The sequence below is a fragment of the Paenibacillus sp. R14(2021) genome (genome assembly GCF_019431355.1).
Classification (GTDB): Bacteria; Bacillota; Bacilli; order Paenibacillales; family Paenibacillaceae; genus Paenibacillus_Z.
Genome location: NZ_CP080269.1, coordinates 5,027,060 through 5,141,177, shown reverse-complemented (window position 1 = coordinate 5,141,177; position 114,118 = coordinate 5,027,060). Strand labels below are relative to the sequence as shown.

The 114,118-nt window shown below is 53.5% G+C and carries 115 protein-coding genes and 1 pseudogene (2 of these 116 cut by a window edge); 25 read left to right on the top strand and 91 right to left on the bottom strand.

The window, feature by feature from the left end:
- Window positions 1-976, bottom strand: the 5' portion of a protein-coding gene (locus KXU80_RS23850) for an MFS transporter (RefSeq protein WP_219835611.1). Its footprint begins 299 nt before the window's first position; only the first 976 of its 1,275 coding nucleotides appear in the window; the start codon lies at window positions 974-976; its stop codon lies off the left edge, out of view.
- A gap of 161 nt (window positions 977-1,137) precedes the next feature.
- Entirely contained in the window at window positions 1,138-1,665 is a 528-nt protein-coding gene (locus tag KXU80_RS23845) for an NAD(P)H-dependent oxidoreductase (RefSeq protein WP_219835610.1), read from the bottom strand.
- Between the two features lie 194 nt (window positions 1,666-1,859).
- On the opposite strand from KXU80_RS23845, the gene KXU80_RS23840 reads away from it, so the two are divergent.
- Together KXU80_RS23840 and KXU80_RS23835 are read left to right on the top strand one after the other, a co-directional pair.
- On the top strand, window positions 1,860-2,777 hold the full coding sequence (locus KXU80_RS23840; protein WP_219835609.1) for a LysR family transcriptional regulator: 918 nt from the start codon (window positions 1,860-1,862) through the stop codon (window positions 2,775-2,777).
- 307 nt (window positions 2,778-3,084) lie between these two features.
- On the top strand, window positions 3,085-4,020 hold the full coding sequence (locus KXU80_RS23835) for an SLAC1 family transporter (protein ID WP_219835608.1): 936 nt from the start codon (window positions 3,085-3,087) through the stop codon (window positions 4,018-4,020).
- A gap of 107 nt (window positions 4,021-4,127) precedes the next feature.
- Here KXU80_RS23835 and KXU80_RS23830 read toward each other — a convergent pair whose 3' ends face one another.
- The 6 genes from KXU80_RS23830 to KXU80_RS23805 all read right to left on the bottom strand — a co-directional run bounded on the left by KXU80_RS23830 (window position 4,128) and on the right by KXU80_RS23805 (window position 10,791).
- Window positions 4,128-4,595 carry a MarR family winged helix-turn-helix transcriptional regulator gene (locus KXU80_RS23830; RefSeq protein ID WP_219835607.1) on the bottom strand — a complete coding sequence of 156 codons (468 nt, stop codon included), beginning with the start codon at window positions 4,593-4,595 and terminating at the stop codon, window positions 4,128-4,130.
- A gap of 180 nt (window positions 4,596-4,775) precedes the next feature.
- Window positions 4,776-6,119 carry an ABC transporter substrate-binding protein gene (locus tag KXU80_RS23825; protein WP_219835606.1) on the bottom strand — a complete coding sequence of 448 codons (1,344 nt, stop codon included), beginning with the start codon at window positions 6,117-6,119 and terminating at the stop codon, window positions 4,776-4,778.
- Window positions 6,120-6,264: 145 nt separating this feature from the next.
- Complete coding sequence (locus KXU80_RS23820; RefSeq protein WP_219835605.1) at window positions 6,265-7,128, bottom strand: carbohydrate ABC transporter permease; 864 nt, start codon at window positions 7,126-7,128, stop codon at window positions 6,265-6,267.
- A gap of 11 nt (window positions 7,129-7,139) precedes the next feature.
- Window positions 7,140-8,036: a carbohydrate ABC transporter permease gene (locus KXU80_RS23815; RefSeq protein ID WP_219835604.1), complete on the bottom strand. Its 897-nt coding sequence runs from the start codon at window positions 8,034-8,036 to the stop codon at window positions 7,140-7,142.
- A gap of 17 nt (window positions 8,037-8,053) precedes the next feature.
- Window positions 8,054-9,328 (bottom strand): glycoside hydrolase family 125 protein, encoded by a 1,275-nt coding sequence (locus KXU80_RS23810; RefSeq protein WP_219835603.1) that lies wholly within the window; start codon window positions 9,326-9,328, stop codon window positions 8,054-8,056.
- A gap of 329 nt (window positions 9,329-9,657) precedes the next feature.
- The gene (locus KXU80_RS23805; RefSeq protein WP_219835602.1) at window positions 9,658-10,791 is read right to left on the bottom strand and encodes a GntR family transcriptional regulator; all 1,134 of its coding nucleotides are present in this window, start codon (window positions 10,789-10,791) and stop codon (window positions 9,658-9,660) included.
- Window positions 10,792-11,026: 235 nt separating this feature from the next.
- On the opposite strand from KXU80_RS23805, the gene KXU80_RS23800 reads away from it, so the two are divergent.
- The 3 genes from KXU80_RS23800 (at window position 11,027) to KXU80_RS23790 (ending at window position 13,443) form a co-directional block, all read left to right on the top strand.
- On the top strand, window positions 11,027-11,311 hold the full coding sequence (locus KXU80_RS23800) for an ArsR/SmtB family transcription factor (protein ID WP_219835601.1): 285 nt from the start codon (window positions 11,027-11,029) through the stop codon (window positions 11,309-11,311).
- 78 nt (window positions 11,312-11,389) lie between these two features.
- A complete protein-coding gene (locus tag KXU80_RS23795) occupies window positions 11,390-12,595 on the top strand; it encodes an MFS transporter (protein ID WP_219835600.1) in 1,206 nt (401 codons plus the stop codon).
- Window positions 12,596-12,753: 158 nt separating this feature from the next.
- Window positions 12,754-13,443: an MBL fold metallo-hydrolase gene (locus KXU80_RS23790; RefSeq protein ID WP_219835599.1), complete on the top strand. Its 690-nt coding sequence runs from the start codon at window positions 12,754-12,756 to the stop codon at window positions 13,441-13,443.
- 236 nt (window positions 13,444-13,679) lie between these two features.
- Here the strand turns inward: KXU80_RS23790 and KXU80_RS23785 are convergent, their stop codons facing one another.
- From KXU80_RS23785 to KXU80_RS23700, 18 genes are all read right to left on the bottom strand, one after another.
- Complete coding sequence (locus tag KXU80_RS23785) at window positions 13,680-14,432, bottom strand: glycerophosphodiester phosphodiesterase (RefSeq protein WP_219835598.1); 753 nt, start codon at window positions 14,430-14,432, stop codon at window positions 13,680-13,682.
- 5 nt (window positions 14,433-14,437) lie between these two features.
- The gene (locus tag KXU80_RS23780; protein ID WP_219835597.1) at window positions 14,438-15,442 is read right to left on the bottom strand and encodes a CehA/McbA family metallohydrolase; all 1,005 of its coding nucleotides are present in this window, start codon (window positions 15,440-15,442) and stop codon (window positions 14,438-14,440) included.
- A gap of 5 nt (window positions 15,443-15,447) precedes the next feature.
- Complete coding sequence (locus KXU80_RS23775) at window positions 15,448-15,912, bottom strand: hypothetical protein (protein ID WP_219835596.1); 465 nt, start codon at window positions 15,910-15,912, stop codon at window positions 15,448-15,450.
- Complete coding sequence (locus tag KXU80_RS23770) at window positions 15,912-16,754, bottom strand: ABC transporter permease (protein ID WP_219835595.1); 843 nt, start codon at window positions 16,752-16,754, stop codon at window positions 15,912-15,914. Before KXU80_RS23770 ends, KXU80_RS23775 begins: the two co-directional genes overlap by 1 nt.
- Window positions 16,751-17,962: an extracellular solute-binding protein gene (locus KXU80_RS23765; RefSeq protein WP_219835594.1), complete on the bottom strand. Its 1,212-nt coding sequence runs from the start codon at window positions 17,960-17,962 to the stop codon at window positions 16,751-16,753. The genes KXU80_RS23770 and KXU80_RS23765 overlap by 4 nt, the downstream gene beginning before the upstream one ends.
- 28 nt (window positions 17,963-17,990) lie before the next feature.
- On the bottom strand, window positions 17,991-19,022 hold the full coding sequence (locus tag KXU80_RS23760) for an ABC transporter ATP-binding protein (protein ID WP_219835593.1): 1,032 nt from the start codon (window positions 19,020-19,022) through the stop codon (window positions 17,991-17,993).
- Window positions 19,023-19,055: 33 nt separating this feature from the next.
- On the bottom strand, window positions 19,056-19,880 hold the full coding sequence (locus tag KXU80_RS23755) for an ABC transporter permease (RefSeq protein WP_219839209.1): 825 nt from the start codon (window positions 19,878-19,880) through the stop codon (window positions 19,056-19,058).
- A gap of 27 nt (window positions 19,881-19,907) precedes the next feature.
- Window positions 19,908-20,918 (bottom strand): LacI family DNA-binding transcriptional regulator, encoded by a 1,011-nt coding sequence (locus tag KXU80_RS23750; protein ID WP_258171132.1) that lies wholly within the window; start codon window positions 20,916-20,918, stop codon window positions 19,908-19,910.
- A 373-nt stretch (window positions 20,919-21,291) separates the two neighbouring features.
- Window positions 21,292-22,029 carry an IclR family transcriptional regulator gene (locus KXU80_RS23745; RefSeq protein WP_219835591.1) on the bottom strand — a complete coding sequence of 246 codons (738 nt, stop codon included), beginning with the start codon at window positions 22,027-22,029 and terminating at the stop codon, window positions 21,292-21,294.
- Window positions 22,030-22,443: 414 nt separating this feature from the next.
- Window positions 22,444-23,178, bottom strand: coding sequence for a DUF817 domain-containing protein (locus KXU80_RS23740; RefSeq protein ID WP_219839208.1), 735 nt, complete (start codon window positions 23,176-23,178; stop codon window positions 22,444-22,446).
- A 149-nt stretch (window positions 23,179-23,327) separates the two neighbouring features.
- The gene (locus KXU80_RS23735; RefSeq protein ID WP_258171131.1) at window positions 23,328-25,457 is read right to left on the bottom strand and encodes a GMC family oxidoreductase; all 2,130 of its coding nucleotides are present in this window, start codon (window positions 25,455-25,457) and stop codon (window positions 23,328-23,330) included.
- Between the two features lie 331 nt (window positions 25,458-25,788).
- Window positions 25,789-26,241, bottom strand: a complete 453-nt coding sequence (locus tag KXU80_RS23730; protein WP_219835590.1) for a hypothetical protein — start codon at window positions 26,239-26,241, stop codon at window positions 25,789-25,791.
- A gap of 145 nt (window positions 26,242-26,386) precedes the next feature.
- A complete protein-coding gene (locus tag KXU80_RS23725; RefSeq protein WP_219835589.1) occupies window positions 26,387-26,887 on the bottom strand; it encodes a 2,4'-dihydroxyacetophenone dioxygenase family protein in 501 nt (166 codons plus the stop codon).
- 170 nt (window positions 26,888-27,057) lie between these two features.
- A complete protein-coding gene (locus KXU80_RS23720; protein WP_219835588.1) occupies window positions 27,058-27,753 on the bottom strand; it encodes a YjjG family noncanonical pyrimidine nucleotidase in 696 nt (231 codons plus the stop codon).
- 68 nt (window positions 27,754-27,821) lie between these two features.
- Window positions 27,822-28,283: a carboxymuconolactone decarboxylase family protein gene (locus KXU80_RS23715; RefSeq protein ID WP_219835587.1), complete on the bottom strand. Its 462-nt coding sequence runs from the start codon at window positions 28,281-28,283 to the stop codon at window positions 27,822-27,824.
- Between the two features lie 82 nt (window positions 28,284-28,365).
- Window positions 28,366-29,286 (bottom strand): EamA family transporter, encoded by a 921-nt coding sequence (locus tag KXU80_RS23710; protein ID WP_219835586.1) that lies wholly within the window; start codon window positions 29,284-29,286, stop codon window positions 28,366-28,368.
- Window positions 29,287-29,297: 11 nt separating this feature from the next.
- The gene (locus KXU80_RS23705) at window positions 29,298-29,933 is read right to left on the bottom strand and encodes an FMN-dependent NADH-azoreductase (RefSeq protein ID WP_219835585.1); all 636 of its coding nucleotides are present in this window, start codon (window positions 29,931-29,933) and stop codon (window positions 29,298-29,300) included.
- A gap of 53 nt (window positions 29,934-29,986) precedes the next feature.
- On the bottom strand, window positions 29,987-30,430 hold the full coding sequence (locus tag KXU80_RS23700; RefSeq protein WP_219835584.1) for a carboxymuconolactone decarboxylase family protein: 444 nt from the start codon (window positions 30,428-30,430) through the stop codon (window positions 29,987-29,989).
- A 212-nt stretch (window positions 30,431-30,642) separates the two neighbouring features.
- Between KXU80_RS23700 and KXU80_RS23695 the strand changes: the two genes are divergently transcribed.
- On the top strand, window positions 30,643-31,146 hold the full coding sequence (locus tag KXU80_RS23695) for an Rrf2 family transcriptional regulator (RefSeq protein WP_219835583.1): 504 nt from the start codon (window positions 30,643-30,645) through the stop codon (window positions 31,144-31,146).
- A 112-nt stretch (window positions 31,147-31,258) separates the two neighbouring features.
- Here the strand turns inward: KXU80_RS23695 and KXU80_RS28220 are convergent, their stop codons facing one another.
- The 10 genes and pseudogenes from KXU80_RS28220 to KXU80_RS23650 all read right to left on the bottom strand — a co-directional run bounded on the left by KXU80_RS28220 (window position 31,259) and on the right by KXU80_RS23650 (window position 39,961).
- On the bottom strand, window positions 31,259-31,705 hold the full coding sequence (locus tag KXU80_RS28220) for an antibiotic biosynthesis monooxygenase (RefSeq protein ID WP_258171492.1): 447 nt from the start codon (window positions 31,703-31,705) through the stop codon (window positions 31,259-31,261).
- 39 nt (window positions 31,706-31,744) lie between these two features.
- Window positions 31,745-32,122, bottom strand: a pseudogene (locus KXU80_RS28215) (ankyrin repeat domain-containing protein); the annotation flags it as partial.
- 59 nt (window positions 32,123-32,181) lie between these two features.
- Window positions 32,182-32,934: an AAA family ATPase gene (locus KXU80_RS23685; RefSeq protein ID WP_219835581.1), complete on the bottom strand. Its 753-nt coding sequence runs from the start codon at window positions 32,932-32,934 to the stop codon at window positions 32,182-32,184.
- A gap of 205 nt (window positions 32,935-33,139) precedes the next feature.
- Complete coding sequence (locus KXU80_RS23680; protein WP_219835580.1) at window positions 33,140-33,820, bottom strand: DUF4367 domain-containing protein; 681 nt, start codon at window positions 33,818-33,820, stop codon at window positions 33,140-33,142.
- Between the two features lie 4 nt (window positions 33,821-33,824).
- Window positions 33,825-34,379, bottom strand: a complete 555-nt coding sequence (locus KXU80_RS23675) for a sigma-70 family RNA polymerase sigma factor (RefSeq protein ID WP_258171130.1) — start codon at window positions 34,377-34,379, stop codon at window positions 33,825-33,827.
- 105 nt (window positions 34,380-34,484) lie between these two features.
- A complete protein-coding gene (locus KXU80_RS23670; protein ID WP_219835578.1) occupies window positions 34,485-35,819 on the bottom strand; it encodes an ABC transporter permease in 1,335 nt (444 codons plus the stop codon).
- Window positions 35,812-36,714, bottom strand: a complete 903-nt coding sequence (locus tag KXU80_RS23665; RefSeq protein WP_219835577.1) for an ABC transporter ATP-binding protein — start codon at window positions 36,712-36,714, stop codon at window positions 35,812-35,814. Before KXU80_RS23665 ends, KXU80_RS23670 begins: the two co-directional genes overlap by 8 nt.
- A 118-nt stretch (window positions 36,715-36,832) precedes the next feature.
- Window positions 36,833-37,642: an HAD family hydrolase gene (locus KXU80_RS23660; protein ID WP_219835576.1), complete on the bottom strand. Its 810-nt coding sequence runs from the start codon at window positions 37,640-37,642 to the stop codon at window positions 36,833-36,835.
- Window positions 37,643-37,646: 4 nt separating this feature from the next.
- On the bottom strand, window positions 37,647-38,501 hold the full coding sequence (locus KXU80_RS23655; RefSeq protein ID WP_219835575.1) for a class I SAM-dependent methyltransferase: 855 nt from the start codon (window positions 38,499-38,501) through the stop codon (window positions 37,647-37,649).
- Window positions 38,502-38,611: 110 nt separating this feature from the next.
- Window positions 38,612-39,961 (bottom strand): aminoglycoside phosphotransferase family protein, encoded by a 1,350-nt coding sequence (locus KXU80_RS23650; RefSeq protein WP_219835574.1) that lies wholly within the window; start codon window positions 39,959-39,961, stop codon window positions 38,612-38,614.
- 123 nt (window positions 39,962-40,084) lie between these two features.
- On the opposite strand from KXU80_RS23650, the gene KXU80_RS23645 reads away from it, so the two are divergent.
- Window positions 40,085-40,951, top strand: coding sequence for a YusW family protein (locus KXU80_RS23645; RefSeq protein WP_219835573.1), 867 nt, complete (start codon window positions 40,085-40,087; stop codon window positions 40,949-40,951).
- A 120-nt stretch (window positions 40,952-41,071) separates the two neighbouring features.
- On the opposite strand, the gene KXU80_RS23640 is transcribed toward KXU80_RS23645, so the two are convergent.
- The 5 genes from KXU80_RS23640 to KXU80_RS23620 form a co-directional block, all read right to left on the bottom strand.
- Entirely contained in the window at window positions 41,072-41,812 is a 741-nt protein-coding gene (locus KXU80_RS23640) for a class I SAM-dependent methyltransferase (RefSeq protein WP_219835572.1), read from the bottom strand.
- 256 nt (window positions 41,813-42,068) lie between these two features.
- Complete coding sequence (locus tag KXU80_RS23635; protein WP_219835571.1) at window positions 42,069-42,836, bottom strand: class I SAM-dependent methyltransferase; 768 nt, start codon at window positions 42,834-42,836, stop codon at window positions 42,069-42,071.
- Between the two features lie 317 nt (window positions 42,837-43,153).
- Complete coding sequence (locus tag KXU80_RS23630; protein WP_219835570.1) at window positions 43,154-44,152, bottom strand: serine hydrolase domain-containing protein; 999 nt, start codon at window positions 44,150-44,152, stop codon at window positions 43,154-43,156.
- Window positions 44,153-44,338: 186 nt separating this feature from the next.
- Window positions 44,339-45,526: an epoxide hydrolase family protein gene (locus KXU80_RS23625; protein WP_219835569.1), complete on the bottom strand. Its 1,188-nt coding sequence runs from the start codon at window positions 45,524-45,526 to the stop codon at window positions 44,339-44,341.
- 333 nt (window positions 45,527-45,859) lie between these two features.
- The gene (locus KXU80_RS23620) at window positions 45,860-47,299 is read right to left on the bottom strand and encodes a MocR-like pyridoxine biosynthesis transcription factor PdxR (RefSeq protein WP_219835568.1); all 1,440 of its coding nucleotides are present in this window, start codon (window positions 47,297-47,299) and stop codon (window positions 45,860-45,862) included.
- Window positions 47,300-47,502: 203 nt separating this feature from the next.
- On the opposite strand from KXU80_RS23620, the gene KXU80_RS23615 reads away from it, so the two are divergent.
- On the top strand, window positions 47,503-48,201 hold the full coding sequence (locus tag KXU80_RS23615; RefSeq protein ID WP_219835567.1) for an MOSC domain-containing protein: 699 nt from the start codon (window positions 47,503-47,505) through the stop codon (window positions 48,199-48,201).
- Between the two features lie 90 nt (window positions 48,202-48,291).
- Here KXU80_RS23615 and KXU80_RS23610 read toward each other — a convergent pair whose 3' ends face one another.
- The 14 genes from KXU80_RS23610 to coxB form a co-directional block, all read right to left on the bottom strand.
- Window positions 48,292-48,852 carry a GNAT family N-acetyltransferase gene (locus tag KXU80_RS23610; RefSeq protein WP_219835566.1) on the bottom strand — a complete coding sequence of 187 codons (561 nt, stop codon included), beginning with the start codon at window positions 48,850-48,852 and terminating at the stop codon, window positions 48,292-48,294.
- 189 nt (window positions 48,853-49,041) lie between these two features.
- Window positions 49,042-50,541, bottom strand: coding sequence for a (Fe-S)-binding protein (locus KXU80_RS23605; RefSeq protein ID WP_219839206.1), 1,500 nt, complete (start codon window positions 50,539-50,541; stop codon window positions 49,042-49,044).
- A gap of 13 nt (window positions 50,542-50,554) precedes the next feature.
- Window positions 50,555-51,970, bottom strand: a complete 1,416-nt coding sequence (locus KXU80_RS23600; RefSeq protein WP_219835565.1) for an FAD-linked oxidase C-terminal domain-containing protein — start codon at window positions 51,968-51,970, stop codon at window positions 50,555-50,557.
- Window positions 51,971-52,094: 124 nt separating this feature from the next.
- Window positions 52,095-52,649: a D-lyxose/D-mannose family sugar isomerase gene (locus KXU80_RS23595; RefSeq protein WP_219835564.1), complete on the bottom strand. Its 555-nt coding sequence runs from the start codon at window positions 52,647-52,649 to the stop codon at window positions 52,095-52,097.
- A 35-nt stretch (window positions 52,650-52,684) separates the two neighbouring features.
- Window positions 52,685-53,896: a carbohydrate kinase family protein gene (locus KXU80_RS23590; RefSeq protein WP_258171129.1), complete on the bottom strand. Its 1,212-nt coding sequence runs from the start codon at window positions 53,894-53,896 to the stop codon at window positions 52,685-52,687.
- A gap of 1 nt (window position 53,897) precedes the next feature.
- Window positions 53,898-55,058, bottom strand: coding sequence for a Gfo/Idh/MocA family protein (locus KXU80_RS23585; RefSeq protein WP_219835563.1), 1,161 nt, complete (start codon window positions 55,056-55,058; stop codon window positions 53,898-53,900).
- 1 nt (window position 55,059) lies between these two features.
- A complete protein-coding gene (locus KXU80_RS23580) occupies window positions 55,060-55,905 on the bottom strand; it encodes a class I fructose-bisphosphate aldolase (RefSeq protein WP_219835562.1) in 846 nt (281 codons plus the stop codon).
- 104 nt (window positions 55,906-56,009) lie between these two features.
- Window positions 56,010-56,765 carry a DeoR/GlpR family DNA-binding transcription regulator gene (locus KXU80_RS23575; protein WP_219835561.1) on the bottom strand — a complete coding sequence of 252 codons (756 nt, stop codon included), beginning with the start codon at window positions 56,763-56,765 and terminating at the stop codon, window positions 56,010-56,012.
- Window positions 56,766-56,935: 170 nt separating this feature from the next.
- Window positions 56,936-57,397, bottom strand: coding sequence for a DUF420 domain-containing protein (locus KXU80_RS23570; protein WP_374987718.1), 462 nt, complete (start codon window positions 57,395-57,397; stop codon window positions 56,936-56,938).
- Window positions 57,398-57,450: 53 nt separating this feature from the next.
- On the bottom strand, window positions 57,451-58,350 hold the full coding sequence (ctaG, locus tag KXU80_RS23565) for a cytochrome c oxidase assembly factor CtaG (protein WP_219835559.1): 900 nt from the start codon (window positions 58,348-58,350) through the stop codon (window positions 57,451-57,453).
- An 85-nt stretch (window positions 58,351-58,435) separates the two neighbouring features.
- Complete coding sequence (locus KXU80_RS23560; protein ID WP_219835558.1) at window positions 58,436-58,753, bottom strand: cytochrome C oxidase subunit IV family protein; 318 nt, start codon at window positions 58,751-58,753, stop codon at window positions 58,436-58,438.
- A gap of 3 nt (window positions 58,754-58,756) precedes the next feature.
- Complete coding sequence (locus KXU80_RS23555) at window positions 58,757-59,377, bottom strand: cytochrome c oxidase subunit 3 (protein ID WP_219835557.1); 621 nt, start codon at window positions 59,375-59,377, stop codon at window positions 58,757-58,759.
- Complete coding sequence (ctaD, locus tag KXU80_RS23550; RefSeq protein WP_374987717.1) at window positions 59,374-61,284, bottom strand: cytochrome c oxidase subunit I; 1,911 nt, start codon at window positions 61,282-61,284, stop codon at window positions 59,374-59,376. Before ctaD ends, KXU80_RS23555 begins: the two co-directional genes overlap by 4 nt.
- 11 nt (window positions 61,285-61,295) lie before the next feature.
- Window positions 61,296-62,339, bottom strand: coding sequence for a cytochrome c oxidase subunit II (coxB, locus tag KXU80_RS23545; RefSeq protein WP_219835555.1), 1,044 nt, complete (start codon window positions 62,337-62,339; stop codon window positions 61,296-61,298).
- 350 nt (window positions 62,340-62,689) lie between these two features.
- Between coxB and KXU80_RS23540 the strand changes: the two genes are divergently transcribed.
- From KXU80_RS23540 to KXU80_RS23510, 7 genes are all read left to right on the top strand, one after another.
- Window positions 62,690-63,430 (top strand): hypothetical protein, encoded by a 741-nt coding sequence (locus KXU80_RS23540; protein ID WP_219835554.1) that lies wholly within the window; start codon window positions 62,690-62,692, stop codon window positions 63,428-63,430.
- A 191-nt stretch (window positions 63,431-63,621) separates the two neighbouring features.
- Window positions 63,622-64,398, top strand: a complete 777-nt coding sequence (locus KXU80_RS23535) for an ABC transporter permease (protein WP_219835553.1) — start codon at window positions 63,622-63,624, stop codon at window positions 64,396-64,398.
- Window positions 64,395-65,186, top strand: a complete 792-nt coding sequence (locus KXU80_RS23530) for an ABC transporter permease (RefSeq protein ID WP_219835552.1) — start codon at window positions 64,395-64,397, stop codon at window positions 65,184-65,186. Before KXU80_RS23535 ends, KXU80_RS23530 begins: the two co-directional genes overlap by 4 nt.
- A 47-nt stretch (window positions 65,187-65,233) precedes the next feature.
- Entirely contained in the window at window positions 65,234-66,226 is a 993-nt protein-coding gene (locus tag KXU80_RS23525; protein WP_219835551.1) for an ABC transporter ATP-binding protein, read from the top strand.
- Window positions 66,227-66,446: 220 nt separating this feature from the next.
- A complete protein-coding gene (locus KXU80_RS23520) occupies window positions 66,447-66,899 on the top strand; it encodes a MarR family winged helix-turn-helix transcriptional regulator (protein WP_219835550.1) in 453 nt (150 codons plus the stop codon).
- A 39-nt stretch (window positions 66,900-66,938) separates the two neighbouring features.
- Window positions 66,939-67,331 (top strand): DoxX family protein, encoded by a 393-nt coding sequence (locus KXU80_RS23515; RefSeq protein WP_219835549.1) that lies wholly within the window; start codon window positions 66,939-66,941, stop codon window positions 67,329-67,331.
- Between the two features lie 62 nt (window positions 67,332-67,393).
- Window positions 67,394-68,167 carry a pirin family protein gene (locus tag KXU80_RS23510; protein ID WP_219835548.1) on the top strand — a complete coding sequence of 258 codons (774 nt, stop codon included), beginning with the start codon at window positions 67,394-67,396 and terminating at the stop codon, window positions 68,165-68,167.
- A gap of 73 nt (window positions 68,168-68,240) precedes the next feature.
- On the opposite strand, the gene KXU80_RS23505 is transcribed toward KXU80_RS23510, so the two are convergent.
- The 5 genes from KXU80_RS23505 to KXU80_RS23485 all read right to left on the bottom strand — a co-directional run bounded on the left by KXU80_RS23505 (window position 68,241) and on the right by KXU80_RS23485 (window position 74,584).
- Entirely contained in the window at window positions 68,241-69,749 is a 1,509-nt protein-coding gene (locus KXU80_RS23505) for an alpha-glucosidase/alpha-galactosidase (RefSeq protein ID WP_219835547.1), read from the bottom strand.
- A 98-nt stretch (window positions 69,750-69,847) separates the two neighbouring features.
- Window positions 69,848-70,768 carry an AraC family transcriptional regulator gene (locus tag KXU80_RS23500; protein ID WP_219835546.1) on the bottom strand — a complete coding sequence of 307 codons (921 nt, stop codon included), beginning with the start codon at window positions 70,766-70,768 and terminating at the stop codon, window positions 69,848-69,850.
- 9 nt (window positions 70,769-70,777) lie between these two features.
- Window positions 70,778-71,959, bottom strand: coding sequence for a SulP family inorganic anion transporter (locus tag KXU80_RS23495; protein WP_258171128.1), 1,182 nt, complete (start codon window positions 71,957-71,959; stop codon window positions 70,778-70,780).
- Window positions 71,960-72,208: 249 nt separating this feature from the next.
- Window positions 72,209-72,736, bottom strand: a complete 528-nt coding sequence (locus KXU80_RS23490) for a GNAT family N-acetyltransferase (protein ID WP_219835545.1) — start codon at window positions 72,734-72,736, stop codon at window positions 72,209-72,211.
- A 288-nt stretch (window positions 72,737-73,024) separates the two neighbouring features.
- A complete protein-coding gene (locus tag KXU80_RS23485; RefSeq protein WP_258171127.1) occupies window positions 73,025-74,584 on the bottom strand; it encodes a HEAT repeat domain-containing protein in 1,560 nt (519 codons plus the stop codon).
- A 169-nt stretch (window positions 74,585-74,753) separates the two neighbouring features.
- On the opposite strand from KXU80_RS23485, the gene KXU80_RS23480 reads away from it, so the two are divergent.
- Window positions 74,754-75,623, top strand: coding sequence for an AraC family transcriptional regulator (locus tag KXU80_RS23480; RefSeq protein WP_219835544.1), 870 nt, complete (start codon window positions 74,754-74,756; stop codon window positions 75,621-75,623).
- Between the two features lie 134 nt (window positions 75,624-75,757).
- On the opposite strand, the gene KXU80_RS23475 is transcribed toward KXU80_RS23480, so the two are convergent.
- From KXU80_RS23475 to KXU80_RS23450, 6 genes are read right to left on the bottom strand one after another with little or no spacing between them, the layout of a single operon-like run.
- Window positions 75,758-76,495, bottom strand: a complete 738-nt coding sequence (locus KXU80_RS23475; RefSeq protein ID WP_219835543.1) for an ABC transporter permease — start codon at window positions 76,493-76,495, stop codon at window positions 75,758-75,760.
- Window positions 76,488-77,417: an ABC transporter ATP-binding protein gene (locus tag KXU80_RS23470; RefSeq protein ID WP_219835542.1), complete on the bottom strand. Its 930-nt coding sequence runs from the start codon at window positions 77,415-77,417 to the stop codon at window positions 76,488-76,490. Before KXU80_RS23470 ends, KXU80_RS23475 begins: the two co-directional genes overlap by 8 nt.
- A gap of 30 nt (window positions 77,418-77,447) precedes the next feature.
- Window positions 77,448-78,302, bottom strand: a complete 855-nt coding sequence (locus KXU80_RS23465; protein WP_219835541.1) for an ABC transporter permease — start codon at window positions 78,300-78,302, stop codon at window positions 77,448-77,450.
- Window positions 78,299-79,279 carry an ABC transporter ATP-binding protein gene (locus tag KXU80_RS23460; protein ID WP_219835540.1) on the bottom strand — a complete coding sequence of 327 codons (981 nt, stop codon included), beginning with the start codon at window positions 79,277-79,279 and terminating at the stop codon, window positions 78,299-78,301. Before KXU80_RS23460 ends, KXU80_RS23465 begins: the two co-directional genes overlap by 4 nt.
- Entirely contained in the window at window positions 79,276-80,472 is a 1,197-nt protein-coding gene (locus tag KXU80_RS23455; RefSeq protein ID WP_219835539.1) for a hypothetical protein, read from the bottom strand. The genes KXU80_RS23460 and KXU80_RS23455 overlap by 4 nt, the downstream gene beginning before the upstream one ends.
- On the bottom strand, window positions 80,469-80,993 hold the full coding sequence (locus KXU80_RS23450; RefSeq protein ID WP_219835538.1) for a sigma-70 family RNA polymerase sigma factor: 525 nt from the start codon (window positions 80,991-80,993) through the stop codon (window positions 80,469-80,471). Before KXU80_RS23450 ends, KXU80_RS23455 begins: the two co-directional genes overlap by 4 nt.
- Before the next feature lie 224 nt (window positions 80,994-81,217).
- Here KXU80_RS23450 and KXU80_RS23445 point away from each other — a divergent pair, with 224 nt between their 5' ends.
- Entirely contained in the window at window positions 81,218-82,201 is a 984-nt protein-coding gene (locus KXU80_RS23445; protein ID WP_219835537.1) for an aminoglycoside phosphotransferase family protein, read from the top strand.
- A gap of 448 nt (window positions 82,202-82,649) precedes the next feature.
- Here the strand turns inward: KXU80_RS23445 and KXU80_RS23440 are convergent, their stop codons facing one another.
- The 6 genes from KXU80_RS23440 to KXU80_RS23415 form a co-directional block, all read right to left on the bottom strand.
- Entirely contained in the window at window positions 82,650-84,269 is a 1,620-nt protein-coding gene (locus KXU80_RS23440; RefSeq protein WP_219835536.1) for an ABC transporter substrate-binding protein, read from the bottom strand.
- A gap of 151 nt (window positions 84,270-84,420) precedes the next feature.
- On the bottom strand, window positions 84,421-85,326 hold the full coding sequence (locus KXU80_RS23435; protein WP_219835535.1) for a carbohydrate ABC transporter permease: 906 nt from the start codon (window positions 85,324-85,326) through the stop codon (window positions 84,421-84,423).
- 11 nt (window positions 85,327-85,337) lie between these two features.
- Window positions 85,338-86,213, bottom strand: coding sequence for an ABC transporter permease (locus KXU80_RS23430; RefSeq protein ID WP_258171491.1), 876 nt, complete (start codon window positions 86,211-86,213; stop codon window positions 85,338-85,340).
- Window positions 86,214-86,326: 113 nt separating this feature from the next.
- Window positions 86,327-89,209 (bottom strand): beta-galactosidase, encoded by a 2,883-nt coding sequence (locus KXU80_RS23425; protein WP_219835534.1) that lies wholly within the window; start codon window positions 89,207-89,209, stop codon window positions 86,327-86,329.
- A 299-nt stretch (window positions 89,210-89,508) separates the two neighbouring features.
- The gene (locus KXU80_RS23420; protein ID WP_219835533.1) at window positions 89,509-90,567 is read right to left on the bottom strand and encodes a LacI family DNA-binding transcriptional regulator; all 1,059 of its coding nucleotides are present in this window, start codon (window positions 90,565-90,567) and stop codon (window positions 89,509-89,511) included.
- A 177-nt stretch (window positions 90,568-90,744) separates the two neighbouring features.
- On the bottom strand, window positions 90,745-91,278 hold the full coding sequence (locus tag KXU80_RS23415; protein WP_219835532.1) for a general stress protein: 534 nt from the start codon (window positions 91,276-91,278) through the stop codon (window positions 90,745-90,747).
- A gap of 173 nt (window positions 91,279-91,451) precedes the next feature.
- Between KXU80_RS23415 and KXU80_RS23410 the strand changes: the two genes are divergently transcribed.
- The 4 genes from KXU80_RS23410 (at window position 91,452) to KXU80_RS23395 (ending at window position 94,448) form a co-directional block, all read left to right on the top strand.
- Complete coding sequence (locus KXU80_RS23410; protein WP_374987802.1) at window positions 91,452-91,775, top strand: STAS domain-containing protein; 324 nt, start codon at window positions 91,452-91,454, stop codon at window positions 91,773-91,775.
- A 39-nt stretch (window positions 91,776-91,814) separates the two neighbouring features.
- On the top strand, window positions 91,815-92,291 hold the full coding sequence (gene rsbW, locus KXU80_RS23405; RefSeq protein ID WP_219835530.1) for an anti-sigma B factor RsbW: 477 nt from the start codon (window positions 91,815-91,817) through the stop codon (window positions 92,289-92,291).
- On the top strand, window positions 92,291-93,058 hold the full coding sequence (locus KXU80_RS23400) for a sigma-70 family RNA polymerase sigma factor (protein WP_219839201.1): 768 nt from the start codon (window positions 92,291-92,293) through the stop codon (window positions 93,056-93,058). Before rsbW ends, KXU80_RS23400 begins: the two co-directional genes overlap by 1 nt.
- A 181-nt stretch (window positions 93,059-93,239) precedes the next feature.
- A complete protein-coding gene (locus KXU80_RS23395) occupies window positions 93,240-94,448 on the top strand; it encodes a magnesium transporter CorA family protein (RefSeq protein WP_219835529.1) in 1,209 nt (402 codons plus the stop codon).
- 88 nt (window positions 94,449-94,536) lie between these two features.
- Here the strand turns inward: KXU80_RS23395 and KXU80_RS23390 are convergent, their stop codons facing one another.
- Window positions 94,537-95,772 carry a PP2C family protein-serine/threonine phosphatase gene (locus KXU80_RS23390; RefSeq protein WP_258171126.1) on the bottom strand — a complete coding sequence of 412 codons (1,236 nt, stop codon included), beginning with the start codon at window positions 95,770-95,772 and terminating at the stop codon, window positions 94,537-94,539.
- 189 nt (window positions 95,773-95,961) lie between these two features.
- On the opposite strand from KXU80_RS23390, the gene KXU80_RS23385 reads away from it, so the two are divergent.
- On the top strand, window positions 95,962-96,747 hold the full coding sequence (locus tag KXU80_RS23385; protein ID WP_258171125.1) for a lipase family protein: 786 nt from the start codon (window positions 95,962-95,964) through the stop codon (window positions 96,745-96,747).
- 47 nt (window positions 96,748-96,794) lie between these two features.
- Here the strand turns inward: KXU80_RS23385 and KXU80_RS23380 are convergent, their stop codons facing one another.
- The 5 genes from KXU80_RS23380 to KXU80_RS23360 form a co-directional block, all read right to left on the bottom strand.
- A complete protein-coding gene (locus KXU80_RS23380; protein ID WP_219839198.1) occupies window positions 96,795-97,121 on the bottom strand; it encodes an MmcQ/YjbR family DNA-binding protein in 327 nt (108 codons plus the stop codon).
- A gap of 41 nt (window positions 97,122-97,162) precedes the next feature.
- On the bottom strand, window positions 97,163-97,621 hold the full coding sequence (locus tag KXU80_RS23375; protein ID WP_219835528.1) for an MEKHLA domain-containing protein: 459 nt from the start codon (window positions 97,619-97,621) through the stop codon (window positions 97,163-97,165).
- A gap of 115 nt (window positions 97,622-97,736) precedes the next feature.
- Window positions 97,737-97,949 (bottom strand): hypothetical protein, encoded by a 213-nt coding sequence (locus KXU80_RS23370; protein ID WP_219835527.1) that lies wholly within the window; start codon window positions 97,947-97,949, stop codon window positions 97,737-97,739.
- 108 nt (window positions 97,950-98,057) lie between these two features.
- Window positions 98,058-98,234: a hypothetical protein gene (locus KXU80_RS23365; RefSeq protein WP_219835526.1), complete on the bottom strand. Its 177-nt coding sequence runs from the start codon at window positions 98,232-98,234 to the stop codon at window positions 98,058-98,060.
- 52 nt (window positions 98,235-98,286) lie between these two features.
- Window positions 98,287-99,915, bottom strand: coding sequence for a glycoside hydrolase family 26 protein (locus KXU80_RS23360; protein ID WP_258171124.1), 1,629 nt, complete (start codon window positions 99,913-99,915; stop codon window positions 98,287-98,289).
- A gap of 201 nt (window positions 99,916-100,116) precedes the next feature.
- Between KXU80_RS23360 and KXU80_RS23355 the strand changes: the two genes are divergently transcribed.
- Window positions 100,117-100,980: a M15 family metallopeptidase gene (locus tag KXU80_RS23355; protein WP_258171123.1), complete on the top strand. Its 864-nt coding sequence runs from the start codon at window positions 100,117-100,119 to the stop codon at window positions 100,978-100,980.
- Between the two features lie 175 nt (window positions 100,981-101,155).
- Here the strand turns inward: KXU80_RS23355 and KXU80_RS23350 are convergent, their stop codons facing one another.
- The 7 genes from KXU80_RS23350 to KXU80_RS23320 form a co-directional block, all read right to left on the bottom strand.
- Window positions 101,156-102,073 carry an MBL fold metallo-hydrolase gene (locus tag KXU80_RS23350; RefSeq protein ID WP_258171122.1) on the bottom strand — a complete coding sequence of 306 codons (918 nt, stop codon included), beginning with the start codon at window positions 102,071-102,073 and terminating at the stop codon, window positions 101,156-101,158.
- 24 nt (window positions 102,074-102,097) lie between these two features.
- Window positions 102,098-103,132, bottom strand: a complete 1,035-nt coding sequence (locus KXU80_RS23345) for an ABC transporter substrate-binding protein (RefSeq protein WP_219835524.1) — start codon at window positions 103,130-103,132, stop codon at window positions 102,098-102,100.
- A 21-nt stretch (window positions 103,133-103,153) separates the two neighbouring features.
- Window positions 103,154-103,918, bottom strand: a complete 765-nt coding sequence (locus KXU80_RS23340; RefSeq protein ID WP_258171121.1) for an ABC transporter permease — start codon at window positions 103,916-103,918, stop codon at window positions 103,154-103,156.
- Window positions 103,851-104,690, bottom strand: coding sequence for an ABC transporter ATP-binding protein (locus KXU80_RS23335; protein WP_219835523.1), 840 nt, complete (start codon window positions 104,688-104,690; stop codon window positions 103,851-103,853). The genes KXU80_RS23340 and KXU80_RS23335 overlap by 68 nt, the downstream gene beginning before the upstream one ends.
- A gap of 25 nt (window positions 104,691-104,715) precedes the next feature.
- Entirely contained in the window at window positions 104,716-105,381 is a 666-nt protein-coding gene (locus tag KXU80_RS23330; protein WP_219835522.1) for a Crp/Fnr family transcriptional regulator, read from the bottom strand.
- 220 nt (window positions 105,382-105,601) lie between these two features.
- On the bottom strand, window positions 105,602-106,549 hold the full coding sequence (locus tag KXU80_RS23325) for a hypothetical protein (RefSeq protein ID WP_219835521.1): 948 nt from the start codon (window positions 106,547-106,549) through the stop codon (window positions 105,602-105,604).
- A 132-nt stretch (window positions 106,550-106,681) separates the two neighbouring features.
- Window positions 106,682-107,593 carry a nucleoside hydrolase gene (locus KXU80_RS23320; protein WP_219835520.1) on the bottom strand — a complete coding sequence of 304 codons (912 nt, stop codon included), beginning with the start codon at window positions 107,591-107,593 and terminating at the stop codon, window positions 106,682-106,684.
- Between the two features lie 118 nt (window positions 107,594-107,711).
- Between KXU80_RS23320 and KXU80_RS23315 the strand changes: the two genes are divergently transcribed.
- A complete protein-coding gene (locus KXU80_RS23315) occupies window positions 107,712-108,554 on the top strand; it encodes an AraC family transcriptional regulator (protein WP_219835519.1) in 843 nt (280 codons plus the stop codon).
- 34 nt (window positions 108,555-108,588) lie between these two features.
- Here the strand turns inward: KXU80_RS23315 and KXU80_RS23310 are convergent, their stop codons facing one another.
- From KXU80_RS23310 to hisJ, 6 genes are all read right to left on the bottom strand, one after another.
- Entirely contained in the window at window positions 108,589-108,945 is a 357-nt protein-coding gene (locus KXU80_RS23310) for a DUF1904 family protein (RefSeq protein WP_219835518.1), read from the bottom strand.
- An 18-nt stretch (window positions 108,946-108,963) separates the two neighbouring features.
- The gene (locus KXU80_RS23305) at window positions 108,964-109,521 is read right to left on the bottom strand and encodes an SLOG family protein (protein ID WP_219835517.1); all 558 of its coding nucleotides are present in this window, start codon (window positions 109,519-109,521) and stop codon (window positions 108,964-108,966) included.
- Window positions 109,522-109,638: 117 nt separating this feature from the next.
- Window positions 109,639-110,076: a stalk domain-containing protein gene (locus tag KXU80_RS23300; protein ID WP_219835516.1), complete on the bottom strand. Its 438-nt coding sequence runs from the start codon at window positions 110,074-110,076 to the stop codon at window positions 109,639-109,641.
- Window positions 110,077-110,477: 401 nt separating this feature from the next.
- Window positions 110,478-111,419 (bottom strand): metallophosphoesterase family protein, encoded by a 942-nt coding sequence (locus tag KXU80_RS23295; RefSeq protein WP_219835515.1) that lies wholly within the window; start codon window positions 111,417-111,419, stop codon window positions 110,478-110,480.
- A 32-nt stretch (window positions 111,420-111,451) separates the two neighbouring features.
- The gene (locus KXU80_RS23290; RefSeq protein WP_219835514.1) at window positions 111,452-112,183 is read right to left on the bottom strand and encodes an MgtC/SapB family protein; all 732 of its coding nucleotides are present in this window, start codon (window positions 112,181-112,183) and stop codon (window positions 111,452-111,454) included.
- A gap of 126 nt (window positions 112,184-112,309) precedes the next feature.
- A complete protein-coding gene (gene hisJ / locus KXU80_RS23285) occupies window positions 112,310-113,137 on the bottom strand; it encodes a histidinol-phosphatase HisJ (protein WP_219835513.1) in 828 nt (275 codons plus the stop codon).
- Window positions 113,138-113,406: 269 nt separating this feature from the next.
- On the opposite strand from hisJ, the gene KXU80_RS23280 reads away from it, so the two are divergent.
- Window positions 113,407-114,118 carry the start of an APC family permease gene (locus tag KXU80_RS23280; protein WP_219835512.1) on the top strand. Its footprint extends 1,106 nt past the window's final position, so the window shows 712 of its 1,818 coding nt (coding positions 1-712); its start codon is at window positions 113,407-113,409; its stop codon lies beyond the right edge, outside the window.

Sequence of the window (114,118 nt, the reverse complement as noted above, 5' to 3'; positions counted from 1 at the left end):
TCGTCGGCGTCGTATCGAGTGCATACGGAAGGAATAAGAGCGACAGACCGCGCAGCCCGTAATACCAGAACAGCAGCTTCCGGGCGTCGAACCGGTCCGACAGCCAGCCGGACAATGTCGTGCCAACCAGGTCGAAAATCCCCATGAAGGCAAGCAGACCCGCTGCCATTACTTCCTCGATGCCATGATCGCCGCAGGCCGCGATAAGGTGCGTGCCGATCAAGCCGTTCGTCGAGAAGCCGCAGAAGAAGAATGTGCCGCCGAGCAGCCAGAACGTTCGGTTCTTCAAGGCGTCGCGCAGCGTCAGCAAAGGCGTCAGCAAGATACTGCCCTGGAAGGCGGCAGGCTTCACGACTTCGCTCGTTCCGTAAGCGGCTGCGCCTACGTCATACGGATGATTGCGCATGAACAAGGCGACGACAACAAGCAGCACAAGCACGACTGCAACCGACGTGTATACGGCATGCCGCCAGCCGTCATTCACCGTAATGTGCGCAAGCAGCGGGAGGAACAGCAGCTGACCGGTGGCGGCGCTGGCCGTCAGAATGCCGACGACCAAGCCTTTGCGCTCCACGAACCAGCGGTTCGCGACGGTAACGCCAAGCACGTTCGCCATCATGCCGGTTGCAAGTCCGGATACCAGCCCCCACAGCAGCTTGAACTGCCACAGCTCCGTTATTAGAGGGGTTATGGCAAGGCTGCCCGCAAGCACGGCTAGCGCGATAACCATCATTCGGCGTATGCCGAATTTGGCAAGCAGCGCGGCCGAGAAGGGACCGATCAGGCCATAGAGAAAAATACCGATGGAGATGACGCCGGAAATCCCGCCTCTGCTCCAGCCGAATTCGTGCTCGAACGGGACCATGAAGATACTTGGCATCGACCGGATGCCGGCGGATACGAGGAGGGACACAAAGGCAAGAAGGACGACCACCCAACCGTAATAAAATTTAGACACTGCCGCAGGCGGCTTCATGCTTCTTATCCCTCCATATTTGCAGACCGAATAACGATTGTGTCTATTCCGTCTGTTTATTTGTACAACCAATGATTGCGGCGATCAACTGCCGCAAATCGCTCCCTGCGAAGCAATCTTCTATGCCCCTTGCTGGAACCGCGCCTGTAGTTGCTTTACGTTCAGGGCTGTACAACAAATGCCGCGTATTGAGCAGCTTTCGTTTCCAGCTCCTCGTCGCTTACTTCGCGTATGCCATTCACGACAAACGGCGCTTTGAAGATCATTTTCACGCGATTCGCGGTTGCTTGGAAGGGACGAAGCAGCTCGCTGATGGAATAATGATGGAAACCGCCGGCTTGATAGGCGTCCGCCGCTCCGCCAGTGGAAATCGCGATTGCAAGCTCTTTGCCTTCCATTTTATCACCGCCTGGTCCATATGCCCAGCCCATCTGAAGAACAAGATCGAGCCATTTTTTCAATAGATAAGGCGAGCTGTACCAGTAGAACGGAAACTGCAGCACGACTCGGTCATGTACCTCGACCAGTCGGCGCTCGTGCTCGACGTCGATCACCTCGTCCGGATAGGCTTCGTGCAAACGGTGAACCGTGACGTTCTCGGCTTCCGACAGCTCCTCGGCCAGCCGTTTGTTAATGCGGGATTTCTCCAGGTTTGGATGGATGACGATGACAAGCGTTTTCTTGGACATCGGATTATAGCTCCTTTTGTTATGTTTTTATTTTGTATGTACAACAAAGATTAATCGATGGATGCCATAATGTCAATACTTCGCATTCCCGCAAAGCAAGTTAGACATGGCTTTTCGCAGTGAAAAGGGGTAACATAAGTCACATCACAAACTCAAACGCTGCTGTTTACTTATAAGAGAGGGGTTACGTTCCGATGGAGCTGAGACAATTGGAGTACTTTGCCGCCGTTTGCGAGGAGATGCACTTCACTCGCGCCGCGGATAAGCTGGGCATCACACAACCGACGCTCAGTCATCAGATCAAGGCGTTAGAAGATGAGATCGGCACGCCTCTATTCGACCGGATCGGCAAGAAGATCGCCCTAACGGAAGCCGGCTTCATACTAAAATCCCACACGAGGGTGATGTTCAATACGCTTCATAGCGCCAAGGAGCAAATTCAAGAGCTTCACGACGGAGACCGAGGTATGCTTACGATCGGCTGTCTGCCGGGAGAGTTGAATCATCTGGTTACGCTGCCCCTCGTGGAATTCAATAAACAGTTTCCGAATATCAAAATTCGCATCGTCGCGGATGAGGACGTCGCCGCTAAAGTGGTACGCAACGAGCTGGATGCCGCCCTTACGATCTTCCCGGCCGGCGATAACCGGCTGGAGCAGGTTCCGCTATACGAGGAGCAGTTTTATTTGATCGCGCCGAAGGGCCATATGCTGACTAAACGGAAAAAAATCGATTTTGACGAAGTGAAGAAGCTGCCCGTCATCATGTTTCCCGAGAGTCACAAATGCCGCCAGCTATTGGAAGCGACAAGCTGCACGCTGGGCTTTCCGCTGGAGCCGGCCATCGAAACGAATACGATTGACTCCATATTCAATCTGGTCAAATCCGGAGCCGGCATTAGTATTTTGTCCAAATCGCTCATCGACTTGCATAATGACGGCTCGCTAGAAGCGATTCCTGTTGTGAATCCGTCTGTAACGCGCGAAGTCGGCGTGATTTACTGCCAAGGCAAGTTTCTAAGCCGTGCCGCAAACGCCTATATCGACATGCTCCAGCAGTTTATTATCCGCAACAAGGTCGGGAACAGAACGAGCTCTGTTCGTGTGATGTAGGCACTACATGCGCCCATGCCGGCATAAAGCCGCCGTATGTCTAAGGTTGTCCTGGTCATGACTCCATGATTCAGGGCAGCTTTTTTATGTTCTAATCATGTGTGAAATCTATCATTTTTATAGAATATGCGATATTGATCTATGGATATACTAAACCTATAATGAGTGCAGCACCTCGGACAATACACTCACATCAATTATAAAGGAGGAAATTGCGATAACTACTTCATCTGCCGCCAATGCCAATTCGCCGGCCAACATTACCGCAGCCCGAAAGCTTCCTAATGCGCCGGCATCGTTCTTCGCGATGACGCTTGGCCTTGCCGAGACCGGCAATGCACTTCGCTTCGCCCGCGATACATGGAGCATCCCTGCCATGTACGGGGAAGTGCTTGAGCTTCTCGCGCTCCTGTCCTTCCTATGGTGGGGGTTGCTGCTCGTGAACAAATGGATAACCAACAGATCCGCCGCCCTAACGGAGCTTCGAGATCCGGTTCAAGCCTCCTTCCTGGCGCTTGTGCCGGAATCGATACTGCTCATGGCGATCGCCGTTGACCCCTACAGCTCGGTTGTGACGACCGTTCTCTTCTGGATCGGTTCGATATCCAATCTTGCTTACGCGCTGTACCGATTCGCGCATATGTGGATGTCGCAGCGGACGCCGGACCAAACGACGCCGTCCCTGTTCCTGACCTATACAGCGAGCGTTCTCGTCAATGCGCTCGTCGCCGGTCTGCTCGGTTACCGCGAATACGGCTGGATGATATTCGGCGTCGGCACGATCTCCTGGCTCATTCTCGATTCCGTTCTGCTGCAGCAGCTCATGACCGGCGGCTTAGCGGAGAGGACCCGGAATTTCATGGGCATCTATATGGCGCCGGGTGCAATCGTGCTCGTTGCGTATCAGGTACTGAGTGATAGCGCCTCCCAGTCGATGATCACATACGCGCTAGCCGGTTATTCGCTTTTCTTAACCTTATCGCTCGCGATTTCGCTGGGCTGGCTTCGCAAACAGCCGTTCGCGGCCGGTTACTGGGCGTATACGTTCGGTGTCGCAACCGTTGCGCAGGGACTTCTGATAATGGCGCGTGAGCAGCATGCCTTTATCTTCCAGACCGTGACCGCCGTCGTGCTTGCCGCGTCTCTCTTACTGACGCTTCTCGTCGCGATTGCTTCCATCCGCTTGTTTGCCCTTCGCAGATACTACCCGCCGGCCGCGGTTCCTTCCGTACCACAGAAGTAAATAGGGCTGCCGGTTAAATATACAAATAAAGCACCGGCCCTCGGCCGGTGCTTTATTATGTGCCTCAATTTAGCAGATCTGTCAGCTCACCGCGGCACTGTTTTCCATTATTCTTCCATAAGCCCGCTCGTTCGCTCGATTTCAATGGATAGCAGCCGTGAAACTTCCTTGCCGAGAATTTGCTCGTATTTCGCTTTGAATTGAATGGATGCGGAACGAATGGTCGGCTCGAGCGCAATGCCTTTCTCGGTCGGGTACACCAGAACCGTCTTCCCCTGCACTTTGCGCGTAACCAGCTTCTTTCCTTCCAATTTATCGATAAATCGCGTAAGCGTCGACGGCGTGATATATAGCATCTCCGCAAGCAGCTTCTGGGTGATGCCAGGTCTGCCGTTAACGATCCGAATCAAATAGCCGTACATCGGCGAAAGGCCGGTGACCGCGAATTCTTCTTCGGCCAACTTCGTAACGATGCGGCTCAGCCGGTTAGCATTAAAAAACAAACACGTGCGGAGGAAATCATCATCTATTGAGCGATCGACAGGAGCAACCGAATGATCGAATGAATCATCCATTGGCTATCCCTCCTCCATTCTTATTTTGTACATACAACATATATAGCGCAAAGGAATGCAAGTGTCAAATCTGTCACTTCTACTCGTTGGACGAGCCGGTCGGGCATCCGATAAAAAAAGGGATCTGCCCGAGCGGCACCGCCAGATGAGCGGTTCTGCTTGGGAGATCCCTACTTGATATTACGGCGCAGCGATAACAGCGTTAATATTCGTTTCCATTTTCTTCAGATCTTCGACCGGCGATTTGCCGTCGATGACTTTCTTGAACGTGTTGTCGATGAATTTCTGTGCTTTAGCGGACCAAGGCTCCATGAATCGTACCGGCGTCTTGATTTCGGCCTTCAGCATATAGTCGATCGCATCGGCCATCTCCGGATGACCCGCTTCCTTCAGCTTGTCGTAGTAAGGCTTCGCGGATGGCTGATAGGTCGGCGGCGCAACTGGGAATTGCGGCAGCACCTGCTCGTACATTTCCGTTGCGACGAACTTGATCAGCTTATAGACCGCTTCCGGATTCTTAACTTTGGCCGGACTCGCGAATCCGATCGCATCATATGTCGCGACGGACTTCTCGACGATAGGGCTCGGCGCATATCCCCACTGCAAATCCTTGGCGTTGCGAATGAAATCATCCGCATACCATTGTCCCGCTTGAAGCATCGGCACTTTGCCTTCCTTGAACAGGTTCGCGTAATTGTCGACCACTTGGCTGAATGGCGCGATGCTGCCGGCAGCCACACCGTCCCGGTACAGGTTTACCGCTTCCTCGAATTTCGGGCTGACCGTCACTTTAGTCGCGTTCGTGATGGAATCCGCGAATGGCGTATCGCCTGCGGAAGCCGCGTAGTTTGACATACCGAACGGATCGTTCGTGGCCTGCATGTAGAGGCCGAACATCTCGCCTTTCTTAGCCAGCTTCTGCGCGTCCGTCATCATTTCTTCGTATGTCCAGCCCGCCTTCGGCTCGCTCAAGCCGGCGTCCGCGAACATTTTCTTATTGTAGAATACGCCGTAACTGTTCATAAGTCCCGGAATGCCGTACAACTTGCCGTCCACGAGCCAGTTCGGAATGATGCCTGGGTAGAAATTATCGAAGAAGTTTTTGTCTTCATCCATTTTCCCCGTCCAATCGTACAGCTGGCCGTTCTTGCCGGAGATGAGCTCCGTGTCGTTCCCACTCATAAAGACGTCCGGTGCTTGATCGATCGAGATCAGCGAGTTGATCTTGGTCGTGTAATCCGACAGCGGCGTCGGCAGCACCTCGACTTTAATGCCCGGATTGTCGGATTCGAATTTCTTGACTGCTTCTTGGATCGCGGCCGTCATTTCTTTGCCTTCCCATGTCATCATGGTCAGCTTGACTTCTTTATCTCCGCCTGCGTTTCCATTCCCCGTACCGGCATTCGTTCCGGCATTGCCGCCTGTGTTCGCGTTGTCACTGTTGCTGCCGCAGCCTGCAAGCACGCCTGCCGTACATACAACTGTTAATAGAAGTGCCGACCATTTTTTTGTCGTTTGTTTCATTTGAATATAACCTCCTCATAATCGTACAAATGAGTTCTTCAAGCTCCCCTTGGTAACACCCATGCATGACCATTCCTATCCTTCGCTGCTGCCTGCTCACCCCCTAGCAGAATAAACGTGTGCTGCGCTTGGAAAGTCTCCGCTCTTATTTCAACCCTGAATTGTTGAGCGAGCCAAGCCCTTGCATGAAATACTTCTGTGCGGCAAAGAACAAAATGAGCAGCGGCAGCATGTAAAGCAGATTGACCGCCATAAAGTGATTCCAAGTCGTCCCGTAAGCGCCGCTGAAGGAAGCGACTGCAACGGATAACGGCCACAGCTTCTGGTCCTGCAAATAAACGAGCGGCTGCAAATATTCATTCCACGAGCCCTGGAAGCTGAGAATGATCATCGTAACAACTAGCGGGATGCTCATCGGCACGATTACCTTGGTCATGATTTGAAGATGGTTCGCGCCGTCGATTTTGGCGGCTTCGTCATAAGAGTAAGGCACCGCGCTGTAGAACTGGCGGCATAAGAAGATAAAGAAAGGATTACCGAAGAAAGCGGGCAGCAGAATCGGCCACCATGTGTTGTACAAACCGATCTTCGCGAATACGAAGAAGACCGGGATCAAGCTGACGATAGAAGGCAGCATCATGCTTCCGATGAACAAGTAAAACCACAGCTTACGCCCCGGAAACGGAATTCTCGCGATGCCGTAGCCGACGAACAAGGAGCTGACGACCTGACCAATCGTAACAATCAGGGAGATGATCAGGCTGTTCAGGAATACGTGGCCAAACTCCACCTTCTTCGCGCCTTCGATAAAGTTGTTGAAATGAAACTCGTGCGGAATCCATTCCGGCGGCACCTCGAACATGCCGCCGCTCCCTGACAGCGCAATCGTCAGCATCCAAAGCACGGGATAAATCATCGAGATGGACAGCACCAGCAGGAACAGAAATCGAATGACGGATCCCGTTCGGATTGGTTGTCTCTTCGTAACAGCCGCATTATTTCCAGTCATGTCGTTCCTCCTTACCGGGAATCATTTTCATAGTAGACGAAGCTGCTCGAAGATTTGAACGCGATAATCGTAAACAGGATGATGAGCACGAACAGCACCCAGACCTGCGCGATCGCATATCCGAAATCCTGGCCCTGGAAGGCGTTCTTGTAAATGCTGAAGTTCAGCAGCATGGTCGAGAAGTCAGGTCCGCCGTCCTTGGTCAATATCGACGGCTGCACGAAGGTTTGGAACGCACCGATCATGCCGGTAATGAGCTGCAGGAACAATGTCGGCGTAATGAGCGGAATCGTAACGCTGAAGAAGGCGCGGAATTTGCTTGCCCCGTCGATCTCAGCCGCTTCGTACACATCACTCGGAACGGACTGCAATCCCCCGAGGAAAATAATCATGTTGGAGCCTACGCCCCACAAGGCGATGACCATCAAGGACATCAACGCCGTCCGCGAATCCGTCAGCCACTCGACCGGGTGCAGTCCAATTGCCTTGAGCACATTGTTCGCCAGCCCGAACTGCGGCTCGTAAACGAACAGCCAAAGCGTCGAGGTCGCCACGATTGGCAGAACGACCGGCAGATAGAACAGCGTACGGAATATTTTGATGCCGGGCAAGCTTCGATTCAGCAGCATCGCAAGCGCCAGCCCCAGCACCAAGCCGAGCGGAACGCTGATGACCGCGTACAATATCGTTGCCCTTAAGCCGGGCCAGAAGGTAGGGTCCATCGTGAACATATACTTGAAGTTCTTCAGTCCGATAAACTTCGGCGTATCGAAGCCGCTCCACTTGGTCATTGAGAAGTAGATGGAAGAGAGCAGCGGATAAGCGACGAAGAATAAGAACCCGATGACGCCCGGAAGAATAAACATGTAGCCGATGACGCCGTCCTTTTGCCAAAATGATTTCTTCATTCTTGCACCCTCCTGTTCTACGCTTTCTCGTTCACCCATTCAGCTAGATATTGCCCAAACAGGCTGTTTGCCCACGCAAACCAAGGGCGTGTAAATGTTTCAGGCTGATCGGGATCGAAGCTCTCGTGCATGAAGCCCGTGCCGGCGGTCGTCTGAGCGAGCATATCGACGATGGCATCCTTCTCTGCCGAGTCGGTCGAGGTCAAGCCCTGCATAATGAGGCCGATATGCCACACATAGCCGAGCGGCGTGTGGGGGCTGCCGATGCCGCGCGCAAATTGCCCGGCATGATAATGCGGATTGTCGGCGCTAAGCACAAAAGACCGGGTCCGTTTGTAGATCTCGTCGTCTGCCAAGCGGTAGCCCAAGTACGGAATGGACAGCAAGCTCGGCACATTCGCATCGTCCATCAGGTTATAGTTGCCGTAGCCGTCCGTCTCGTAGGCGTAGATCCGTCCATGCCGCGGATGATCCACAATACCGTACGTTTCGATGCCGAACTCAACATCTTTCTTGATTTGAAGCGCTTTCAAAGCAAGCGCGCTGTCTCCGTAGAATTGCTCCGCGAACTCGGCGATATAACCCAGAACGACAGCTGCGAACATGTTCGCCGGAATGAGATAGCCGTACTTGCAGGCGTCATCGCTCGGGCGGAACGCGGACCAGATCATCCCCGTGTAGTTCACCTTCGTTCCTTTTCCCTTGAATGGCAGCGTATCGGACGGAAGCAGAATGTCCTTGCGCTCGAAGGTATATGGTGATTGGGCTTCATGATTTTGCTCGACCAGCATCGTATCTACAATCTTGCGGAGCATCGCGTGCACCGTTTCCGTGAAGACAGAAGCATCTCCGGTAGCCGCGTAATAATCCTTGCATAATTGCACCGGGTAGCACAGGGAATCCAGCTCGTACTTACGTTCCCAGATCCATGGTCCCATCTGCGTGGCGTCAGTTTGATGACCGTGTCCGTTCGACTCTTTATTGAAAGCGTTTGCGTAAGGATCAATCGTTAAGTATAGTGCTTGGCGATGAACGGCCCCTTTAAACAAGGTAGCCAGCTCGGCATCCTTTGCGGCCAGTTTCATATACGGCCGGATTTGAGCGGAAGAATCGCGAAGCCACATGGCCGGGATGTCACCGGTTATAATAAAGGTCGTTCCATCCTCCAAGGCTTCCACAGTCGTCTCCAGCGTATTGGGGTAGCATTGTTTAAAGGATTGAACCAGATCAGGACGAATTTTCGTCAGTTTGTCAGCGGTTTCATTTATGAATGTAGTCAATGTTGAATTCATGTTGCCCTCCTTCGTCATCTTGGCGGCAATCATTCCATGCGGGCAGCTTCCTCGCATAAAGCGCTTTCGTTTACCCTCGAATGACTCCCCTAGTGAAGTATATTATACCATATGTTAGTATGTCAACATTACTTTTATATCATTAATGAAACAATATACTAAATGGTATATTTTTCAAATCGTTAGCTTACAGCCTCTTCTCGGCACACAAAAAAACGGGATGCGCGCAGCAGCGCAAATCCCGTCCATTCGTTATCTATACTGTTCATCAGGTGAATGCTTCAACGATGCGCCCCTCTGTCGATCGAGTAATCTATGGCACTTGATCATTATTGAGCAAGTGAAAAATCGATCACGCTTTGCCGCAGCGGGAATTCCCCGCGCCAGAGGCTGCTCAGAATTTCGACGGCCTTGGCTCCCATCGCATCTTCATTCTGGCGGATATGGACGAATTGAGGCACGTCGAAATTATCGCTCAAATAATCAAAGCAAACAATCTCGTAGTCCTCGGGCACCCGTTTGCCCATCAGCTCGATCTCCCGCTTCAGCACCCGCGCCAAATTATACTCGCAGGCCACGAAAGCCGTCGTTGTGGGGTGCGCATGCATGTACTTGCGCAGCAGCTGCTGGTCGATCTGAATATTGTGGTTCTCGAAGGACTTGGGAAGCGAGCTGAACAGATTCGTGACGAAATGATCCTGATTCAGGCTGAGCCCTCGCTTAATGAATGCATTGGAGAAACCCTTCAGCCGGTCTTCGAGCGTCGTCGTATTCTCAGCCGGCGTCGACAGCAGGGCCACCTCCCTGTGCCCCTTGTCGATTAAATAGTCCGTCAGCTCTTCGCAGGCCTTCTCGTTATCCGTATGTACCGAGTACGCTGGGATGCCTCTCATATAGCGGTCTATCAGTACAAGCGGAAAGCCGTCGACAACGAGGCGCAGAAGTTCCGTGCTGTAATGCTCGCCGTGGACGGGAAATACGATTAATCCGTCAACGCCGGATTTGATCAACGATTGAATCGCTTTCTCTTCCTCTGCCTGTTTATCGTACGTCAAGCGGATGACTAAATGGCAGCCGAGCTCAGAGAGCTTCTCTTCAATGGAACGAAATAATCGCAGCCCGTACGATTCCGAAATATCCGGCAGCAAGACGCCGACCATTCTAGCCGGGTAGACGGGCAAAAGCAGGTCAGGCTTCTCCGAATCTGCGGTTGGCGGCTTCAAGGAAGGGATCGCCGTGACAGAACCGGCGTGATCGCTGACGAAAGAACCCTTCCCTCTCATCCTCGTAATCAGCCCCTCCTGCGCCAGACCTTCCAGCGCTTTCTTGGTCGTAATACGGCTGACGTTAAACTGTTCGGCCAATTCCTTCTCCGAAGGAACGCGCTCTCCCGCTTTCAGCTGCCCGGAAGTAATTTGTTCATGGACAAAACCGTATATTTGCTCATATAGAGGCGCTTGCATGCAGGTTTTCCCTCCGGAATGAAATGATATATCAACAATATCATTTAAAGGATAAACCCGCAACCATTCACTGCGCTTTTTGTCAAGTATGACGTCCCATTGGAATCCCCCGCAAATACGGCTTCGGAATATGTTCCGCCTGACGCAGCATAATGGTGTATACAAATTCTTCTTCCGTATGTTAGGATAATTCCATGGATTTAGAAATAACGAAATTTATTGGGCGGTGGAAAACATGATCGAAAACAACGAGGAAGTCAAACAAGCAGTTAAAATCTACAAGGCTCTTGGCGAACCGACCCGGATTAAAATCGCGATGCTGCTCACGGAGGAGAAGAATTTGTGCTGCTCCGATATCGGCAGCAAGCTGGAATCCGTAGCCGGCTCTACCTTGTCGCATCATTTAAAACAGCTGACAGAGTGCGGTTTACTTACGCTCCGCAAGGACGGAACCTATATTTACTATAGTGTCAACAGGGAAATGGCCCGAAAGTACGCGCCGTATTTGCTGGAGCAGTAATTTTTTCGAATCATATTTCTATGATTTTAGAGATATAAAATTATAAACAGAGAAAGATTCATGGAGGAGCTGGAGCCTGTGTCAAATACATGGAAAATCTATATGTTGGCTGTCGTGAGTTTCCTTGTGGGGACATCGGAATTTATTATTACGGGCATTCTGGATAAAGTCGCAGCGGATATTGGCGTATCTGTTGCTGCAGCCGGTCAGCTCATTACCGTCTATTCCCTGGCTTATGGGTTTGGGACGCCTTTCTTAATCGCTACCGCGGCCAAAACGGACCGCAAGAAGCTGCTCTTGTACTCGCTTGCAATCTTCGTTGCCGGCAATGCGGCCGCCCTTGTGCTGCCCGGATTCGGATTCTTGATTGCTTCCCGTATCGTTCTGGCGCTCAGCAGCGGCGTATTCGTCGTGACGGCATTAACGGTGGCCGCCAAGCTCGCTCCCCCCGAGAAACAAGGCAGCGCGATCGCCACGCTCGTCATGGGGTTCAGCACGGCCCTTATCGTCGGCGTTCCGCTTGGCCGGCTTACGGCTTCCCTATACGATTGGAAGCTGGTTTTCGGAGGCATCAGCGTTCTCGGCCTGCTTGCAATGCTGCTGATCGCATTCACCATCCCGCAAACAGACGGCGAGAAGCCGGTGCCCCTGCGTGATCAGCTTAGCCTCCTTAAGAATAAGAAAATCGCGGCTGCGCTGCTCATCTCCTTCTTCTGGATTGGCGGCTATTCCATCACCTACACCTACATCTCTCCGTTCCTGCTGAATATCACGGGGATGAGCGAGAAAGGCGTGAGCATCGGCCTATTCGCCTTCGGCGTCGCGAGCCTGATCGGCTCCAAGCTGGGCGGCTTCAGCACGGATAAATGGGGCTTCTCCCCTACCCTGGTCAGCGGCATGGTGCTCCATTCCATCGCGCTGATCCTGATTTCCTTAGCCGCCCACTCGCCTGCTCTTGTATTTCCGCTGCTCATGTTCTGGTCTTTCACGGCCTGGTCATCCGGTCCAACTCAGCAGTATCATCTGATTACCTTGGCCCCGGAGGCGTCCAGCATCATGCTCAGCCTTAACAGTTCCGTCATCCAATTTGCCATCGCTGCGGGTGCCGGTATAGGCGGCCTTGTCGTTGAACACGCTTCGCTCGCTTCCATCAGCTGGATTGGCGCTGCAGGCGTTGCGCTTGCTGCTTTTACCGCTGCCGCGTCCTTCGGTTACTTCGGCGGCTCCCTCTCTGCCTCCCGTCAGAAGAAAAAGATGGCGCAAGAAGAGAAGGCAAGCGCGTAAGCGAGCCTATTTAACGCCGCGCGAATCAAGAATGCCTTCGCGATTCGCTCGGAGTCAGGGGGTCATGACTTCACTTGAAAGCCGGAGAGAACTTGCGTTTCCTTCCCTCTTCGATAAATAATGAGTTAGTATCGTACTCTTATAAGGCGGTGTTCACTTTGACGCAAGCAAGCGCAGGTATTCAGGCCATTCGAGTCAACATGAATGTTCAAGGTAATTCGTTTATCGTTTTCCCGGCGCTGCTGTGGGACGATAAAGACGTTATTCTCGTCGACACCGGCCTCCCCGGCCAGGTGGAGCACATTCGCGAAGCATTTCTGCAGGCTGGCATTCCCTTCGAGAAGCTGACCAAAATCATCATCACCCATCAGGATATGGATCATATCGGAGGCCTGCCGGAGCTCGTGCGGCTGTTCGGCGACAAGGTTGAAGTGTTCGCCCACGAAATTGGAGTTCCATACTTAGCCGGGGAACTTCCGCTCGTGAAGAGCAATAAACATGCCGCGCCCGTGAAGGTCGACGCCGTTATGCAGGATGGAGACATTCTCCCTTATGCCGGCGGCATTCAAGTCGTGTTTACGCCTGGCCATACCCCGGATCATGTATCGCTTTATCATATCCCGAGCAAAACGTTAATTACGGGCGATGCGCTAACGGCTCAAGACGGCGTCCTGCATTCCTTCGTTCCGGCATACACGTCCGATCAGCGCACGGCGCTGCAGTCCATCGCCAAACTTCAGGCGCTCGATATCGAAACAGCCATCGCTTACCACGGCGGCGTATGTGAAGGAGATCTCGGCTCACGGCTTCAAGCTATTCTGGATACCGCGCAGGATGAGCCGCAATAATTCCATGCATCATCGCTTCTACTTCCCTGATCATGGGGCGGCTCTGCACAGTAAAACCACAAGGGGGTGTCCCAAAGTCATCAAAAGATGACGCTGGGCACCCCCGTTTCTCTTGCAATATCTGTGTTTAACGTATCCACTGCGCGGCCCGCATGTTCTTCCAAACGCTGATGCTTCTCCAGAATCATGCGTTCCGGTTATGCCCTGTATAAGGCGAGCCTCGGCTCTACGCCGGATCAAACCCAGGTTTGCTTCAACTTCATCAATTCCGCGACATTGCGGGTCGTAATGGAAGCGACGTCCCAAGCCGCGAATTGGCCCATCGCCTCTGCCTCATTGACGGTCCATACATATACCGGCAGCCCTTCGGAAGCCGCATACGTCATGAACGTTTGCGTCAGGATGCCGTGATAGATATTAATGCCGAAGCAGCCTGCCTCCTTTGCATCCGCGACGGTTTGAACCATGGCGTCCGTATACGTCATCGTCTTGAATAGGTTGACATCCGTATTCAGCAGCTTGCGCATCTCCGGATGAAGCTGCTGTGCCAGCATGGCCCGGTCCCGTTCGCAGCCGGAGAAGAACGCCTGCTCCGATAACCCGTATTTCCTGACCAGCGCGGCTGCAGGCTCGATGCTCTCGTCGACCTTCAGGTCCAAATTAATGGTTTTGCCCGAGGCTCCGATGATTGGAAGCAGCGCCTCCAGCATGCAGATCCGAACCGTTTCGCCGCGATCGCCATGATCGGCTTGGAACTGAAGCCCGCTTAATTGGTCATACGTCATGTCCGAGAGGCTTACCCCTACGCCGTCAACCGTTACCATTTCATCGTCGTGCGCGAGCACCGGAATCCCATCCCGGGTCACGCGAATATCTTCCTCCACGACGTCAACGCCAAGCGCAAGCATGGCTTGCACCGAGTGAAGCGTATGGGCAGCCATGTCCATGCTGCCGGCGTGAGCCGTGACGAGCGGAAACTGAAAAGTCATCCCATTCACTCTCCTTCGCTAGTTGCTGCATATATCGCATTGGTGAAGGCGATCGTCGTCCGAACGCCGCGAACCGTACCCTTGAGCTCTGCCCGAACCCACATCAGTTCCTCGCCAGAAATTTCAATCCTATATACCGATTCATCCAATCGCACCTGCTGCTCGCTCATCTGGCCATGATTGCCTGTCAACACTAGCGTATAACCTGCCTCTGGATAATGCCAAAGGCCTGCCCTTGCCTGAAAATCGATCGTTACGAAGGCTTCATAGCTTCCGCTTCGCTCCTGCTTCGGCACGCAGTCTCCAATTCCATAAACCGCGGACGCCGTCCTTAATTCCAACGTAACCAGCGGACCCATCGTGACCGAAGCCCTGCCCGCGGCAAGCGCGCGTACGGCTCTGCTCGTCTGGCTGCCTTCCGTTTCGTCGATATTCAAATACGTAACCGAGACGGGTTCATCCGTCTGCTCCTGCGTATGCCAGTCTCTGCCGGACGTGGCCGCGATTCGGAAGCCTTCGTTCAGCTTCTCCGTCCATAGACGAAACGCGCGGGCATTATTCGTCTTAATGGAAGGAAACGTGCCCGACCATACCTCGATATAATCGATATCGTTCCAATCCTCGATGTTGAATTCCCAGAAGCAGCCCGTACACATCGGGCTGCCGATGCGGAAGGGATGCGCCATCCCGGCTATGCCGCCATGCGCGTGAACCTCGGCAATGCCTTGATGAATATCGCCGAGTCCCGCCAGGCGCCAATCCACGAATTCGGTCAGCCCGATCGTAACCATATGACCATAGAAGGTCGTCCATTCCATCCCCGAAATAATCGACATGCCGGTTTCTTCTTCAATGCGCTCCTTGCCCGCTAAGCCTGTCATCGTATTATGATCGGTCAAGGCAACGCAGTCGAAGCCGAGCGCCTTCGCCCCCTTCGCGAGCTCAAGCAGGGATTGTTTGCCGTCGCTGTGAAACGTATGGCTGTGCAGCTCGCAAGCCTTCCAGGTCATGATGCTTATGCCTCCTCATGATGAATTCGCAGCCGGTACCGGCAGCTCGGAGTCACGATCGCATGCAGGCTTAACGTGGCACGCCACAAACCTTCATTCAATCTGTCGCTCACGAAGCCCGGCGAAGCCTCGCCCTCGCCGATAAACAGCAGCTGCTCGGGATCATGCCGATGCCCGGCGCCGCGATGCCGCTCGGGATCGTCCACGGATACGGTGATTAAGTTTTTGAGCGGCAGGAAGGATTCCCAATTGGCCAGAAGCCGGTCGCGCTGACTATCTTCCGTATAGCTGCCGATGCCTGCTGCAATCAGCGTCTTGGCGAGTTCCCGGTCCTCCAGATTCTTAGGCTCGTAAGCGAACTCGATCCACAGCTTGCCGCCGGATTCGGCAAGATGAAAGCTGTACGTAATATGCGTCTTGGCGCAGACGGGCTGTATCTGTCCTTCGGCTTCCAGCAGCAGTCGTTTCATCAGGAGCGCGCACCTTCTTCCTTGATCATACTGCGAATATAGAAGTAGCCCATGAACGAGCAGAGCAGGAACGTGAAGAACGCAAGCGCCGCGGCCGATTGCTTATCTTGAAAGACGCCGAAAATTTGCTCCATCGACACGCCCAGCATTTGCGGCGCATTAGGTCCAAGCAGGAACGGTGCGGTAAAGGAGCCGATGACGCCCATGAAGACGAAGGTCACCGCCACAAGCAGCGTCTTGTACGTCAGCGGCAGAATGAACCGAATGAAGAGACGTAATTTCCCCGCGCCGACGTCCCTCGCGCTTTCGATAACCGAATTCGGGACAGCCGACAGCGCCGAACCGAGCAGCATCGTCGTAAACGGAATATTGAACCACAGGTTCGCGATGATAATGCCTTTCATATCGAAAATAATGCGCGGCATCGAACCGCCGCCCAGCAGCAGCAGCCATCTGGCTGCCCAGCCGTGGTTGCCCAGCAGCTGAATCAAGCCGTAGGTCGCGATAACGGACGGAATAAAGATCGGAATCATATACATATTCCGGATCGATGCCGCCAGCTTGCCGCTGTTGAACCGCATGTACGCGGCCAGCGCATAGCTGATAAGCAGTACGATGACGACCGAAATCAGCGTCACCTCCAGCGAGAAGACGATGTTGGCGCGCATCAATTTATCCGTGAACAGAAATGTATAATTCGACAGATCGTAGCCGCCTTCCTTGTTTGTCAAGCTTTCCTTGAACGAGAGGGCAATCGGCATGACCACGGTAACGAACAGCAGAAGAAAAGAGGGGATGACCAGAATCAATCCCAGTATCCCCATTTTTACCGGCTTGCTCATTGCGCTGCTACATCGCTTTGCCAGCGTTTGTTAATATCTTTGTCCAGGTCGCCGATATTGAACGTCCGGAAGCCTTCAGCTACGCCCTTGAAGGAGTCTTGAATGTCCTGCGGCATATCCGACAGCTTGATGCCCGGGAAGCCGTGCATTTTGGTCACTACGACGGCTTGCGCCTCAGGCGACAGCACGAAGTTCAGGAATTCGTTAACGGCATCCTTCTTGTCGGACAGCTTCGGCACCATCAGATACGTCGGACCGCCGTTGAAGCCCGGCGAAATTTGCGTAATTTTGGTCGTGCTCGGCAGTTGGCCGTTGCCGATTTGCTCAAGCGCCATGTCCGACCATGCCGGAATCATGTCGACCTCGCCGCTGATCAGCAGATCCAGCGTGCCTTGGTTCTTCTTCGGATAGATGCCTTTGCCGTAGACGTACTTGCCAAGGTCTTTCAGCGTCTCGAAGCCTTTGTCCCACTGCTTTTCGATGCTCGGATCGGTGTTGTGGATCGCGTCTTCGGACAGCTTGTCGTACAGCGTCGTTGTGACGAAAGAGCTGCCGGATCCGCCGGTGGACGGATCGTTGTAAGCGAAGCGCTCCGGGTTCGCCTTGATCCATGCGAACAGCTCGTCGAGCGATTTCGGAGGCGTCTTCACCTTCTCGCTGTTATAGGCAAGCACGACGGCGGAAGAACGGTACGGAACAGCCAAGCTGGAGACATCCTTCAGCGTATTGGCGTCGACGGAGGAGAGGTTCGTGATTTTGGCCGGATCCAGCGTATCCCACAGGTCATCCTTCTGGCCCTGAGTTACGTTGGACAAGCCATCCTCGTACAGGTCGATGCCGCCGGAGCCTTTGTTCGCCTGTTTCGCCGCGAGAATCCGGTCATAGGTCGGCTGTGCGCCCGTACCCGATGGCACGTACACTTCGTTAACCTTCACGTCTGGGTGCTCCTTCTCGAACATCGGCACGATCGTGTCCCACAGATTCTTAACGTTCTCAGAGCCCGTGAAGTAGAAGTTGAACTCGACCGGCTTGCCCGAGGCATCCGTTTGGGCTGCGTTGCCGCTTGCTGTACCGGCGTTTGCCGTGCTGCCGTTCGCCGCGCCGGTATTCGCGGTGCTGCTGTCGCTGCTGCTGCCGCATCCCGTCAGCATAGCTGCGGTAACGGTCGTAAGAGTCATTAACGTAAGAGCGGTTTTTTTACGGAACATTGTTTTTGCCTCCTTGGCAGATCGGGTTTTAGACTTCCGGATAAGTGAGCACTTTCTTGAAATGGACGTGAACGGATTGACCTGAATGCAGTTCTTTAACGAAATCCCTCGGCATGAAAGCACGCATGGTGCCATAGTCCGGCAATTGAACGGTCACTTCGGCATAATGGCCGAGGACCATAACCTGTTTGATGACGCCGGGCAAGCCGTCATCGCCTTGAACGCTGATCGTGACATCTTCAGGCCGAATGGCCAGTCGAACCGGGCCGGACAGATTTTTCGAATTTGGAAACCTCATACTCCCTACGGCAGCTTGGCTGTCCGAAATCACCCCTTTCAAGAAATTCATTTTGCCGATGAACTGCGCAACGAACAGCGTATTCGGTTCATCGTAAATCGCTTGCGGCGATGCGATTTGCTCGATATTGCCGTGATTCATGACGACGATCCGGTCCGAGATGGACAGCGCCTCTTCCTGGTCATGCGTAACGAATACCATCGTAAGGCCTGTCTCCGCCTGAATCTCCCTCAATTCCTCCCTCATCTCGTGACGAAGCTTGGCGTCGAGCGCGGAGAAGGGCTCGTCAAGCAGCAGGACGGCAGGCTTGAGCAGCAGGGATCTGGCAAGCGCGATGCGCTGCTGCTGTCCGCCCGAGAGCTCGCCAGGATACTTGCGTTCCGAGCCGGGCAAGCGGACCAGCTGCAGCACTTCCGCAACGGCTTTCTCCATGTCGGCTTTCTTCATCTTGCGTATTTTAAGACCGAATGCCAGGTTCTCGAACACCGTCATATGCGGCCATAGATTGTAGCCTTGAAACACCATGGAGGTCGGGCGCTTCTCCGGAGGCGACTTCAGCACGCTTGCGCCTTCGATGAGAATTTCGCCGGAATCCGGATCGAGAAACCCGCCGATGCTGCGAAGCACCGTCGTTTTGCCGCAGCCGGACGGCCCGAGCAGCGTGATGAGCTCGCCTTTATGCACATCAAGCGAGATGCCGGTTACGCCTTCACCGGTATGGTAACGTTTTGACAATTGTCGGATCGATAGCTGAATGTCCATATGGGCCTCCTAGATCAAGCTTTGTATGCGTCTTTATTTGAGCGTAAAGCCGCTCGACATGACATCTGCGCTCACGAACCGCTTGGCGGCCAGCAGCAGAATGATCGTCGGCGCCGTCAGAATGATCGAGAATACAGCGCCGGCATAGGCCGGGTAATCGCTGATGATGGAGTACATGACGATCGGCATCGTTTTGTAATTCGGAATACCGACCAGGAAGGTTCCCTGCGCCTCGTCAAGCGAGTTCAGGAAGGTGAAGATCGAAGCAACCAGAATGCCCGGCAGCGCCATTGGCAGCGTAATCCGGCGAAACACGCGAAACGGGCTGGCCCCGACGTCTCTAGCCGATTCTTCCTGCGCCTTATGCACGTTGCGGAAGGCAGCGGTAGGAATCCAAGTCATGAACATGAGCACGTTAATCATATGGATCAAGATGACGCCAAGCAGCGTATTCATCAAGCCCAGCTTGTAGAAGAGAACGGCGATCGATACGTACAGTCCCATTTTCGGAAAAGCATGCGTGAGCAGGAACGAGAACAAGAAGAATCGGCTGAACGGGAAGCGAATGCGCGCGAACGCGTACGCCGCCGGAATGCACAGGACAATGGAAAGCGCCGTTACGAGCGACGCGATAATGAACGACAAGCCGATCGATTTGGCGATATCCTCCTGCTTGAATACGAACGTCCACCATTTGAGCGACCATTGATGCGGCAGCACATCCGGGTAAGACCAGTTGCCGGTGAAGGCCAGTATGGCCAAGTTCAGCAGCGGCCCCAGGAAGAAGACGACGAACAGCACGAGAATAATGAATTCAATGATTTTCTTTGCACCTAACGCTTTGAAATACCAGCGCATAGCTTGTGCCACTCCCTTCGAAGCTCGTTAGTTGGTCGATTGGCGAATGATAAGTCTTGGCATGAGCTGCTTCGGATGATCGATGTCCGGCTCCTGCCGGATGAGCTTGTCCAGGAGGCGTACGGACTGCGTTCCCATCTCCTCGGTGTCCACCCGGATGGTCGTCAGCGACGGCGAGAACATGGCGCCGAAGTCAATATCATCGAAGCCGATGACCGAGACTTGCTCCGGGATGCGTACCGACTGCTCCAGCAGAAATTTCATGGCGCCGAGCGCGATCATATCGTTGGTAGCGAAGATCGACGTGTAACGCCCCGCTCGGAACATGCCCCATAACCGGTTCATAATGGCATAGCCCTCACCGAAGGTTGACGTCGATGCATATTGCACCGAAGCTTCCGGAATTGGAAGGCCTGCTTGTTCCATGTAGGTCCTAAAGCCGCTCAGCCTCAAATAATGGCTGCGATGCGACTGAGGTCCGGCGATGATGAAGATTCGTTCATGCCCCGTCCCTTTGAGATGCTCGGCGACCATCCGTCCGCCTTCTTCATCCTGATTGACGATGTGGATGACGCCGTCGACATCCGTGGATCCGTTCACCATGACGTAGGGAACGCCGAAGTTCTTAATGTAATCAATGACATTCTGCTGGAGACGGCTGATGAGAATAAGTCCGTCGACCCGCTTCTCCATCATGAAATCGGCGGAGCGATAGGACATCTCATGGTCGGTTGTGACGAATACGGAGTAGTTCAAGCCTGCCGCCTCCATGAGAATGGCATCGAGAATTTTGCCGTAAAACGGATGCGAAGCGATGGGATGGTGTCTTCGGTACAGCAGCACGCCGATGTTGTGCGTTCGCTGCGAGACCATCGCCCGCGCCACCGCATTCGGTTTGTACTGCAATTCTTCGATCAGTCTCAGCACCTTATCGCGTGCTTCGCTGCTGTAGTACCCTTTACCGGAGATAATCCGCGAAACGGTGGACTTGGAAATACCGGCACGCAGGGCGATTTCTTTGATGGTCGGATTATCCAACGCTGCACTCCCTTTCGTACGCATGGGATCGTTCCCACACTGAGACCGTTCCCACATCCATAGAATAGAGAAGTAGTGTTACTGCTGCGTTAATCTGAAAATAATGTATTGTAAATCGCCGCTGCGTGAGCGAAAACGAAAAAAACGGCCGAATTGCGCGCGTAACCCGTGTGATCCGGCGCAAATCGCCGCTGGGACAGGGTCAGCTGAACAACAAGAAACAGCCTTAGCGACTCGCTCGCCAAGGCTGTTTTTTAGTTCATGTCCGCTGCTATGCTCCGAGGCATGCGCCCCGGTTCTCTTGCCTAATAAGGGCTGTCCGAATATGCAGGGCTCAGCCTTCTATCGTTCGCCATGCCCGGCCGCTCCCAGGTTAGTTCCCTAGTCGATGCGACAGCTGCTCCGCCGCTTCCTTGACATAGTCGGCCATTTGGGAGTCATACTCCGCATTGTTTTTGAAGTTCGGACCCGCGATCGATAAGCTCGCTACGATGACGGCATGCGAATCGAGAACGGGAGCCGCAATGGCGTAGATATGAGAATCTACCTCTCCGTTCGTAATGCTGAAGCCTTGGTCCTTAATGGTGAGACACTCCTCGTGCAGCTGCTGCTTCTCTTCGGCAGTCATCAGCAATTCAGCGGTTACGCGTTCGAAGATCCGCTCGTTTTCGTATGCCAACAGGCATTTGCCCGGAGCGCCGGTCGTGAGCGGCAGCACGCGGCCGTTCTCCGCCGCGAACTGCAGCAGGCCCTGACTGCGAACATTCTGGATACAGACGCAATTCGAGCCCATCCGAACGAGCAGGACGGAGGTTTCCTGCGTCTTGGCCGTCAATTCTTCCATAATGGGGAGCGCCGTAGCCAATAAGTTCCGATGCACCTGCTGGCTCAAATTTCGGGCTAAATCCAGAATGCGCAGGCCAAGCCCAATCTGGCTTTTGCCCCTTCTCTCCACGATGCCGTTCTGCTCCAGCGTTTGCAAGAAACGGTAGGTCGTGCTTTCTGGTATCGATACCTTCTCGGCAATTTCGCTGACCGTCAGCGTGTCCTTGCTCTCCGAGAGCGCAAACAAGATATCAAGCGCCCTGCTTAACGTCTGAGTACCGTTCATGAGAATCCCCTCTCAAGTTGGTCGTTTAGACAAGCTTAGCATATCTGCGAGAACAAGGCGATTCACGGCTGATTCCCGCGCCAATTGGGGTCGCTACCATGCGAACGAAAACGCTTCAAATTAAATAGCAGGGCGCAACGATGTTTCATCGTTGCGCCCTGCTATTCGTTTGCAGCTATAAGCGGCTGTATACGTTGTACATCATCAGCATAAACTCGCGGGCATTTCAGTCCGCTTCATGCCAAAAAACTAAGGCTGCCGAAATGCGAATCTCCGGCGGGTTAGAACTCATTGTCAGGAATGCCGCGTTCAACGAACATAAATCATCTCTACTCAGGAAGCCCCCTCAACCGTCGAACAGCGAACTACACGAAGACAAAACGCGAATGTCGAGCACTGTCTGCTCGGGAGCCGTCACGACGATCGAAACGTGGTCCGGTTGGCCTTCACATGCTTCAGCTGAGCGACGATGATTACGCTTATGATGACGAGAAGAAACCACGAGCTGATCTTGCTCATGCTAACCAGACGCCAAGCATGGTACTGGTCGGGATATTTCCAAGCCTGGAAGTACGTCGCGATATTCTCGGCTAACCAGATGAATACACCTACAAGGAAGAAGGCCAGCGTCAACGGCATTCGGTACGTCTTATCCCGCACTCGGTAAATAATCCACGTTTTCCAGAAGACGATAAGCACAAGCGCGGTCAGCCACCAACGTATATCAGGCATGAAATGATGCGTGAAAAAGTTCAGATAGATCGCGCCGCCCAGCAGTCCCGCGGCACGAAGCCCGGGCCATCCGGTCATATCCATCCTCAGCCTGCGCCAGACCTGGCACATGTAGCTGGCCACGCTCGCGTACATAAATCCGCTGTAGAGCGGTACGCCGAGCAGCTTCGTCAGCCCAGGTTCAGGGTACGCCCACGATCCCATCCTGACTTTGTAGATTTCCAGCAGCAATCCGATGACATGAAACATGCCGATAACTTTAAGCTCATCGTAGGTCTCCAATCCGCCGCGGTACATGAAATATTGTACGGCAAGCAGGATAAGAAGAACGACATCATACCGGTAAATGATTGGCACCTCAATGAGGTTAGATAACGCTAAGGTTCCAAAAATCGCGACAGGGAATATACAGCTCATTGCCTGTTGATAGCCAAAATGCAGAAATTGTATGATTGATTTCCGCGCGGTGATCACCTCAACTCTCTATCCTTTCTATAACAACCTCCCTCTATATCTATTACGTTGCTTATTCCATTAAGTCACATCGCGTTCGATAAGCAGCCGCTTTACCCTTGCTTCACCACGTTGTCCGCCGTGCGGAAAGCCAGGGCAAGAATCGTCAGCACCGGATTGACGCCGCCGTTCGTGACATGCACGGAGCCGTCGCTCACCCAGAGATTGTCGTAACCATGCACGCGCCCCGCGGGGTCGGTGACGGATGTCGACGGATCATTGCCCATGCGCAGCGTACCTGCCTGATGCTGCCCGCCGCTCAGTCCGCCGCCTGCATAGGTCCGCCATACCCGGCCTGCTCCTGCAGCCCAAAGCCACTTCTCGGCCTGCTCGCCCAGCATGGCCGACGCGCGGAGCGATTCGGGATGAACCTGGCCGGACAGCTGCGCGACGGGGATACCGAAGCGGTCTCTCACGCTGGGGGATAGCCGCACCCTCGACGCAGCGGTCGGGATTTCCTGAATCGGGCCTTGAATTTGACTCGTCCGCAGGAAGGTATCCCGCATGGTTTCCTTCCCTGCGCTTCCCCAGCGGGCCGCATCCGGCGCAAGCGCGCGATTCCAGTGGATAAGCGGCAGCCGCGTAAATTCGTTGGCCAGCAATCCGCCGCCGATGATCCCGGCTTCGCCGCTGTGGTCGAAGCGGAACGTAGCGATGCTGACTCCTGGCCCCAAGCCGTCCTGAATCGGCTCATCGAAAATGCCGTATGCGCCAGCGTAGACATGGCCCTGCAGATTTCGTCCGACTTGGCCGTACCGGTTGCCGATCCCGTCCGGTTCCGCATCACTCGCTGAGCCCAGCAGCAGACGCGCGCTTTCAATGGCTCCGGCGGCGACAATCACATGCCCCGCCCGCACCTGCCGGCGCTGGACCTTGCCCGCCGTTTCCTGTACAAGGCGAACCCCGGTGGCACGCTTGCCTTCTTCCGTATCGACGCGTTCCACGATGGTCTCGCAGATCAAGTCGCAGTTACCGGTAGCAAGCGCTCTTACCAGCATCGTGTTATGGCCGCCGTTCTTGCTATTGGTGGGGCACGCGAACCCGACACACTGGCCGCAGCGTCCGCAGGCCGGACGGCCGTCGCGTTCAACGGAATTGATAAGCAAGGGCACAGGACCCGCCTCCCATCCCAGCTTTGCTGCCGCAAGGGCCAAACGTTCCGCCTCCTTCGTTGCCGGCAATGCCGGCATCGGATAAGGGCGTCCCCGCTTGCCGCGCCCGGAATGAGCATTCCCGTCGCCAGAGACGCCGACTTCCCACTCGGCGCGCTCGTAATAGGGTTCTAGGTCCTGGTAGCTGATCGGCCAATCGCTCAGCGAGCTGCCATCGGGAACGCCATATCGCGTCGCCATTCGAAAATCCTCCGGATGAAACCGCCATGCCTGCGCGCCGTAAACCCTCGTTCCGCCCCCCACGGTCATCGCGTTATTATGATAATCGCCTTCGATCGGTGCGGTGATGCGTTCTTCCCCACCGACGAGCATCGTCCGGGGGTTGCCTAGGAGCGAAGGGCCCGTGTTGTGGCCGTATTTGCTTTGCCGATGGTTGCGAAGGTGATCACTGCCGACCTCGCCGTATCGCAGCCAGCTTCCGCGCTCGATGACAAGCACGCTGAGTCCCGCTTCCGCGAGCACGGCCGCGGCGACCGAGCCTCCGGCACCAGCGCCAACCACGACCGCATCGTAGCGGTCCCGTAGCTGGTCGAAGGCGCGCTGCGCCAGGTCAGTTTCCTCGACCGGCGCAGCTGTTCCCGGAACCGGGCCCGGGCGGAAGCCGATCATGTCCCATGACTTGCCGCCGTCATTCCCGCCCGCTTCGGGATTGCCATAGTAGCCTTCGATGACGAGCGTCAACAAGGTGTCGAAAAACAGCCTCGGCGTTACCGGCCAATCCCGAACGCGCTCTTGCTGTACATCCTGCAGCAGACGGTCCTGCTCCTCTACAGGCAGCTCGGCAAAGGACCGTCCGCAGCGAGCTGCCGCCTCGGCATCCACCACGAGCAATCCGGGCTCGATCAGCGTCGTCCAGACCGCAGGGTTCTCGCCGGCGTGACGCGCCAAGTAGGTCAGCGCACCCGCACGAGACGCCGATGGCCATTCATCCTCCGGAACCATTCGATCGGAAACCGCTTTCAGAACTGCTTGTACTTCAGTCGAAAATACCTTCCGGCCCTCGTGCATCATCGTTCAACACCATCCAATCCTATTGCTTCAATTAATAGTACGCAGGTCAAACATATACGATGAAAGCGGTTAAATCAACCGTTGACAGCTCACGGCCTGCCGAACAATCAGTTTGCGCCTGCCAAGTACACGATAAGAGGCAAAACAGCCAAAGTGCTTGCGGATCTGCTTCAAATGATGGATAAGTAAGGAAACGCTAACAGACTTAATAGCTAACGAAGTCGAACATAGGGTTTGCCAGGCTGTCATTGCATCCGTGAAGATTGGGAGGACAGCTGGCAAACCCTGTTTTTATTTTTATGAGTTCATCGCAATACCGTGCCGAATGCTTCTACTTTCCTTTCAGTTCAATCTCTTCCGAATGTCCATTCCACTGGATCTGAATCTTTACGGTTGATTCTTGCCTGGGGATCATTCCGATCCCTCCTGATTGCCCTAAGTTATATATTCCCTCTTTAGAGAAGTTAGCTGGCACATTGCCGTCTCCTCCACCTGCTTCTGATTTGTAGGCGTAGTGTATTTCTCCCTTTGGTTGTGAAGACTTATCTACGTATTTGAGAAAAAATCGATCTACGTATTTTTCTTGGCCCTTTTCCCTGTAAATTATATAATTAGCTGCCCAATGCTCGGTTGACCCCTTAAATTCATAGAGAAGGTCTGCATGAGATCGTTCTGTATTCGATAAGATATCCTTTGCTTCAATGCCAGCATAACGGGAAGCATGTAACGTACACCCGCTTAGAAGGAATGTAATCCATATCAGTAATTGAATTAAACGCTTCAAGTAACTCACTCCTCCGCCGATCGTCGGTGTTTCCCCTTCTTCTATTGCCACTGTACGCTCTGGAATTTCTCGTCCAGATGAGCAAATTTGCGCCTCGACGTTCTTGACTGATGTCCCGGACATCGAAGCAATCCGCAAGATTGCTCTAATATATTAAATCATCCCTTATTGGAATATCGTTTTCTTGGCAATAGTCCTTATATTTCTTCAAAACGGTATAAATATCATCTTGTCCTATGATTTGATTATCCTCATCAAAGTATTGTAATGATCCCCCTAATATGAATAATGTTATAACCTCTTCATCTTCAGTAATTAATGTATGTATGTCTCCAGGTGGTTCAAAAATAAAAGTGCCCGGCCTTGCTATCCATTCTCTACCCTGATATCTCCATTGTCCTTGAATGTTATATCCGATAACTGTTCCACCGGTATGTCTATGACGTGTTAAGGTTTGATTACTCTTTATCTTAAATAAATATATCCATGTTCCTGTATTTAAATCGAATCTCAACGGTTTGAAAAAGCAATTACTTATGCCCCTATCAAATGGAATCCACGGTATTTCATCAATATGAAAGATTCTTTCAGGCAGCTGAAACCTTTCAGCAAACCGAATAACTGAATCTTCAACTAATCTACTCATTGCTTGACCTCCTTGTTTTTCATTCCTCTAATTTCCAATTATAGCAGCATCATATCCATGCATCACCCACAAATCGTTTAGATGTAATCCCCCTTAGATGCTCCCCACGTCGAAAAAGCCAATCAAATCAACCGCATGATTTGACTGGCTTTCTATTAAACCCGCAGCGGCTATTTCTTCGGCGAAACGATATCGAATAATTGCAACAAGCTCGTGATTGTATACGTGCTGCGAATTTCTGCAGAACCTTCATGCGCCTTACGATTAATCCAGCAGGTATCAATGCCTGACAGATTACCGCCTTTGATATCCGTATTTAACGAATCGCCGATCATAAGCGCTTGCTTCTTATTAAAGTCTTTGATATGACGCATGACGTAGTCGAAGAACGCGGTTGACGGCTTCTGAAAGCCAATGCTCTGAGAATCAAATATAGCTTCAAAAAAGTCAAATAAACCCGACTGCTTCAATCGCTTGATCTGGGTAACCGTTATGCCATTAGTAGCGATAAACAGTCGATGGGAGGCAGATAAGTGCTGGCAAACTTCCAATGCTCCTTCCATATGGAGCTGACTTCCATTGCCCAGCAGCTCTCTGTACCGATTCTCCCATTCCATGCCATCCACGTCTTTTCCCAGTCTCGACATCGTTTCTGAAAATCTCGTGTTTAGCACCTCATCCAAACCAATCCTTCCGCTCTCATAATCCGCCCACAGCTGTTTGTTGACGGCATTATAGACATGGAATAACTCATCCGAGAACGTATAGCCGTGATCGTGAAACAGGTGGTTTAACGCCTCCGCCTCACATGCGCCAAAATCCAACAACGTATCATCCAAATCAAATAGCAGAATTTGATAGCTCATAGGTCCCCCTAAAGTATAGACGAGTCCCCGTACATCGTTGATGCACAGGGACTCGTCTAATGGTCTGGTTATTTACGAACAGCCGGCTGATATTCGCCTGGCACCATGCCTGTGGAGATCGCCATGCGGTTCCAGCAGTTGATCGCATTAATCGCCATAATCAAATCGACATACTCGCTCTCGTCGTAATAATTCCGGACCAGCTCGTACAAATGCTGCGGCACGCCAGCATCCGAGATCTTGGTCACGGCTTCCGTCAATGCAAGCGCAGCCCGCTCCGCATCCGTGTAGAATGGCGCTTCACGCCATGCGTTCAGCAGGTAGAGGCGCTGTTCCGTCTCACCCATGGCACGCGCGTCTTTCGTATGCATATCTATGCAGAACGCACAGCCATTGATTTGCGAGGTGCGAATTTTAATCAGCTCGACCAGCTTCTCTTCGAGACCGCTCTTCTTCACGTACCCTTCCAATTTCAATAGCGTCTGCAGGGACTCCGGCTGTACTTTCATATAATTCAGTCTTTCCTTCATCGATAACACTCCTTCAGTTTTGTTTTTATTGGATTATAAGTTCTGTACCTCAGCATCTTCCTTCGGGACAAAGTATCCCCTGTTATGCCTTGTATGATTCGGAGACCTTGAAGCTGCTCCGTTTCATGATTTGCGGCAGCGCGATTCCGCACATTGTGATGCCTACGCCAAGCCATTGCAGCCAGCCGACGTTCTCATTCAGCACGACGTACGACATCATGACGGCCATCGGCAGTTCAACGGCGCTCAAGATTGAAGCGAGTCCGCCGCCAACGCGCGGCACGCCAATGGCATAGAACAAGGGTGGAATCACGATACCGAAGAGCGCAAGCAGAAGCCCCCAAGGCAACAAACCTTTGTACAAAGAACCATCTATAATAAAATGCGGCGGAAACACCAACATGGCGAGAATAAACGAGCCGGACAACATAATCGCGCTTCGGTTGATCGGAGCGACATGTTTGGCTGTTCGCCCGCTAAACCAAATAAAGAGCGTGTAGGTAACTGCAGACAACAAACCGAGTGAAATGCCGATCAAGGAGACTCCCTTATGACTTCCGCCCACATAGCCGCTTGCCATTAGTATGCCAGCGAATAAGACGATAATGGATAACACCGTACGTGTGCCAGGACGTTTGCGTTCAACCACGGCTTCAAGCAGGATTCCCATCCACGTAAATTGGAATAATAAGATTATCGCGAATGAAGACGGAATATACTGGAGCGCTGAATAGTACAGCATACCGGTTAAGCCTGTCGTTGTGCCTACGGTCATGAGCACGAGCGCCTGACGCCATGTTACGTGGGCGGTTTGCGAAGCCTCGGATCGTTTCGCTGATTTCGCGGTCACAAGTACCAATAGCCATAACATCGCCACGCCGAACAGGTTTTGACTGCCGACAACATCGCCAACATTAAAGCCGGTTTCATAAGCTTTCTTGACGAAAGTTCCTAATAAACCAAAGCAGCATGCCCCGGCTAAAACAAATAACATGTATTTCATACCGAACCGGCTTAGAAGCTCGCAGCAAGCTCGTGCGCTTGTCGGATGGCTTGTTCTTTCATCGCTGCTACTTGATTAGGCGCTCTTCCCGTACCCTCGACATAAATCACTTCGATGGAAGGTATGCCCATGTACTGAGCTACCGCCGTCAAGTAGCGGTGGCTGAACTCGAATGCAGCCGCAGTGCCCTCCGACAGCACGCTGCCGGATGCCTGAATATGAAGCAGCTTTTTGTCGGAAGCTAAACCGATCGGGCCTGCTGGCGTATAATCGACTGTTTTCCCCGGTATGCATATGGCGTCAATATAGGCTTTCAATACGGGAGGGAATAAGAAGTTCCATACCGGATTGACGACGACGATTTTGTCCGCAGCGAGAAACTGATCCACCAGTTCGCTCAACCGGACTACTTTCGCCCGAGCACCCGAGCTTAATTGATCGAGCGAGCTGCCGCTTTTCAATTGATTCCAGCCCGTCAATACATCGGCATCTAATTGAGGAATGTCCATATAACAGAGATCCAGATTAACAATCTCATCCTCAGGATTTGCTCTCCGGTAAGCCTGTAGAAATTCGTAACCTACAGACAAGCTATGGGATACGCTCCGATCAAGCGGGTGTGCGTTTACATATAGAACGGTTGCCATGTTGGATACCTCCTTGACCTGGTGCGTTCTAAGATGTCTTAGCACGCTTCTCTTTACTCCTCTTCCGGGAACATCCCTGTAGAAATAGCGATTCGGTTCCATGCATTGATGGTGTTGATCGCCATAATGATGACCACATATTCGGCCTCATCCACGTGTGCACGTACTCTTTCGTACAAATCCTGCGGCACGCCTCCTTCGGAAATTCGGGTTACGGCTTCCGTAAGTTCAAGCACGGCTCTTTCTTTGTCGGTATAGAAAGGAGCTTCACGCCACGCATTAAGCAAATAAATCCGCTGCTCCGTCTCGCCTATTTTCCGAGCGTCCCGCGTATGCATGTTGATGCAGAACGCACACCCGTTAATTTGCGATGCTCTGATTTTAATGAGCTCATATAAATTCGCATCCAGCCCGCTTTTCTTGATAAACCCTTCAAACTTCAGCATCGTTTGCAGCGCCTCTGGGCTTGCACTGACATAATTCAATCTGACCTTCATCGTGATTCCCCCGTGAACGAATTTTGATCAATCGTCGACAACATATATCCAGGATTGATCTTGTCTATAATATAGCCATTTATTTTGCAGCTGTCAATCACAAATCATGAGTCATGTGCTCCGGTATATTCGGACACTCCAATTTGACAAGGATTTTAAATCCACCTAAGATGATTAAGAACAACCTTTACCTCTAGAAAGCAGGTGATTGCATGCAGTATAGTATTGGTGTCGAATATGCACTGCATTGCTTAGTATATTTAATCGATATTCCGCCTGATGCGAGCATCGGGATTAAGGAGCTTTCCAGTTTTCAAGGAATCTCGGAAACCTATCTTTCGAAGATTTTTAGAAAACTAACGAAAGCAGGCATCGTAAATTCCGTCCCCGGCGTCAACGGGGGCTATAAATTAGCCAGACCCGCAGCAGATATTTCATTCTGGGATGTCGTTGATGCGGTCGAAGGCGCTCCATCGCTTTTTCAATGTAAAAACATCAAAAATAACAGCTATCTCTGCCGGGATGAAGACTTTAAAACATGCACAATGGCCACACCGTGCGTGATCAACTTAGCCATGCTTGACGCCGAAGAAAGCATGCGGACGAATTTGCGTAAGAAGTCGCTTAGATGGTTGAAAGAAGAGCTTAGCCGTGTATTAACCCCACAATCGCTTCAAGATACGCGTGAGTTTTTTGCCAGCAGCTACAAAGGTTGACCGCGCGAACTCATCTATATTCGACCCAAAAAATGCATGAAAAAAGCGACAAGAAACCTGTTGTTAAGGTTCTTGTCGCTTTTTTATTATCGGAGTCCAGACTGCAGCTCGTTTAAGAATTGACTGCCGAGTCTGCTTTACTATTTGCTGCAGCATGAACGGCGACATCTGCTGCTGTTTCAGGCAAGTGTGAGGCAAACACTTCATAGATCGTCACTTTATTGCCAATAATGGTGCCTCCTTCATTCGACTCCGATGGCTGCGATCCACCATGAGGATGTCCCGAAGACTTCTCGCTCTCCGAACGTTCCGTTTCCTCGGGACGACGGCCATGAGCACTGCTGAAGGATTGGCTGCTCGCCCAAGCTTGGAACGATGGCTCGTCTCTCCAAGTCGTGCATACCCGAATTTCATCGTTGCCCGCTTCATTCACGCTGTGCAAAACATCCATGCGAACGAATCCATCAAATGTATGAACCGTTTTCGGTTTACGGAAACGTTCCAAGACAGCCTCGCCAAACCCTTTTTTAACCTCAATACGATTTTCCACAAGAATCATGCCGCTCAGCTCCTTCTCTTCTTCTTTGATAAAGGATTTCAAATAATCGACGACTTCCTTCGCTTGTTCCCCACCCATTATCGCATGCTGAAGCAGCGGGATGCCATGCGGCCCTTTCGCCTGAAGCATGAAAGGATAACGATCAATATACGTTCGTACAAGATCGATTTCACCCAACATAGCAGCAGCAAAAATATCCATGCGCGCGCCTTGCTCCAGCAGCCATTCTGCAATATCCCGGCGGCCAACATGAGAGGCGGCTCCGAGTGCAGTCTCCCAATCACCCGATCCCCAGTTCATCGCTGCGTGAAGAAGACCCGGCTCTAGTACCACTAATTCTTTCACTTTATCGAGATCCCCATGAGCAGACGCAACAAACGCTCTGACGAGCTCAGGCTTGAGCGGTTCCTTTGACATATCGATTCCCCCGATCCTAATCGTAACAAGCATGGTTAACTTTGCTTGCTTGGCAGCGTTTAGTCTTCAAATAACTGGTTAAGCATCTTTTCCTTATTATTGATAAACTCTCTCGTAATCAAGTAATGATCGGTTTCCTCAAGCGAACAGATTTCGATACCCTCTGGCTTCAGATTGTAAATAATCGATTCCGGATAGGCCATAAGAATGGGGGAATGCGTTGAAATAATAAACTGGGAGTTTTGTTGAACCAATTCATGGATTCGAGTAAGCATCGCCATTTGGCGCAGAGGAGACAATGCGGCTTCGGGTTCATCCAGAATATACAGTCCTTTGCCTCCAAAACGATGTACGAATGCGGAGAAAAACGACTCGCCGTGCGATTGTTCGTGCAAGGATTTGCCGCCGTAAGAATCTTTAAGTGGTGGACCAAATGAAAATTGACGATCGAGATCATCTATGTTTGAAGCCAGATTATAATAACTTTCGGCTCTAAAAAAGAAACCATCCTTGGGACGTTGATGACCTTTTATCAATTGGATGTATTCAAATAAGTCAGAATGTGTAGCTTTCGTCGAAAAGGAAAAGTTGATCGTGCCGCCCTCAGGATTGAACCCCCATGCTACGGCAATGGATTCCATTAACGTCGATTTTCCCATCCCGTTCTCGCCAACGATGTACGTTACTTTCGGGTGGAAATCAAGCTGATTGAGGCTTTTAATTACCCCTAAATTAAACGGATAGGAATTGTAAGAGGGAATTAACGTTCTCTTAAGCTGAATTTGCCTTAAGTAGGCGTTATGCTTATTCATTTCTTAACACTCCGTTTCCGTCTAATTTTACCGAGAATATGGTTACTTCCTTCAATTTTAACATACAAATAACGGTAATTATAATCACATGACACCGCATTGCGTTGAATTCCGTATAGCTCCCCTATTAGCAGATAAAAGAACAAAAAGCCGCAAATGATGCGGCTTTTCATGTTTCGTTGATCTTCCCATCCGACAAGGGAAATCAATCACTGACCGATTCGGCGACCCTCATCGCTTCTTCAGCCGAAATCGGCCCTGTCACGGCGAATTGGATGCCGTTCTCCGTCCAATACAGCTCGGTGAACGTCTCCTGCTCGAACACGAAGCCGTCTTCGCCGTTCACCTTCGTCGCCGTGAACAGGTCCGCGGGGAAAGAGGCCGCAGCACGGCTCGCCATGAACGTGATCGCTTTCTCCCCCGACGTGTACGTGAACACCATGTCCCTGACGGGCTGATCCTTCATCCCCGTCGACGCGATCTCCGAAAGCGCGTAGCCCTCCGGCAAGACGCGCGGGATAAGCAGACCCGCTCCAAATGCCGCTTTCGCTTCTTCCGCGGTGCTAAGCGGAGTCGTAATTAACTGGGACAGCTCCGTACCGGAGACGCCGCCCGGAGTCACGCTGCCGCTTGGATTGCCGCCAGGAGCCGGAACGTTCGGCTGCCCAAAAATCAAGCAGCCTGCGATTATCAGAATGACTGCGGCCGCTGACGCCGCTCCCGTCATCCACGATTTCGGGAAGATGCGACGCCGGCTCGCATTCGCGGTGGCCGCCCGTTTTCTGATCTCCCCCTTCGTCTGTTCGCTCAGTTCCAGTGAGGCAAACAATACCTCATCCAACTCTTGCCGCAGACGACCCTGCAGCCTATCATTCATGTCCGACATTTGTCTATTCCTCCTTCTTCATTTCCCGAGCGAGCGCCTCGCGCGCACGGTGCAGCCGGTTGCGCACGGTTCCCTCGGGAGACGACGTCGCTTGCGCGATCTCCCGTGTGCTCAGTTCCAGGTAATAATACAAGTAGATCACTTCCTGATACGGTAACGGCAAGCTGAGCAAATGCCGCAGCACTTCGCTCTTCTCCATGCGTTCGATCGCCTCGTCCTCGACGCTGACCGTTCGCCCCCGATCCATGTGAATCGGGTCCGTCGGCCGTTCCGTGAACATTCGTACACCCATTTTGTCTCGGCATATATTGATTGTGATTGTTGTAAGCCACGTCTGGACGGAGCTGTCACCTCGAAACGATGTCCATTTTCGATATGCGCGCAGGAAGACATCTTGGCTGATATCCTCGGCAAGGTGCCGATCTCCCGTATAGAAATAAGCCGTACGCAGGACGATCGCGCCGAAACGATCCATCAGCTGCTCAAGCACCTGATCGGGTTCTTTCGCAAAAGGTTCCTTGTTTGTTGAGCCGGCCGGCTTCACAAATACCACCCCCACCCTATTAGACGCCCTTCGTACGAAATCCGCTTCACGGCACGAAAAAAAAGTCCAACCTGTATTAAGGTTGGACGGACTACTACTATTCATTCAGATATGAACACGCTACGCCTTATACGCACGCATCGCCTTCACAAGCTCCTTCATCGAAGGCTTCTTACCGTACATGAGCACACCGGCGCGGTAGATCCGCGCGGAGAGCCAGCCGCAGATCAGAATCGTAACGGCAAGGACGAGAATTGACAGCCACACCTGCCATAGCGGCGGATCGGACAGACCGAGCCGAACGACCATCGCGTAAGGCGCGAAGAATGGAATGAACGACGACACCTTGATCAGCATGGAGCCGGGATTGTTCAAGCCGCCGAACATGCAGATGTAAAAGCCTGCGAGCGACAGCATCGTAATCGGAAGCACCGCCTGCCCGAGATCCTCGGTTCGGCTGACGATGGAACCGACCGCGGCGAACAGCGTCGCAAACAGGAAGAAGCCGGTCAAGAAGAACAGGATGGCATATACGAGCAGAACCGGGTCAATCGCGTTCAGCGAGATGCCGATTTCGCTTAGTTTGTCAGCGTTCTGCGGCAAGGTCATATTGATGACGATGACCAGGATGTAGACGGCCAGCTGCGTCAGCACGACGAGGAACATACCGAGGATTTTGCCGAACATCGCTTTCAGCGGCGCTACGCTCGTAATGAGAATTTCCATGACGCGCGAGCTTTTCTCCGCCGTAATCTCGCTTGCAATCATTTGGCCGCTGATGATAATCGCCATGAACAGCATGAAAATAATTACGTATACCGTCGCCATGTCCATGCCCTGCTGCTCCTTCGTTTTCCCTTGGCCGATAGAGCCAGCTCCTTCTACTGCCGAAATTTGGACAGTGTCCAGCTTGATCGGCGCAACCAATAGAGCTTTGAGCTCATCGCTCAGGCCTCCGCCGTTCAGGATGGCATCCATCTTCACTACCTGCAGCGATGTCGTGAGCGAACGCGAAACCTTCGTTTCCATAAGGCTTTCGGACTTATAGGTGACGGACGGGAACCCTCCCGCCTTGTCAGGCGCAAATTCAAGATAACCATCGATGCTGCCGGTCGATACGGCGTGCTTCAACGCCTGCTCGTTCGCCTCCGCCGAGCCCGCATCCGCAATTGGAACAAGCTTTAGCTCCGGCTTCTCCTGCTTGGCGTAAATTTCATTGAGACTGTTCGCGAGGCGCGTTGACGTAAACAGCTGCGAGCTTGTATGGCCGGCGGCACTGTCGGTATAGCCGACCGCCGTCGGCTTGCCCTCGCCGCTGAACTTCGAGATGAGATAAGGCAGATTAATGCCGATGCTCATAATAACCGCGATAATGATCGTTGTAATGAGAAATGCCTTGCCTCTCAGCTTGTTCTTCGCCGTGAAGCCGACGACCGTCCAGAAGCCGCTATTCATGATTCTCACCCACCGTTTTAATAAAGATTTCGTTCAACGTCGGTTCCATGATCTCGAAGCGTGTTACCCCGGTTTGCGCCAGCGCCAGCTCCAAAATCGGTCGTCCCGCCGCCTCGCTGCTGATCAATACCTCGTAACCGTATTCATGCCGCGCGACCTGAAGCACGCCGTCCACCGCTTCGATTCCTGACACGTCGCCGTCCGTCGCGAGAATGACCCGCTCCCGCGGAAACTGCTTCTTGATCGCCTTGAGATTGCCCTGCAGCACGGGATTCGAGCGATGCAGAATCGTAATGTTGCGGCACAGTTCCTCGACATGCTCCATCCGGTGCGTCGAGAACAGAATGCACGAACCGGCGTCGCGAAGCTCCTTCACGGTCGATTTCAGCAGCTCGACGTTGACGGGGTCCAGCCCGCTGAACGCTTCGTCCATGATCACGATGCGCGGATTGTGAATGACCGCCGCGATAAACTGGATTTTCTGCTGATTGCCTTTGGACAGCTCCTCGACCCGTTTCCCGTAGTATTCCGGTACGCCGAAGCGATCCAGCCAGCGCTTCAGGCTGCTGTCGGCTTCTCTTCGGGACATGCCGCGAAGCTGTGCGAGGTATAGAATCTGCTCGCTAACCTTCACTTTCGGGTATAGCCCCCGCTCTTCGGGCAGGTAGCCTAGCCCCTTCAACAGTTCTTTGCCGTACGCCTTGCCGTCGTAGCGAATCTGTCCCGCATCGGGGTAAATAAGGCCGAGCACCATGCGCATCGTCGTTGTTTTGCCTGCGCCGTTCGCGCCGAGCAGCCCATAAATCTCACCTGGCGCAACGTCGAAGCTGATGCCGTTCACGGCCGTCTTGTCGCCGTACTGCTTGAAAACCCCTTCCAGCGATAAAGCATTCATCGCAAAACTCCTCCCGCTAACTCTTAAAGGTTCCAAATAATACCTAACACGATCTTATACGTCATACTGCCGATGAGGTCGCATCCTCGTAAGCAAGGGCTGAGAGCTCGCCGTCCCTTTACGAGATTTGCTCCAGCACCTTCGCCACACCGTCATTATCATTGGAATCGGTAATTTGGTCAGCCAACTCTTTAAGTCTGTCGACCGCATTATGCATAGCGACTTTGTGAACCGGCATTTCAAATAGCTCTAGGTCGTTATAATCATCGCCAAACACCATGACCTTGGATAAGGGGACCCCAAATTGTTGAAGAAGCAGTGCTGCTCCGCTGGCCTTGCTTAACATGCGATTCATGATCTGAATAAGCGTTCCCTTGTCCGTTACCACAAAATGAACTCGCTCCCCAAAATGACGACGTAATTCCTCCGGGTCTTCAACATAGGTAATCAGAATTTTGGTAGCATCAAGTGCCTTCAACTCATCGTTCGAATGCACCTTCGGTTGAAAGTGACGTGTCATAAATACCTCTTCGTCGATTGGCCCGGAAATAGCAAACCATTCATCCCTAACTTCAAGGCTGATCCCACAATTCGGCAAATGTGCGGAGCAGTAATCCAAAATGGCCGCTGTCGTAGATTTCTCGATGGGAAAGTGTCTTTCAAAACCGGTTTCCATGTCTTCAACTAATGCTCCGTTATAGTACACGAATGAGCAAGTAACCAACATTTCAGCCGGGAGCAGCATACGAACCGATCGCGGCGGTCTCGCTGTTGCTACAATAACCCTCATACCGTTTGCCTTGCATCTCAATACCGCTTCAAGATTACGCTTCGAAACTGTTTTACTGCTGCTGAGAAACGTGCCGTCCAGGTCAAGTACGATTGCTGCGTATTCGATGTCATCCCTCTCCTTGAATGATCTCTGCATCAGGCTATACCGTACCGTAAGTGATCTTCATACCCGCCGCATATACAGCCGCCGTCGACGGAGTAAATCGTTCCGCCAGCGATTGTTCGCAGTCGTATTGTCTAGCAGCTTCCTCTTCCGACATGCCTCGCTCCAACAGACTCCGGATGAATGCTGTCCGATCTCCTGGCGAACTGAACTTCATAGCCTCGTAGATACTCGCTTCTCCCGCCGCTGCAGGATCGTATATATTAACGCGATCACTCATGCGGCACTGCACATTGCTTAAGCCCAAACGGTTAAAATAAAGCGGGAGCTTCAGTCCGATATTGCCGTCTTTTCCGGTGCGCCTGACATCCCGTTCAAACAATTCCTGCAACTGTCCGAGCGGAAGGACAGCAGACTGATCCATGCCCTCAAAGTGGAAACTCGCATTATTGCTAATCCAATGCGGCTCGAACGCAATCACCTTCCCGTCCTTCTTCACGCAATCGATCATTTTCTTCAACACGGAGGTCGGATCCTCCATATGAAGCAGCACACCATGGCAAACCGCCAAATCGTATTTCGCTTCCATATTGAAGCTATGAAAATCCCCTGCAATAAAAGTTGTCCGATACGGTAAATCCCGAAATAACGCCTTCGCATGCTCAATGAGTTTAGTCCCTGCGTCGATTCCCAGATATTCCGAGCCAGCCGGGAGCAGAGGCAGCAGGCGGAGGCCTAAGTGACCAAAGCCGCAGCCAAAATCTACGATTTTCACCGGCCGATGAATCTTCCACACACGATCGACCAGAAACTCGATATAGTCATCGTTGTAATACAAGGAGGTCGACTGCTTTAGATACTCCACCTGTTGATCCCAGTAATAGGACTCCATGGTTCAAATCTCCCCAACCGTATTAGCGCCGCGGCCGCTTACTCAAACATACATGCTTTAACATAAAAGGAATAGACTTATATGGAAATTTTATATAACCAATTCAGTTTTCATTCAAGATCTCGAAGAAAGCGCAATGCCTTGCGAAGATAGAATGTGGGTGGTCCCAACTCGCCCCGAGACCTTTTCTCCGTGTGATGCAAGATGGATTGGTAGCTTACTGCGTGGTGGATGGCATGCACGACCTCGCAGAGCGACCATAGCTCCAGCAGACGATGCATCGGCTCGTAATCGCTCCACAGTCCCAAATAGGCGTCTCGCAGCTCAGTCCGCAGCGTTTCATCGCTTTCGTCAAAGATAAGGAACATGTCCATGAAGGGATGGGCGATGCACGCATCCGTCCAATCAATTAAGGTAATTCCCTTGCTACTGATTACGGCATTTCCCATATGCAGATCACCGTGGACGAGTGTAGATGGCAACGCATATGTGGATATTCGTTTACACATTTCTATAATCAAAGGCACGTGCCCGCGAAGATCTCTGAGCTCTTCAGGTGTAAGTTCAGAAACGGCAAGCTTATCCTCTACAAGTGGTTCAACAAAGGACAGGAGCTTCTCGGGCCTTCGGTCCGCACATCCCAGCTCGATTAACTCTTCTATGCGGGATACCATTTCAAGTTGAATGTCACCGAACGCACGCAGTAGTTCTATTTTATTCTCCACGTTGTCCCGGTTTAATTTGTCTCCCGCATCAGCAAGGAGCATCCATCCATTAACAGGCTCAGAAGCCAGAATAATCGGGACACGACTTGGAAATATTCCCGCCAAGTAAGTCAGAAATGCCGGTTCCTGAGCGAATAGCGGCTGCTGGGCGTTTGTTTTGAAATATACGATTCCGTGTGTGGTCGTGAGCCGCAGCACACAGGAGAGGCTCCACCACTTTATCTGTTCTGGACGTTCAGTGAGCTGGAATCCGATTGCTCGAAGAGAACTCTCGATCCAAGACGCTGCCTTCGCGTACCACCGGGTACGCTCCCAAGGCTGTCGGAGTTCCGGTACATCCTCGCTTTGCGCCTCTAACAAGTAATCATGAATGATTCCGCTGTGGTGCGGCTGGATTACTGATATTACTTCAGGGCCTGTCCATTGTTCATTGTGCTTAAGAGCCCCATAGGAGGACTCCACGCTTTCTAACTCGAAGAACGCTTCATTCCCATCGCTATGACTGAATGGTTGAATCCATACGTAACGGCACGCTATGACGGGCCGTCCGAGCAGTTGGGACATCTCTCGCGTTACTAAGCCAGGTGAGAGTTCTACTTGCCCCTTAACAGATATTGCAGGTAAGCGCCAACCTACGCTTGTCTCATGCTTAACCGTCAGAAGTTGGCCGGTGGAGGGATTACGGAGCAGTCCGTAAATAACGGATTCAGCTTCATTGTCATGAATCTTGTTCATGGTCAACCTCCTTATGAGTCGAATTAAAACCTTGTACGGACTAAAAAACAGACTTACTACGAATTCATATAATGGCTGCCACGAACCAAAAAAACAACCATGCAAATTTGAGGAGGTCCATTTTTGAAGAAGAAAATTGCCTATATGCTAATCGGTGCACTATGCTCTATCATACTTTCTTATGGATTCGTCGCTTACGCGGATCATGATTCGTCCGCAACAACAGAGGACAAACCGACTAAAGCAAGCGATACATACGTTATCCCTCCAAAGGCTGTAGCGACGCCTAAGCCTGCGACTGCTCAACCGCCTTCAAGTGAAGGACCGATCAAGCTCGATCAGCTGAAAGACTTAAAAATTAAAATGTCAGGCAATGGCCTAAAGATTGAAATTGAGCTCGAACGGGAACAAGCGAAGGTCGAGTCCAAGGTGGAAATTAACCGCGGCCAGGATCAGGAAAACCACTTAACCGGGAGCGAAGCGGCACAATTTATCCAGCAGCTTCTGGATGCTGTCAAATTGCAAGAAAACATGAATAAGCAGCAAGTATTGAATGCCCTGTTCAAGCATTTTGCTGTCGAACCGGCCAAGATGGAAATCAAAATCGAAATCAAATTGACGAATCGACATGAAGTGTTGAAATATGAACAAGAAAAAGATGATGACGACGTCAATGCTAACGTTCAAAACGTGCAAAAAGATCAAGATGACCAGAAGGAACAACTCGCAAATAAAGAGCAGCTAACGCAAAAAGAGCAGAAAAAAGCGCTAATCGCTAAGAAAAAAGCGCTGCAAGAAGCTTGGCAAAAAGCTCATAAAGAACAGCACGCAAAGCAGAAGCAGGAAAAGAAATTCGCTCGCGGTGACCGGGACGATGACCACCATGACGGCAAGCAAGAGGACGAAGATGATAACGATGTACATGACGGCGGTCACGGTCAACATGAAAATCACGGCCATGAAAACCATGGTAACGAAGACGAGGACTAATTATTGCCCTAAGAAACAGAGAACAAGGCCCCTTAATCAGGGCTTTGTTTTTTTTGAACGGAGTTGTAAATGAAGAATCGGCTTTAAAGTTTCAATTTATTTCCATCTAGCTAACGTGAACTATAGTTTTCTTGCTTTCACTACAAAAGTTACAGGAAGCATCTTTGCTTTTTTTGCAAAATCGCTGTTATCGTCCCGCGATTGCATAATTTCATCATCAGATTGCTCAATCATTTGCTCAATTACAAATCCCGCTTTTGCCAACGCATTCACATAGGTTGATAGTTTACGGTCCGATAATGTTAGCTCACCTTCATCAAGAGATACCGAATACCAAGATTCATCGAAATAATTTTTTTTAAAAGCAAGCCTATTATCTTCTGTAACAACACATTTGTGTATAGGGTGAGACCAACTGAAAATAAATACACCGTCTTTTTTAAGGTAAGAAGCGATCCGGCAAAAAGTACCCTCAAGGTCGGTGGTCCAGCCTATGGCATAAATCGAATAAACAAAGTCAAAATAATCCACGGGTATGCCACATTCTTCTTCCATGGGAGAACAGATCAAATTTGCTGAAAGACCGCATGCCTTCAAATGTTGCGTGGCCTTTTCGATTTGTTTTTCTGATATATCCACAGCCCATAGTTCAGATGCTTTGCGTTCCCCCTGATATTGCAAGGATTGACCGTTTCCACAGCCTATCTCCAGCATCTTTTTCCCTGAGACATCGCCAAATAGCTGGCATTTCTCTTCTGAGACAAATGCTCCATAAAAAGGGAGCACGATTGCCCTTAAGAAGTCATTTCCTTTTGTATCCCAATAGTAGCTGTTTATTTTATATACAGAGTTCTTGTCCATGCCGATGCCCTCCCAAACGTATATCTCGATTTGCGCGTTATCTCAACAATACATATCGAACACGAACACACTGCGCTATTGATCCGAAAATAATGTACCATTCAACAAACACCTAAAATCCTCCATTCAGCATCCATTTGATCTCACAGACATGACCGCCACATCCTGTGGCATAGGTAACGGCCTGCAGCATACACGAAATCCTGCGAATAAGCGAATATTCGCGAGAAAACTAAATCGTGCCGAGAGAGCTCAATTAAATTTTAATTGCCATAACCCTAAGCCGCTTGTAATCTATATACCAAGCCCCATCTTTGAATAACTCTTTACTAGCTTCCGCTGCGATCTTATTAATTGCTTTCTTCTTTTCGTGAATTGATAATCCTTTAAAGAAGTCGTCAGCCGACCCCATTAGCCATATATTCAATCCATTTTCGCCATCTGTCATCTTTGTCGGTCTACTGAAATGAACGGCATAAGTAACCCGAAAGCCTTGTTGCTCTAGCAGTGTGCTGTACTGGGCAAGGCTTGGGAAGTACCAGGGGTTCAAGCTTGATGCGTCGATTCCACAATCTCTATCAAGCACTTGGCTCGTTGCTTTAATTACTTTCTCAACATTGCCTTGACCACCAAATTCAGCGACAAACCTCCCGCCTGTTTTTAATGCATCCCATACGCATTTAATAACCAGTTTAGGTTCCTTCATCCAGTGTAAGGCTGCGTTTGAGAATACCGCATCCACTTGTTGATCAAGTTTGAAGCTCTCAGCGTCGCCCACATAAAAGTTGATTTCAGGGTATTTCTTCTTTGCGGTGTCAATCATCTGAGAGGATAAATCCATGCCTGTAACTGTTGCACCAGCTATCGATATCTGATAGGCCAAATCGCCTGTGCCGCAACCCAGATCAAAGATTCTCTCCCCCTTCTTTGGGCTTAAGACTTCGACCACATCTTTACCAAATTCAGAAACATAATCCATTTTCTTATCGTAGAGTTCCGTTTGCCAGACATGAATTGAATTCATGACATCATCCCCTAATAGTTGGTAAATTCATTGTAACTCAAGCATTCTTATATATAAAATATATAAGTCCTATCTATGTTATAGTTAATTTCTATTAAAGGTGACTGCCGTTAGTTCAATGAGAAGACACTGAATGCCGATGCAGGATTAGTGCGATCAGGCGGATACCCATCGGGAACAGAGCTCGTTCCGCTGCTGCTGCTGAAGGCCGATTATCACACCACTCCAGAGAACGCCCTCGGCAGCGACTGACCGTTCCTATGTAATTGGCTATGGCCCAGCCATAGCCAATTAGCTTATCGTAAACGGCCTGTGAGCTATACTTTTTTGATGCATGCAAGAACCCTATCGCCGAAAGTCCGTATGTCTTCTAAATAATCGTAACCTGGGGGATTGCTTGTTGTTTGATTGAGCATTCTTACTGCTGCAACGTTATATGCCGGAATAATTAGCAGCGCGTTTCCATAAAAGCCGAGCGATTGATAGGAACCCTCCGGAAGCTGTTCGCCCAACTCGGACGCTGCCCGTGCCTCACTATCTTGTACCTGCCAAAAAAATCCGTTCCGGGGTAATCGTTGATCAAGAGACGGCGGAGTAATGATTTTCGCTGCTTGTTCGAAGACCTGCCTAGGTAAAATCTGTCTGCCTCGATAGAAGCCCTTCGTAAGATGGATGTATCCCCAGAAACCTAAGTCCCTCGTGCTTACAAATAGATTGGCTTCGTCGCCTTGCTCGCCCAAATAAGCTTCGTTAAGCCACACGAGATGATCACTTTTGTCTTTCCTCCAGCCTGTTTCCGATAATCCATACGGCATAAGGAGTCTCTCTTCAATGACCTTGGCGAGAGGTTGATCGAATACGTTCTGAACCATGCGTATAAGCAAATTGACGCCTGCATTATTATATTTCCAATCGCTTCCTGCCGGGAACATGTTCGTCCCCGCACTAGACAGCCCATGCGTATGTGTCAATAAATGCCGAATAGTTACATCGCCCGTCAGTTCGTCATCCAGATCGTCAAGGTACTTACCTGCAGCGTCATCCAGGCTTTCAATTCTTCGTTCATAAAGCGCTAGACTGATCGCAAATCCGAGATATGTTTTTCGAACGGATGCTACATTAAACCGTGAGTTCGCATCCACAACACGACTATGCTCTGACCCGTCATGACGGCCGGAATACCATTCATTGACGATGGCGCCATTTTGGATGATGAGCACGGATGCTGCTGACGATGAAGTCTGATTCTTAATATCTAGGACATATTGATTCACATTTTCAAAGGGATTCACTTCGATGTCCGCGCTTACATGCAAGACCAATCTCCTCCTCCATCTGGAAATCCATCAATAGAATACCGAATGTATGTTCTTATGTAAATGGTTTTACTCTAAAAAATTACCAAAATATAAGAAGAGAGGTCCACGCTTGGACCTCTCTTCTTGGAAATGGGCATCTTGACAAGAAACGATAGCCCGTGAACTTTCAAATGGATCCGAGAATTAGCGCAGCGACTTGAACGTCGCGCGAACTTCGGAAACGATGTGCTCCGGCTGCTCCCAACCCGCGAAGTGTCCGCCTTTAGGCAGCTTGTTGTAGTGGACCAGGTTCGGATATGCCTTCTCTGTCCAACTCTTCGGTGCTTCATAAAGCTCGTCCGGGAATACGCTGACGCCAACCGGGAGTTTGACGCCTTTGACGGCGAAGAAGGAAACATCGTTCTCTCCGTAGAGACGAGCCGCGGAAATCGCAGAGTTCGTGAACCAGAAATGCGAGATGTTATCGAGAACGTCATCGCGCGATAGACCTTCGTTGACACCGGCAAAAGATCTAGATTTCATAGCTAGGCTCTTATAGTCGTGGTCCATCATGAAGGCGGCCAAACCGACAGGCGAATCCGCAAGTGCCGTCAACGACTGCGGGCGGTCTCCCATGATGAAGGCGTAATAGAATTTATTTTCGCGAACTTGCTCGAACGCTTTCTTCTCTTCCTCCGAGAGACCGGATGGCGCCGGGCTACCGGACCAGAGCGCGGCATCCACGTCGGCTGGAATGACGCCCGCCATATTCGTATGCAGACCGATCAATCCTTTAGGCTCTTGCACGCCCATCATGTCGATGACGATTGAGCCCCAGTCGCCGCCCTGCGCTACGTATTTGTCGTAACCAAGACGAGTCATCAGCTCGCCATAAGCGCGCGCGATCCGCTTAGGACCCCAGCCTTTCGCGGTCGGCTTGCCCGAATACCCGTAGCCAGGCATCGACGGAATGACGACGTGGAAAGCATCCGCTTCGGTTCCGCCGTGCGCCGTCGGATTCGTCAGCGGCTCGATCAGCTTCAATTGCTCGACGATCGAACCCGGCCAGCCGTGAGCAATAAGCGTTGGCAACGCATTCTCATGCTTCGAACGAACATGAATGAAATGAATGTCGAGACCGTCGATCTCGGTAAGGAAATGCGGATAAGAGTTTATTTTCGCTTCGACTTTGCGCCAGTCGTATTCGTTCGCCCAGTAACGAGCAACCTCTTGCATCGTTCCAAGCGTCGTGCCTTGCGACCGGTCCGAGACCGTTTCTTTATCCGGCCATCTGGTTGCGTTAATGCGGCGTTTCAGTTCGTTAATTTCTTCTTCCGGAACGTTCACGTGGAACGGGCGAATCGCAGTTGCTTGAGTAGTTGTTTGTGTCATCTTATTTGTCTCCCTGTTTCTAAGTTTAAGTTTTACTGGACTAGTCGACTAGTGCAGCCATCTGTAATGCCATGGCGTAAATCTGCAGCGATACGCATCGGCGGTGACTACGCTGACGAATGTTACAGGGCAGAAACCAGAATCGTCAATGGGTAAAAATTGGTGCACCTGCTTGCCGCATAGGCAGTAAATCGCTTGAAATAGCTGCTAACAGCTCCTCTTCAGCATCGCTGAACATGGACAGGTCTCACTCCAAATATGGACTGTTGTAAAACGGCTTATTTGGACGTATACAAGCATACCAAAAGCCGATATATTATCCTGTAGCCGCCGTCACGAGCGTAAACATACGTCCGCGAGATGCGCGATTCCCTCTTCGATCGACCTTTCGTCCACTTTGGCGAATCCCAGTACCCAGCCCTTTCTGGTGCTTTCGATGCAGTAAAGACTTAGCGGATACACGCGAACGCCTCTACGCAGCAGCTCCGATGTCACTTTTCGTTCGTCGAACGACGGATCGGCTTCCAGCAGCATATGTGAACCCGTTTCAATCTCGGACAATGTTAACCTTTTGGTTAAACCGCTGGCGTTAATCGCTTTGATCATGGTTTCATGCCGCCGCCTGTATATGTTGCGGACCCTTCGCATATGCCGCATACAGTGGCCTAGCTCCATGAAACGGGTAAGCGTAACGCTCTCCATGATCGGCAGCTGGCGGTGACTCAGCACCTGCACGCGCGCAATCTGAGCGATAGCTTCGGCCGACCCGACGAGCGCCGCCATGCGGAGACCTGGCGCAATCATTTTGGAGAAGCTCATCAGATACAGCGTATGATTCGGCGCTTGGCTGAATAATGTCGGCAACGGGTTGCCGTGATAACGAAACTCGCTGTCATAGTCGTCCTCGATGATCCAACTCCGATTCTTCAGTGCCCACTGAATTAGCTTCTGCCTTCGCGGCTCCGCCATCACAACTCCGACCGCACATTGGTGAGATGGCGTGACGAAGGTGAGTTTGGCTTCCGGGGGAATGCGATCGACGGCGAGGCCGTATTCATCGACAGGTACGGGGACGACATGCATGCGGCGATAATTCATCGCAAGCCAGGCAGCCGGATAGCCCGGATCTTCAATGGTGACCATATCCCCTTCGCTAAGCAGGGATTGCGCGATCAGATCAATGGCATGCTGTGCGCCGGAAGTTAACAGGATTTGATCGAGCTGAACATGAATCCCGCGTTCGAGCGATAGATAACGCTGGATTCTCTCGCGCAAAGGGACATATCCGTAAGTATTTCCGTAACCCCAATCGCATGGTTGCATGCAGGAAGACACATGATGGTACGTCTGCCGCCAAAGCTTCTGGAAGAGGTCATCCACATAAGGCTCATGCGGGTTAAAATCAATCTTGACTTCACCCGTTTCTTCGCCCTTGAGCCACTGCTGCAAGCGGTCGACCGAAGTCTGTAAGAGCGGAATCGAAGGAATGACCGGACATTCAGGCATCTGCTGCGGCGAGGCACCGGACTCGATATTCCAGCACGAAATTACCCGGGTACCTCCTCGCCTGGACGTCTCGATGTAACCCCGGGCAAGCAGTTCTTCGTAGACGAGCTGTACGGTCGAGCGGGAGACACCAAGCTTATGTGCCAGTTCGCGAGACGGAATAAGCTGCTCGCCGGGCGGCCATTTACCGGTAGATATATTGCAAATGATTTGGTCCAGCAATTGCTGCCAGATCGGTTTGGGATCATCGCGGTTCACTTTCAACATGGAAATCACCTGTATTTCTGGCATGGTAATCGCGTTATGGACTGCAACGAAATCGAATCTTTGGCTATGTACGTGCATGCCATTGCGCTGTTATATTAACTAGGCGCACACGCTTTATAGTTTGCAGCAATCCTGTTTCTATACGATGCGTCAAGGGCGCATTTATAAATATCGCACTATTACCGACTAGGAGGGAGAGTCCAATGAGACGTGGAATGCTGCTTTCGCTCAATGTTGGCATGCCGACGCTAATGACGTTTAACCAGAAGGACGTGACTACAGGTATTTTCAAAACGCCCGTTTATCAGCCATTGGACTTGTACTGGGAGCGCTTTGAAGGTGACGGACAAGCCGACCTTAAGCATCACGGAGGAAAGGATAAGGCGGTTTGCGTGTATAGCTACGAGCACTATCCATTCTGGGAAAAGGAACTTGGGAGGCCGCTTGCCTATGGGGCTTTCGGTGAAAATCTGACCGTTTGCGGTTTATTGGAATCGGAGATTTGTATCGGGGATGTTTATCAACTCGGAAGCGCCATCGTTCAGGTCAGTCAGCCAAGACAGCCTTGTTTCAAATTAGCTGCTCGCTACGAATCGCCCAAGATGCCCGTGAAGGTGCAGGAAACCGGATTTACCGGTTTTTATTTCCGCGTGCTGCAGCAGGGCAAGGTCGAATATACCGATAAGCTGCTCCAATTGAGTCATCATCCGGAAGCCGTAACGGTGGCCTTCGCGAACCGGGTCATGCATCATGACCGCGATCATATTGAAGGTGTAGAGAAGCTGCTGCGCGTGAACGAATTATCTGTGAGTTGGCGGAGTACGCTTGAGAAAAGGCGCGCAGGGATTACGATTGATAGCAGCGAACGCATCTTAGGCAGCAAGCAGAGCGAGCAGCCATAACGTGTAAACCTACCCTATACAATAGGCCGCCGGTTAACCTCCCAGCGGCCTATTTATATAAGAAGATTCGAGTGGTGCGGCTTGTCCCGTTCAGAGAAGATCGCTGCCCAGTATGCCATACATCCGTTGATCGACGAACACGCCCTTTATCTTGAGCTGCTTGCGCAGTATCCCTTCATAGGTCATGCCGAGCTTCTCCAGCACGCGACAGGAGCCTGCATTGTTCGCATTGCAGCGCGCCTCGATTCGGTTCAGCCCCGCTTCCCGAAGGCCGTAATGGATGATGAGCCGCGACGCTTCCGTCACAATGCCTTGATTCCAATACTGGCTCGATAGCGCATAACCGATCTCCGCCTTCTCGTGCGCGGCATCCAGGCTGAACAATCCTGTCCGGCCAATCAGCCGGCCGCTTGCTCGCTCGATAATGCCCCAATGGAAGGCTTGTGCGGCTTCGAACTTATCCTGCGTGACCTGCAAGAAGCCGAGCGTGTCCTCTATCGACTCGTGGCGCTGCCAAATCGCCGTCTCCGATACAAGCGGATCGGAAGCCACTGCATAATAATCGGGCGCATCGGTCAGCTCGAGCCTGCGCAGCAGGAGCCGTTCTGTTTCGAATATAGGCGGGTGCGTGAACAAAGCAGCGGTACGCATAGTGCCGAATCCTCCTCTGGACTCTGTATGCCGCAGCCAGCATGCGTCTGCGATCTTGAGTTTGTACCCATTATAGAGATTGGATTCGCACATGTAAACGTCGATTCGCGCATGACTGACATAACCAGCTTCGGCCGTGGCAGCGATTATGCACGGTTCACGGTGCAGCACAGTCTTCCTCTCTTCGAACTAACGGACGCAGATCCGCTCATGCAGAAAATCAACCAGATGCACGGCCTGCATATCGCCGCTCATCCCATGCTTCTCGATGCCAAGCTTCATCTGCAGCAGGCAGCCGGGATTGCTCGTCAGCAAATAATAGGCGTTCGTCCGTTTCACCTGTTCCATCTTATGATCCAGAATTTGACCCGCCATCTCGGGCTGCGTCAAGTTGTAGATTCCCGCCGATCCGCAGCAGCGGTCGCTTTCTGCAAGCTCGATGAATTCGGCGTTCGCCACGCTGCGCATCAGCGTGCGCGGCGCGTCGGAAGAACGCATCACGTTGCGCAGATGGCACGAATCCTGATACGTGATGCGAACCATTTCGACAGCAGCAGCGGGGGGCGTGGCTCCATTCGATCCGCCGCAGGAACCCCTGCGGCCGGGATCGGCTGCAAGCACCTCGCCGCCGGCCGGCGATGATGCTGTGCTGCCTATGTCTGATGCACCGACCCGCGCAGTGGCAGCCCCCTGCGTTCCCACGGGCACGGCCGTTTGCACTGAAGCCTGCAGAAGCCCGTGCTCCACGAGCAGCTTGCTCACGTCAACGGCCCGCTTCGCGAACCAGGCTGCACCGCCGCTCCACTGCGGATCGTCATGCAGCAGATGATCATACTCCACGAGCAGCGCGCCGCACCCGCCTGCATTGGAGACGATCCAATCCACGCCGGCCGCCTCGAATGCCGAGATATTACGACGCGCGAGCGACTTCGCCCCCTCCTGTTCGCCGCTATGGGCATGGAGCGCGCCGCAGCAGTTCTGCGCATCCGGGATCACGACATCGAAGCCCGCTTCATTCAGCAGCTCGACCGTGTGCTTGTTCGTTTCCGTGAACAGCACGTCCATGATGCAGCCGCGGAACAGGCCGACCGTAGCGATACGATCGCCCTTCGCCGGATGGAACGCGCCGATCTGCTCCACGACGCCCTTGTAGGCGGCATCCGGCAGAATCGCTTCCATCTCCCGCATAGGTGCCGGAAACAGCCGCATCAAGCCGGCGCCTCGGACCAGCTTGCGCAGGCCGGACCGCTGGTACAGCTGCAGCGCTCCGCCCAGCAGGCGCATTCGGCCTTGATGCGGAAACATGCCGTCGAAGGCGGCCTTCCGCAACGTCTTCACCCACCAGCGGTGCGTCTTCGTATGCATCTCAATGGATGATCGCGCCTGCTCCAGCAGCTGCCCGTACTTCACGTCCGCCGGACAAGCCGGTTCGCAGGCACGGCAGCCGAGGCAATGGTTCATCTGCGTCTCGAAGGCCGCGTCCGGATCCATCAAGCCGTCAGCGACCGCCTTCATCAGGGCAATGCGGCCGCGCGGCGACTCCGCTTCGATGCCTGTTTCCCGGAAGGTCGGGCAGGCCGGGAGACAGAAGCCGCAGCGCATGCAGTTGGTGAGCTGATCATAATCCAGCGATTGCTTCAGTGAGGACGCAAGCTCGCCCCAGGTCCCGCCGGGCGAAGCCGGGATCATGTCGCTAAGCGTCTTAACCACGGCCGAGCACCACCCTTTTGCGAGCCGACTTCGCGAAGATTTTGCCCGGGTTCAAGATATTGCTCGGGTCGAAAGCCAGCTTAATCGCCCGCATCACCTCGATGCCTGCCGTGCCTACCTTCCACTCCAGGAACGGCGCCTTCACGAGCCCGACGCCGTGCTCGCCGGTTATCGTGCCGCCTAGCGCGATCGCCGCTTCGAAGATGTCCTCGAACGCCGCCTCCACGCGGTGAATCTCTTCGGCATCGCGCGCGTCCGTCGTCGCCGTCGGATGCAGATTGCCGTCGCCGGCATGTCCGAACGTGCAAATTGTGACGCGGTGGCGCGCCGCGATTTCGTTGATCGCGAGCACCATCTCCGCGATCTTCGAGCGCGGCACCGTCGCATCCTCGAGAATCGTCGTCGGCCGCAGCCGGGCGAGCGCGGTGAAAGCGCTCCTTCGCGCTGTCAGCAGCTTCAGCGCCTCCGCCTCATCGGCCGCGATGCTTACGCGCTCCGCGTTCTCGCTCCTGCAAATGTCCGCGATACGCGCAATGTCCCGCTCCACCGTCTCGGGATCGCCATCCTGCTCGATCAGCAGGATGGCCGCCATATCGAGCGGCAGGCCCAGCTTCGCAAAATCATCGACGACCCGGATCGTCGGATTGTCCAGAAACTCCAGCGTTGCCGGAATGATCCGGCTCTCGATAATGCTGGACACGGTACGCGCCGCGCCGTAGAGGTCCTTATACATCGCAAGCATCGTCTTCTTGCTCTTCGGCGGCGGAATGAGCTTCAGCGTCGCTTCCGTAATGACGGCGAGCGTGCCTTCCGAGCCGACAAGCAGCTTGGTCAAATCGTAGCCGGCCACGTCCTTCATCAGCTTACCGCCGGTACGAATAATTTCGCCGCTCGCCAGCACGGCCTCAAGGCCGATGACGTAATCCTTCGTCGTGCCGTACTTCAGTCCACGCAGACCGCCCGAACATTCGGCAATATTGCCGCCGATCGTCGAGATCGCCATACTGCTGGGATCTGGGGGATAGAAGAGCCCCAGTCCTTCCACATGCGAGATGAAGGTCTTGGTGTTCAGCCCCGGCTGCAACGTCGCCGTGAGATTCTCAAGGTCGACCTCCAAGATGCGGTTCATCCGGTGCATGACCATGACGACGCCGCCCTCCACGGGTACCGTGCCCCCGCACAGATTCGTGCCTGAGCCGCGGCTCACGACAGGGACCCGGTATTGTTGAAGAAGCCTCAGAATAGCGGCGACCTGATCTGTATTCTCGGGATAGATCACGCCGTCCGGAAGCGACTGCAGCATCGGCGTGCCGTCATAGGAATGAGTAATGAGCGATTCCCGGTCGTCTCTGAACCACTTCTCGCCGACGATGCCGCGAAGCTGGCTTGCAATCACTTCCTGAAGCATGATGAACTCCCCTTTGTGCATATGAAATTGGCGGCTTCCCCGGCATCGGTCAAGTCCGCAGCAGAACCGGCCGCCTCGAACGGTCAGTCCGATTCTGCTCGAACAACTGCGAGGGCGAGACCGTTTATATCGCTTCGTCCACGATCGGAATCCGCCTCACGTTCGGATCCGTGAATAGATCATATTCGTCGCGGCTCGTGCTCGAGAACTCCGATACGACCGCCCCTCTTTCCCCTGCCTGGAACCAATGCTTCGTGCCCGGCGGGATTGTATACTGCTGCCCTGGGCGCAGTTCGATTTCGCGGAAGACCGTATAATAGTCCTCGCTCCCCGGCGGTACTTCCGCTTGGATAATGCCGCTGTTTTCCCCTTCTACATAGAGATACACCAAGCCTGAGCGGCACCGGAACGTTTCCATTTTGCCAAGGCCGCCGTCGACAGGAGGATGCAGATGCTCGGGGCAGGTTTGGCCCGGGAACAGCACAAGCTCCTTGGCGCAGTAGCGGTCCGTGTTGATGCAGGTGACAATTTCCAGGCCCTGCCGCTGCAAATCGCCCAGCCCGAAGTCCGCAATCTCGATCGTTTCCCGTTCATACGGCGTTAGCGCAATGCCGGCGCGGTCCAAAATATCCGCTGTCCGCTTCCGCGCAGCGACGATTTCACTTCTTTTCAAATCCATCACCCTCCCGATAATTATTTATCTTGAGCGGCCGCCTAGCGCTTCCTTCGCTCTGCCGGTCCATGCCAAATACCTGAAGAATCGCGAGCTTTGCTCCACTCCTGCAGCGCATGATGCACAGGACGCTTCGGCCAGCCGGCTGCCAGCCGCGCTTCGATCGCTTCCCAAGAACGCACGCCGCTCGTCGCATCCGCCTGCTCCACATTGCATGCCCCTGCCGCAACCGCTCCGTTCAACGTCTCTTCCGGCCCATAACCTCGCAGCAAGCCTGCCAGAAATCCCGCAATCGTGCAGTCGCCTGCCCCGGTCGTCCCTGTGACTTCAACCTCGAAGCAAGGCGCCAGCAGCTCACGGTCCAGCCATGCTTCTATCATGCCTACAGCACCTTTCCCCATATCAGCCAGCCTCGAAGGATCGCTTGTCGTGCGCAAATACAGCCCATGCTCGCCAAGCTTCAGCACGACGATGGCCGATCCAAGTGTCAGCAGCTCCTCTGCCAATTCGCGAAGCAGCGGCCCTTCCGCGAACGGCAGCAAATCGCTGCCATGCGCCGCAGCCAGCTCCTCATAACGGCCGCGCCGAAGCATGAAGAGAATTTCCTCGAAGCTCGGCAGAAACACATCGACAAAAGGGAGCGCTTTCATAAGAATGCTTCGCCAATCCGCCTGCCCTGCCGGCGACCCCGGGTCCGGCTTCGCCATATCGAGCGATACCGTGAGTCCTCTCCCTTTCACTCGCGATAACAGCGCTGCGAGTTCCGTTCCCCCGTTCATGTACATCTGCCGCATTAGCGGCGGGTAGCCGAAATGAAACAGCCTTGCTCCTGCCAGTTCTTCAACCTGCAAATCGTCCGCAGCAAAATGGTCGTTCGCGCCGGTGCAGTGGAGAAATATCCGATCGATTTGGGGCGGATTAATGACGATCGTGTACGAGGTATGCTCGCCGGGCGCAATGATCATACCGTCCGCCAGCTCGTGGTCGTATTCCCGAAGTATCCGCAGAATCGCCTCGCCGAACAGATCGCTGCCGATCTTGCCCATCAGCTTCGTGCGAAGCCCTAACCGATGCAGTGCCAGCCCTGTATTGGCGGCCGCTCCTCCAACCGCAATCTGCGCAGCGCCGATTTCCACCAGCTTCCCCGGTACCAGCAGCGTCCCCATCCCAAGCTGTGTGCATAGGCTCGGAATGACGTCCAGACAAATATGCCCTGCGGCAACGACTTCCACGCTCTTGAGTGCTGTCCCCACGTCAATTCCCCCAATCGATGCTCACGGTCGCGCCCGTACGCTGCGATTCCAGTGATGCGGTGAAGACGCGGTGGCTGCCTCTTGCTTCCTCCGGTGTTGCGCAGGTGAATGCCTGAAGCATTCCATCCTTACCGTGCGCGAGTTCATCGCAAAATGCCGCCCACATCTGCAGAATCGAATCGGAAAAGCCGAACTCGAAGATGCCGCCCGTAATCGTGTCGTAAGCGGATTGATACGGTACATCGACCGTCTGCCATGCCTGCGGTCTGCCCGGTGCATAGGCCAGCGACAATAACTGCTTTGGGTTCTTCGTCGAAAACTCTGCCGACATTTCCGTGCCTTGAATGCGGATGAACCATGTGTTGGCATGACCCGGCGCGATCCGCTTCGTTGACAGCAGCATCGGAAACTGCTGATCTGCCGTTCTGACCTCGCACGCCATAATCGCATTATCCCACGTTTCGCACGGGACCGTACCGCCATTGCCGTCCGGACGCTCCGCCACGATCTTGCTCAGCAGCGCCCTGACGTTGTCCGGCTTCCACCCGAAGCGCAGCGGTACATGCAGGACGTGCATACCGAGATCGCCCATGCAGCCGTATTCGCCGTTCGTCGCAATCCGCCGCTTCCAGTTAATCGGCTTCGCGGGATCCAGATCACTAGAGTGCCAAAAACCGGCCTCTACTTCAATCATACGCCCGAACCTGCCTTCTTTGACCCATTTTATCAGTTGATATGCGCCGGGATAGAACGGAAATTCCGACGAGCAGCGGACAATTACGTCCGGCTTAGCCGCTAACGCCGCGTTGATGCGCAAATTGGCAGGCGCGTCGATGCCGAACGGCTTCTCGCCGAGCAGATGCTTGCCTGCCTCAATGATGTCGACGTACATCTGACCATGCATATGATGAGGGACCGCGCAATAGACCGCCTCCACCTCCGCATCCGCCAGCAGTTCCCTATAATCGGAGTACGAACGCACAACACTCGGCACTTGACGCAGGAACCACGCCATCGCAGCGGGATTGGCATCACACACCGCCACGATACGCGGCTCGAAATCAACCTCCTCTAGATGCAGCCATCTTGCCGCCGCGCTGGCGAATTCTTTCCCCATCAAGCCGCAGCCGATGACGCCGAATCGAATGATTCGCTTCTTCATCTCAACGCGCCTCCTCGCCGTGCAGCATGTCAAGCGCCTGCTCCGGCGTGGCGCCATGATGCACGATCGCCATCAACGCCTTCGTCATGGCCATCGGATTAGCGTGCTGAATCACATTACGGCCGTACACAATGCCGGATGCTCCTTGCTTCATCAGCTCGGACGTCCGGTTCATGATTTCTTCGTCACCGGCCCTTCCGCCTCCGCGAACGAGCACCGGGATGCCGGAAGCCGCTTCAATGACTCGGTGATACTGCGACAAATCATCGCAAGGATCGGCCTTAATCACATCCGCACCAAGCTCGACGCCCTGCCTGACAAGCGGCATGATTTTGCTGATATCGCCATCCGCCATATAACCGCCCTTCGCTGCATTCGGCAGCATGACGAGCGGTTCGACCATCAGCGGCATGCCGTATCTCTCGCATTCGCTCTTCAGCAGCGATATGTTGCGCACGCATTGATGGTGCAGCTCCGGCTGATCCGGCAGCAGCAGCAGGTTGACGCATACAGCTACGGCGTCCAGCGCAACCGCCTTCTCGATTGCGCGGTCGATGACCTCGCTGAACAGAAACCGCGGCAGCTCCGTGCCGTAAATATTCGCCGCGTCCGTTCGCAGCACAAGCCCAGGCTTGCTCTTGCCTGGTACAGACTGCAGCCATTTGGATTGTCCAATGCTTAGTTGCATGCAATCCGGATTCGCTTCCGCAATCGTTTGGACCGCCTGCCTCATATTTTCGATACCGGTCAAGAATGAATATTCGTTGAAGAAGCCATGATCCACGGCAACATCCAAACATTTTCCCTGCTCGCTAAACATTCGGTTCAGTCGCGGCTCAGCCGACATGCCATCCATCCCCTCTGTTTCACAACCACAAATTCATGTCCGTTTGTAACATCATCTTAACTTAGGCAGCATCGATCGTCTACATTATTATTGGAAACGGTTACTCATTCCTCAGCAACGACAAGCTCCACGCCGTACTCTCTGCACGCTTGCAGCAGCGCATCCTCCGGCATGGTATTGCTGATGATCCGGTTCACGCCGCCGAGACCCGCGAAGGAGAATAATTCCTTTGCGCCGTATTTCGTATGGTCCGCAACGATATTCACTTCCGCCGCCTGGGCAATTGCCATTCGCTTGACCTCTGCTTCGTACATATTAGAGTTGCTGAAGCCATGCCTAGCCGTAAGACCCGTCGCCCCTAGGAACACACGGTCAAATGCCATTTTGCCAATGGCTTCGATCGTTGCCGGTCCCACCAGCGTCGAGGTTGATTCAAGCGCCATTCCTCCGGTAACCACAGTCGTAATCCCGCGCTCGAGCAGTTCAAGCGCTATATTGAGCGCGTTCGTAACGACCGTTATGCCCATTTCTGGCTTTAAATGACGCGCTACGTAAAGGGTTGTCGAACCCCCATCGATGAAGACAGCATCCTGCTCGTGCACCAGCGCCGCGGCCGCCTTGCCAATTCTGCTCTTCTCCTCCGTCAAGACGCCCGTTCTTTCCCCAATCGCAATATCCTTCGATGCCAGAATGGCTCCGCCGAATGTTCGTTTCGCATAACCCGCCAGCTCCAGCTTCTCCAAATCGCGGCGTATCGTCATTTCCGTCACGCCGAACGTTTCTTTCAAAGCGGCCACCTTCACTTCGCCGGCGGTCCCCAGCATGTGCATCAGCTGCTGCTGCCGTTCATTCAAGCTCATCTTCTCCACTCCTGTATTCTTGCTGTGCATACGTAGTCAACGCTTACTGTTCAAAACAAACAGATGTTTCTAACTAACATTATCATACAAAAAAGCGGTAAACCTCACAAGGAGATTTACCGCTTCACTCGTTTTTTTTGGATTATTTATTACTTATTACTTATTACTTATTACTTATTGCCAAACAGTACATCCAGCACCGGTTTCGTGTGACCGCCCGGATACATTTGATAAAGCAGGACATACACGATAATGCCTGTAATCGCCGTTATTAACCAAATGACCGACGTGACGCGTCCCCACTTGCGATGCTTCGCAAAGCGCTCGCGAAACGCAAGCGTCAGCGTCGTAATTCCGAATACTGCACCGACTGTGGCGAGTACGATATGGAAGAAGAGGAAGGTCAGGTAGTAAGGCTTGAGCGCATCGGAGCCGCCCCAATCGGTGTTGCCGACGAAGATCGTCCGGGACACATAGATGATGAAGAAGCAGAGTGCTGCGATCGCGCCCGCAATCATCACTTTCTTATGTGCATCCAGCCTTCTCTTGATCGCAAGGTTCCATCCGATAGCTACTAGAATGGCGCTCAGTGCGATAAACGAAGTACTGATCGCCGGTAAAACATCGTACATTGACAAGATACATCCCGTCCGTTTCTACAGAAAAGTCGTTTTCCTAATTTTCCTTAACTTAGCGCACCGTGATCCGGAACCTCATCCTCCGAATCTTTGTGTTCTTTCTTATACCATTGGAAGAAGACATACGCCAAAATGCAGCCGTACATTACTTCTTGCACAAGCTTCATCACGATACCGCCTAGCTGCTGATCTTCCACAGGCTCCATTAAATTGAAGAAGGTCGGGCCCGTAAACTTGGCCAGCAATGAGCCGGAATCTCCACCTATGCAGTAGCCCATCGCTCTTGCCCAAATTTCCGGATCGCTGTATGTCGCATACATCGAGGTGCTTGAGAAAATAATGAGCGCGCAAGCAGGGGTCAGCAGCATCCCATTTGCGAATATATAAGCCATCTTGCGAAGATCCGTAAGACGGTTCCATTCCGGTACCGGACAAGCAATCTGCCACCACATCATAAACGAAGTGACAAGCAATACCAAATAGTAGATTCGATGCACAGCAAAATGCGTCATAACGTAGTCATGTACAAGCGGTACATGATAAATCGAGAACAGCATATTGAACAGTACAAGCGTCAGAATCGGATGCATAAACCCGCTTAGCTTGGACCAGAAGGATGCGCGGAAAGCGATCCGCCACAAGTACGCCGGAATGCCAAGCAGCACAAGCGGAGGTACAATCAAATACGAGAGAGACATGTCCACCATATGAAACGTGAACATCATATGGCCGAGCAGGTCAAGCGGCCCGCCTTGCGCCAAGTACAACATGATCATACCGGATACGAACAGTATTTTTTGCCATCCGGTCACTTTGGGTTCATTGGATGCATGCTTTTCCTTCCACGGTCCAGCCAAGTAAAAATAGAATATGACTAATGCTGCCATCAAGAAGAAAAACCATGGGCTCCACAACGCTTCAAAGGAGAAATATTGCAATCCGAGCATGTTGGTACCCCTTTCCACAGTAAAGCTCACTTACAACAAAAGAGGGGGCCAATTAGGACCTCCCTCTCTGCTATTTACGTTCGATTTACCACCAAGCCCAGTATTCGGCCATGATGACAATCGTGAATACGACAACGACGCCAAACAGGATACTGACGATCGGGAAGATGTGACCGCGATCTTTCATGTGCATCCAGAAGCCCATTTGAATGAAGACTTGCAGCATTGCCATGGCAACCAGGAAGATGTAAATGAAGGTTGTGTTGATTTCTCCGGCTGCAACCATCGCGAATGCGATAACGGTCAGCAGAATGGAGAAAATGAACGCGATGATGTGCTTCTTAGGTCCTTCATGCTTGTGGTGCTTGCTCTGCTCTTCGACAGCGGAATGTTGATTGGACATTCGTTAGCCCACCTTTCCCATCAGATAAACGACGGTGAAGATGAATACCCACACAACGTCGATAAAGTGCCAGTAAATCCCGGCCACATATATCTTAGGCGCAGTTACAACAGTCAGACCCTTTTTGAAAATTTGTCCAATCAGAATACTGATCCACAATACCCCGAACAATACGTGCGCACCATGGAAGCCGACAAGCGTGTAGAACGACGAGCTGAATGCACTGGTCGAGAACTTGTGGCCTTCATGGACGTAGTTCGTGAACTCATCGATCTCAAGACCAAGGAACGCAAGTCCAAGCAGTACGGTGATGATCAACCATGTAATCATCGGCTTTACTTTATTCGTATGCATCGCTTGAATCGCAAATACGCTGGTCAAGGAAGACGTCAAGAGAATGAAAGTCGCCCAAGCGGTCGTTGAAAGCTCGAACAAATCTTGCGCGGTAGGGTTACCGTCGCCGACTTGATGACGAAGCGCCAGGAACGCCGAGAAGAGCGATCCGAACAAGACGGTTTCGGCACCAAGGAAAAGCCAGAAGCCAAGTACTTTATTACGGCCTTCGAGTGTTGCTTTCTCTGGCTCGTGTGGAAGCTGTCCATCTACATGTGAATGTGAGCTCATGCTTTTACCCCCTTATCCCCAGTAATTTCATCCGGTTCGATATGGAAGCCATGATCGTCGTAAACAGAACGCAAGAACATGCACGCTAGCGTAATCACAAGGCCAAGGATTGCAACGATGTGATTGTTAAAGAGAAATGCTTTGAACCCGTCGCCGTAGTCGCCCTTACCATACATGAAACCAAGTCCAGCGATGAAAAGACCAATTGACATGATGAGCGGCAAAATCGAAGGTGAAGGCATGTGAATCGAGCCAAGCGGTTCAGCAGGCAGCATTTCCTTCTTGCCTTCCATTTTCTCTTTCCAATATGCATCATAACCGCGAACGAGCGGCGTTTGTGCAAAGTTATACTCTGGAGCCGGCGAAGGAATCGTCCACTCGAGCGTACGGCCGTCTTCCCATGGATCGTTGCTCGCGTTGCGAGGTTTGAACGAAGTGATGAGCACGTTCAGCAAGAAGAAGATCGTACCGAGTCCCATCAGCATAGCTCCGATTGTACTGATCAAGTTAAGATTGTTGAAGCCCAAGCCGTCCAGGTACGTCCATACGCGGCGCGGCATCCCCATCAAACCAAGGAAATGCTGTACGAAGAACGTCAAGTGGAAACCAATGAAGAAGAACCAGAAGCAGAGCTTACCAAGTCCTTCACTTAACATCCGTCCGAACATCTTCGGCCACCAGTAGAACAAGCCTGCAAAAAGTCCCAGAATCAAACCGCCGACAATTACGTAATGAAAGTGAGCGACGACGAAGTAAGAATCGTGATACTGGAAGTCAGCTGGAGCTGCAGCAAGCATAACGCCAGTTACGCCCCCCATGACAAACGTCGGAACGAATCCGATTGCAAACAAGCTTGCCGTAGTGAAACGAATGGAACCGCCCCACATCGTAAACAGCCAGTTGAAAATTTTAATACCTGTCGGCACGGCGATCAACATTGTCGCAATGGAGAACAATGCGTTCGCAACCGGCCCAAGCCCTGTCGTGAACATGTGATGCGCCCAAACCATGAAGCCGAGAAAGCCAATCAGCACAGTTGCGAAAACCATCGAGCTGTACCCGAAAAGGCGTTTGCGCGAAAATACACTGATGACCTCGGAGATGATACCAAATGACGGCAGAATCAGGATATACACCTCAGGATGTCCGAAGATCCAGAAGATATGCTCCCAAAGCACTGCATTACCGCCGTTCGTCGGTTCGAAGAAATTCGCCGAGAACAAGCGGTCAAACATCAACGCCACCAAGCCTACCGTCAGCGCCGGGAAAGCGAACAAGATCAATGCGGAAGTGATGAACGCGGTCCAAGTAAACATCGGCATACGCATGAAGCTCATGCCCGGAGCGCGCATATTGATAATCGTAGCCAAGAAGTTAATACCGCCGACCAACGTTCCTATACCGGCAATTTGAAGACCGATAACATAGTAGTCGACACCGTGCCCGGCACTGTAAGTAGGCGTTGCAAGCGGAGCGTATGACGTCCAGCCAGCATCCGGGGCACCTCCCGCGAACCAGCTGACATTCAAGAGAACGCCGCCCGCGAAGAAGGTCCAGAAGCCGATCGCGTTAACGAACGGGAATGCAACGTCGCGCGCGCCGATTTGCAGCGGCACGATCGCGTTCATTAAAGCGAATATCATCGGCATGGCCGCAAGGAAGATCATGGTTGTACCGTGCATCGTAAGCAATTCGTTATACGTATGCGCAGCTACAAAGTCATTGAGCGGCTTCCATAGTTGGATTCGAATCAGGAGCGCTTCCAATCCGCCGACTAGGAAGAAAAAACCGCCCGCGATCAAATACAGGATGCCGATTTTTTTATGGTCTACGGTCGTTAGCCAGTCCATCAGACCGCTGTACCGCTTAACCGCATGTGCATGAGCCAAAGTAGGTACCTCCTTCATTCCGTCAGTAATTAATATTGTAGTTTCAAGCCGGCCAAATATTTCGCGAGGGCATCGACTTGATCTTTCGTCAGATCTACCTTAGGCATCAGCGTTCCCGGTTTAACCGCTTGAGGGTCCGAAATCCAACGCTTCAAGTTCTCTTCAACCGTGCCTTCGTTTTTGTATTGCGCTTGATCCGTGTTTACCAAGATACCCGCAACTGCTTGACGGCTTCCGATACCTGTCAAGTTCGGGAATGCCGGTCCGCCTTTGTCGCCGATCGCATGGCAGGATAGGCATTGTTTGTTTAGCAGTTCTGCTATTTCTTGATTTTCTGGAAGAGCTACCGGGTTTTTCATTGCCGTTACCCAGCGATCGAAAGAAGCACGGTCTACAACTTTAACTTTGAAATCCATCAAGGAATGCGAAGGTCCGCAGAGCTCCGCGCACTTACCTAAGTACACGCCCGGATTCGGCGCTTTAAAATACATAATGTTAACGTTTCCGCCCGGATTCGTATCGATCTTACCGGCCAAGGACGGAATCCAGAAGGAGTGAAGCACGTCAGCTGTCTTCGCTTCCACGGAAATAATCGCATCGTTAGGTATCAGCAGTTCTTGTGCTGTCTTAACACCCAGGTTAGGATATTCGAATTCCCACCAATATTGGTGAGCCGTAACTTTAATTTGCACGGCATCAGGATCCTTCGTGTGATCCTCTGCCAGACCGAATACGGTCTTAACGGTTGGAACACCAAGGATGATCAGAAGGATAATCGGTATAACGGTCCAAATAATCTCCAGCTTGTGGTTACCTTCCACTTGCACAGGGATCGATTTGTCACCTGGGCGGCGACGAAACCGGATAATTACGTAGAATGCGATCGCAAATACAATCGCAACGACCAAGACCATGATCAAGATCGTTAATTTCATTAGTCCGAACTGTTCTTCGGCAACCGGCCCTTGCGGTCTTAGTGTAGACAAGTCAGCTCGTCCGCATGCTGACAACAGCAACACCATCCCGGCAAGAAGCGGCATAAGCCGTTTTAGAACGTGCCACCGATTCATCATCAATCAACCCCACTTTTTACGTTTTCACAGCGGCCGTAGATGGCGCAAAAAGCGGCTCTGCTGCGTGTTTTCCTGGATGTTTAGACAACTTTTGCAATCTAATCACTTTATTAAATATAAAGTTGCAGGTGCTTTTTGTCAATGTTCCGAAGGATGTTCACAAATTGTTCTCAATGCAGTAAAATCAACGATTTCCGCCGTTTTTTTGCTTGCCAATTTGTGTAGTCAGGGCTCCATGTCTATCCTACATTGTGTGCATAAACCATGGTTCTTTATGTATTGAAATGTCATGCATATTTGTTTTCCGCCGGCCCATTCTAAAGAGAGGTTAACCGAAAGGGGCGAATATCATGAACACACGATCATTGCATAAGTCATTCCTCATTCTGATCATTGCTTCAATGACAGCGGCTTTGGGCTTAACCGGCTGTAATTATCAGCGCCACGTCCAGAACAGCACCTTTGACTATGGAAGCAAGAACAAAGGGGATCCCAAAATGCTCGGCAGCCGGATGTACGGCACGATGAGCGGACTCCCGGGGCAGCATGATAACGCTTGGATTGAATACAGCTCGCTTCTAAGCAATGACGTCTCCAATATTAACGGCGTTGCCGGCGCGCTTGTCTTCCTAACGGACAAGAACGCATATGTCGGCATCACGACGGATTGGACTGCAACCGGCACCTTGAAATCAGGCGGTCCCGGCACGCGTGAGCAGAATAATTCCGGATCGACCGAAGGGGTCTACAATGTCGATAACGGCAGCCCTTACTGGAACAATCAGCGGATCGCAACGCCATACAATTCAAATTTCACGGTCAATGATCATAATCAAATTTCTGGGGAATTGAAACAGACCATCGCGGTCTGCATACGCAAATTAGCCCCAAGTGTGCAGGAGGTTCATATTTCGGCGAATAAGGAATTCAATAACCATCTGATTCAGTATGCCCAGGAGGCTTGGGCCGGCCATTCACTCACGCCGTGGGTACCCTCCTTCAACCAACTGGTTAAGCATCAATTCGTCGGAGGCAATGACGTGCCTGCTCCAATCGATGTGCAGCAGGGGCGAGCTGCATTACGGAAATAATGCCAACTACCTAAGGCTGGGATCCATTATGGATTTCCGGCCTTTTCAATTTTCCTATATAATGAAGAAAAAAAAGATTTGCTTTATTCTGCCAACTTGCGATATGATAATGCTCGCTCTCTCTACGGCCATTTCACCCTGCATCACAAGCATTCCGGCTTCGCCGCAGCTTATTAGGATGGAGGTGACAGATGCTATTCCTCGTTTTGGCACGCAAAGCTTATCTTCGCAACTTGCAGTACCGCGGCGCACATATGATTCATAATGTCGCGAGCGCGATCTTCGGCTTCATCTACGTTTCCATTTGGATGGGCATCGGCGAGAGCCAATCGCTCGGCGCTTACGGTCTAAGCGGCATGGTCAGCTACGTCGCATTCAATCAAGTTACCCTGTGGGTCGTATCATTTCTCACCAACGGACTTGGCATCGAACAATCGGTTCGAACCGGGCAAATTGCCACAGATCTTATGAGGCCCGTTCATCTGTTCTATCAGCTGATGTGCCGCGAATGGGGTCAAATCGCATATCAGTTTCTGTACAAGAGTATCCCGATCTACGCGCTTTACCTCTTGATCCTCCCGCTTCACGTCCCTTCTTCCGTGCTTACCTGTCTCTGGACCGCTGTCGCACTTGCGCTTGCCGCACACATTTCCATTTGCATCAATTTCTTGATCGGCGCCGCTGCACTATGGACAACGGAATCACGCTGGCTATATTGGGTCAACTATGCGTTTAGTATGCTGCTCTCTGGATTTCTCATCCCGATCGAGTGGCTGCCGGGCTGGCTTCGCATGCTCAGCCATGCTTCATTCTACCCGTTTCTTCATTATATACCGTCGAAACTGTACCTTGGTCTTGAAAGCGCCCAAAGCCTGTACGGATCGGTATTGTGGGGAATTCTTCTGACATCGGTATGCTTGTTCACCGCAAGCCGCATGCGCCGCAAGGTGGAGGTGCAGGGCGGATGAATGAGCTTCGCATGTACAAACTGCTCGTTGCAGCAAGCCTGCGCAGCCGAATGCAGTACAAATTCAACTTCTGGTTCTCGACCATCATGGCAGCCGTTATCAACATCGTAGAATTCGCCATGCTCGCAGCCGTATTGCTGAAGTTCGGCCATATCAAGGGCTGGAGCCTGTCCGAGGCTGGATATTTGTATGCCGTTCTGACATTGTCCAAAGCCATCTACCGAACCGTTGCCTCCGACGTTCACCATCTGGAGAAGTACTTGGTCAGCGGCGAGCTCGATAATCTGCTGCTTCGTCCGGTTCCGATCCTGCTTGGGCTCATGTCACAAAATGTATCATTTCGTATCGGCGAACTCATACAGGGCGGTGTCGTTCTTATTCTCTGCATGCGAGCTATGTTCCTAAACGGCCAGCTGTCATGGACCGCCATCCCTTATACGCTGATCGTGATCATTTTCGGTTCCCTGCTCTTGTTTGCCATTGGTCTATTGACCGCTTCCGTCGGCTTCTGGATGACGCGCATTGAGGAGCTGCAAACCATTACGGAAGATGCAGCCCGTACGGCGGCGCAGTATCCGCTGTCGATCTACCCAAAATGGATGCAGGGCATGCTCCTATCAGCCATTCCGGTCGCTTATGCCAATTACGTGCCGTCGCTTTATATTTTGCGGGGACATGGCAGCGTCTGGCTCATCATCGCCTCCGCCGCGGCAGCATGCCTGTTATTCGCAGCAGGTCTTGTGCTCTGGAAACGCGGCCTTACCAAATATCAGAGCACCGGGAGCTGAAGCACGCTTCGGATACAGCCTCAACTGGAAGGAGCAAAGACTAGAGAATGATTCATGTACAGCATCTTACGAAGCAATTCAAATCAGCGGCAGCCAAGGAAGGTGCCTTCAAGGGCATACGCACCTTATTATCAAGGGATTACCGCATTAAAGATGCCGTCTCCGACATCAACTTCACTATCGAACGCGGCGAATTCGTAGGCTATATCGGCCCGAACGGGGCAGGCAAATCGACAACGATCAAAATGCTCTCCGGCATCCTTCATCCGACAGCCGGGCAAGTCCAAATCGACGGGCTCAGCCCGCACCGCGAGCGCAAGCAGGTTGCGCGAAGGCTTGGGGTCCTCTTCGGACAGCGTACGCAGCTTTGGTGGGATTTGCCCGTGCGGGATTCCTTCGATATTCTCGCGGCGATGTATGGCATAAGCGAGCAAGCCAAAGCAGCACGGGTTGCCCAGCTCAGCGAGCTGCTCGAGCTTGGCCCGTTCATGGATACCGCTGTCCGGAAGCTGTCCCTCGGTCAGCGGATGCGCGCAGACATCGCGGCGGCGCTGCTGCATGATCCCGAAATTTTGTTCCTCGACGAACCGACGATCGGACTGGACGTTGTAGCAAAACGCAGCATCCGGGAGTTCCTTCGCTCCATCAACAAGGAACTTGACAAAACCATTCTGCTCACGACGCATGATATGGACGACATCGAACAACTGTGCGGCCGGGTCATCGTTATCAACAACGGTCGGCTAGGCTTTGACGGAACCATTGACGAGCTGCGGCGCCGCATTGGACTTCCTACCTTGATTCGCGTTACATACCGCTATCCCATTCATTCAGAAGCCTTGCTCGGATCCATGGGAGCATCGGGAATATCCGAGCATCTGCAGCTGACGCAGACGGAAGAGCGGATTCTGACGGCTGCCTGCAACCGCGACCAGCTAAGTGCTATGGAGGCGCTTCGTCTGCTGGAGCAGCTGGGCGAAATTGAGGACGTGCATATGGATGAGCCGGATTTTGAGGAAATCGTGCATCGTATTTATTGACACTGGTTCGACGACGCCGTCGTCACCCGCAAAGGAATAATCCGTACATCCATTCGGGCAGACTTCCATTATCGCAGCTTGTTTGCGGTGAAGCGAGGTCTGCATTTTTATCTTAAAGCTTCACTTGACACTTACCTTAATATCATATATCTTTAAATTAAGATTTTAAAAAAGATGAAATGCACATCCTATATATAGTTCCTTTAGCGAGGTGAGTTCAATGAGTTCTGAAACAAAATCTTCCCCAAACGATCTTCAACTCTTTATCACGCTTTCCCGGGCGCATCAATGGGTAACGGCTCACGTGCAAAAGGATATTCGCAGGTCCGGTCTGAACCCGACGGAATTCGGCGTGCTGGAGCTTCTCTATCATAAGGGCGAACAGCCTCTTCAGCAGATCGGGGAAAAAATTCTGATGACGAGCGGAAACATTACCTATGTCATCGACAAACTGGCCGACAAAGGCTTAGCGCAGCGCAAAGCCAGCTCGACGGACCGTCGTGTTATTTTCGCAGAAATTACGGAACGCGGCAGACAGCTGCTGAATGATATTTTCCCGCCTCATGCGGAGGCCATATCCAAAGCGGTCAGCGGGCTGACGGAGGAAGAGCGCGAGCAAGCAATTAAACTGCTTAAGAAGCTCGGCATTGCGGCGCAGACCAGCTTCACGTAGGCAGCCGAGAGCAACATTCACTATCCGAAGGAGGCTGACATGAGCATCGCACTTGGGTTGTTACTGATTCGGTTGGTCGTCGGATTGACTTTGGCAGCCCACGGTTCACAGAAGCTGTTCGGCTGGTTCGGCGGTTACGGACTGAAGAGCACAGGCAGCTGGATGGCTTCTATCGGCTTGAGGCCGGGCATTATAATCGCGCTTCTCGCTGGCTTGGCGGAGCTGACCGGCGGCCTTCTCTTCGCACTAGGTCTTTGGATGCCGGTAGCTGCGGCGATTATTGTCCTCACGATGATTGGCTCCATCGCTTCTGTCCATTTCAGGCATGGATTCTGGATCACAAAGAACGGCATGGAATACAATCTCATTCTTATCGCAGTCGCGGTCGGCCTTGCTTTGGTCGGCCCCGGTGAATATGCGCTTGGCCGATAATCTCACATTTATCTCATTCGATTTTAATTGTATCTATCTCATTTATATGGAGGGCATTTATTATGCAAACGTTAGTTTACGGACCATCACTTCAAGCTAAAGGCGCATTTGACGGCGGTAAAATTACAGAGCAGAAACCGATCGGTTTCTCCGGCGAAGGCGCCGTAGTGAAACGAGTCAGCACGTTATTCTATTGGGCTTGGGCTCATTCGAAGCAAGAAGGCTACATTCCGCTTCATCCCCATCAAGCATTCGAAATCATGACGTATGTCGTCGCCGGCAAAGCCGAGCACGGCGATACGCTCGGAACCAGAAGCAGCGTTGGCGCAGGCGGCGTGCAAATGATGCAAACAGGCTCCGGCGTCAGCCATGAGGAACGCTTCGTCGGTCCCGACATGGAGGGCTTCCAAATCTGGTTCGAGCCAAATATTCAGGAGGCACTCACAAGGCAGCCGACCTATACCCAATATGAACATGAAGCCTTCCCGATCGTTCAAGGCAGCGGCTATTCGAAGAAAACCGTCCTCGGCGAGAATTCCCCGATCAGCATCGTCGCCGACGCCCGCATGTGGGATGTCGAAGTTGCGCCTGGCGCAGTCTACCAGCATCCCGTTGTGAAAGATCGCACGCTTACCGCGCTTGCGATCCGCGGAGGCGGTACTTGGTCCTATTCCGATTTGCCAGCTAATCAAACGACATTCGCGCATAAAGATTTCATTCTCGTCCGTGCCGATTCTGTACAGGACGTCGTTATCACTGCCGGGGATGAACCGCTTCGCATGATTCTTATCGACGTGCCTACGGCGGTCGACTACCCGCTTTACCCGAAACGTTAAGTTCCAGCACGCAAATAGGGCTCCGGCATGGGAGGTGGATGAACCACCAACATGCCGGAGCCCTTCGTTTACATTAATGCGCTGCTGCAGGACGTTCCTTCGCTTTGTCCGACTCCATTGCATTGCGAGTGGACGCTTCGCGTTCCATGGACAGCTCTTCGATCGTTTTTGTCTTAAGACGGGCTGCGCCTTGATAATGCTCGCGCGTCGGCAGGAGATTGCCCGCCGCGAGGCGTTCCTTCGCCGCTGCGATCGATGCTCCATATTGCGGCAGCCATGGCTCCCCGGCGACGAGCATTTCGTCGACCATTTGCCAAATTTCTTTCGGATTGCACACTGCGCCGACTAGCGGATCCATCATCATCGCTTGCCGAAGCAGCTTGTCATTGCCGCTAATGGCAGCTTCCACCGCCAAACGCTGCACGGAGATGCTGACATTGCACACGGCCGCGCAGCCAAGAGGCAGATCGCCGACAACCGGCATGTTGATGCCGTTGCGGTCCACGTAGCCCGGCGCTTCAATAATCGCGTCATCTGGCAGATTCGTAATGACGCCGTTGTTCACGACGTTGAAGTGCCCGCGGTATACGCGCCCCGTCTCTAGTCCTTCAATAATATAGGAGCCGTGCTCCTCGCCGCGGTTCTCCGCCGCGTATACGAACGGATCGCCCTTCAGCCAGTTCGGGAAATCAGTCTCGAACCAATTGCGCCCTTCGGTGCAGACGCGCAGGTAGCCGCCGGTTTCGCCGTTGATCCAGCTGCCGAGATCGATCCAATCCTTGATTTCGTCCGCACGCTTGCGATACCATGGCACATATTCGCTGAGATGTCCGTTCGATTCCGTCGAGTAGTACCCGAATCGGCGCAGCATATCGATCCGCACTTTCTCTGTTTGCTGAAATTCCGGATGGTTCTCGAACGCTTCCAGCAGGTCGCCCGTACGATCGACGCCGTTTGTCTTCACGGAGACATACCAGGTCTGGTGATTGATACCCGCACAAATGATATCGACCTCTTTCTTCTCCAGGCCGAGCGCGCGCGCGATCTGGTGGTGGCCGCCCTGCACGCCGTGGCAAAGTCCGATCGTACGGACGCCGCCGTACTTGTTGCATGCCCAAGTGAGCATAGCCATCGGGTTCGCATAGTTGAGCAGGAGCGCATTCGGTTCGGCAACCTCGCGAATATCTTTGCAGATATTAAGCATCTCCGCGATGCCACGCTGGCCGTACATGATGCCGCCCGCGCACAGCGTATCGCCGACGCATTGGTCGACGCCGTATTTCAGCGGAATGTCTACGTCATGCTGGAACGCTTCCAAGCCGCCGATCCGTACAACGCAAAATACATAGCGAGCATCCTTCAAAGCTTCGCGGCGGTCAGTGGTCGATTGAATCTGGATCGACAGACCGTTCTCGTTGACATCTCGCTGGACAAGCTGCGTCACCATGTCGAGATTATGTGCATTGATGTCTGTAAATGCAACTTGAATGTTTTTGAATTCCGGTACAGAAAGCAAATCCCGCATGAGACCGCGGGTGAATCCGATACTGCCTGCGCCGACAAAAGCCACTTTAAAAGACATGAAAAAAGCCTCCTCTTCGCCATTTAGAGCGTAATGTTCCATACACTCATTGTAACAGGCGGCTTAAGAAGGCGTTTCCACATTTGCAACAGCTTCGCTTACATGATGTCAGCTATTTCAACTTTCTGTTCAACGTAGGACTGAATCGACACATGTGATTTACGGTAGGCGGCAGGCGACAGGCCCGTCAATTTCTTAAACAGCATGCTGAAATATTGACGGCTGTTAAGTCCCACATAGTCGGCGATTTCGATAATAGGGACGTCCGTTTGGACGAGCAGCATTTTCGCTTTCTCCATGCGCAGCTCAGCTAAATACGAGGTAATGGACATATGCATATTAGCTTTGAATATCCGCTGCAGATAAACCGGATGCAGGTTAACGGCCGCTGCCACATCCTTGGCCTGGATATCGCAGTCGTAATGCTGATGGATGTATTCAGCCGCGATGCGCACGTAGCGGTGGATTTGGCGTTCGGCGCTGCCCTTGGTCTCCTCGGCGGCAAGCCGCGCGACGCGGAGCAGCAGCTGGGAGATAAGCAGATTCGTCATGACAGTCTTCCCTTCGCCCCCGATATCCATCTCCAGCACAAGGCTTCGGAGAATCGGCTGGACGTCCGCCGAATCCCGCAGCACAATGGTGCTGCGTTCCCGGTCCAGGAACTCCGCGAATGCGCCGTCGCTTGCCGCAAGCTGACGCAAAGACGGATACATTCCCTCGCATGGCGTAAAGGTGAACTCCACGTTCAGCATCCGGCAGCCGTTATCCTTCTCGACCAGCAGCCGGTGCGGAACCCCCGCATCCAGCATAATAAGGTCGCCTTTGCGCATCGCGGTTACGCCGTTCTCCGTCTCGACCGTGCATGTCCCAGACATCACGTACATAAATTCGGTTGCGTCTTCATGCGTGTGAAAGCCCATCTGGAAATCGATCCATTGTTTATAGTAATACGCCACAATGCTAGGTCTGAATTCCCCGTCTTCGCGCCACTTGGATGCATATAAGCCTTGTTTGGGCATCAGCGCCTCCTACCCTTCGATAGCTCGGCTACGAGCTTTGCGCTGCAGCAGCACGAAGATGCCGCTCACGACAATGCCGGCAATAACGCCGACGGCCAGATCATGCGTAACGACTACCGCCGCAACCGTACTGACCATTACGATCGTTTCGCTGACAGGGACCTTGCGAAGCTTGAACACGGATTTCCAGTCAAATATGGCAGCGCATACCATCAGCATAATGCCAACAAGCGCCGCCATGGGGACAAGCGACAGCAGATCGCCGAGTACAACGACGAGCAGAAGCAAGAAGAGCGCAGCGACCAGCGTCGACAGCCGGTTGCGGCCGCCCATCCGCACATTGAGAACGGATTCCGCTACGAGCGCGCATCCGGCCATTCCGCCGAAGAAGCCTGCGATAACGTTCGCAATACCCTGCCCCCGCATTTCACGGTTCTTGTCCGTACGCTCCTTCGTCGTTTCGTCGAGCAGATTCTGTGTCAGCATTGTTTCCGTGAAGCCCACCAAGGCGAGCGACAGCGAATACGGCAGTATAATAAGGAGCGTTTCCCAGCTGACCGGTACATCAGGCAGCAGGAAGGCCGGCAGGGAAACATCGATTTCGGCAATGTCGCCGATTCGGCTGACACCCTCGATGCCGAACATCCATACAGCTGCCGTAAGCAAGACAACCGCCGCCAGCGGAGACGGGATCGCCTTGAAATAACGCGGAAGCAAATAAATAATCAGCAGCGCTGCGCCGACCAGAACATACATCTTCCATGAGGCATGGCTAAAGTACCGCAGCTGCGATAAGAAGATCATAATCGCAAGCGCATTGACGAAGCCCGTCAGCACAGGCTTCGGCACGTAATTGACCAGCTTGCCCAGCCTGAATACGCCCATCAGATATTGAATAATGCCGGTCAGTACCGTTGCCGCGAACAGATAGGCGATGCCGTGCTCCTTCACGAGCGTCAGCATCAAGACCGCCATAGAGCCTGCCGCCGCGGAGATCATACCCGGCCTGCCGCCGAGAAACGTAATGACGAGAAGAATGCAAATCGAAGCATAGATGCCTACCGTCGGCGGTACGCCCGCCATAAACGAAAACGCCAGCGAATCCGGGATCAATGCAAGCGTCGCTGTCATGCCTGCAAGCACGTTGAATCTAACGTCCGTCGTCCATTGTTTGCGCCAAGAATTGTTCAAGCCGTCACCTCAAACCGTCTAATTTCATGCCCCTTCACGCGGAGCTCTAACGGTTAGCATAACCCCGCCCGACAGGGAAGGTCAACGTTCAATTTTGGCAGCAGCATGCTTGTCATTTGCGTGTATTCGGACGCAATAAAGAGCCGAGAGGAAGCTCCTCGGCTCTTTCGCCAGCCTTTACGATCTATAAGAAAAGTTCAATGAAATAATGACCTTCATTCTTCCTCGGATCTATTCGTATATCATGCCTCAGGATAACACGCATCTTCTCCCCAGCTGCTTTGCCATATACTCGCCATTCACAAAGGTATGTTCATCCAGCTTCATCGCATTGATTTCGAGTCCATAGGTCGTAAACCCAAACGTTTCGTAGAGTCGCTTTGCGCTCTTGTTATGTTCAGCAACGGCTAAATTCAATTGTTCGATTTCGGTTTCGGTCTCGATGTGCTCGATCATTCGGGAAAGCAATTGTCTGCCGACTCCCTGTCCTTGCGAACCTTGATCGACATACATGCCCGAGAGAACTCCCTTATGCCGAAATTTTTTGCTCAGTTCCTGCTGGAAGCCGAGAATTCCAATTAATTCGCCCGAATCTGCAAAAGCCCCCATAACGAATTGGGAATCACTGCTCTTTAATCGGTCCTGAATGACAAGATTAGGAGTATCAACTAACTCCTCGAATGATGAACTGAACGATTCCGGATTCTCCTTCGTTGCTTTTAATCGTAATTGCCAATAAATTTCCGTGTCGTCAGGTTGTAACACTCTGATGTACAAAATCGCACCTCTTTCAAAATTCCGTTCAACATGATGATCAGTTACGGCCTTATCTTACACAAAACGCATAATTGAAGTCAATGAACAGCGATTTTGATGTTAGGTAAAATAACAACAAACTTCCCTTATGGAACTGTTTACCGCCTGTCCAAGAGCTGTGCCATATGCCCTTGAAAGGACTAAATTCCTTGAACGCGATTTGAATGCCGAGCATCTAAGCGCGCCTCCAAATAGAGCCGCGTCTGCGCTATTGCTGCTTAATTTCATTTTCGAATGGCCGCGCTGCGCTTAGAACGCGCTCGCTTTGTGCGTGTCCGGACACCAGCGGGCGGTACGGTAATAGCGGATCAAGAAGTCCAGCGCCTCTTCCGTTCGCAGCGCGGTCAAGGCTTCGAATGCATAGGCGCGCGTATAGCGGTCTCTACTGTCCAGACCTGCCCGCAGGGCGGCGACGACGAGCTCCGGATCTCCGAGCTTGCCAATGCGAAGCAAGGAGAGCGCCGCCGTGTAGCCGATTTTATTCGTAATATAGTCTTGATTCGCGACGTACGTGTTCGAACTGCCGGCCTGCGCAGGCGCCTCGGCTTCCGCCGCGACCGCTTCCTTTAAGGCGCGAACGAGCGCCGCGACGGTCAATTCGGCCGGCTCGCCGATCATGCCCAAGGCTTCCACCGCATTGCGGCGCACCCACTCGCTTGTATCGTCTAGCGCCGCGATCAATGCCGGCACGGCTGGCGCCGCGTCTGCTCCGTTCATCCCGAGGGCAAAGGCCGCGAAGCCTCTTCGCGTCTCTTCCGCTTGCCGAAGCGCATCGATCAGTCCGGGCACGGCCGCCGAACCGGCAGCTTGAAGCCCGTAAGCCGCGCGCTGAGCAGCGAGCTTGGAGCCGTTCTTCAGCATCCCAAGCAGCACTTCCGTCCCGGCCGCTCCGATATGGCCAAGCGCATACGCCGCGTTAAGGCCGACCTCCTCCGCGACATCCTGCACGAGCTCGCCAAGCTTTGCCGCGCTCCCCGAGGCAGCGGCTCCGAGCAAACCGAGCTCATCCGCCGCACGTGCGCGAAGGATGGCATCACCCGCCGACAGCGCCGCATCCAGTTCGGCAAGCCGCGCTTCATGAGCAGCCGCAGCCGGCTTCCAGCTCTTCTCGCCTCGCAGCCAATTCCACGTATCCTGCCACAAATTCAGATGTCCATCCGATGTGCCAATCGGAAATTTCGGCGCGCTGTTCGAATGGTTCCAGCTCGGCAAAACCGGCTCCCGCAAGCGGACAAATTGAAATTTGAGCATATACCGGTCCAGATTCGACGTGTTCAACGACGCTTTATGCCACAAATCGAAGTGGACCAGAACGATCGTGCCCGCCTTACCCGTCGGCAGCAGCGTGTCCTGCCCCGGAAATTTCTCGTTGTACTGGGAGCGCGGCATGATGGCCGTCGGCCCCATTTCTTCCGTGATATCCTGCGTGTAGTAGAACATCATCACCCACCATGGACGGTGGCTCCGCATGGAGGACCAGTAGCCGTCCTTATGCCATCCGCCGCCGCCCGGCATCTGATTGCCCGGCTGATTGTAGTGCATATGGCGATGCGGGTGCATATAATAGTCAGGTCCGAGCACGCTTGTCAGCGCGCCCCTGACAACCGGGGTGTCAAAAAACTGCTGAATATCGGGTATGCGCGGCAAAATATTGTTGCCGGGATTCCCCTCCTGCTGCAGCACAAAATCGATCTGCTTCATCACGCTATGATGAAGCGCTGCAGGCAATTCGTTCTGTAAAACCAGGTATCCATTCACAATAAATGATGCCATTTGCTCGTCTGAAAGCAGGTTTACGTTCGTATTCACGGTAGGCAGCCCCTTTATATCGCTAGAAGATGTGTTATATTTAATGTACTTGAGCGTGTTTCTTTTGTATTTAGCGGCCAGTCAGAAATTTGTACAATCGTCAGGTCAGTTTAATGAAACCGTAAAGAATGGACGTCTTTCTCTGCCGAAAGGAGGAACCGATGCTGACATGAATATCGCCCGCTTCCACCCCTATGTGTATTACGCGACGAAGTACGCCTTCTATCCGGGGCAGACCAGCCTGACCCGGCACAGCTATTCGGCTTCCCTCTATTTCGTGACGGAAGGCAGAGGCGTCTTTCGGCTGCGCGGCCGCGAATACGAGGCGCTTCCGGGCATGATGGTCTACATGGAGGCAGGACAATGCCATGACTGGGCATCCGATACGGATGAACCGATGACCCATGTCTGCTGTTATTTCGACTGGCACTACGTCGACCGGACCGAAGCGTATCCCGACGAAGCCGGCCCGATTTGCTACGACGCCGCCCTCCTGCGGCAGGAGCTGGTCGGCGAAGCCTTCCCTTATCCGCTGCCGGAGATCGCTGACGTCAGCTCGTCGCTTCGCCGCTGGGTCGATCTCATGCAGAAATGCTACACCTCGAACGAGCATACGACGGAACGGACCTTCATCCCGAATATGATGGTGCAGAGCCATTTTCTACAATTCATTGATCACTTCCTAACCTTCTCCCTGCAGGAGCACCATATCCCCGATCCCCGGATCACGAAGCTGCTCGGACGGATCGAGGAGGATCTCTTGAACGGCCGCCGCGTGCAAATGGAGGCTTATTCCGAATCGCTCGGGCTAAGCCGCGGTTATTTCTTCGAGCTGTTCAAGCGGACAACCGGCATGTCTCCCATTCAATACATCAACCATTCCCTCATGAACCGGGCAAAGGATGATCTGCGCTCTTCCAACCTCAGCATCATGCAGATCGCGGACAAGTACCATTTCAACTCCGTGCATTATTTCTCGCGGCTGTTCAGGCAATATACCGGCAAATCGCCTCAGGCTTTCCGCGGCGCGGCACGCTGAAGCGGATCGGACAACCGATACGGCACACATCTGATTTAAAGCTTCGCCAAACGCAAATAAGAGCGATCGTGGAAAAACGCCCGATCGCTCTTATTGATAACTAACCCTGCTGCTTGATGTTTAATGCCCCTTCGTTACCCGCTGTGTACATCCGCCCTGCGGAAATAAAGGGCGATCAGCACGAGCGGCACTGCAAACGCGATGATCATCGTCGCGCTTCCGACTGCGGCCGAATTGTACGTCGGCGATATGTCTGCAGCCAAATTCAGCGCTGCGCTCCATGGATAATACATAATATATTTGGACTGCATGATCGTGAGCTCCGAGATGACGGCGAAGATGCCCAGTCCCATCGCGGGAATATAGCTTCTCCACAGCAGCGCAACCGCGGCCGAGATTGGCGCAAGCGCATATTGCAGCAGAAGAAGCAGGGCGTAATCGCCGGCACGCTTGCCAAGCACGTGCATCGTCAGCGAATCCCCGTCTTGAAAGACGAATCCGGAAGCCAGCATAAGCACGAAGGACAGCAGCAGGACAGCCGTCATTACCGGCAAGGCAATCACGAATTTAGCCGCCAGCACCTTCAGCCTGCCATGCGGTCCCGTCAGCATGTTGTTGACGGTGCGCTCTTGGAACTCACGCGCGAACAAATAACCAATCAATAACGAGAATAAAGCCGGGCACATCAGCATCGCCATAATTTGAATATCGGTATTCAAATAATTATCCCATTCGAACTTGGTACCATGGCTGGAGTTGTTTAGTTGAACGAGAAACACGAGCAGCGCCGGCAGCGCCGCGCCGATCACGATCAGCCACAGCATCCGGGATCTCCGCCATTTGAGCCATTCGCAAGCAATCAAATCAAACACGAGCAGCGCCTCCTTCCACCAAACGGACAAAGTAATCCTCGAGCGAATCCTTCATGTCGACGAGGCTGCTCACTTCAATGCCTTCCCGCACGAGCACCCGGTTCATCTCGCCCGGCTGCAGTCCCGCGTCGTACACGCGCAGCCAGCCGTCGTCCTCCATCCGGCAGTCCTGAACGCCAAGCTCCTCGGAAAGGAGCTCCCGGGATTTGGCGTGATCATCCACTTGCAGGCCGATGTACTGGCGGTTCTTATGCTTCAGCTGCTGCATCGTGGACTCCTCCAGCATGACGCCGCGATGGATGATACCCACCTTCGTCGCCAGCTGTTCCACCTCGCTCAGGATATGGCTCGACACGAGAATCGTAATCTTGCGCTTCTGCGCCAGCTCTTGAATAAGCAGTCGAATTTCCTTGATGCCCATGGGATCGAGGCCGTTCGTCGGCTCATCTAGGATGAGCAGCTCCGGACGGTGCAGAATCGCCCGCGCTATGCCAAGCCGCTGCTTCATGCCCAGGGAGAAATTCGCGGCCTTGCGGTTCCGCGCTTCCCACAGCCCCGTCGTATGAAGCGACTCCTCCAGGGAATCGGTGCTGCCGATGCCCATGAGACGGCGGTGCAGGTCCAAATTCTCGGCAGCCGTCAAGTTCGGGTAGAAGCCGGGATATTCAATGACCGAACCGACCTTGCGCAGCACGGCGTTGCTCCCCTTGCCCACTTCTTCCCCAAACAGCTTCACGGAGCCGGAGGAGGGCCGAATCAGCCCCATCATCATCCGGATCGTCGTCGTTTTGCCGGCGCCGTTCTGTCCGAGGAAGCCGTAAATATCGCCTTGATTCAGCTGCATGTCGATACCGTCGACCGCCTTCAGGCCTTTATAATGCTTGCAGAGTCCGCGGACCTGCAAAATAGCTTGTTGTTCCATGATGGCTAAACGTCCTCTCTTTCTCTCCCATTATGCGATTTCCTTGCGTTTGAACGCCCTGCAGCCCAGCGCCAGCAGCACGACGAGATAAACAACCGTGTATACGATGAAAGCCGGACTCGGCACGTTCGTCGGCGAGAACGGTCCCATCGCGTTCGCCATGTCAGGCAGCAGCGGCAAATCCGGGCCGTTGATGATTTCGTAGGTGAGCCGCGAGAACACCGCATTAATCGGCATGACCAGCGATAGGATGAGCGACGAGCTGCTTAACGCCTCATTGCCGCCGCTGGCATTGAACAGCGTTTCGGCAAAGCCGGTGAACATGCTCATGCCGTACAGCATCGCGCAGGCAACGCCGTTTCCGAGCATCGGCAGGTAAACGGAGCCGAGCATCGTGAGCGCAAGCAGCAGCAGCGGCATCCAAATGAATAGCAGCCATGCCTTCAGCATCGCTCCCGAATAGAGCGGCATGTGCGCGATGAAATGCACGGGCAGCAGGATGGCGAAGAACAGAACCGTGCTGTACACCACGAGCCAAAACCCCGTGCCGAGATATTTGCCCAAGTACAGCTTCCAGCGCGGAATGGGCCGCGCAAGCACGGCCAGCATCAGCCCGTTCTCCACCTCGCCCGAAATCGTCCCCATCGTGGCGAACAATACCAGAAAGGTCACGATCATCCCGGCAAACAACAGGCCGAGCGACATCAGAATCATGCCTCCGATCAGGCCGCCCATCTGTGCCATACCCGCATCGCCGTTACCCTCCTGCGCCATCCGGGTCAGCCCGTAGCAGAACAAGGTCAGGTATACGAGCGTCAGCGCGATGGCGACCAGCACGACTTTCTTGCGGAGCAGTTCTTTGCCCGCGAATGCAATCCAGATCATGCGCGTATGCCCCCTTCCCCGTTGCCGCCTGCGCCGGCATTGCCGGACATGGTCAAGAACCACTCCTCCAGCCGGCCTTGAACGGGCTTCACCTCGTAGAGTGTGACGCCCTCGTCGATCAGCAGGCGGTTGAGGTAACCGATCTGCTCCCTGTTATGTGCCGAAGCGCGCAGCATCGCAGAGCCGTCGGCGGCCAGGCTGCCCGCTTCCAGCGTCATGCCGGGCAGCAGCTCGGACGCAAGCTCATGCTCGAGCTCCGGCAGCCAGCCGCCGACCTTGATTTCCCAGCTTGTCTCCGTGCGGAGCAGCTCCCGCATCGGTCCGACCGCACGCAGCTTGCCTTGGTGAAGGAATGCCACCTCGTCGCATACCGCCTCGACGTCTTCGAGCAGATGCGTGTTTAGAAACACGGTCTTGCCTTCCTCGCGGAGCCGCAGCAGCAGCTGCCTCACGTCATAGCGGCCGATAGGATCGAGCGCCGACGAAGGCTCATCCAGAATGATGAGCTCCGGATCGAGAAGCAGCGCGCAAGCGATGCCGAGCCGCTGCTGCATACCTTTGGAATAGTGCCTCAGGCGGTGAGAGCCGCGCCCTTGAAGTCCAGCCGTGTGCAGCACTTCTTGGATGCGCGCTTTCATGCGGGGCGACTTCGTCTCGGACAACGACATGCCGCTTAACCCCCCGTGGAAGCGCAGGACCTCCTCGCCCGTCAGCCAGTCCTGAAAGCGGAAGAGCTCGGGCAAATACCCAAGCCCGCGCCGAGATTCCGGGCTGCCGATCGGCTTGCCGAGCAGCGTGCCGCTCCCGGAATCCGGGCGCAGCAGGCCGGCAACCATTTTGACGAAGGTGCTCTTGCCGGCCCCGTTCGGACCGAGCAAGCCGAAAATTTGTCCCTTTTTTATTTCCAAGGAAATATCCATGCAGCCGGTGCCCGAAGCGTACGTCTTCGTTAGCCCGTTTGTCTGCAGCATCATCATTTCATCAATCCTTTTGCTTCTTGAATTAGCGCGTCGTCCGTCGGATAAGCTTCGTTCGAACCGCTCAGCATGTACATCCAGTCGCCCTGCAGCCAAAGCAGCATGCGTTCGCGGCCGGCGGTCGACAGCAGTGCGTCGTGGCCGTCAATGCGCATCGACTCTCTATTCACGCCGTTCATGGACGGCACCGGGAGCGTATGCTGCCAATCGCCGATGGCAGACAATTTGGCCCGGAGATCCTCCGGCAGGATGGGCAGGTCAAGTACGGCTTGGCGGACCTGTTCCACATCGACGTCATCCGGCACATCCAGCGTCGGAGCAGGCAGCTGAATGAGCTTCTTCAGCTCGCAGCCGTTCTTCGCATCCTTGGCCGTCATTGTGAAGCTGCCCGGCAGCGTGACCTTGATCGGCGCCCCTTCAACGGAAGACGGGAGTTTCGTGCGGCCCCCCAGCAGGTCGATCAGCTTATTGATCGCCTTCGGATGCAACTTGAAGGTAACCTCCTGCCGCGGCAAGTAGTCGATCACCGCGAGATCCGCGCCCTTCAGGGGCTTCAGCGTCCTTCCGGCTAGCTGCTGCGCCTCGGCCTCGCTAATTTTGCGCATCGTGCCGCCGCCGCTTTGCTCGATCTCGCCGTACGTCCGCAGGTCCAGCTGGTGATTGCCGAGCGCGCCGCTTTCGAGCGCTTGACTGAAGCCGCTCAAATCCGATTCGCTGATGGCGATCGATTCGAAATGCTGCACGCGGAACGTGTTCAGCATATTTGCCATAACCTCCTGCCCCCACGACGTGAACAGCATGGTGCCGGCGACGACAACCGCGGCAGCAGCCGACAGCCATCTGCGTTTCGCAAGGCGCGTCCGGCTTGCCGCACGGACCGTCTTGCCGGCCGGCTTCGATTCGGCGTCAGCCTCCGGCAGCAGGCGGTTCGGCAAGCCGCGATCCGCTGCAGCCATGGACGCCGCTTCCGCCTTCAGCCCCGGGCTCGCTTCTCTTCTATCCATTCCCCTTGTGGACGTTCCCGCCATTCCTTCACTAGGCACAGGCTCCTTCAGCCAAACATCCGGCACTTCCTCGTCCTGTACCGTCATGAACAGCCGGTTCATCGCCTGTTCGATCTGCTCCTCGCTTACGACCAGCTCTTCAGGGTCCTGTTCCTGCTGCTTTCCAAGCTTGCTTCTATCGTCGTTCATAACTCCAATGCCTCCTCTGAAAGCAAATTTTTCTTAAAGCGGTTGGATGCCCGCATAAGCAGGGTTCCTACGATCTTCGGATTGACCTGCAGCGCTTCGGCGATTTCCCCGTGGCTGTAGCCCTGTTCCTTCAACAGCAGCGCCTGGCGGTCGCGCTCCGAAAGCTTGTTCAGTACGCTGCGTACGACATCGCGTTCCCAGCTCTGAATGACCGCCGTTTCGTTAGACGGATGCGCCTGCTCCTCCGACATGGCTTGATGCAGCTGCTTCTCCGCCAAGCTGGACTCGCGTCCCGATTTGCGGTAATGATCATATACAATGCGGGTTAATACGCGGTGCAGCCAAGGACCAACGCGGTCCAGATCCTCCGGCGGGTTGCGATACAGCCGCAGGAACACTTCCTGGGTCAAATCCTCGGCTGCGGCGCGCTCCCCGATCAAGAGAGTGATTTTGCGCAATACAGCCGGGTAATGCGCCCGAAACAACGCTTGAAATCGGGCGGGTCTTTCGTCTAGCGGCATATGTACTTCGCCTCCTTCACTAGTTAAGACGATGCGTGTAAGCGAAATATAGCATACAAAGGACAAAAAAAACGATCTGTCTCGAGGAGCCGCTGCGCGAGTTATTTGTTTCAAGCGTTGTATGGAGAAAGAATGTTATTCCACGAGGAGAGGGCATATAGGAATCAAGGAACCTGTATAGAATTATTTAGAAATACACACAAAATAAGTATAGGGGAGACACAATGACGACTCGATCCAGGATTTATCAATTGCTTGATAATGAGGAATTACAAGCCATTATTAAAGATGCGCTCGGATCACGAGCATTGATTTCGCGCGTAGAACCTTTAGGCGGCGGGATGTACAATACAACCTATTATGTGGAGACGTTACATCCGATTTCAAAGCTAGTCTTGAGGGTAGCACCCATTCGTCAAGAGCTGCTCTTTGACTTCGAGAAAAAGATGATGGGCGTCGAACCACGTATATATCAACTGATGATGGATCATCAAATTCCTAGTCCCCGCGTAATAAATCATAATGCATCTTTTACTATTATTTCCAGGGAGTATATCATAACGGAATTTATCGAGGGCAGCGTAACATTAAATCATCCGGCGATTCCAGAGGCTGCCAAAGCGAGCTTATGGTTTGAAGTGGGCGGCTTAACGTCAAGACTCCATGCGATAACAGGTGATCGATTTGGATGGCTAACTCGCGATGGAGACATCAACGGCTCGAAAAGCTGGGCGGATGCCTTATTGGGTTATGTGGCAGAAATTACACGTCGAACCTCGAATCACGGCGTTTTTGATGATCATGAGATGAAGAGGTTTGATGAATTATTTGCTTCTCACCGGTCTCTTTTTGAAATTAATGCGAAGCCCGCCTTGGTTCATAATGACTTATGGGGGCCGAATATCCTTGTTAAAGAAATTTCCGGACAATGGACGGTGGCTGCGATTATTGACGCCGATCGTGCAATGTTCGCAGATCCGGAATCTGAATTTTTGTTATGGAACCTTGAATCCAATGCAGTTAAAGGATACGGCAAGGAAATGGACACATCGCCTGAAGGTAACCTGCGACGGCATTTTTATAAGCTCAAGCATAATTTTTTTGATGCGTATGTCCATAAAGTCCAATATGATAATGAGGCAGAGTATTTAAACAATAAAAAGTGGGCATTGGATCGCTTGAGGTTAATCCAGGAGTACCAAGGATAAGTATCCACTCGAGCTGCCTTTACAAAAACAGCAGAAAAGCCCGCTGAATTGTGACCCGTAAGATGGACACTTTGAAAAAAGTGACCCCCTTTCGGGTCATTGCCCCCGTTGTAAAAATCCTCTGTTCCCGTATCGTGAATGCCTAAGGTATCCGACCATTCACTCTTTCAGCCGAGCGTTCAAAAATAGAGAAGGCCTAAGCCGTCCTCTTACCGGGCGTCGCTGCACCAGACCGAGCAGCCTTAACAAGCTGAGGCCTTGATGTCATCCCCTCTAGGTGCTAACAACAAAAAGATACCCACAGACTGAGCACTTTTTTCGAAGTGTCTAGTCTGTGGGTACCCGTTCACAACCTTTTTTCTTTCTTTCCACCATTCTTCAGACGATTAAGCTGCTGCTTCATAGAAATGAGCTAGGTAGGGACAGCCCCCTGCGGCCATGGCATCGTTTAGCCTTGCTCCGATGCTTTGAACGCATCCAGCTGCTTTTGGATTTCGTCCTTCACTTTATCGTAGCCGGCAGCTTTCAGCTTATCGCGCAGCGCTTGGACCGCTTTCTCCGGATCGCCCGCTTTGCCGTACAGAATGGCCGGAAGCTGTTCGCCGACAACCTGCGAGATAGCCGTCATTTCAGGATCCACGCTCGTTTTGTCGAAGACGAATTTGCCATAAGGGAACGGCTTCTTAATGCCGTCGTACTTCTTGTAGATGTCGCCGATGCCGCTCCAGTCGGTATCGGACGGAATTTCGTTTTTGTCGATGCGGCCGCCCCAGAAGTCGGTGTAGAAGCCGTCTTTCGCCTCGTCGTAGCCTGCCGGACGCGTGCGGATGCCGTCTTTAATTTCATATTGCACGCCTTCGAGACCGTAGTTGATCAGGTGGTACAGCTCCGGATCCTGGCGGATCAGGTCATACACCATGAGTGCCCGTTCTGGATGCTTGCTGTGCGCGCCGATGGACGTGCCGCCGTGCGTGATCGGCATGGAGATCAGGTTGCCGCGCGTATCGGAGTAAGAGAACATTTGCAGCTCAGAGCCGGGCTGCTGTTTATCCATTTCAACGCGAAGTCCTTTGAACGTTTGCGTATGGTGCGCGTCCGCGCCGGTCTGGCCTGCCTTCAGCTCCGTACGCGTGTCGCCCTTGTAGTTCAGCACGTCCTCGCGCCAATAGCCGGCATCGCCCCATTGTTTCATCAATTTAGCGAAATCGATGAACTTGTCGTTGAAGATCGGGCTGTCAACGGTGTAGCGCTCGTCGTACGACTTGGCCGTGTAGACGTTTGCATAGCCCGTCGCGATCGGCAGATCGATGTTATCGGTGTACGACGCCTCGAAGCCCCCGTACAGCGTGCCGTTCGTGCCGTTCGTATCCCAAGGCACGACGTCTTTCATATTGTCCTTGACGCCTTGGAAGTATTTGCCCAATGTTTCAAAATCGGTAATCGGCTGCGTGATGCCGAACTGCTTCGCCCAGTCGCCGCGGTAGTAGATGCCGTGGTTAACCCATTGTGTGTAATGGTCTTCCGGAATCATGACGATATCGTCCTTAAATTTACTTTGGTCCCAGTCTTCCTTCGGAATTTCCGCGAACGTCTGCGGCGCGTATTTCTCCAGCAGATCGTTGAGCGGCAGGAATGCGCCGCGCTGCGCGTTGCCCCACGTATCCAGCCAGTCGGTACCGATCGTGATCAGGTCAAGCGGTTCACCGGAGGCAAGCAGCAGATTGTATTTCGTCTGCCAATCCGCCCACTCCACCCATTTGAACTGGAGCTCGGCATTCGCCTTCTGCTTCAGGGTCGTGTTGACCTTCTCCATAACTTTCTCCAGCTGGCCGTTCTTCGGTTTGTCGCCGAGAACGACGTACGTGATCGTTTCAAAATCGCTCGTATCGATTTTGCCGTCATCCTTCGCGCCGTTATCTGCAGCTTTGTTGCCGCCGTTGCCTGCATTGGCACTTTTGCCATTGTCCGCGGTATTGCCATTGCCGTTATTGCCCGAACCGCATGCTGCCAGACTGATTACAAGGATGAGCATGAATATTGTCACTGCCATTCGTTTCATGTGTCCCATTCTTTGTAGCCTCCCCATGATTAAATGTCTTTGATAAGCTCCGCTCCGAACGGCATTCGTTCCTATGCGGTTATGGTAAGAGGGAGATTAGGCTCCCCCATTTACCCAAGCTGGGTAACATTCCTAATGCAGGCATGCAGCCGGAGAACAATCAGCCTTTTACCGCGCCGACCGTGATCCCTTGAATAAAATACCGCTGCACGAACGGATAGAACAGAATAACCGGCCCGGTCGCGACGACAGCTGTCGCCATCTTCATGGACTCAAGGGGCATGTCGCGCAGCGGTACATTAGAGGCGGCCGACGAATTGCGAATGAAATCCGCGCTCGTAATGACGTTGTACAGGAACAGCTGCAGCGGCCGGTATTTCATATCCGGAGAGAGGAACAGCATAGCGTTGTACCATTCGTTCCAATACCCCAGCGCGATGAACAAGCCGATTGTCGCGAGCGCAGGCGTCGTCATGGGAAGAATGAGACGGAGGAAGATCGTAAAGTCGCCTGCGCCGTCGATTTTGGCGGACTCCGTAATGGCATGCGGAATCGATTTCGTAAAACTCTTCATCATGATGATGAGAAACGGGCTCATCAGGCCTGGCAGCAGCACAGCCAGATAGCTGTCATGCAGCTTCAAATATTGGTTGATAAGCAGATAGAACGGTACAATACCGCCGGAGAAGAGCGTTGTGAAATAGATGAAGAACGAGATGCCGTTGCGCTGAGCGAAATCCGGACGCTGGAGCGCATAGCCCGTCATGGCAACAAGGAACAGTCCCGCAGCCGTGCCGACGACCGTAATCAGAATCGTCACCATGTACGAACCGACGATCAGGCCAGGATTCTCGAAAACAATTTTGTACGCGAAGGTCGAGAATTCGCGCGGCCAAATATTGAATCCGTGCTTAGTGATGGAGCCTTCCGAAGTAAAGGAAGTACCGAGCACGAGCAGGAACGGAACGAGACAGCAGATGGCGAACAGGCCGATGAAAACGTAGCCAAAACCTCTTACAGCCAGGGATGTCGCATCGCTTCGGATGCGCTTGCGCACAACTTCCATGGGAGACCCTCCTAGAATAATGAATTGTCCGGCGATGTTTTCTTCACCAGCCAGTTTGCCGTGATGACGACGATGAAGCCGAACACCGACTGGTACAAGCTCACCGCGCTGCCCATGGAGAAGTTGAAGTTGTTCATGAGCGAACGAAATACGTAGGTTTCGATGATATCCGTCGTTGCGTAGAGCGAGGTGTTGTTCGCGCCGACGAGGTTGTAGAAGAGGCCGAAATTGCCGCGCAGCACGCCGCCGAGCGAGAAGAGCAGCAGGATAATGAAGGTCGGCTTGAGCCACGGCAGCACAATGTAGAGGATGCGCTGCAGCGCGTTGGCACCATCGATCTCCGACGCTTCCACGACCTCGGAATCAAGGCCCATGATTGCCGCGAAATAAACGATGGAGCCGTAGCCTGTCGACTGCCACAGGAAGGTAATGATAATGATAAGCGGCCACACATGCGGATTGGAGTAGGTTTTGACGGGATCGGCGCCGAGCGATTTCAGGATGCTGTTCAGCAGACCGTAATCGAAGCTCAGGATGTTGTAGGCAATGAGGCCGATGATGACGAATGAAATAAAGAACGGCAGGAACATGATCGTCTGGCTCAGCTTCTTAAACCATTTCTTGCGCAGCTCGTTCAGCATGATCGCAACGAAGATTTGCAGGAAATTGCCAAGTACGATGAAAGCCACGTTGTATGCGATCGTGTTGAACGTCAGCCGCCACAGATCGCCCGTCATGACGAGGAAACGGAAGTTATCAAAGCCGATGAAAGGGCTTTTGAAGATACCGTCCGTATAGTTGTATTTAATGAAGGCCAAATACAAGCCAGGCATCGGCAGATAGGCGAATACCGCGAAGAACAGTATGGCGGGTACGCACATCAGCATCAGCGTTTTATTGTTCCAGAACCGTCTGAGACCGGAAGAGGAGACTTGCGCTTGCGCCTTCGTCTTCGTTTGCGTTCTTGCTTGTGTCATTGTTCTCATGTCTGATTCTCCTTCTATTCAGAATGACGCTGCTGCGCTCGTACGCCAACCGGCGTAAACGACAGCGCTTCCAGGCGCGACGCCTCCCCCGCTTCCACGGCTTCGAGCAGAATGGCGAGTCGATTGTCCTTCTCTCCCATCCAAGGCCCAGGCAAATAGAACGAAGCTTGGTCGCCGCCGCTCAGGACCGGCCTTGTCTTGCCTCCCGCCGTCCATAGGCGGCCGACGATCGTGCCGCCAAACAGCACCGTCAGCTTCATATTGGTGCCGGAGACTTGTACGCGCCAGCCTTGGGCGGGTTCGCCTTCGCCGCCGTTCTCTGCGTCTGGCAGGTCCCCGAACAACCATGCGATTTCGCCGGCTTCCATCGTATGCGGCAATGCCGCGGATACTGCGGATGAGCGGCTGCGCTGCGCATGCCGCAGCAATCCGCTTTCCTCGCATCCGGATAAGCGCCATGCTTCAGCCGCGTTCCCCTCATAGAGCAGCACATCGCCTGAAGGAAGTCCGAGCACCCGCTCCAGGAAGACTACGATCTGAATCTCTTCACCCGGAGTTACATAAGGCGTAATATCCATATAAGGGTCAAACGGATGCACCGTACCTGCCGCCTGCCCATTCACGAAGAGCCGGGCGATTGCCTGTATGCCTTTGAAATGAAGGACGAATACATTCGCCGAAGCGCTTGCCTGAACGGACTTGCGGTAATATTCGAAAGCTGGATGATCCGGTGACAACCAGCCGCCAAAGCCCGTAATCGCCCATGTCTTGTCATCGAATTCCGGTGCCAGGTACTGCGGCTGCAGCTCCCTCGAATGAACGCGCAGCATGCGCCAATTGGAGGTCAGTCGATGCTGTTTCGTAACGGCCGTAAGGCCGGTCAAGCCTTTCATTGCATGGAGGCGCAGTCCCGGTAGACGGGCATCGTCGAAGTTGGTATGCCCCCAGATCTCGACTCTAGCCGTCAGCTTGCTGCTCGAGCTTGCATCGACATCGGGTATAAACCGGGACCCGCCGCCGGGCGTATACGTGCCGGCATATGCGGCATCCGCATAGAGCGAGACCGTGTCGCTTCCCTGATGAATGAGCAGCCCATGCACCGTCTGCCCCGCGGGCACATGATTGTTCGCCTCATACCAAGCATAGCCGCGGTAGATGCCGTTTCGTTCCAGATAATCAGCACCGTCGACCAATTCTTCTGAGGCTGCCGCCATCGACTCCGTCGGGTCGAGCGCAGTCGCGGACCAGCTCACGTTGACATCGTGCGGCTCCGTGTCGTAGCTGATTTCCTGCCCAATCGTCCATTCGCCGTTCTCGCCGATATCCTCGAGCAGCAAGGCATCGCAGCGTGCCATCCCCAGCAGAATGAGCTGATGACCGTCTGCCAGCTCCAAGCGGCAGCTTGCAGGCGCGCCTTGCGAGGCTTGGAAACTGACGAGCAGCTGCGCGCTTCCTTCTTGATCTCCCTGCTCTTGCACGGTCATGCCTGCCACTGTCGCCGCGGCCGTCAGCTGCGGCAGCGTCAAGGCGATTTCACCTGCATATTCGGCGTGGAATACCAGCACTGTGCGATCGGCGCTTGCCCGTACATCGGACAGCTCGGCGGTCGCGTAGCGCAGTGTGCCTTCCAAGCCCCACGTCTGCAGCGGTACGTTGACCGGCAGCATGTCGCACCGCCCTGGGATGCTTCGCAGCTCCGACGCCTGCGGGAATGAGAGGCTATTCTCGCGAAGCTGAAGCTGCACCGCTTCCTCCTCGCTGCCCACATTCGCTAGGAAGAGGAGTTGTCCGCCGTCCTTCAGCTGCAGCCTGCGCTGCAAGAGCGTACCCTGTTCCCTTGGCTGCAATCTCGATAAAGCGCTTACATATTCAACGGCCGATGCACTCTCCGCCTCAGCCAAGGAGCCTCCGTAAGCCTTCATCACCCGGCGCAGGAGCCGGCCTTCATACGCTTCCTTGCGAACATGCCCTACGGAAGAGACCATACCGTGAAAATCATAATCCGACGTCATGTAAGCCAGTGGATCACCCCAGTTATTCGTACCGTTCGTGAACCCGAAGTTGGTGCCGGATACTTGCAAATACGGGCCGAGCAGCTTCGCGCCGCAGGAGAGGAGCCGGCGAAGCAGAAAATGCGAACGGTTCGTTTCCGTGACCATCAGCGGAATATCGTCTGCTGCGAGCCGTTCCTGATAGGCGGCTGCTTTGGCTTCGAATTGCGGGTCGCGGTCATTGGGGTAGAAGTTGCAGGTCGGCACGACGCCTTCCACGAGTCCGGATGCTTCGTAGAGCCCGCCTTGGCCGGCGCAGGCGATCAGCGGCATTTCGATTCCGCGTTCAAGCGCCAAGTCCCTCAAAGCGGCGATATAGCCCTTGGGATCGCGACAATCGTAGAAATCAAGCTCGTTCTCGAGCTGCAGGCAGATGACCGTGCCGCCTCGCTGAAGCTCGTATTTAGCCAGCAGCGGAAGAATCCGATCATACCAGGACGCGACCGCTTCTATGTAAGCCGGCTGCGTACTGCGAATTTCCAAATCCGGCTTGGCGAACAGATAAGCGGGAAGTCCGCCTCCGTCCCATTCGGAGCAAATATATGGACCAGGTCTGGCTACAATCCAGAGGCCGGCTTCAGCAGCCATCTGGAGGAATGCTTCCGCATCCCGCTCGCCGGTGAAATCCCAGCTGCCTTCTTCAAGCTCATGGTAGTTCCAAGGAAAATAGACGTCGATGGCGTTATAGCCGAAGGCTTTGACTTGTTCCATCCGTTCACGCCATAAGGCGCGGGGAATGCGAAAGTAGAAAAGCGATGCGCAGAGGATAAGTTCGGCTTGCCCGCCGATGCGGAGAGAGGTTGACGTAAGCTGCAGCGGCATATTGATTTTCGTTTCCATGTTCATGCAAGACATCCTCCCAGTATGTATTGGTGAAGGTAATCCTGAATCCGGAATTTTATGAAACCCATTTCATAAATACGAAAAAATAAAAATACACTACAACGATGCGGATTAAGATGAGGTTCGTAAACTTCTTCATTCCGTTTGTGCGCGTGTATTTTGAACATCCCTATTGCTTAGTGAAACCCATTTCATAAAGCCCTAAAAATAAAATCCCGTTAGCCAAGGATTATCTTGATTTGAAGTTTACTCGTAAAATGATAGCGCTGTCAAGATGGGCCGGAGAAATTGTTTTCACCGGCTTATGTCCGTGCCGGAGACGCCGTGCTTTCGCGTATAACCAGCTCGGGCTGCAGCGTTGTCAGTTCTGGCACGCGCCCGGATTTGGTAATAAGCCCATGCAGCACGTTCGCAGCCGTACGCCCAAGCTCCAAGCATTTCAGCGACAATGTCGTCAGCTCCGGAATGACATTGGCTGCAAGCGGCACGTCGTCGATACCGATGACGGACAGCTCCTCAGGCACGCGGATGCCGGATTTGAACGCCGCTTTGATAACTCCGATCGCGGTCAGATCGTTCGCGCATACGACGGCCGTCGGCCTCGTGCCTTCCTTGGCGAGCAGCTCGTTCATCATGCGCTTGCCCTTCTCCACCGAGAATCCGCCGGTAATGACCCAATCCTCCCGAACCGGAACGCCTGCACGCTCCATCGCGCTGCGGAAGCCATCGATGCGCTTGACGGTGTTCGACATGTGAATGTAGCCGCCGATGAAGGCGATATCGCGGTGCCCGAGACCAAGCAGATGATTGGTCACTTTGGTTCCGCCTTCGACCTCGTCGATGATGACGCGGTGGAATTTGGCGCCTGGCAGATTGCCGTTGATGAGCACAACAGGCACACGCTTGCTGACTTCAGCCACTTCCTTGGCCATTTCACGACTGCAATGCTGCAAATCGATCCGGCCGCCAATGACAATGATGCCGTCAACCTGCTTCTCCAGCAGGATGTTGAAATACTGCGACTCGCGTCTGTACTGCTCCTTGCTGTCCTGATTGGACGATCCGGTGTCGCACAGAAAGAACGTATAGCCCTTGTTGCGGGCCTCCTGCTCCAGCCCGGCGAGCACCTCGGGAAAGAAGGGATTTGTAATATCCGGCAAAATAATGCCGATCATGCCGGTTACCTTCTTGATCAAACTGCGGGCGAGCGCGTTCGGCTGAAACTGGTGCTTGTTGATCAGATTCTGGATGCGTTCACGGGTCGCCGGCTTCACGGGCGCCGTATTGTTCAGCACGCGGGAAACCGTTGCAACCGAAACGCCTGCTTCCTTAGCAATGTCGTATACAGTAACCGTTTTCAAAATGGCTTCACCTTCTAGCTCGTTTTCTGCCCATGCTGACAGTTTTTACTAGCATAGCAGAGTTATTTCTCCCTTGTAAATGGCACGACTGCAAAAACAAATAGGACTATGTCCCAGAGCAGTCAGCTCCATTCGACATAGTCCGACAAATTCCAATCCCGCAATTTCCAGTAATTTTCACAAAATCCGTACCGCATTACAGCTGCGGAATACGGCTTCGGCAGTGCCTCGCGGCGTCAAATCCGGTCCTTCGCCGGGCTGGCTGCTGCCGACGTCGACAGCCACGATAATCGCGCCTCGTGCCAGCGCTTCGCGGCATGGCTCGAAATCGCCGCTCCCTAAGCCGAGATCATGAAGCGCACTGCTCACGCCGTTGTCATCGTCCAGAAATACACTAGCCGCGATGAGCGAATTACCCGGATAAGCCATCCCCCCGGTGAAGCCGCCCGCCATGTTAATGCCCGGTGTTGCGGCTAAAGGGGCCATCACGCGAATGTCATCCGTGCCGTGCTCGTCCATAGCTGAGCGCGTATCCTGCAGATCCTGCAGCTCGTCTGCGTGCACGTTCGTTTCCGTTTCAATCCGGCGCGAATGCTCCCTGTCCTTCGCGATTACCTTTATTTCCGTACGGGTGAATCCTGCCTGCTCCAGTGCCTCGATCGCTTGGATGGCTTCATTTTGCGTATTGAAAATGGCAGCTTGACAGCTCATTGTTCTTCGCCTCTTCATTCATTGGTTTAGGTTTGGTATACCCTGTTTAACGTGGATTCAATCGGATACAATAGAACATATTTCTAGCTTTCTCCCCGCTGTTTCATCCCCATACGGCAGGGGTAATCAACTCATAACAAAGCAGTTAAATATGGTACAGGAGCGTCGAGATGATGAAACAAAATGATAAACTTACCGTCCGAACCGAGAACCAAGCAGGGAAATGCGTCGTTTTTGTCGGCGGCGAGCTTGATTTGGAGTCCGCTGTGCAGATGCGCGCGGTCATGTCGCCGCTCATTGAACTGACCGACCGCGAGCTGGTCCTTAATCTTCGCGAGCTGCGCTACGTGGACAGCACGGGCATCGGCATTCTGGTCAGCGTCTTGAAAGCGCGCCATGCAAAGGATGCGCCTTTCTCCGTAGAAGCCGTGCCGCCGCATATTCGAAAGCTGTTCGACATGACGGGCATTACGCCGTTCCTTCTTAAACAAGCCTAATCCGCCGCCAGCCGGCGAATGCAGAAAGGACAGACAATCATGAACTTATCCGAGGATGTAATCACATTACAAGTGCCTGCGTCTGCTGAATATATCGATTTGGTGCGCTTGACCCTCTACGGACTCGCGGTCAAAATGGGCTTCTCGTACGAAGAAATCGAAGACATGAAGGTTGCCGTATCGGAAGCGTGCAACAATGCCGTGCTGTACGCCTACGGCGACTTGAACGCCGGCGAAGCCGCGCAGGCGCCGAGTCCCGCGCCGCGGATCGAGGTTCGCTTGGTGAAGAGGGACGATGCCCTCTCCATCATCGTAAAGGATGAGGGGCGGAGCTTCGATGCCTCTGCGGCGGCTCGCAGGGCGCATCCGGTGAACGGCAAGTCGGTCGACGAGCTGCAAGCGGGGGGACTAGGTCTTTATTTGATGCAGGCATTGATGGACGATGTCGAAGTGAACAGCGATATGGGAACGGAAGTGGTCCTGACCAAGCGACTTGTTAAGAGCGGTGAAATGTGATGAACCCGCAGCCGGCCAAGCAACCCGCAATTACCGGCGCTGAACTCATACTCGCTTATCAGAATCGTCCATCCAATGAAATCGCAGAACAACTGATCGAGCATTATGAGCCTATGGTGCGCATGGCTGCCGGTAAAATATCCCGCAACCGCCCCGATTTGTACGAGGATCTCATGCAGGTCGGCCAAATCGCCCTTCTCCGTCTGTTCAGTCAATTCGACAGCTCGCTTGGGGTGCAGTTTGAACCCTATGCTATGAAGAGCATTATCGGCCATATGAAAAATTACTTGCGCGATAAATCCTGGTACGTCCAGGTCCCGCGCCGGATCAAAGAAAAAGGGATCGCCGTTCAGCAAGCAATCGACGAGCTGACCGTGAAGCTGGAGCGCTCGCCCAAGATCGAGGAAATCGCAGCGCACATGTCGCTTTGTGTCGAAGAAACAACGGAAATTTTGGCGGGGCGTGATCTCTACCACTACGTCTCGCTCGACACACCGATTTCGGACGATGACAATGCGACCTCTCTCGGCGATCTGCTGGGCTCGCCCGCGGACGATTTCGACCATGTCGATAGACGCCTTGATCTGCAGGCCGCCATGTCGAAGCTGAAGCCGCAGGAGCAGCAGGTCTTGACGCTGGCTTACTCTGAAGGCCTGCCGCAGCGGCATATCGCCGACCAGCTCGGAATATCGCAGATGAGTATTTCCCGCATACAGCGGCGCGCCATCGATAAGCTGAAGGAGCTGCTCGGCAATCAAGAGGAGTAACACCCAGGAAAGCAGGCGAGTGCTGGTCAATCCAGCGCTTGCCTGCTTTTGCCTGTAACGAGTCATGCGAGGGGCATTGGATAAAATTGTCGCCTCCGCAGTTGTGCTTGCCGGCAGGTTCGCGTTATGATGGTACTAATGATATTTGCGCACGTACGGACAAGCAGGAGGCTTCCATACCATGATGCATCGGTTGCTGCATTTTCCCTCGCAATGGGAATGGCATATGCTTCACGCCAAACGGCCGGACAGCTTCGGTCTCAGCCGCAGCGGCAAGTCGGCCGCACGGACGCATGCGCCTGGAAGCAGCGATCCCTTAGACACTAGGGCTGCAGCTGAGCTTACGAACCAGCAATTCGACCGCGAGCTTGCCGCTTGGCTCCAGGAAGTGGAAGACTGCACGCACAATCAAATCTCCGTAACCGAGCTGCCCGGCGGACATTCTCTGCTTCACGGCACGCTGATGTATCAGGTTTCGGACGATATGAGCGACATCGTGCCGCTCCACTTTCGGATCACGAACGAGAAGCTGGTGACGTATCAGCATGACATGCGGCTGTCCGTCCGGCTTCAGAACGATCCGTGGCAGGAGAAGCTTCACCGCTGCAAGGCCGCTCCGGAAGGCTTCTTCGTGATGCTCAGCTTGATTCTGGAGACGTTTCATACCGGCCTTGACCTATTCGAGACCCGGCTTGGCGAGCTGGAGTCGAAAATGAGCCGTCATAACCGGACAGGGCTGATGAACACGATTTTCGAGCGCCGGTATGAGCTGCTGCACTGGAGCCATCTCTTCATCCCCATCAAGGAAATTAACAACGCTGCCAAAGAAGCGTTCATGGACGAGCTCGAGCAATTGGAAGAATTCAAGCGGATGGAGCTCAAGCTCGACCGCATTCAGAACCTCCTTAATCATTATGCGATGGAAATCGATACGCTGCTCATGATGGATGATGCCATCTCGAACTTTCGCGGCAACGATATTATGAAAACCTTGACGATTTTCACTGCCTTATTCATGCCGGCGACGGTGATCGGTGCGATCTGGGGCATGAATTTCAATTCCATCCCATGGGCAAGCGAGCCTTGGGGCTTCATCGCGGTGAGCTCCTTCATCGTCGTCACGACGCTGCTGATTTACTGGTGGCTGTGGAATAAAGGCTGGACGGGCGATTTGCTGAACGGACGATCAAACCGAGGTGTCGTCGGGAATAGGAACGCGGATGCTGCCAGGTCCAGCCATGACAGCGGAGCGGGCGTCACGGATCAGCCGCTGGTTCCGCGCCGCGACAGAGCAGCGGGAAGCCTGACGACGCTGACCACCGTCTCCAAAGACACCTCGGCCCCAATGAAAGCCGAAGATGTAGGGCTGCCTTCACGGTCGAGCCGCTGACGGCTGCCTGAGGGACTCATCCAGCTTTGGCATATTACGCTATAGAAGCAAAAAACCTCCAATCCTTACAGGATTGGAGGTTTTTTGTTTACCCTTTAGGATGGAGCTGCTTAATGTCCACGACGACGATACAGCGGTCATCGGACTCCAGGTCCTCCCGCGGTTCGCGGGCGAACAAGGCGGTCTCCAGCTCAGAGAGTGAGGTTGTCGCGCCGTATGGCTGCAGCAGCGTCGTCAAGCTCGCCCCGCGGTCTTCTTCATAGTCGCTGCCGACGAGATCGTAGATGCCGTCCGTCAGCAGGATGATCCGATCGCCGGTGCCGATGCTCATCGTATGCTTCTCCAGCGTAATCTCGCTGAACAAGCCGATGGCTGCACCGCCCTGCGCGAAATGCTCGACCGTGCCGTCCGCCCGTATGATCATGCCCGGCGGATGCCCCGCATTCACGTAATCCAGTGTCCCTTTACTCAGATCCACCGTCATGTACAGCCCTGTAAAATAATATTGAATGAGCTGATCCGCAAACTGCAGCTGCAAGGACCTGCGGTTCAGCTCCTTCACGACCCGCTTCGGCTCAATCTGCTTCGTCATGGCTTCCTTCAGCACGGATGCAATGAACATGCAGGCAAGCGACGAGCTGATGCCGTGGCCCATGGCGTCAACAACTGCAACGCCGTAGCGATTATCGTCGATGCGATGCCAGGCGTACAAGTCGCCCGACAGCTCCTCCGACGGACGGAATATCGCGTCGATGGCCATCCCTTCGTCGTCCACAGGCTGAGGGAGTGCTGCGAGCTGCACTTCTCTGGCAAGCTGCAGCTCCTCTCTCACCCGGCGGTCGCGATCCTTATGCCAATCCTTCTGCTCCTTGAGCCGCAGCGCTACGCGAATACGCGCGAGCAGCTCGATACGGTTAATCGGCTTGGTCACGTAATCGATCGCGCCGGCATCCAGCGCCTCCGCCAGCTTCTTGGAATCCCCGATTGCCGTCACCATAATGATGGGGATGTCCTGCAGCCGCGGCGATTTCTGAATCATCGCGCAGGCCGTAATGCCGTCCACGCCAGGCATCATCATATCCAGCAGAATCAAATCGATGCCGTGATTATCCTGTCCTGCCGCGCCTTTCGGCTCATGCCCCTTCGCATCCAATCCCAGCAAAGCAAACAGCTCGCTGCCGCTTGCCGCCGTCAGCATATCCGTATATCCTGCCCGTTTCAATATTTCTCTAACTACCGTGATATTCATGGGATTGTCATCGACGACGGCTATGCGCATCTTCCATCTGTTTGCCGCTCCATCTCGACCGGTCAATTTATTCATTGCCGTTTCTCTTCTCCTATAGGCTCTTATTTTCTGACGAACACGCGCTTGCACCCGCTCTGCCGCCGATTCTCTTCGTTACCCCTCCAGACCGCGATTGAATCGTGATGCCGGGCGCGCTGGGACAGCAGCCTAACGCACACCGGCCCAGCCGCTCATACAATGAGAACAAGGAGAGTGGGAGCAGCTATGAGTAACGGCAGTACGATGGATATGCGAACGGCCATCTTCTTGGCGGCTGTCTGCGGTCAAACCTACATGCAGTACGACAATAACGGTCTATTTCTCTTGCCTGAAACCTACCGTCTCGTAGGCTCGTTCAGCGCCGCGTCCTACGCGGGCAGCGAAGAGCCGTTCGGCTTCGTGCTGGAATCCGACCGCGCGGCCATTCTCGCCTTCCGCGGTACCAGCTCACCCACCGATTGGGTGACCGATATGATTGCGCAGCAAACCGTATTCAAGCCGCTAGGAAGAACCCTCATGACGCACCGCGGCTTCACGGACCTCTACATGGCCGCGCGCAGCACGATCTTCCGACTGCTGGACAGCGTTCCCGCCAGCAAGCCGCTGTTCGTTACCGGCCATAGCCTCGGCGGCGCACTGGCCACGCTGGCTTCAGCCGACATCGCCGCCAATCGCAAGACGGAAAGCCTCATCACGTATACGTTCGGCGCGCCCCGCGTCGGGGATCCCGCCTTCGTACGCAGCTATAATGCGCTGGTGCCGATTTCGTTCCGCATCCAGAACGAATTCGATGTCGTGCCGCATCTGCCGCCGCTCGTCTACACCTCGCCGAAAACAGACAAAACCTATTACTACATGCACGTTAAGGAAGAGGTTAAACGAAGCTTCCGCAATGGAAGCGTAGGCGGAAACCATGTGATCAGCAGCTATTTTGCCGACTTGGCGAGGGATGCCTCTGCTTTCACGGCAGCCATCTGCTCAGGCCCGCCGGGCTGGTGCCCCCTTAAGTAAGCTATCCGCCCGCAGCCGAAGGATTCTCGTCTCTTGAACGGGGCGTATCAGCGCACACGAAGAAGATCCGTAATCCGGCTCCGCTCCGCCTTGGTCAGCCCCTTCAGCACAAGCTCGTACGAATGTGTGATCATATCGCAGATTTCTTCCAGCGGAATGGAGCCGTCGACCGTAATGGAATTCCAATGCTTCTTGTTCAAGTGATAGCCGGGCTTCACTGCCTCGTGCTGCTGACGCAGGTTTTCGGCGATGACGGGATCGCATTTGAGCGCGATGTCGTTCTCCGAAATCAGCGCGAACATCTTGCCGCCAACCTTCATGACGAGCGGCTCCGGGCCAAACGGATAATCCTTCGCTGCGCCTTTCATGGACATGCAGTGCGCGATTAACGGTTCCACTGCCGCACCTCCTTTATTTAAACCGGCGTATAGGCTGTAAAAGCCGCCGCTTGTCCGTAATAAACACCGGCTTCATCGTATAAATTCCACACCACAGCTTCTTCGATGCGAAACCGCCGGCCGCTGCTGGATATACGAATGCCATTGTAATCGTCGATATAGCCCTGCGCCGCCACGGCCTCCATAAACTGCTGCCGATCCGACTGAATCATCGGCTCGGCCGTATGCTTCGATTCCATTGCCGTGAATTGGCTCCAATCCATCTCCCACAGCTGCAGCGCCGCTTGGTTGCCGTAATTCAAGACTGGATCCTGCTCTGTTCCGTGCGACAAGATCACGATCGGTGCTTCGAACAGCTGGCTCGCGATCGACTTGCCTGTATCGAATGACATCAACGGCTTGTTCAGCAGCCGACGATAGCTGTCTGCAATAATAGCTGCATGGCGTTCTCCCGCACCAATGCCTGTAAGCTCCATAAGTTCAAACCCCCCATCTGCTTGTAGAAAAGGCCTTTTTCGCCGCACGGCGAAATCGGCTCCCTTCATGTAAAAAAACTGAAGGCGAGAATCACCTTCAGTTCTTTGGCTGCTGTTATACGCCCATTTTCTTGCGCTGGTTGTTTACTTTTTTCGTGTTTTGGCTCTTCATCGTTTGCTGATTGCCGCCTGGACCATGCTTTTGCTTGCCCCCGTTTGCCTGCTCCAGCTTCTTCTGCGCGAGCTTCTGCTTCACGGCATCGGCAAGGGAAATCTTCTTCGGCTGGTTCAGCTCTTGCTCTTCCGGCGTCGATTGATTTTCTGACATTGAGATCACCTCGTCTGTTTGTACTACTTGTATTGTAGCGCTTTTTGTCCTTGCTTTCCAGTGTCTGCAAGCATCATTCTGACGTCAGGCATGCAAGTGGACCGTTCGTTATTCCCGCAGCGCATCCTTCAATCTCGTCGACATCGAATCCGGTCCGCCGCTTCGCATCAGACCGCGAAGTCTGGCCAGCTCCTGCTGCAGCCGAAGCTTGTCGCTGCGCAGCTGCTCATTCTCCGCGAGCGCGGCTGCCAGTCGTTCTTCCACTGAAGAAATCGGCTCTTTCATTGCCGCTGCCTCCTTCCATCTTCGCAACTTCTCTCTGCAGGTCTATTGTAGCCTATTTCACGCTGACGGCAACCTTTTGCGTCGTCACGAGCGTATTTTTGCTGTTATAGGCCCTCACGACGACCTCGATCTTCTTCCCTTTATAGGGCGCGAAGTTGATCTCGGCCGTCCATGGCAGCGAAGTTACCGCGGCGATCGTTTTACCGCCAATGTCGTAGGTGACTTTGCTCAGCGTCGGCGACCATGTTTTCACGTAAGCGGATATGCTGTGCAAGGAAGCCGACACCGGCGATGCGGCGCTGGCGGGCTTATAGGCCACCGGCGACTCATCGCCGATGCTGCTTAAGTAGAACGGGTTCGCGACGGACTGCTTGTAGCCGTTCAGCAGCTTCGCATTGGCCGAAAGCATATAATATTTGATTCGAGCGGACGCATCATGGTTACTGTCAAACCAGAATACCGCCTTGACACGGGGATACAGCATCGGCAGCGACGCGTAAAACTCTTTCATCTTGTAAACGGCCCAGTCGGTTACGTCCTGCTTCTTCTCCGGATACATGTATGCCACGCCGCCCTCAGATATGAATACCGGCTTGCGCGCCGCATACAGCTTGTAGATCTGATCGAATTTCTCGATATGGCTGGAGCGGTCCTCGCCCTGCTTCAGCGGGTCCAGCGCAGGGTTGAAAATCGAATACAGACTGACGCCTACCCAATCGACCGCATCGTCGCCGGGGTAATAGTCTTGAATGTTGTATTCCGGCAGGCGGTCAGGCGCCCAGACCATCACGACGTTGTTCGGCGCCTCTTGATGGAACACTTTGGCGACGAGCCTGAATTTATCGATGTAGTTCTTGGGGTCCTTCTCATGCCATTTTACCCAATCGCCGTTCATTTCATTGGCAAACCGGAGGAAGACTTTCACGCCGGAGGCTTCGATGTCGCGCGCCAGCTGATGCAAATATTCGTCATCCTTCACTTCGCTGAGACCTTTCAGCGGCTGAATGCCAAGCTCGATCGCCGTGCCGGCTGCAAGCGCATGGTTAAGATGGCTTTGAATGCTTGCGAGCGGCTGTCCATAAGTAAAATAAATCAAATACGCCGCATGCTTCTTCGCAGTCAGCACCGGAAATTGCTCCGTATAGAACGGCTTCGCGGTTTGCGCATTATGCACAGCAGGGTCCAGCTCAGCGTATGCCCCCAGGTATGCTCCATTGTTGGGCTCGAATTTCGCACCATGCGTGTTGCTGCTGCCGACTGCATCCGCCGCCGTCTCCACATAGAGGCTTGCCGTGCTGCGAAGCATGTCCGCTCTGCGCTTGGCGGCAATGCTGATCTGCGTCTGTCCCGCTTTGCCGGCATACTGCGCCTCTAAGTCCCAGCCGGCCACGGCATCGTCGTATTTCTTCAGCTTCGCGTAATCGTCGCCGATGCGCCGGAACATGCCCGCGGCGTTGCCGTATTCCTTCTTCTTCACGAACTCAGGCGCGATCAGCTTGTATTTGGCAATCGCGGTGGCATAGTTGCCCTGGCTCTCCAGCTTCTGCGCTTCTTTATAGAGGCCCCATACGTCCATGGCCTGCACCTCATACGCATGGATCGTCGTAAATGCAGTCACAATCGTGACCATTGCAAGCAGCAGCTTGCGGCCAAATGTCCAAATCTTGCTTCTCCTCTTCACCGTTCGTTCCCCCTGGCTTGTCATATGCACTAGAATAGGCTTCCATTTTACACCAATGAATTGGAAATCAATAGACATTATTTTACACAAAGCGACATCACACTGCAGCTCACTTGGGATTGCCACCCAGTTGTATTCACCTGTCCAATTTCTCTATAATTAGCGTATAAGCATCACCGTACATTAGGAGGCCTAATTCCGTTGAAGAAATCCATTCTTATTCCTGTCGTCGTCCTCGGTCTTGCGCTCGGGGCTGCCTTCATATCGACCCATGACTCGCTTATTCAAGATGTTTTCGGCAATCCGGCAGCAGCTTCGACGGGCGGCGGCAAGACAAGCACCCCGCCGACGAAAAGCAGCAGCCAGCCCGCTTCCGCGCAGACCGGCACCGACAGCTCGCAGGCAGCCGGGAGCCAGTCGGCCCTTGCGCAGTTCCTGCATGATAATGCACCTTCGCGGACGATCGTGAAGCGGGACGGGATCGCCTATGTCACGAATTCGACAAGCCCGCTCGTGCTCGTAAACAAGAAACGCGAGCTGGAATCCACCTATGTTCCGAGCGATCTGGTCAAGGTAAACATTCCATTCTCGTTCTCCGGCGCTAATCCGAAGCAGCAGCTGCGCAAAGTCGCCGCGCAAGCCATGGAGAAGCTGGTAGCGGGCGCGAAGAAGGACGGCATCGATCTCAAGGGCGTATCCGGCTACCGTTCCTATGCGTCGCAGAAAGCGATCTTCAGCGCGTACGCGAAGACGCACGGCGAGGAAGAAGCGAACACGTTCAGCGCGCATCCCGGGCAGAGTGAGCACCAAACCGGCCTCTCGATGGACGTATCCAGTGCAAGCGTGCAATACGGCTTGGAGCAAAGCTACGGGGAAACCAAGGAAGGCAAGTGGCTGAAAGCCCACGCTGCGGATTACGGCTTCATCATTCGCTACGAGAAGGGCAGCGAGAAGCAGACCGGCTACATGTACGAGCCCTGGCATGTCCGCTACGTCGGCGTTTACATCGCCAAGGACATCAAGAAGCTCGGCGTAACGCTGGAGGCGTACTTAGCACGCTTCTAACCTATTGCGCATGCAATTATCGCAGCATTTGGGCACGAAAAATGGCTTTGCAGTCTCAGGATTGCAAAGCCATTTTCATGTTCAGACGACGTCCTTGCAAGCGGCAGCCCTTATTGTCCCGTCTGTCTATATGCCATAAGAGGCCGCCCCTTCGCGGGACAGCCCTTCTTCCTGCTCAAAGCTGAAACGCCATCAAATCCCGTCCCATCGTGATCTTCCCCGTGTAAATATCCCGCATCCCCCCTGTATACGCCGCTTCCGCTTCCTCCGTCGGATATGGCGCGGGAATGTGGTGCGTCAGCACAAGATGAGGCACCTCCGCCTGGCGCGCCAGCTCCGCCACCTCCAACGTCGTGGAATGATACTTTGCCGGGTTGGACAACGACTGCGCCTGCTCCGGAAACTCCGCGATGAGCGAATCGAGCCACGCTTTGTTGTAGGACTCGTGAATGAGCAGATCCGCACCCTTGCTGTACTTGACCATATCGGCAACGGGAACCGTATCCCCTGAGATGACCACTGATTTGCCGTTGTATTCGATTTTGTAAGCCAAGGCGGGATAGACCGGCCGATGATCGACCTCGAACGCTGTGATGCGGACACCCGCCTCGTCGTAAACGACGCCCTCGTTGCGCTCGAAGTATTGGATCTTGGCGCCGTCATTCGCCGACAGATTATAGCTGACCCGCAGGCTCGCATCGAAATCGAAGGAGTCGCGCATCTTCCCGATAATGTCCCGTGTCGTCGTCGGTCCATACACGTTCATCGGCACGGTCCGGCCTTCGAAGACACGGCCGGGAACGACATGCGTGCGCCAGCTGGAGATGAAGACATCGAAGAAGCCCGAGTTGTGATCGCTGTGATGATGCGTGAAGAAGACATCCGAAATTCGCTGCGGCATAACGCCGGCTTTGATCAGCTGATCCACCACGGCCCCGCCGCAGTCGAAAAGGAAAGCCTTACCTTCTGCTAATACGACGACCGAGGATTTAGCGCGGCCGGTGAATGCTCGCGGCGTTCCGGTACCCAGCAGGATCACCTTCAAGTGCCCGTGAACGTCCGGTAGGACTGTTTCTTGCTGCTGAATCAGCATGTTCATTACCTCCCAGGCTGTCTGTTATTTCGATTGTCGAACTTCGTCCAGCAAGGAGAGATCGATCAATTCGCTTAAATCCAGCTTGTCTTCTTCCTTGATGCCCTTGATATACCCCGCATCGAACGATACTTTGGCCATCGTCTTGATGACATCCAGATCAACACCCTCGGTCAAATTCAAATGGTCCAGCGCCGCTTTGATCCGCTTCGCATCCATGCCTTTGCCGCTAAGCGCTTTGAGCTCATCGCTTATGAGATCGTACGCTTTGTCTGGATTCTGCTTAATGAAGTCGATGCCTTCTTCATTCGCCCGGATGGCTTTCTTAGCCAAGTCACGATGCTCCTTCAGGAACTTGTCGCTCGCCGTGAGAATCGTAAGCGGGTAATTACCGTCATTCGGCGGGATTTTGTCCCAATCGACCAAGACGACGCCGGTCCCCTCTTCCACCATTTGCGTCCCCCATGGCTCGGGAATGAGCGTGGCATCGACCTCCTTCTGACGAATGGCAACAAGCGTATCCGCAGGCGCCCGGGTAATAATTTGCACGCCGGAGCTGTCCGTTGTCACCTTCAGCCCTTCTTGCTGCAGCAGCAGGCGCAAGGAGATTTCGTTCGTGCTGCCCTTGGTCGGAATCGCTACGGTTTTGCCGACCAGATCCTTCACGGAGCCGATCCCGGCGTCTTTGCCTGCAATCAGGACCGCTCCGCCGTTATTGGAGCCGGAGATGACCCGGAAGTTCTTGCTTTTCAAATATTGGTTGATGGCAGGCCCAGGACCCACATATCCGAGATCGATCTGATTCGTCGCGATCGCCGTGGAGAAATCCGAGCCGTTATCGAAGGCAATCACCTCGATGGTCACGTTCTTGCCGAACTCGTTCTGAAAATAGCCGTTCTGGAGCGCAACAAAGCCTGGTGCGTGCGTGACGTTCTTCAATATCCCGATCTTCACGGTCAGCTCGCCGTCCGCTGCCGTCGTTTCCTTGTTCGAGCCGCAAGCGGACAGCATACCTGCCGCCATGATCAGCAAGCCGAGTACGATGAGCAATTTTTTCATTTTCTTCCCCCTATGAATGCTTTATTTCTTCGCTGCATGCAGCCCGAAGCGCAGCATGATGCCTTCCTCCAGCCGTTTGAAGCAGAAGTGATCGGATATGGTACCGATAACGGCGATAATGATGACGATGCAGAGCAAGGTGGCCGTATCGCCGATATCCCGGCTGTCCTGCAGCGTTTGTCCGAGACCGACACCCCGGGCGATCAGCTCGCCTGCCGTCAGCGCCCGCCAAGCGAATGCCCATGCGACACGCACGCCGGTAATCAAGTGCGGGAACGCAGCCGGCAGCATGACTTGATAGAACAACCGAAACCCGCTGCCCGCTCCCATCATTTGCGCCGCCCGGAGGTGAATCTTCGAAATTTGCATGATGCCCGTGCGGCTCGCCATGGACATCGTCCACGTCGCGCCGATCGTCGTGATGAAGATAACAGACAGGTCGTTCAGTCCAAACCAGATGATGGCGAAGGGCAGCCATGCGATGCTTGGCACCGTCTGCAGGGCGACAACAAGGAACCCGAAGGTCTCGTCAAAGAAGCGGTACCGCGCGAACAGGAAGCCTAGCGCCGTTCCGATTACGATCGAGATCACGAAGGAAAGGATAAGCCTCCGCAGGCTGGCGACGATCGCCCCCAACAGGTGGCCGTCCGTGAATCCGTCATAGAACGCCTCCAGCGTCTGCATCGGCGAAGGAAACTTCCAGCCCCAGTCGAATATTCTATATCCCAATTCCCAAATTACGATCAGCAGCATCAGAAACAGCGTTCTTCTTAATGCGGTATTCATGGCCTATCTCCTCCCGAACGACTTTCTCCAGCTCCTCCGAGAGCGTCTCCATAATAGTGTTCTCGTAATGGTGCAGCAGCGGATCCGCGGTGTCATGAGGCCTCGCCGCTCGAATGGCAAACGCCTGCTTCACCCTGCCCGGCTGCGTCGACATAACCAGTACGCGATCGGAGAGCAGCACCGCTTCCCGAATGTTATGGGTGATGAATAAGATCGTCATCCCCGACTTTAGCCAGATCTCCTCCAGATCCTTCTGCAAAATATAGCGCGTCTGCTCATCGAGCGCCGCGAACGGTTCATCCATCAGCAGAATGTCCGGCTCCATGACGAGCGCCCTCGCAATCGCTACTCGCTGCCGCATGCCGCCGGAGAGCTCATGCGGGTAACGGTCAATGAATTTGCTTAAATGCACCGATTTGATCGTCTCGAATGCCCGCTCATAACGCTCTTTCTTCGCCATTCCCCGCTGCTTCAAGCCAAAAGCAACATTATCGATGACGTTCAGCCAAGGAAACAGGCCATGCTCCTGGAAGACGACGACCTTGCCGGCGCCCGGCCCCTTGACGGGTTCTCCGTTTACCTTGATCGTCCCCTCGTAGTCCGTCTCGAACCCGGCGATCAGATTCAGCAGGGTAGACTTGCCGCAGCCGGAAGGTCCCAGCAAGGAGACGAATTCCCCCCGTTTGATCCGAAAAGAAACTTGGTCCAATGCTGTATAAGCAGGACCTTTCTTCTGGGCAAAAGCTTTACTGACATTGTCGACCTCGATCATGCCCGTTCCCCTCCTAGCTGTACCATTAGATCGCCGCGAAGAATCGGCTCGGATCCTGGATAACGATTTGTTTCTTCGTGTAGGCGATCAGCCCCAACTCCCGCCACTTGTTCAGCATCTCGGTGACGGTCTGCCTGCTGCAGCCGATCACATAGGAGATTTCCTCATGGCTCAGCTGAAGCTGTACTTCGACGGTCCCTTCATGCTCGCTGCCCAGCTGCATCAAAAACCAAGCAAGCCGCCACGCAACCGGCCGGCTGATCAGCGTTTCCACCATATTCTGCGTCTGCAGCAGTCTTCGCGCGGTGGTCACGGCAAGCGCGAAGGCGAACGTCGCGTCGGTTATCGCCAGCTCCAGAAAAAGTCGTGATTCCAGCGTGATGACCTGGCTTTCCATCAAGCATTGCGCATACCGCCGGCGCGGAAGCTGAGTCAGGAGCTCCGCATTGCCGAACACCTCGCCCGGGTAACGCAGAAACAGCGTGATGCCCTGCCCTTCCTGGGAGGACTGTGAAATCTTGATCAGTCCTGTCTCCGTGTAATGCGCGGCGGAAGGCGCATCATTTTCCTGGAAAATAAACTCGTTCTTGCGGTAAGTCTTCAAGGATCCGTGTTCGCGGAAGATGCTTGCGATCACGTCCTTGACGGCATCCGCTCCTTGTTCATTCTTCTGCTTGTTACGATCGTCCACCACTTCATCACCTCTATACGCGAAATCGCTATATGCGCGAATGTGTTTTGTATTATTCCGACTATTCTGATGAGATATATGGATGATAGCATATTTATCCCCTAGATAATGTCGGGTATCCGACAAAATGGATTATTTTTTAGCTGAAGCATACAAAAAGAGCCGTCCCGCCAGTCATCATCAGATGACCGGAGACAGCTCCCCTTATCATTCCCTTGTGTTATTGCAGCTGCTGCTGCTCGATCCAAGCGACCCGCCTGGACTTTTGCCCTTCCAGGCCAGACTCCGCATTCGTCAGCTCCGACTGCAGCTTCCTTACATAACGGCTGACCTCAGTCCGCGCATCCTGCGCACGTTCCTGCGCTTCATTAACCCGCTTCTGCACGATCCAATCCGTGATCAGGCCGTCAAACCAATAATCGCCGAACTTCAGCAGGCTGCTGATATCGATCTGAATATCGACGCTCTGCTTCAAATCCTCAAGCTCATCACGAAAGCTTCGCATCCGGTAGATCGCTTCCGATATGGCTTGCTTCGCGTCATCCATATGACCGTGCTTCAGGTGCGTGCTGATCAAGCCCCCGCCGCCCCAGAGATCCCAATTCCCCCAGCTGCTCGCCTTGTTCAAGCTCTGCAGCGCCTCGTCCAAGGCGGACAGCACGCCCGTGCCGGCGGTGACCGCCTCGCGAAGCTCCCTCGACAGAACAGATCCTTCGGCAATGCCATCCTCCATCCCTGCCAGTTCCTGCGCCATTTCGGGCAGGCTGCGCAGCGCCGCTTCCTTCTCGCCAAGCAGCCGGACATATTCCTGCTCCGCGTTCATACAGCTCGCAATCTCATCGCCTGCAAGGCGAATGTCTTCCTTAAGGCGGATCAGCCCCTGCTTCGCCTCCTGCAGCTGCAGTGCGGCGGCGAGCACCTGCTGACGTTCCGTCTCCAGCTGCTCCTGCTTGCTTCGCAGCAAGGTGTGGAACAGATTCGTCACCGACATGCCGGTGAGCTTGTCGACATCGGCCTGCTCCGCGTCCAGCTGCACCTCCAGCTTAATGATCGCCATCTCCTGCTCGTTCACCCTCGCACGCAGCAGCTCCTGCCTTCGCTGCGCCTTATGAAGCTGATGCTTGCGTTCCTTGGCTTCTACTAATCGATCGAATTGAAAGTCCGACATGCGGCTTCCCTGCCTCCTTCTCGTTACCCCTGTACATGGATATACGCGGCAGGAGAGATGACGATGCTAAAGTTTGAATAAAGGGAGCGATCGATTTGTCCGTAAACGGAGCAGAGCCGGTCCCCACCGGCTTTACAGCTTGCGGAATAAATCTTTGAATACGGCGTCACGATGCACATAATCGACGCAGCGGATGAAGTGGCGCGTATGATCGAAGCTCCAGCGGAAATCCTCCGACAGCACCGGACTGTGTACCAGCGTGCTCGGCAGCCACGCTTCGTTGTTCAGATAAGCAATCGTCGAGATGTCCCAGATGACGCGGGAATAGCCGGCATGATCAGAAGCGCAGCCCCGGAACGTTTCATACAGATATTCGCCGACCGGCCCCTTCTCCTTCACGTAGTCTTCCACCTCGGACAGCGTTGTCAGCAGGTGGGAGGTGACGCCCATGCAAGGAATGAGCACAAGCGGAACGCCGCTGTTCAGCATCGTGCGCGAAGCGTGCAGGTCCTGATGCAGATTGAATTCTTTCGTATCTCGCCAGTGCAAAGCATGGCCGCCGAGCCAAACGACGACGATCCGTTCGATGATGCGCGGCTCCAGCAGCATCGCGGACGCAACGTTCGTAATCGCCCCGATGGCAACGACGTACAACGGGTCATCCTCCGAGGAAGCCATCGCACGCGCCACGAGATCGCGCGCAGCGGCGCTGTCGACGGGCGTGTCCGCGGCAGGCAGATAGCGCTCCGAGCCGCGGTGGATCGGGATACCGTTCATTTCGGGCAGCAGCCCGGCGATTTTGACCAGCTCGTCGTAGCTCTTCTCCATACCGTCCTTCGGACCGGAGGACAGTTCATTGTAGAACGGAGCGGCGTAGAACGCTTCGACCGTTATCTTCTCTGGTGATTTAAGCGCGTAAATGACGGCGAATTGATCATCGATTTCATTGTAGGTGTCCGTGTCCAGCACGATGCGGATTGGGCGATTCGGATATGCGAGTCGCTGCAGCAGACGCTGTTCCGATAGAACCGGAAATTGTACCATATCTTCTCTTCATCCTCCTTGAATAGCGGTTCAATTTCTTTTATGATTTGGTCATGCACACAGGAAATCGCTTACATAACATGCTCATTTTACGATATTAATCAGGCGTAATGATTCTATGATATGGCTGATTGCTTTCACGATCTGGCTGGAATTTACAATAGGGGGAGGACTTGCGATGCAGGCACAGATGGATTTTCTGTTTCAAACAGCGCGTTCGTCGCAATCCTACATGCCGATGCACACGCATACTTGCTATGAGCTCGTCTATTACGATACCGGCACGGGCACGACCTGCTTGCAAGAAATGACGTATCCGTACAAGCCGGGCACATACGCCCTGATCCCGGCGGATACGCCGCATGATGAACGAAGGTATGCGAATACCGACGTCATCTTCGTTGGTTTTCGTTTGGCGGGTGAGGAACAGGAGGCCGAGCTGGAGGCAGGCTTGTTCGAAGACGCTCCGGATCGGCCGATCGCGAAGCTGCTTCATGAGATGGTTCGGGAGATGCAGGAGCAGCGCCCCTATTATTCGGATCAATTGAATTATTTGATCGGCATGATCGTCATTGCGCATCAGCGGAGCCTGGATATCAGCATATCCAAAGCATCGGCGGACCATTTGCTCTACACGCGCACATTCATAGACGAGCATTACAATCAGAAAATCACAGTGGAGGAATTAGCGGAGATGGCGGGGTACAGCTATCATCATTTCAGGCATTTATTCAAGCGGCAGTACGGCATTTCGCCGATCGCTTATCTGCTTCGCAAGCGGGTTGAGCGTGCCTGCCAGCTGCTGCTGCACAGCAAGCTGAGCGTGACGGCTATTGCAGAGGCATGCGGCTTCTCGAGCGATGCGCAGTTCAGCACCCTCTTCAAGAGGGAGCAGGGCGTATCGCCCCGCCAGTTCCGGCAGACCCGCTCCCGCCCGCTGCCGGGCGGTGTTCACGTTTGACCGCTGCCCTCTGCCATGCGCCGCCGACTGCCCTTTAGTCAAATAAGGTTGGCTCAGCCTTGACCATGAACGGCTGTCCGTTGGCATAGTAATGGGTTTCCCGGTAGACCTTAAACGCCACCTCGACCTCCGGAATGCCGGTAAGCAGCAGGTGATTCGTAATGGCGCCCGCAACACCGTCCTGTACAGCCTGACCGCGGTCAAACCAAGCGACCTCGACAAATGGATAAGTGGGTATGGCTGCGCCGTCGAATATCGAGGTCGTAGTCAAGCAATCAATCGTGAAATTATCTTTGCTGCATTTGCAAATCTGCGCAAGTTCCTCGACAAGCGCGGTACTGATCTTCATGACCTCCGAGACGTTGATGCCTCGCATCGTGAGCTGCGGCATGGGGTTGATCGCTCCTTCTTATTCGTAGTCGACGTATTGTTCTTCTTCGGCGATGTTTTGCAAGTCATGACCGGAAATCACAATAATACCGTAGCCGGGCGTCACCTCGGCATGCTTGCGGGCCAGTTCGAGCAAGAACCTTGGAGAGCCTTCCTGTTCCTCGTCGTAGATGAGCAGGAGTCCCTCCGAGTTATCCAGCAGAAACCGGTCTCGCGCCTTGAACTGCCAAGGTCCCGTATACTTCTGCTTGGATACGCTGTTTATGTAGTCGGCTTGGGCAAGTATGCCGCTGTAGGTCTCTTTCTTCTGTTCGTTCCAATTCTCTTCCTGCTCCAGAAATGGCGTAATTACCGCCAAGCGCAGCGTTTCATATTCAGCTCTAAGCTCCAGCGCGACCTCTGCAGCCCACAGCTCAACACCCCATTGTCCGCTGACAATGACCCATTCCAATCCCTCGTCGATCAATGCTTGCAGCTGCTTCTTCAGCGCCTTCTTAATAATTCCGATGCCTGGATGCTTGCCCGAGAATATTCCGAGCTCCGAGGCCTTGTAGCCGGTAACCAGCACTTGTTTCATCGCAATCCTATACTCCTTCTCCGAGCCTATAGCTAAGCGTAGCACAAACAAAGAGCGCCGGACAACCATGCCGGCTTTTGGCATGGGTCCCGCGCTCTACGTTCAGGGGGTATTGGCTTACCTGGCTGCCAGAATCATCTCGACAAACTCCTTCGATACGTAAGCCTTTCCTTTAATCAGCATCGGCGCGTAATCAATCATTTTTTTGTCCATGCCGACCATGATCGACTTGCTGCCCAGCATGATGGTTATGGTCGCCGCTTTCATTTTCATATCCGTCATTGCGTTCATATCCTTCATCTCGTTCATATCCTTCATCTCGTTCATGCCGGTCTTTGTAAGCATGATCGCATCCTTCGACCATGCTACGCTGTAGCCGAGCGATAGTGCAATTTGACGAAGCGGCACGAGGCTGTGACCACCCTTCTCCATCACCATGACTTGGCTGTAATCCACCTTCGGTTTCATCTCCATATCCGCCGCCGATACGATTCCCGGTACCATAATTGCCACTGCGAGCGCCGATACGGCGGCCCATTTCATTCTCTTCTTCATTGCCGTCACTCCTCTGATTTTGATGAAAAACAGCTGCGCCGTGGTCGGTTCATGTCTCGAATTTACAGGCCATTTGTTTTTCTTGGTCTTCTAGAGAATAAGACAGCAACCTTAAGCCCCCCTATCGAAATTATTAATTTTCGCTTTCATTTCCAGTACGAAAGAATTCGGAGGATCGAAAGCTTGCTTCAATATCCACGACGCGCGCACAAAAAAGACGGGACCAAGTCATATTCGCATGACGGGCCTCCGCCTTCGGAAACGCTTTGTAATCGAGAAGCAAAAGTTTGCACGCATACGCACATGTGCTGTTTATCTCTGTACCGCATGCAAGCAGCAGTCATCGACTATGCATTTGGCCTTATGTACAGATCGATGCGCATCTGCGGAAAAAACATATGCTACAGTTCCTTCCCCTTCGGGTAGTGCTCCTTCGGCTCCCAGACGAATGTACCGTCCTCCAGCATCACGTACGTGGTGAAATCACGCTGCCCTTGATGCAGCGTGATGATACGAGCACCGCGGGGAAAGCCGTCCCTTCCATACGTCTGATAGCCGCTGGCCCGGCCGTAGCAGAGCCGAATATCGTGCAATGCGCCCCAATAGTCATTTACGTGGTCGTGTCCGCAGAAGGTGCCGACGATATCGCCCATTTCCAGCATGGATGCAAACAGTCCCGAGTTCACGGGAGGACTGGCAACGCCCTCGTATTTGCTGCCGTAGCAGAGCTCCCGCTTCCACACCTGCTTGTATTCCGGCAGCGGAATATGGAAGAACGCAAGCGACGGCATCGGCTCCCCGCCGTTCGCAGCCGTATTCGCGGCGGACCGGTCCGCGTACCAGTTTACCTGATCGCGCTGGATCCATTGGTAGCCATCGATGCCGGGCACCTCGGAATAGCTCCCGCTGTCGAACAGATAAAGCGCATTCAGCGGTTTGCCGCTTACGGCATCTCGAACGAACAGCACCGCATTGCCTTCGCCGCTCAGCTCCGGCGGCCCCGCTTCGCTCACGCAGCAAGCATGCTCGAGCTGCACGGACATCAGCTCGCTGCGCGTGACGAGATGCTCCGTATCGTGATTGCCGAATACGGCGGCCCAAGGGATGCCGCGGGCATCCACAGTCTGAACGGCATCACGGAAGGACTGCCGCGGATCCGAGCAGTTCTTGCTGTAGATAACGTCTCCGGTGAACATGACGAGATCAGGAGCAACGGCGCCGATGACCTTCTCCATGAGCTTTCTCGTCCGCACGTCGTCCGCTTCTCCATTCTGCCAATGAAGGTCCGTGAATTGCACGATCGTGAACGTGCCGTCTTCCCGGTAGTGAAGCGCGTGTTCCATGTCCATCAGCTCCTCTGCTCTGATTGCATCTCCTAGATTTCCACCCCTGCCTCGAGGCCAAAAACACCGTCGATGGTGGCAAGTGCAACGATTACATCTTCGAATTTTTTGGCGTGTCCGAGCTTTAATTGAAGCCTTACGATCAGCATTTCATTGCGGTCCGCGGCTGCGACCTCTTCGTTCTCAACGATGATTTTGTTAATGCCGATCCCGGAACGATGCAGCTCCGCCACCACTTTGCTGAGACTTGCGGAATCCTTGTTAACCCGCATGACGAGATCCCGCTTACGCTTAGCCCGCGAGAACCGCTTCTCGAATTTATTCAAGACGAACAGGCTTACAACGACAAGCAGCGTCAGTACAGCCGCTCCGTAGTAGAATCCCGCGCCTACCGTTAAGCCGATTGCCGCAACGACCCATAAAGAAGCAGCGGTCGTGAGTCCTGACACCGTAATCCCCGTGCGAAGAATGGTACCTGCGCCGAGAAAACCGATTCCGCTGATGACCTGCGCGGCAAGACGTGCAGGATCCAGACGTACGTTCGGATCCGACGCAAACTCGGAGAAGCCATACATGGACAAGAGCACGATCGCGGCAGAGCCCAAACAAACGAGAATATGCGTCCGGAATCCCGCGGAATGGCCGCCCAGCTCGCGTTCAAGCCCGATCAGCCCGCCGAGCACCAGCGCGAGCATCAGGCGGATCGTCAATTCCCAATAACTAATTTCCCATATGCTAGGGTCATATACTTGAGGTACTGTCATGGCTCCTCATTCCTTCACTGTAATCGCCGTAGGGGCAGGTTCCGCTTTCGCCCTTGTCTTATCTATACGCCGGAAATGCAGACAATGCCCCTGCTATTCCCAAAAAAAGCATCTCGCACGCAACGTCTACCGCCCAAGCTGCGCTTCAAACCACTCATAGCCAAAGCCGACATGCTCGGGACGATGCGAATCCGAGCCGTACACCAGCTCGACGCCCTGCTCGCTGCAGGCAGACATAAACCATGCCGGCACGTAGGTCTTGCCGCAGGTCGGCACGCGCAGCCCGGCTGTATTCACATCAATGCCGACTCCGCTTTTCGCGAGCAGCGGCACGATTGCCGTAAGGCGGCGCTTAATCTGCGCTTCGTCGATGGGCGGCAGCTCCTTGACGAATTTCTCGATCAGGTTGATATGTCCGAGCCGTTTGCGCATCGGCAGCCCCGAAGCCCACTCGATCGCCGCTTCCACGTGATTGTAATACTCGTCGACGACCTTCTCCATCGTACCGTAATAAGACAGCAAATTCGCCGTGAAATCGGCCGGCGTGAAGTCGATGCTCCGCATGCCTCCTACGCCCGGCAAATAGTGAACCGAGTAGACGACATCCTCCAGCACATGTTGATAGCGGTCCACGATCGCTTCCGTATAAGACAAGGAACCCTGGAGGTAGTCGAGCTCAAGGCCTGTGGTCACTTGGATTCGGCCTTCGTACTTCTGTTTAATGGACTTTACATAGTCCATGTACTGCGGCAGCCCTGCTTCCGGCATGGCCAGCTCGGCCATCAACCGTTCATCCGGCAGCCAAGCGGCCGGCAGCGGCGGGTGCTCGCTGATCGTGTAGCGGTGGAATCCCAGCTCGATCGCACGATCGACATAGGCCTCCGACTCTGCGCTGCTGCCGTGATAACAAAACTTTGTGTGCGTATGGCCGTCCCATTTCAACGATAATGGCATGGTTTCCTCCAGTTATTGCTGCCCATGAAATGCGGCAGCGGAATGAATGTATTTGCTCCAAGTATATCATTACACGGAGAGTGTTCAACCACCGCATGCCGAAACAATTCGTTCGGGAGGCAGCAGCGTTCGATTCTCGTCCAAAATCATCTTTAAACCCGGAGATTTTCTGCTATAATGAATTCTGTTCATTCCGGTTATTCTAAACGCATGGCCTAAAAGGAAAAACATTGATTGCCTTTAATGGAGAAAGAAGAGAGGAACCACTCATGATTAGTCGATTTAAACGATTGTTAATTGGGCGGCCGATGAAGAGTGCCGAACTGGAAGGCGAGAAGCTAAGCAAGCTGAAGGCGCTTGCAGTGCTTTCCTCCGATGCGCTCTCGTCGGTTGCTTACGGTACGGAGCAGATTCTGCTCGTGCTGATGGCAGCAGGTTTTGCCGCGGTATGGTACTCCATTCCGATTTCGATCGCCGTACTTGGTCTTTTATTAGTTCTAATCTTCTCGTACCGCCAGACGATTTACGCGTATCCGAAGGGCGGCGGCGCCTACATCGTTGCCAAGGATAATCTTGGCGTATCGACGGGACTCTTGGCCGGCGGCTCTCTGCTCGTCGACTATATTCTTACCGTTGCCGTCAGCTCCTCGGCCGGTACGGATGCCATTACGTCCGCGTTTCCGTCGCTTCATGAACACCGGGTGCTTATCGCGCTCATCATGATCGTATTCCTGACCGTCATGAATTTGCGCGGAATCGGCGAATCCGCCTCAATCCTGGCCTATCCTGTCTATTTATTCGTCGGCTCGGTGTTTCTGCTTATCATCGCAGGCGCTATCAAGGTCATGATTCACGGCGTGCACGGCGATATTCCCGAGCTGGGGAAAGCCGTTTCCAACATCAGCTTGTTCATGCTCCTGAAAGCATTCAGCTCCGGCTGTTCCGCGCTGACGGGGGTCGAAGCGGTGTCCAATGCCATTC

What these genes read in the sequence shown, in the direction of transcription:
- KXU80_RS23535 (WP_219835553.1), top strand. Translation starts at nt 63,622, where the DNA reads ATGCTATTCCTCGTTTTGGCACGCAAAGCTTATCTTCGCAACTTGCAG.
- KXU80_RS23435 (WP_219835535.1), bottom strand. Translation starts at nt 85,326, where the DNA reads ATGGAAGTTGTGCGCAAGCGCATCCGAAGCGATGCGACATCCCTGGCT.
- KXU80_RS23845 (WP_219835610.1), bottom strand. Translation starts at nt 1,665, where the DNA reads ATGTCCAAGAAAACGCTTGTCATCGTCATCCATCCAAACCTGGAGAAA.
- ctaD (WP_374987717.1), bottom strand. Translation starts at nt 61,284, where the DNA reads ATGAAGGAGGTACCTACTTTGGCTCATGCACATGCGGTTAAGCGGTAC.
- KXU80_RS23480 (WP_219835544.1), top strand. Translation starts at nt 74,754, where the DNA reads ATGAATATCGCCCGCTTCCACCCCTATGTGTATTACGCGACGAAGTAC.
- KXU80_RS23720 (WP_219835588.1), bottom strand. Translation starts at nt 27,753, where the DNA reads ATGAGCTATCAAATTCTGCTATTTGATTTGGATGATACGTTGTTGGAT.
- KXU80_RS23400 (WP_219839201.1), top strand. Translation starts at nt 92,291, where the DNA reads ATGAACCCGCAGCCGGCCAAGCAACCCGCAATTACCGGCGCTGAACTC.
- KXU80_RS23715 (WP_219835587.1), bottom strand. Translation starts at nt 28,283, where the DNA reads ATGAAGGAAAGACTGAATTATATGAAAGTACAGCCGGAGTCCCTGCAG.
- KXU80_RS23820 (WP_219835605.1), bottom strand. Translation starts at nt 7,128, where the DNA reads ATGACTGGAAATAATGCGGCTGTTACGAAGAGACAACCAATCCGAACG.
- KXU80_RS23835 (WP_219835608.1), top strand. Translation starts at nt 3,085, where the DNA reads ATGACGCTTGGCCTTGCCGAGACCGGCAATGCACTTCGCTTCGCCCGC.
- hisJ (WP_219835513.1), bottom strand. Translation starts at nt 113,137, where the DNA reads ATGCCATTATCGTTGAAATGGGACGGCCATACGCACACAAAGTTTTGT.
- KXU80_RS23650 (WP_219835574.1), bottom strand. Translation starts at nt 39,961, where the DNA reads ATGAACAAGATTCATGACAATGAAGCTGAATCCGTTATTTACGGACTG.
- KXU80_RS23310 (WP_219835518.1), bottom strand. Translation starts at nt 108,945, where the DNA reads ATGCCGCAGCTCACGATGCGAGGCATCAACGTCTCGGAGGTCATGAAG.
- KXU80_RS23500 (WP_219835546.1), bottom strand. Translation starts at nt 70,768, where the DNA reads ATGCCCAAACAAGGCTTATATGCATCCAAGTGGCGCGAAGACGGGGAA.
- KXU80_RS23385 (WP_258171125.1), top strand. Translation starts at nt 95,962, where the DNA reads ATGAGTAACGGCAGTACGATGGATATGCGAACGGCCATCTTCTTGGCG.
- KXU80_RS23705 (WP_219835585.1), bottom strand. Translation starts at nt 29,933, where the DNA reads ATGGCAACCGTTCTATATGTAAACGCACACCCGCTTGATCGGAGCGTA.
- KXU80_RS28220 (WP_258171492.1), bottom strand. Translation starts at nt 31,705, where the DNA reads ATGATTCTTGTGGAAAATCGTATTGAGGTTAAAAAAGGGTTTGGCGAG.
- KXU80_RS23430 (WP_258171491.1), bottom strand. Translation starts at nt 86,213, where the DNA reads ATGCTGATGTGCGTACCCGCCATACTGTTCTTCGCGGTATTCGCCTAT.
- KXU80_RS23470 (WP_219835542.1), bottom strand. Translation starts at nt 77,417, where the DNA reads ATGGAACAACAAGCTATTTTGCAGGTCCGCGGACTCTGCAAGCATTAT.
- KXU80_RS23685 (WP_219835581.1), bottom strand. Translation starts at nt 32,934, where the DNA reads ATGAATAAGCATAACGCCTACTTAAGGCAAATTCAGCTTAAGAGAACG.
- KXU80_RS23755 (WP_219839209.1), bottom strand. Translation starts at nt 19,880, where the DNA reads ATGCGCTGGTATTTCAAAGCGTTAGGTGCAAAGAAAATCATTGAATTC.
- KXU80_RS23785 (WP_219835598.1), bottom strand. Translation starts at nt 14,432, where the DNA reads ATGACTTTTCAGTTTCCGCTCGTCACGGCTCACGCCGGCAGCATGGAC.
- coxB (WP_219835555.1), bottom strand. Translation starts at nt 62,339, where the DNA reads ATGATGAATCGGTGGCACGTTCTAAAACGGCTTATGCCGCTTCTTGCC.
- KXU80_RS23300 (WP_219835516.1), bottom strand. Translation starts at nt 110,076, where the DNA reads ATGAAGAAGAGAATGAAATGGGCCGCCGTATCGGCGCTCGCAGTGGCA.
- KXU80_RS23560 (WP_219835558.1), bottom strand. Translation starts at nt 58,753, where the DNA reads ATGTCCAATCAACATTCCGCTGTCGAAGAGCAGAGCAAGCACCACAAG.
- KXU80_RS23525 (WP_219835551.1), top strand. Translation starts at nt 65,234, where the DNA reads ATGATTCATGTACAGCATCTTACGAAGCAATTCAAATCAGCGGCAGCC.
- KXU80_RS23700 (WP_219835584.1), bottom strand. Translation starts at nt 30,430, where the DNA reads ATGAAGGTCAGATTGAATTATGTCAGTGCAAGCCCAGAGGCGCTGCAA.
- KXU80_RS23780 (WP_219835597.1), bottom strand. Translation starts at nt 15,442, where the DNA reads ATGACCTGGAAGGCTTGCGAGCTGCACAGCCATACGTTTCACAGCGAC.
- KXU80_RS23600 (WP_219835565.1), bottom strand. Translation starts at nt 51,970, where the DNA reads ATGCTTCAGGAAGTGATTGCAAGCCAGCTTCGCGGCATCGTCGGCGAG.
- KXU80_RS23605 (WP_219839206.1), bottom strand. Translation starts at nt 50,541, where the DNA reads ATGATCCCGGCTTCGCCCGGCGGGACCTGGGGCGAGCTTGCGTCCTCA.
- KXU80_RS23320 (WP_219835520.1), bottom strand. Translation starts at nt 107,593, where the DNA reads ATGGTACAATTTCCGGTTCTATCGGAACAGCGTCTGCTGCAGCGACTC.
- KXU80_RS23375 (WP_219835528.1), bottom strand. Translation starts at nt 97,621, where the DNA reads ATGGAGCTTACAGGCATTGGTGCGGGAGAACGCCATGCAGCTATTATT.
- KXU80_RS23735 (WP_258171131.1), bottom strand. Translation starts at nt 25,457, where the DNA reads ATGATGCACGAGGGCCGGAAGGTATTTTCGACTGAAGTACAAGCAGTT.
- KXU80_RS23295 (WP_219835515.1), bottom strand. Translation starts at nt 111,419, where the DNA reads ATGGAACACGCGCTTCACTACCGGGAAGACGGCACGTTCACGATCGTG.
- KXU80_RS23505 (WP_219835547.1), bottom strand. Translation starts at nt 69,749, where the DNA reads ATGTCTTTTAAAGTGGCTTTTGTCGGCGCAGGCAGTATCGGATTCACC.
- KXU80_RS23390 (WP_258171126.1), bottom strand. Translation starts at nt 95,772, where the DNA reads ATGAATAAATTGACCGGTCGAGATGGAGCGGCAAACAGATGGAAGATG.
- KXU80_RS23415 (WP_219835532.1), bottom strand. Translation starts at nt 91,278, where the DNA reads ATGAGCTGTCAAGCTGCCATTTTCAATACGCAAAATGAAGCCATCCAA.
- KXU80_RS23315 (WP_219835519.1), top strand. Translation starts at nt 107,712, where the DNA reads ATGATATGGCTGATTGCTTTCACGATCTGGCTGGAATTTACAATAGGG.
- KXU80_RS23380 (WP_219839198.1), bottom strand. Translation starts at nt 97,121, where the DNA reads ATGTCCATGAAAGGCGCAGCGAAGGATTATCCGTTTGGCCCGGAGCCG.
- KXU80_RS23575 (WP_219835561.1), bottom strand. Translation starts at nt 56,765, where the DNA reads ATGAGCTTGAATGAACGGCAGCAGCAGCTGATGCACATGCTGGGGACC.
- KXU80_RS23620 (WP_219835568.1), bottom strand. Translation starts at nt 47,299, where the DNA reads ATGTTGAAAGTGAACCGCGATGATCCCAAACCGATCTGGCAGCAATTG.
- KXU80_RS23765 (WP_219835594.1), bottom strand. Translation starts at nt 17,962, where the DNA reads ATGTTCCGTAAAAAAACCGCTCTTACGTTAATGACTCTTACGACCGTT.
- KXU80_RS23510 (WP_219835548.1), top strand. Translation starts at nt 67,394, where the DNA reads ATGCAAACGTTAGTTTACGGACCATCACTTCAAGCTAAAGGCGCATTT.
- KXU80_RS23640 (WP_219835572.1), bottom strand. Translation starts at nt 41,812, where the DNA reads ATGGACAAGAACTCTGTATATAAAATAAACAGCTACTATTGGGATACA.
- KXU80_RS23635 (WP_219835571.1), bottom strand. Translation starts at nt 42,836, where the DNA reads ATGAATTCAATTCATGTCTGGCAAACGGAACTCTACGATAAGAAAATG.
- KXU80_RS23365 (WP_219835526.1), bottom strand. Translation starts at nt 98,234, where the DNA reads ATGAAAGAGCCGATTTCTTCAGTGGAAGAACGACTGGCAGCCGCGCTC.
- KXU80_RS23350 (WP_258171122.1), bottom strand. Translation starts at nt 102,073, where the DNA reads ATGCTGATTCAGCAGCAAGAAACAGTCCTACCGGACGTTCACGGGCAC.
- rsbW (WP_219835530.1), top strand. Translation starts at nt 91,815, where the DNA reads ATGAACTTATCCGAGGATGTAATCACATTACAAGTGCCTGCGTCTGCT.
- KXU80_RS23580 (WP_219835562.1), bottom strand. Translation starts at nt 55,905, where the DNA reads ATGTCGGCTGAGCCGCGACTGAACCGAATGTTTAGCGAGCAGGGAAAA.
- KXU80_RS23695 (WP_219835583.1), top strand. Translation starts at nt 30,643, where the DNA reads ATGCAGTATAGTATTGGTGTCGAATATGCACTGCATTGCTTAGTATAT.
- KXU80_RS23395 (WP_219835529.1), top strand. Translation starts at nt 93,240, where the DNA reads ATGATGCATCGGTTGCTGCATTTTCCCTCGCAATGGGAATGGCATATG.
- KXU80_RS23775 (WP_219835596.1), bottom strand. Translation starts at nt 15,912, where the DNA reads ATGAAACGACTGCTGCTGGAAGCCGAAGGACAGATACAGCCCGTCTGC.
- KXU80_RS23710 (WP_219835586.1), bottom strand. Translation starts at nt 29,286, where the DNA reads ATGAAATACATGTTATTTGTTTTAGCCGGGGCATGCTGCTTTGGTTTA.
- KXU80_RS23745 (WP_219835591.1), bottom strand. Translation starts at nt 22,029, where the DNA reads ATGAACGGTACTCAGACGTTAAGCAGGGCGCTTGATATCTTGTTTGCG.
- KXU80_RS23440 (WP_219835536.1), bottom strand. Translation starts at nt 84,269, where the DNA reads ATGGGACACATGAAACGAATGGCAGTGACAATATTCATGCTCATCCTT.
- KXU80_RS23345 (WP_219835524.1), bottom strand. Translation starts at nt 103,132, where the DNA reads ATGAAAAAATTGCTCATCGTACTCGGCTTGCTGATCATGGCGGCAGGT.
- KXU80_RS23450 (WP_219835538.1), bottom strand. Translation starts at nt 80,993, where the DNA reads ATGCCGCTAGACGAAAGACCCGCCCGATTTCAAGCGTTGTTTCGGGCG.
- KXU80_RS23410 (WP_374987802.1), top strand. Translation starts at nt 91,452, where the DNA reads ATGAAACAAAATGATAAACTTACCGTCCGAACCGAGAACCAAGCAGGG.
- KXU80_RS23540 (WP_219835554.1), top strand. Translation starts at nt 62,690, where the DNA reads ATGAACACACGATCATTGCATAAGTCATTCCTCATTCTGATCATTGCT.
- KXU80_RS23655 (WP_219835575.1), bottom strand. Translation starts at nt 38,501, where the DNA reads ATGGAGTCCTATTACTGGGATCAACAGGTGGAGTATCTAAAGCAGTCG.
- KXU80_RS23445 (WP_219835537.1), top strand. Translation starts at nt 81,218, where the DNA reads ATGACGACTCGATCCAGGATTTATCAATTGCTTGATAATGAGGAATTA.
- KXU80_RS23465 (WP_219835541.1), bottom strand. Translation starts at nt 78,302, where the DNA reads ATGATCTGGATTGCATTCGCGGGCAAAGAACTGCTCCGCAAGAAAGTC.
- KXU80_RS23740 (WP_219839208.1), bottom strand. Translation starts at nt 23,178, where the DNA reads ATGAGCTGTATATTCCCTGTCGCGATTTTTGGAACCTTAGCGTTATCT.
- KXU80_RS23660 (WP_219835576.1), bottom strand. Translation starts at nt 37,642, where the DNA reads ATGCAGAGATCATTCAAGGAGAGGGATGACATCGAATACGCAGCAATC.
- KXU80_RS23615 (WP_219835567.1), top strand. Translation starts at nt 47,503, where the DNA reads ATGAGACGTGGAATGCTGCTTTCGCTCAATGTTGGCATGCCGACGCTA.
- KXU80_RS23340 (WP_258171121.1), bottom strand. Translation starts at nt 103,918, where the DNA reads ATGAATACCGCATTAAGAAGAACGCTGTTTCTGATGCTGCTGATCGTA.
- KXU80_RS23770 (WP_219835595.1), bottom strand. Translation starts at nt 16,754, where the DNA reads ATGAGCAAGCCGGTAAAAATGGGGATACTGGGATTGATTCTGGTCATC.
- KXU80_RS23570 (WP_374987718.1), bottom strand. Translation starts at nt 57,397, where the DNA reads ATGTACGATGTTTTACCGGCGATCAGTACTTCGTTTATCGCACTGAGC.
- KXU80_RS23515 (WP_219835549.1), top strand. Translation starts at nt 66,939, where the DNA reads ATGAGCATCGCACTTGGGTTGTTACTGATTCGGTTGGTCGTCGGATTG.
- KXU80_RS23530 (WP_219835552.1), top strand. Translation starts at nt 64,395, where the DNA reads ATGAATGAGCTTCGCATGTACAAACTGCTCGTTGCAGCAAGCCTGCGC.
- KXU80_RS23805 (WP_219835602.1), bottom strand. Translation starts at nt 10,791, where the DNA reads ATGCAAGCGCCTCTATATGAGCAAATATACGGTTTTGTCCATGAACAA.
- KXU80_RS23830 (WP_219835607.1), bottom strand. Translation starts at nt 4,595, where the DNA reads ATGGATGATTCATTCGATCATTCGGTTGCTCCTGTCGATCGCTCAATA.
- KXU80_RS23520 (WP_219835550.1), top strand. Translation starts at nt 66,447, where the DNA reads ATGAGTTCTGAAACAAAATCTTCCCCAAACGATCTTCAACTCTTTATC.
- KXU80_RS23425 (WP_219835534.1), bottom strand. Translation starts at nt 89,209, where the DNA reads ATGAACATGGAAACGAAAATCAATATGCCGCTGCAGCTTACGTCAACC.
- KXU80_RS23810 (WP_219835603.1), bottom strand. Translation starts at nt 9,328, where the DNA reads ATGAATTCAACATTGACTACATTCATAAATGAAACCGCTGACAAACTG.
- KXU80_RS23290 (WP_219835514.1), bottom strand. Translation starts at nt 112,183, where the DNA reads ATGACAGTACCTCAAGTATATGACCCTAGCATATGGGAAATTAGTTAT.
- KXU80_RS23800 (WP_219835601.1), top strand. Translation starts at nt 11,027, where the DNA reads ATGATCGAAAACAACGAGGAAGTCAAACAAGCAGTTAAAATCTACAAG.
- KXU80_RS23825 (WP_219835606.1), bottom strand. Translation starts at nt 6,119, where the DNA reads ATGAAACAAACGACAAAAAAATGGTCGGCACTTCTATTAACAGTTGTA.
- KXU80_RS23335 (WP_219835523.1), bottom strand. Translation starts at nt 104,690, where the DNA reads ATGATCGAGGTCGACAATGTCAGTAAAGCTTTTGCCCAGAAGAAAGGT.
- KXU80_RS23815 (WP_219835604.1), bottom strand. Translation starts at nt 8,036, where the DNA reads ATGAAGAAATCATTTTGGCAAAAGGACGGCGTCATCGGCTACATGTTT.
- KXU80_RS23455 (WP_219835539.1), bottom strand. Translation starts at nt 80,472, where the DNA reads ATGAACGACGATAGAAGCAAGCTTGGAAAGCAGCAGGAACAGGACCCT.
- KXU80_RS23760 (WP_219835593.1), bottom strand. Translation starts at nt 19,022, where the DNA reads ATGGACATTCAGCTATCGATCCGACAATTGTCAAAACGTTACCATACC.
- ctaG (WP_219835559.1), bottom strand. Translation starts at nt 58,350, where the DNA reads ATGCTCGGATTGCAATATTTCTCCTTTGAAGCGTTGTGGAGCCCATGG.
- KXU80_RS23370 (WP_219835527.1), bottom strand. Translation starts at nt 97,949, where the DNA reads ATGTCAGAAAATCAATCGACGCCGGAAGAGCAAGAGCTGAACCAGCCG.
- KXU80_RS23305 (WP_219835517.1), bottom strand. Translation starts at nt 109,521, where the DNA reads ATGAAACAAGTGCTGGTTACCGGCTACAAGGCCTCGGAGCTCGGAATA.
- KXU80_RS23610 (WP_219835566.1), bottom strand. Translation starts at nt 48,852, where the DNA reads ATGCGTACCGCTGCTTTGTTCACGCACCCGCCTATATTCGAAACAGAA.
- KXU80_RS23670 (WP_219835578.1), bottom strand. Translation starts at nt 35,819, where the DNA reads ATGAATAGCGGCTTCTGGACGGTCGTCGGCTTCACGGCGAAGAACAAG.
- KXU80_RS23585 (WP_219835563.1), bottom strand. Translation starts at nt 55,058, where the DNA reads ATGAAGAAGCGAATCATTCGATTCGGCGTCATCGGCTGCGGCTTGATG.
- KXU80_RS23725 (WP_219835589.1), bottom strand. Translation starts at nt 26,887, where the DNA reads ATGAGTAGATTAGTTGAAGATTCAGTTATTCGGTTTGCTGAAAGGTTT.
- KXU80_RS23595 (WP_219835564.1), bottom strand. Translation starts at nt 52,649, where the DNA reads ATGGATTTGAAAAGAAGTGAAATCGTCGCTGCGCGGAAGCGGACAGCG.
- KXU80_RS23555 (WP_219835557.1), bottom strand. Translation starts at nt 59,377, where the DNA reads ATGAGCTCACATTCACATGTAGATGGACAGCTTCCACACGAGCCAGAG.
- KXU80_RS23680 (WP_219835580.1), bottom strand. Translation starts at nt 33,820, where the DNA reads ATGTCGGACATGAATGATAGGCTGCAGGGTCGTCTGCGGCAAGAGTTG.
- KXU80_RS23460 (WP_219835540.1), bottom strand. Translation starts at nt 79,279, where the DNA reads ATGATGATGCTGCAGACAAACGGGCTAACGAAGACGTACGCTTCGGGC.
- KXU80_RS23665 (WP_219835577.1), bottom strand. Translation starts at nt 36,714, where the DNA reads ATGAATGCTTTATCGCTGGAAGGGGTTTTCAAGCAGTACGGCGACAAG.
- KXU80_RS23325 (WP_219835521.1), bottom strand. Translation starts at nt 106,549, where the DNA reads ATGTCGGACTTTCAATTCGATCGATTAGTAGAAGCCAAGGAACGCAAG.
- KXU80_RS23840 (WP_219835609.1), top strand. Translation starts at nt 1,860, where the DNA reads ATGGAGCTGAGACAATTGGAGTACTTTGCCGCCGTTTGCGAGGAGATG.
- KXU80_RS23625 (WP_219835569.1), bottom strand. Translation starts at nt 45,526, where the DNA reads ATGACACAAACAACTACTCAAGCAACTGCGATTCGCCCGTTCCACGTG.